Below are 115343 nucleotides of genomic sequence, written 5' to 3'. Positions count from 1 at the left end.
CAGTGTTCAAGGCATTCGGTCCCGGCAAGGACATGCAGCTCTACGACCGCGGCATCCGCCGCCGTCTCGCGCCGATGCTGGGCGGCGACCGCCGGCGGCTCGAGCTCGCCTACAGCCTGATGTGCACGCTGCCGGGAACGCCCGTGATCCGCTATGGCGACGAGATCGCGATGGGCGATGATCTCTCGCTGCCCGAGCGCAATTGCGCGCGCACGCCGATGCAATGGTCGACCGAGCCGCAGGGCGGCTTCACCAAGAGCGACAGGCCGGCCTGCCCTGTCATCGACAAGGGGCCGTACGGCTATCCGCATGTCAACGTCGCCAAACAGCGGCGCGATCCGAATTCCATGTTGAACTGGACCGAGCGCATCATCCGCATGCGGAAAGAGGTGCCGGAGGTCGGCTGGGGCGATTTCGCCATCATCCCGACGCGCGATCCCGCCGTGTTCATCATGCGCTACGACTGGCGCAACAACTCGGTGCTGTTCGTGCATAATCTCGACGAGAAACCGCGCGAGATCGCGTTCTCGGCGGGGCTGCCCGGCGAGACCGGCGCGCATCTGATCAATCTGCTCGCCGAGGACCACAGCCACGCCGACAAACGCGGCCAGCACCGCGTCGTGCTGGAGCCCTATGGCTATCGCTGGTACCGCGTCGGCGGGCTGGGTTATCTGTTGAAGCGGAGCGATATCGACGGCGATAAGGCGCGGGGGAAGAAGCACCCGGGGTGATGGATCGACACCCTCCGCCCTCGTCCCGGACAAGCTCGCCTCGGGGCGCGCAGATCCGGGACGACGACTAGGGTGGAGCGACGATGACGCCCTCATTGCCACGCAAATCCAGCACGCCTTCGATCTGCTCGCCCTCACGATCCAGGAAAGTCGACAGCAATATCCTGCTGCCGAAGCGGACTGCGCTGGTCGTCACGGTGACCGGGGCCGCACCGAGATTGAGCGCCACGATCACCGCCTTGCCCTCGGCCTGCCGCCGATAGACCAGGAGATCGCCTTGCGCGGCGATCGGATCATAATCGCCCGCGACCAGCGGCGGGCAGTTCTGCCGCAAGCCGATCAGGCGCTTGTAGAGATTGAGGATCGAGCGCGCATCGGCGTCGAGATTGGCGACATTGTCATGCACATAGTGCTCGGGCAGAGGCAGCCATGGCCGCACCGCGGAGAAGCCGGCAAACTCGGACGCGTCCCATTGCATCGGCGTACGGCAGCCGTCGCGGCCGACACCGATGCCGGGCACGTTCTTCTCGAAGGGATCGCGGACATCCTCCGGCGCGATGGCCACCTGGTGCATGCCGATCTCGTCGCCGTAATAGAGCGTCGGTGTGCCGCGCAGCGTCAGCAGCAACATCGCGGCGACGCGCGCCTGCTCCGTGCCGACACGGCTCGCAACGCGCGGACGATCGTGATTGCCGAGCACCCAGTTCGGCCAGGCGCCGCGCGGCAGGGCCTTCTCGTAATCCTCGATGATCTTCTCGATCGAGCGCGCGCTCCAGAAGGTCGAGAGCAGCGCGAAATTGAACGGCATCTGCGCGCCGGTGAGGTCGTTGCCGTAATAGGCCATGAGCCGGTGCAGCGGAAGATAGATCTCGCCGATCAAGACGCGCGCGCGATACGCATCGATGACCCGACGCATTTCGGCGATGACGTCGTGCACCTCCGGCTGGTCGGTGGAATATTGCGTCAGGATCTTCTCGTTCGGCGGCCGGCCCTCGACGTAATGCGGGTTCGGCGGATTGTCGCGGAATTCGGCGTCCTTGACGAGGTGCCAGATCACGTCGACGCGGAAGCCGTCGACGCCCTTCTCCAGCCAGAACCGCATCACGTCGTAGATGGCGTTGCGGACATCCGGATTGCGCCAGTTCAGATCCGGCTGCTGGGCGAGGAAGGCGTGGTAGTAATATTGGCCCGTGGTCTCGTCGAACTGCCACGCGCTGCCGCCGAACTCGGACAGCCAATTGTTCGGCACGCCGCCGTCAGGCGCGGGATCGCGCCAGATGTACCAATCGCGCTTGGGATTGTCGCGCGAGGCGCGGCTCTCGACGAACCAGGGATGCTGGTCCGAGGTGTGGTTCGGCACGAGATCGAGGATCAGCTTCAGGCCGCTGTCATGGACCGCTGCGATCAGCGCATCGAAATCGGCCATCGTGCCGAACAGCGGCTCGATGCCGGTATAGTCCGAGATGTCGTAGCCGAAATCGGCCATGGGCGACGGGAAGATCGGCGACAGCCAGATCGCGTCGACACCGAGCGATTTCACATAAGGCAGCCGCCGCAAGATGCCGGCGAGATCGCCGACGCCGTCACCGTTCGAATCCTGAAACGAGCGCGGGTAGATCTGATAGAAGATGCCGTCGCGCCACCAATTCTCGTTGTCGTGAGCCATGCCGGAAGACCACCCAAAATCCGCCTCTCGCGCGGGAGAACGCGACAACACCGCCCGGGTTCAAATTGGCAGGCCAATTGGGACGGCCGTGTGACTATTGTTCCGGGGTCCGGTACGAATCTTTTGCTTGGCGGCCTGACAAAAATCGGCATTGTGGCGCCATGACCGAGCAAAATGACACCAAAGCCAAGGCCGGCGCGATCATCGTCCCCGTGACGCTGTTCGAGCAGAACTGCACCATCATCTGGGACGAGCCATCCAAGAAGGCCGTGGTGATCGATCCCGGCGGGGACGTGCCGACGATTCTGGACGCGATCAAGCAGACCGGCGTCACCGTGGAGAAAATCTGGCTGACCCACGGCCATATCGACCATGTCGGCGGCGCAGCCGATTTGCGCGACGCGCTGAAGGTGCCGATCGATGGGCCGCATGAAGCGGACAAATTCCTGCTCGACAACGTGGTCGAAAGCGGCGCGCGCTTCGGCATGACCGGCGTGCGCAACTTCGCGCCCGACCGCTGGCTCAACGAGGGCGACACCGTGTCGATCGGCGATCTCAAGTTCGACATCTTCCACTGCCCCGGCCACTCGCCGGGCAGCGTGGTGTTCTTCAACAAGGAGCTGCGCTTTGCCCATGTCGGCGACGTTCTGTTCGCGGGCTCGGTCGGACGCACCGATTTGCCCGGCGGCAGTCATGCGACCCTGATCAATTCGATCAAGACAAAGCTGCTGCCGCTCGGCGACGACGTCGGCTTCATCTGCGGCCATGGCGCCGGCTCAAGCATCGGCCAGGAGCGCATGACCAATCCGTTCATCACCGGAGAGATGTGAGATTCTATTCGGCGGCGTCCGCCAGCGCCGCCGGCTCACCAAGGTTGCGCTCGCCCCACTCACGGATTGCCGCGACGACGGGCACGAAGCTCTTGCCTTTGCGGGTGAGGCGATACTCGACCTTCGGCGGCACCTCACCGAAGTCCTTGCGGGCGATCAGGCCGCTCGCCGTGAGCGCCTTCAGTTCGCGGCTGAGCACGCGCGGCGTGATCTCCGCGCTGCCGTTGGCACCGCGCAGAAGGCCGCTGCGGATCTCGCCATAGCGGCGCGGGCCGTCCTTCAGATCCCAGACGATGCGCAGCTTGTACTTGCCGCTGATCATCTTCTGAAAGGCCGCAACCGGACAGCTGCGCGCCGGGTTCGCCTTTGCCATGTCGTCAGCTCCACGCGCAATCAGCTTGCGGCAGGATAGGAGCAACGACGAAAAAGTCCATACTATCAATTTTGTCCATACTTGCGGCAGCGCCTACAAGGCGCAGATGATGACGCACATGTCGAACAAGGAGCTTCACATGAAGCACTTCATGATCAAATACGAATTCAAGGACGGCGCCACAGAGGCCTGGCACCAGGAGATCGGCCGCTTCATCAAGGCGATCGACAGCGATCCGGAGCTGAAAGGGCGGATCGGCTATCGCGTCCTGAAGCATCGCGACGACGGCAACTACTTCCATCTCGCCAGCGTCGCCGACGAGGATGCGCAGAAAACGCTGCAATCGCGCGACTTCTTCAAGGCCTATTCGGCGATGACACGACAGGTCTCCGGCGGCGAGGTGACGGCAACGCCGATCGAGATGATCGACGCAACGGCGTAGCCACAAACACGGCTGTCGTCCCTGCGAACGCCGACAGCGCGGCTACTTCATCAATCCCGCTGCCGTCAGCGCGCGCGTGATGATCTGGCCGAGATCGAAGCTACGGGCCTCTTCGCGCTTCGGCTCGGCCGGCTGCTCGGCGATCGCAGCGCGGATCGAGCGGGCGAGATGCGGCGCGGGCGAGAGCGCGGGCTTGGCCAAAGGCCTGGCGTCCGCCTTGGCAGCGTCCGCGATCCAGGCGGTGAGGCCGAAGAACTTGGCGATGTGGTAGGACGAGGAAATGCCGGCCTCGATCAGGAACGCGCCTTCGACGCCATAGCGCTGGTCGTTGTCCGCGAGGCCCAGCGGGGTGCCGTGCGCCATGTCGGCGATGGCGTAGGATTCAACCAGCGTCTCGCCGTCCTTGCCCCACCAGGTCTGGCGCGGATGACCATCGACGATGGTCTCCGCCATCGGCGCGTCCGGCAAATCGTGCAGATCGAGCCATTGCTTGACGATCTCGTTGGCATTGCCGGGATTGACGGTGCGGTCGGCACTGCCGTGCCACACCGAGATTTTCGGCCAGGGACCGCGATGAGCGGAAGCGTTGCGCACGAGATCGCCGAGCTCGCGCGCCGGACGAGGCGGGGAATGAAACATGCCGTCGAGCGCCTCGCGCAGGTTCGAGGCGATGCCATAGGGCAGTCCCGCAATGACCGCGCCGGCCGCGAAGACCTCCGGGTAGGTCGCGAGCATCACCGACGTCATGCCACCACCGGCGGACAGGCCGGTGATGAAGACGCGCGCGGGATCGATGCGATGTGCCCCGACCATGTGCGCGACCATCTCGCGGATCGAATGCGCCTCGCCGCTGCCTCGCGCCGTGTCTTCGGGGTTGAACCAGTTGAAGCAGGTATTGCCGTTGTTGATGCGCTGCTGCTCGGGCATCAGAAGTGCAAAGCCATAGTGCTGGGCCAGCGTCGACCAGCCGGCGCCGAGATCGTAAGCCGCCGCGGTCTGCCCGCAGCCATGCAGCACGACGACCAGCGCGCGCGGCTTCTGCAACCGCGCCGGCACGAAGGCGAACATGCGCAAGCCACCGGGATTGCCGCCGAAGCCGGTGACCTCCTGCAACGGACTTGACGCATCCGCCCCGCGCCCAGGCTCGGTGAAGCGCAGACCGTCCAGCCTCGGCAGACGTCTCAACAGATCAATATTTTTGGCGAGCGACACGGCAACTTCCTGGTGGGCGACCTTCAACGTTCAGCCAAACCAGATAGTTGCTGCGTTGCAAAATAAAAAGACCGTGCGCTGTCAATTCAGCGAAATCAGCGGAAATCCTGCGGAAATCGCACGCATTAACCTCATTGGCGCAACTTCATGTCGATGCGCGGCGCAGCCACGTCAGAAATGCGGCACAAATCATGATCAATGTCACAAACAATCCGAGCGAGACCACAAATCCTGCGCGCGCTGATTGCAGAGCCTCGATCGCGAAGAACACCGCGCCGATTGCGGCCACCCCGGCCGCATTTCCGATCTGCGCAATGGTGCCGTAGATACCGGAGGCCGAGCCCGCGGCGACGGGCTTCACGGTCGAGAGCACCACGCCGGAGAGCGGCGCCATCACCAATCCCTGACCGTAGCCAAAGATGATCATGGTGAGAGCGAGCAGGAGCGGCGACGCCGCATCGACATAGCCTGCGACAAGCGCGAGGGCGGCGAGGCCCGCGACCTGGATCGCGCAGCCCTCGATCAGCACCCTGCTGCCGCGATGCTGCGCCCGCGCGCCACTGTGGCGCGACGCCACGACGAAGGCCAAAGCGAGCGGGAGGAAGGCCATGCCGGCCGTGAGCGGCGGGATCTCGAGGCCGCGCTGCATGAACAGCGTCATGACCAGATAGAAGGAGAGGTTCGCAAGGAAGAAGAAGAAGGCAGCGCCAAGCCCGCGCAGGAAGGCGGCGTCGGACAGCAGCGTGAGATCGATCAACGGCATGCCGCCGGCGCGTGCCACCGCATGCTCCAGCTTCAGGAACCCGGCGAGAATGACGCCGCCTAGGGCCATGACGGCCCACAGCCAGAGGCTCCAGCCGACATCGTGACCGAACAGCAGCGGGCCGATCAGGCACAGCAGCCCTGCGAACAGGACCACGCTGCCTTTGATATCGAGCCTTGTCCCCGAGCGCCGCGGCGCCGACGGCATGATGCGCCAGGCGGCTGCTGCAATGGCGAGGCCGCCTGGCACGTTGACGAAGAACACCGACCGCCAGCCGGTGCCGGCAAGATCAACCGTGAGCAAGAGCCCGCCGAGCAGGAAGCCGGCCGCGCCGGCCAGCCCGAGCACGATGCCGTAGACGGCGAAGGCGCGGCCGCGCGATTCATCCGTGAACAACAGATGCAATGTCGCCAACACCTGAGGCACCATCAGCGCCGCGGTCGCGCCTTGCGCCAGCCGAGCAATGATCAGTTCCAAGCCGGATTGGGCGAGGCCGCACCACAGCGACGTGAGGGTGAAGCCGAGCACGCCGGCGAGAAATACGTTTTTGGTGCCATGGATGTCGCCGAGCCGGCCGCCGGTGACGACCAGCGTGGCATAGGCGATCAGATAGATCGCGATCACGGATTCGATCTGGGCCGGCGTCGCCTGCAGCTCGACTGCGATGGTGGGAACGGCGACGTTCACGATGAAGGCATCGACGCCGAACATGAACTGGGCGGCCACGACGATCGCCAAGACCCACCAGCGGCTGGTCGAGTCGATTGGCTTTGTGACGATCTGATGCATCGGTGCGGATCCCTGGACTGTCGCCTCATGATTTCAGCCCGCATGGAAAGCCGCGATTACCTCGCAGGTAAGGTTCATGTGCTCTTCGGCTCTGCCCGCAAGCGGGGAGAGGAAAAGAAGCATGCCGGTTCGCTTAACCGCATGCCTGCATTCCGCCGTGCGGGACACCGCGCGATTGCGTTTGCTTCCTCCTGCACGTAGCCTTGCCGCCTCAACAAACAGAAAATCAAAGCCGGAGAAACGTCATGGCGCGCCTGAAGTTCGGAGCCTTTCTTGCCCCGCATCACCCGATCGGGGAGCATCCGATGCTCCAGTTCCGGCGCGACCTCGACCTGGTCGAGCAGCTCGACGCGCTCGGTTATGACGAGTTCTGGTGCGGCGAGCATCATTCATCCGGCTGGGAGATGATCGCCTCGCCCGAGATGTTCCTGGCCGCGGCCGGCGAGCGCACCAAGCGGATCAAGCTCGGCACCGGCGTGGTATCGCTGCCGTATCATCATCCCTACAACGTCGCCCAGCGCATGGTGCAGCTCGACCATATGACCGGCGGCCGCGCCATCTTCGGCTCCGGCCCCGGCGCCCTCGCCTCCGACGCCCATACGCTCGGCATCGACCCGATGACGCAGCGCGACCGCCAGGACGAAGCCATCGGCATCATCCGCCGGCTGTTCAACGGCGAGCGTGTCACCGCCAAGAGCGACTGGTTCACCATGAACGACGCGGCGCTGCAGATCCTGCCGTTGCAAGAGGAAATGCCGTTCGTGGTGGCCTCGCAGATCTCGCCCTCGGGCATGACACTGGCCGGCAAATACGGCATCGGCATCATCTCGCTGGGATCGATGACGACGCAGGGGCTGATGTCGCTGCAGCAGCAATGGCAGTTCGCGGAGGACGCGGCGAAAAAGCACGGCACCAAGGTCGACCGTGCCGACTGGCGCGTGCTCCTGACCTTCCACATCGCCGAGACCCGCGAGCAGGCGCGCAAGGAGGCCGGCGCCGGGCTGATGCGTTGGCACAACGAATATAATGTCGGCACGCTGCAGCGGCCGGGTCTCACCGCGTTCTCCTCGCCCGACGAGGCCGTGGACAAGACCGCTTTCGTCGAGGGCGCGGCCTCCACCATCGGCACGCCCGACGATCTCGTCAAAACCATCAAGAACGTGATGCAGGTCTCCGGCGGCGTGGGCGCCATCATCGGTTTCGTGCACGACTGGGCCAACCCGGAAAATACGCGCCGGAGCTGGGACATGGTTGCGCGCTACGTCGTGCCGGAGATCAACGGCTATATCGACGGCCTGCGCAGGTCGCAAAAATTCGTGATCGAGAACCGCGCGATCTTCGAGCGCGCGGGCCAGGCGGTGATGGCCAAGATCATGGAGAACGAGAAGGCAGCCGAGGCGCTCAAGGTGACCGGCCCGGGCCGTGTCGCCATCCCCGCCGTCAACGCCCCGGATCTGCAGAAGGAGGCGGCGAAGCGGTAGGTCGCACGGCACTCGTCGTCCCGGGGCGCGCCGCAGCTCACCGTGCCCGGATCGTGCTATATTCGCGGAGCTTGGCTCAACGGGAGCAATCGTCATGTCGATGCAGAATGTGGCCGCAACGGCGCCCGACTACACCGCGCCCAAACGCAACGCCCTGACCCACATTCCCGGCGATGAAGGCTGGCCGATCATCGGCAAGACCCTCCAGGTGCTGGCAGATCCCAAGGGCCATGTCGAGGCGAACGGCGCCAAATACGGCCCGGTCTACCGCACCCACATTTTCGGCGAGACTAATGTGGTGCTGCTCGGGCCTGAGGCCAACGAGCTCGTGATGTTCGACCAGCAGAAGCTGTTCTCCTCGACCCACGGCTGGAACAAGGTGCTCGGCCTGTTGTTTCCGCGCGGATTGATGCTGCTCGATTTCGACGAGCACCGGCTGCACCGCAAGACGCTGTCGGTTGCCTTCAAGTCCGGCCCGATGAAATCCTACCTCGCCGATCTCGACCGCGGCATCGCCGCCCGGGTCGCGCGGTGGAAGGCCAAACCCGGCGAGATGCAGCTCTATCCGGCGATGAAGCAGCTCACGCTCGATCTCGCCGCGGCCTCGTTCCTCGGCGCCGACCTCGGACCGGAGGTCGACGAGATCAACCGCGCCTTCGTCGACATGGTCGCGGCCGCCGTCGCCCCGATCCGCCGCCCCCTGCCCGGCACGCAGATGGCGCGGGGGGTAAAGGGGCGTAAGCGCATCGTCGCCTATTTCCGCGAGCAGATTCCGCTGCGACGCGGCAATCACGGCGGCGACGATCTGTTCTCGCAGCTCTGCCGCGCCACCCACGAGGACGGCGCGCTGCTGTCAGAGCAGGACATCATCGACCATATGAGCTTCTTGATGATGGCGGCGCATGACACGCTGACCTCGTCGCTGACTTCCTTCGTCGGCGAGCTCGCCGCCAACCCGGACTGGCAGGACAGGCTGCGCGCGGAAGTTCTCGCGCTCGGGCTCGCGCCGGGCGCGCCCAGCAGTTTCGACGACCTCGAGAAGATGCCGCTGGCGGAGATGGCGTTCAAGGAAGCACTGCGGATCAAGCCGCCGGTGCCCTCGATGCCGCGCCGCGCGATGCGCGATTTCACCTTCAAGGGTTTTACGATTCCCGCCGGCACCGCGGTCGGCGTCAACCCGCTCTATACGCACCACATGAAGGAGATCTGGCCGGAGCCGGACCGCTTCGATCCCCTGCGTTTCACCGAGGAAGCCCAGCGCGGCCGCCACCGCTTCGCATGGGTCCCGTTCGGCGGCGGCGCGCATATGTGCCTCGGCCTGCACTTCGCCTACATGCAGGCAAAATGCTTCGCGCGGCACTTTCTGCAGAACATCGAAGTGTCGCTGGAACAGGGCTACAAGCCGGACTGGCAGATGTGGCCGATCCCGAAGCCCCGGGACGGCTTGCGGGTGCGGGTGAAGGCGATTTAGCGTCCACTCTCGTGTCCCGGACGGCGCGAGCCAGGGCACGAGGTCTCGTAGGGTGGGCAAAGGCGCGGAGCGCCGTGCCCACGTTTCGTCGCGATAAGAATTCGTGGGCACGCTTCGCTTTGCCCACCCTACGGCACCGCCGGTGGAGCGGCCTCTACGCCCCCTGGTCGAATGCCTTGCGCAAGGCCACATAGCCCTGCTGCTGCTGGCTCCAGTTGCGGCCGCCGGTCATGGCGCCGTCGACGACGAGATCGTGGCCGTTGATGAAGCTGGATTCGTCGCTCGCCAGAAACACCGCGGCCTGGGCGATGTCGTCGGGCAGGCCGGCACGCGGGATCGGCTGCGCGGTCTTGTAGACCTCGCGCATCACCGCCGGCGTTTTCTCCGCGGCATCGGTCGAAAGCCCGAGCGCCTTGCCGAAGATGCCGGTCGCGATCGCACCAGGCGAGATTGAATTGACGCGCACGTTGGACTCGCCGAGCTCCATCGCCACGCATTTGGTGAGATGGATCACCGCCGCCTTGGCCGCGCTGTAGACCATCGAGGACGAGAAGCCGGCAAGGCGGCCGGCGATGCTGCCATTGTTGATGATGCTGCCGCTCCCCTGCTTCTTCATCGCGGGCGCGGCGTGCTTCATGCCGAGCATGACACTGCGCACCAGCGTCGCCATTGCCGCATCGAAGCGCTCGACCTCGAGGCCCTCGATGCCGCCGGTCTGCGCCGGGCCGCCCGCATTGTTGAACAGGCAGTCGATCCGGCCGAACTTGTCGACGGCGAGCGCGATCAGGGCCTGCATCTGCGCTTCGACCGTCACGTCGGTCTGGCGAAAGATGCAATTGGCTCCGAGCTGCTTCGCCAGCGCGTCGCCTTCCGGGACACGCCGGCCTGCGATCACAATTTTGGCACCTTCGGCAACGAAGACTTCCGCAGTGCGCAATCCGATCCCGCTCGTCGCTCCCGTAATCACCGCAACCTTGCCGTCCAGCCTGCCCATGGAATGTTCCTGTTTTCAAACGATTTGATGCCAAATGGCGAAACCTGGCCGCTGCCATGGCCGGGGCCGCCAGTATTCCTGCCCGCTTCCGCCGAGGCAAGCTATGCTTGTGCGCACGGCATGCGTAGCATCCTGATGGGTCGCGCGCTTTTCGAATGCCTGTCGCAACTGGGCCGCGCATGGGGAAGCTGATCGACGAGTTCCGCAATGGCTGGCAGGGCACGGCGCCACCCTCGCTCGGTCTCAGCATCTCCTTTGCGGTTCTCTGCCTGTTGGCCGCGACCCTGGTCCGTTGGGGACTCGCCCATGTGCGCCCCGACGTCTACTTCACGCCGTACTTCCCGGCCGTGTTCTTTGCCGCCGCATTCGGAGGCTTCCGGATCGGGATCGTCACCGCGCTGGTCGGCGGCGTGCTGGGCGTCGTCGTGAATTTCGGCGATGCCTTTGCCGATCGCGCGCGGTTTGCCCTGCTCGCGCTCTATTGGGCGGTCTGCGCGCTCACCATCTGGGGCGTCGAGCACTATCGCACCATGCTGGCGGAGCAGCGCCGGATCGCCAAGCGCCTGATCGAGGAAGAAGAGTATCGCAAGCTGCTGGTCGACGAGCTCCAGCACCGGTTGAAGAACAAGCTGTCGACGGTTCACGCCGTGCTGCACCAGGTGCTGCATGACCAGCCGCAGGTCTGGGCCCGGGTCGATCCGCGGCTGCGCTCGCTGGCCGCGACCGACGATCTGATCTCGCGGATCGACAAGGCCGGCTGCGACATCCGCGATCTCCTGATCTCGGAGCTCGGGCCTTACGGCCATGTCCGCTTCACCCTCAATGGCGAGCGGCTGTTCCTGCCGCCGAGGCTCGCGGTCACGCTGTCGTTGATGTTTCACGAGCTCGCCACCAACGCCGGCAAGTATGGTGCGTTCTCCGCACCGCGCGGTCTGTTGCAGGTGTCGTGGACCGTCAGCGATGACCGCCTGACCATCACCTGGGACGAGACCGAGGGGCCGAGCGTGGACAAGGTCTCCGAGCCCGGCTTCGGCACCAAGCTGCTGAAATCGGCCCTGTCGGCCTTCGATGGCAGGACCGAGATCTCCTACCTGAAGACCGGACTGCATTGCATCATGCAGTGCCGAATTCCGCGAGGCGAGTAGCAGCGCGCGCCAAGCGAAAGCGCATCCGCGCCCTTCGCCCGTGCTTTCGCACGCGCTGTTGACGCTCTGTTAATGACGATCGTCAGCGCACCTCGCAACGTCGCAAGTTTCCGCCAAAACAGCCCCGTATTTCTCCGGACCCCTTAACCAAACTTAAGAGGGAACCGCGCAAGATCGCGTCCATTGCAAAAGCGCGCTGAAACAACAAGATTCATGACGTCTATGAACGACAACGTATATTCCGGCGCGACTGAAGCCGAGCTCAGTTTTCTCAAGGAAATCGTTAGAATGCTGCCGGCCGGCCTGACCGTGCAGGATGCGCATGGCGAGCTGCTGCTGGTCAACGACGCCGCGGCCGCGCAGCTCGGCATCGACGGCAGCCGCCCTTCACCGGATCTGGCACCACGCCGCGAGGCCTGTCGCCGCGCCCTGCGCGCCGGCCAGGCCGTGGTCATGGAGGAAGCGCTGCACGGCGGCGCGGCACGCCAGGTGCTGCTCACGACCCATCGTCCCGTTCGCCTCGCCGGACGCGAGCTCCTCATCTCGGCGTCCTCCGACATTACCGAGCAGAAGAATTTCGAGGACCAGCTGTTCCGCTCAGCCTATTTCGACGAGCTGACCGGATTGCCCTCGCGGCGCGTGATCGAACATCGCGCCACCAGCCTGCTTGCGGAGAACAGCGGCGGCGGGCGTTTCGCGCTGGCCTTCCTCGACGTCGACAATTTCAAGCACATCAACGACTATTACGGCCACGCCGTCGGCGATGCGCTGCTGGTCGAGCTGTCGAAGCGGCTCGGGCGCGACTTGCGCGATTCCGACATGCTGTCGCGCATTTCCGGCGACGAATTCCTGCTGCTGCTGTCGCCGATCCAGAGCGTGGAGGAGGTGGCCGAATTCATACAATCGACGCTGGAGCGGCTGACGGCGCCGTTCTTCATCGACAATTCGGAAATCTTCGCCTCCACCTCCGTCGGCGTCAGCCTCTATCCCGATCACGGAGGCAGCTTCGAGGCGCTGCGCCAGAACGCCGACATCGCGATGTACCGCGTCAAGAACGACGGCAAGGGATCGGCGGCCTTCTTCGACTCCAGCATGGAGCGGGAGGCACTGGCGCGGATGAAGATCGAGCAATCGCTGCGACTGGCCATCCTGGAGAAGCGGTTCTGCTGCGCTTTCCAGTCCAAGGTCGACATCCGCACCCAGGCCGTGAAGGGCATCGAGGCCCTGGTGCGCCTGCGCGACGACGAAGGGGTGATCCAGGCGCCCGGCTCGTTCATCGATCTCGCCGGCGAGCTCGGCCTGATCGACGAGCTGACCCACCTCGTGCTCGCCGAGATCGTCAGGTCGATCGACGCGATCAACGCGACGTTCGGGGCCGAAGCGACCATCAGCATCAACGTCGCCGCCAAGCAGGCCGGCAACCCCGAGTTCATGCGCAGCTTTGCGCGGGCGCTGGAGGAGACCGGCTTCCCGCAGCGCTTCATGATTGAGGTGACGGAAGACGCCTTTGTCGCCAAGAATCATTTCCAGGCCGAGATCCTGCCGATGTTCCGCAAGCTCGGCGTCGGCATCTCGATCGACGATTTCGGCACCGGCTATTCCTCGCTCTCGGCGCTGGCCGATATCACCGCGGACGAGATCAAGATCGACCGCTCCTTCATCACCGACATTCACAAGCGGCCGCGTAGCCAGGGCATCCTGCGCGCGATCGAATCCTTGAGCGAAGCACTCGGCATGACCGTGATCGCCGAAGGTCTCGAATCCTTCGAGGAACTCGCCTATCTCCAGGCCGCGACCAAGATCCGTTACGCGCAGGGCTATTATTTCTCGCGGCCGATCTTCCTCGAGGAGCTGAAGCTCGCAACCCCGTTCTCCAGCGAAGCGCGGACCAACGTCGCGAGCCGCCCGCACCAGCAGAACCGCCAGGGCTATTCGCGGGCGAGCGGGTATCGACGGTAGGGCGAAAGCGGCGCAACACACACCGCCGTCGTCCCGGACAAGCGAAGCGCAGATCCGGGACCCATACCCACAGGGAGCCGTGTGACGCGAATCTCCCACTCCGAGTCTTCGCCAAACCTCTTCCTGTGGGTATGGGTCCCGGGTTCGCTTCGCGCCCCGGGACGACGGCAATTGCTGAGCTCGCTGAGGGCCCATTTCCCCCTTTGAAATCGCTGGCCTTTTGCTAATACACAGGCGCACTTCCGCTGGGATATGTCATGTCCGCTTCCGCCTCGATCCGCGACCCTGCCTATCTCCGTGCGCGCGCGATGGAGACGCTGTTCGAACGACTGGAAAAGCTCTGCGAGGGCGCCATCGCGATCGACCGCGGCGGGCGGGTCGTCTACGTCAACGAAAAATATCTGGCAGCGCTCGGCCTCGCGCGCACCAGTGAGGCGATCGGCCGTCCCGTCGAGGAAATCATTCCGAACAGCTTGATGCGCAAGGTGGCCGAGACCGGGGAGCCGATCCTGCTCGACATCATGGAGCTCGGCGGCGAGCAGCTGGTCGTCACGCGCATGCCGATCGAGGACGAGAACGGGACGGTGATCGGCGCGATCGGCTTCGTGCTCTATGACCACCTCGAAAGCCTGAAGCCGCTGCTCGCCCGCGTCGCCCAGCTCGAGAGCGATCTGCGCCTGGCGCGGCGACAATTGTCGAACGCGCGCGCGGCGCGCTTCACCTTCGCCGATTTCGTCGGCACCACGCCGGGAATCGCGCAAGCCAAGGAGCTCGCAAACCGTGCCGCGCGGCAGAGCGTCACCGTGCTGCTCACCGGCGAGACCGGAACGGGAAAGGAGATGCTGGCGCAGGCGATTCACAACGCCTCCTCGCGTGCGGAGAAGCCGTTCGTCAGCGTCAACGTCGCCGCGATCCCGGAAACGTTGATCGAGTCGGAGTTCTTCGGCACCGCGCCGGGCGCCTATACCGGCGCCGATCGCAGGGGGCGCGACGGCAAGTTCCGGGTCGCCGACGGCGGCACGCTGTTCCTCGACGAGATCGGCGAGATGCCGCTGCAATTGCAGGCCAAGCTGTTGCGCGTGCTGCAGGAGCGCGAGATCGAGCCGCTCGGCTCGGACAAGATCTCGAAGGTAGACGTGCGCGTGATCGCCGCGACCAATGTGGATTTGCGCAAGCGCGTCAGCGACGGCGCGTTCCGGCCCGATCTGTATTATCGGCTGAACGTGCTCTCGATCGAACTGCCGCCGCTGCGCCATTGCCTCGACGATCTTCCGGACATCTGCGCCCGGCTGCTCGACGACATCAGCGGATCGGGCGACTACGTCAAGGCGAAGATCACGCCGAGCGCACTCGCCGCGCTCGCGCGCTACGACTGGCCCGGCAACGTCCGCGAGCTTCGCAACATTCTCGAGCGCGCGCTGATTCTCAGCGATTCCGGCCGGCTGACCGGCGAGGACGTCGCGCGCATCCTTCCCATCGGCACCGAGGTCAGGCTTGCGCCGCCCGCACGCCCGGCCGGAGCCGTGGTGCCCTATGCCGAAGCCGAGGCGGAGTTCGAGAAGCACACGCTCGAACAGGCGCTCGCCGCCAGCAACGGCCAGATCACCGAGGCCGCCAGGATGCTGCGGATCTCGCGCGCGACCTTCTACAAGAAGCTCGCTAAATTCGGCCTCGCCTCAGGGCAGCCCTCAGTCTGAGTTTCGAGACACGGACCTGTCCGCAGTCTCGGATTCCTGACACGGTGCCCGGCTACTCTCCGGCTCCCGCCATGCCGGAATTGCCTGGATTCGACAGTCTTTCACAAGCCAAAGCGATCTGGCGCAAACCTTGCTCGTTGCTGCCCGCTCTCGCGGGAGCAAGCTGTTCCACGGCCGTTCCCTACGATAGAATCAACAAAACAATATCGGCATACGGTCGAAGGATCGGGAGGACCACCGTGAGCCATCATCCAGCTCTGCCCTATTTGCGCAATTCCGAGAAAGGCAAGGTGGTCACGGCGGCCGAGGCGGTCATGTTGATCCGCGACGGCGACACGGTGGCGAGCGGTGGCTTCGTCGGCATCGGCTTCGCCGAGGAAATCGCGATCGCGCTGGAGGAACTCTACCTCTCCAACGAGGGCGATGCGCCCTATACGCAGGGCAAGCCGCGCAATCTGACGCTGGTCTATGCGGCGGGCCAGGGCGACGGCAGGCTGCGCGGCCTCAACCATTTCGCACATGAGGGCCTGGTCCGGCGCGTGATCGGGGGACATTGGGGGCTTGTGCCGAAATTGCAGCAGCTCGCGGTCGCGGGCCAGATCGAGGCCTATAACCTGCCGCAGGGCGTCATCACGCATCTGTTCCGCGACATCGCCGCGCACCGGCCCGGCCACATCACCCGCGTCGGCATGGGCACGTTCGTCGACCCCCGGCAGGGCGGCGGCAAGCTGAACGCGCGCACCACCGAGGATCTGGTGGAGCTGATCACGCTGCGCGGCGAGGAGTGTCTGCTCTACAAGACCTTTCCGATCAACGTCGGCATCATCCGCGCCACCACCGGCGATCCCGACGGCAACCTCACCATGGAGAAGGAGGCGCTGACGCTGGAGGCGCTCGCCATTGCCATGGCCGCGCATAATTCCGGCGGCATCGTCATTGCCCAGGTCGAACGGGTGGCGGAGGCCGGCAGCCTCAATCCGCGCCAGGTCAAGATCCCCGGGATCCTGGTCGACTGCGTCGTGGTGGCAAGGCCGGAGAATCACTGGCAGACCTTCGGCACCCAGTACAATCCGGCGTTCTCGAGCGAGATCCGGGTCCGTGCCGCCTCGCTGCCGGTGATGCCGGTCAGCGAGCGCAAGATCATCGCCCGGCGCGCCGCGCTGGAGCTGAAAGCCAACAGCGTCGTCAATCTCGGCATCGGCATGCCCGAGGGCATCGCCTCGGTCGCCAACGAGGAGCGGATCATCGACCTCATCACGCTGACGGCGGAGCCCGGCGTGATCGGCGGCATCCCGGCGAGCGGCATCGATTTCGGCGCGGCGATCAACACCCAGGCCGTGATCGACCAGCCCTATCAGTTCGACTTCTACGACGGCGGCGGCCTGGACGCCGCCTTCCTCGGGCTCGCCCAGGTCGATCGCGCCGGCAACCTCAATGTCAGCAAGTTCGGGCCGAAGCTTGCGGGTGCCGGCGGCTTCATCAACATCAGCCAGAACGCCAAGGAGGTCATCTTCGTCGGCACCTTCGGCGCGGGCAAGCAACGTATTGCGGTGAACGACGGGAAGCTCGTCATTGTCGACGAAGCCAAGTCGCGCAAGTTCGTAGGCAACGTCGAGCATGTCACCTTCAGCGGCCCGTTCGCCGCAGCCCGCAAGCAGCGCACGCTGTATGTCACCGAGCGCTGCGTGTTCGAGCTCAGGCCCGACGGACTCGAGCTTACCGAGGTCGCGCCGGGCATCGACGTCGAGCGCGACATTTTGCGCCTGATGGATTTCAAGCCGCTGATCCCGCGCGACCCCGCGCTGATGGACGAGCGCATCTTCCGCGAGGGCCTGATGGACCTGCGCGAGCGCCTGCTCACCATTCCGCTCGACCAGCGCTTCACGCTGGACGAGCAGCAGAACCTATTCTTCGTCAACCTGGAGCGCTATCCGCTGCGCAGCAGGGCCGAGATCGACACCATCGCTGCGACCGTCGAGGCGAGGCTCGCGCCGCTCGGCCGCCGGGTCTACGCCATCGTCAATTATGACAATTTTTCCATCCTGCCGGAGTTGATGGACGATTATTCGGCCATGGTCCGCAGCCTCGTCGACCGCTTCTATTCCGGGGTGTCGCGCTACACCACGTCCGGCTTCCTGCGCATCAAGCTCGGCGAGGCCCTGGAGAAGCGTGGCGTCGCGCCGCATATTTTCGAAAGCGCGGAAGAAGCGCAGTCCGACTGGCGTCACGTCCAAGGCGCCGGCACCGCGCGCGCCATGCAGCAGGCCCAGAAATGATGCATGCTCGCGAGGCCGATCCGCGTCGCCGGAAGGTTCAATTGCAATGTTCGTAGCGTTGTGCAAATCGCTGTTGCCAGAAACTTTACATCAGGAGGGACCATCGTGCGTCGATCATTCTTCATAACAACAACCATCCTCGCGCTCGCCGCGGGCACCTCCGCGCGAGCCGACGACCTCAAGATCGCGCTGATCCACGGCAAGACCGGTCCGCTCGAGGCCTATGCCAAGCAGACCGAGACCGGCCTGAAGATGGGCTTTGAATACGCCACCAAGGGCACGATGACGCTCGACGGCCGCAAGATCGTCATCATCACCAAGGACGACCAGGGCAAGCCGGACCTTGCGAAGGCCGCGCTCGCCGAAGCCTATCAGGACGACAAGGCCGACATTGCCATCGGCACGACCTCCTCGGCCGCGGCGCTCGCGATTCTCCCCGTCGCCGAGGAGAACAAGAAGATCCTGATCGTTGAGCCCGCCGTCGCGGACCAGATTACCGGCGAGAAGTGGAACCGCTACATCTTCCGCACCGCGCGCAACTCCTCGCAGGACGCGATCTCGAATGCCGTCGCGGTCGGCAAGCAGGGCGTCACCGTCGCAACGCTGGCGCAGGACTACGCGTTTGGCCGCGATGGCGTCGCCGCCTTCAAGGAAGCGCTCGCCAAGACCGGCGCCACCCTCGCCGCCGAAGAATATGCCCCGACCTCGACCACCGACTTCACCGCGGTCGGCCAGCGTCTGTTCGACGCGCTGAAGGACAAGCCGGGCCGCAAGGTGATCTGGGTGATCTGGGCCGGCGCCGGCAATCCGCTGGCCAAGCTCCAGGACATGGACCCGAAGCGCTACGGCATCGAGCTCTCCACCGGCGGCAACATCCTGCCGGCGCTCGCCGCCTATAAGGGCCTGCCCGGCATGGAAGGCGCGACCTACTACTTCTATGACATTCCGAAGAACCCGGTGAACGACTGGTTGGTCGCCGAGCACCAGAAGCGCTTCAACGCGCCGCCGGACTTCTTCACCGCCGGCGGCTTCGCCGCCGCGATGTCCGTCGTCGCCGCCGTCACCAAGGCGAAGTCGACCGACACCGAGAAGCTGATCACGGCGATGGAGGGCCTGGAGTTCGACACGCCGAAGGGCAAGATGGTGTTCCGGAAGGACGACCATCAGGCGCTGCAGAGCATGTATCACTTCAAGGTCAAGGTCGATCCGAACGTCGCCTGGGCCGTGCTCGAGCCGGTGCGCGAGCTGAAGATCGAGGACATGAACGTTCCGGTCAAGAACAAGCGGTAGGGGTGATGCTCACCTCTCCCGCGTGCGGGAGAGGTCGCGCCGAAGGCGCGGGTGAGGGTTTTCTCCTCTTGGGGATTGTCCCATTGCGGAAACACCCTCTCCCCAACCCTCCCCCGCAAGCGGGGGAGGGAGCCCACTGTAATCGTGGATAGATCTTCATCCCATCCGATCGAAATTTCCAATGCCCCTCACCCTCGAAACCCGCGATCTCACCATTCGCTTCGGCGGCCACGTTGCGGTCAACAACGTCTCCTGCACGTTCCGTCCGGGCGAGCTCACCGCGATCGTCGGGCCGAACGGTGCCGGCAAGACCACATATTTCAACCTGATCTCGGGCCAGCTGCGCGCTTCACACGGCAGCATCCTGTTCGACGGCACCGACATCACCCAGCTTTCCGCGCCGCTGCGCACCCGCGCGGGCCTCGGGCGTGCTTTCCAGCTCACCAATCTCTTTCCGAACCTCTCCGTGGAAGAGAACGTGCGCCTGGCGGTGCAGGCGGCAAACGGCACCCATTACGACATGCTGCGGCCCTGGATGGTGCGCCGCGATTTGATCGCGCGTGCCGACGCCATCCTCGACCAGGTCGCGCTCGGCAGCCGCCGCGGCGTCGCCGCGACCGCGCTGTCGCATGGCGACCAGCGCAAGCTCGAGGTCGCGCTGATGATCGCGCTCGAGCCGAAGGTTTTCATGTTCGACGAGCCGACCGCCGGCATGAGCATCGACGAAGTGCCCGTCGTCCTCAACCTGATCGCGCAGCTCAAGCAGGAAAAGAGCAAGATCATCCTCCTGGTCGAGCACAAGATGGACGTAGTGCGCTCGCTCGCCGACCGCATCATCGTGCTGCATAACGGCCAGCTCGTCGCCGACGGGCCGCCGGCCGAGGTGATCGCCTCGCCGATCGTGCAGGAAGCCTATCTCGGCGTCGCGCCCAAGAGCGCTGCAGAGAGTGTCGCATGACCGATTTGCTCAAACTCTCCGGCGTCCACACCCATATTGGCCGCTACCACATCCTCCAGGGCATCGATCTCACCGTCCCGCAAGGACAGGTCACGATGCTGCTCGGCCGCAACGGTGCCGGCAAGACCACCACGCTACGCACCATCATGGGGCTCTGGCAGGCTTCCAGCGGCGAGATCAGCCTCGGTAGCGAGCGCATCGAGAGCCGCGCCACGCCCGACATCGCACGGCTCGGCGTCGGCTACGTGCCGGAGAGCATGGCGGTGTTCTCCGATCTCACGGTGAAGGAGAACCTGGTCCTCGCCGCGCGCGACGGCCCGCTCGACGACAGCCAGCTCGACTGGATCTTCGGCTTCTTCCCGGCGCTGCGCCGGTTCTGGCTGTCGCGCGCGGGGAGTCTCTCGGGCGGACAAAAGCAAATGTTGTCCATCGCCCGCGCCATCATCGAGCCGCGCAAGCTGCTCTTGATCGACGAGCCGACCAAGGGCCTGGCGCCCGCGATCGTGTTGGCGCTGATCGAGTGCCTGAAGGAAATCAAACGCAAGGGCGCGACTATCCTGCTGGTCGAACAGAACTTCTTCGCCGCCCGCGAGCTCGGCGACAACGTGCTGGTGATGGACAACGGCACCATCGTCCATCGCGGCGAGATGGCGGCGCTCGCCGCCGACGTGCCGCTGCAGGAGCGGCTGCTCGGCCTGAGCCTGGAGACACATCAGTGACCGAACTTGCCGCAAATGATCCCCTGCCGAAGCCGAAGCGCGACATCGCGCCCGTCCTGCTGCCGGTCGCACTCGCGCTGCTCGTGATCCCGCTGATCGGCTCGACCTCCTCCTGGCTGACGCTGACGGCGGCGAGCCTCGCGATGGGCATGATGATCTTCATCATGGCCTCCGGGCTGACGCTGGTGTTCGGCCTGATGGACGTGCTCAATTTCGGCCACGGCGCCTTCATCGCCGTCGGCGCCTATGTCGCGACGCTGGTGCTGGCGCCGTTCGCGGCCTCGATTCAGGTCGATTCGCTGTGGATGAACCTCGCGGTGCTGGCACCGGCCGCGCTGCTCTCGATGGCGGTGTCGGGCGCGCTCGGCCTGGTGGTCGAGCGCGTGCTGATCCTGCCCGTCTACGGCCAGCACCTGAAGCAGATCCTGATGACGACCGGCGGCCTCATCGTCGCCGAACAGACGCTCTATGCGCTGTGGGGACCGCAGATCATTCCGATGCCGCTGCCGGCCTCGCTGCGCGGCTCCTTCATCCTCGGCGACGTCGCGATTGCAAAGTACCGCGTGCTGGCGATGCTGATCGGGCTTGCCATCTTCATCGCGATCCAGCTCGTGCTCAATCGCAGCAAGCTCGGCCTTCTAATCCGGGCCGGCGTCGAGAACCGGGAGATGGTCGAGGCGCTCGGCTATCGCATCCGTCGTCTGTTCCTCGGCGTCTTCATGACGGGATCGGCGCTTGCCGGCCTTGGCGGCGTGATGTGGGCGCTCTATCGCGAGCAGGTCCACGCCTCCATGAGCGACGACCTCACCGTGCTGATCTTCATCGTCGTCATCATCGGTGGACTGGGATCGATCGGCGGCTGCTTCATCGGTGCGATCCTGGTCGCCATGGTCGCCAATTACGGCGGCTTCCTGGTGCCGAAACTCGCCCTCGTTTCCAACATCCTGCTGATGGTCGCCATTCTGATGTGGCGGCCGCGCGGCCTCTATGCGGTGACCAGCCGATGATGATCCTCTCCGGCGACCCGCCGCGCAGCCGCGTCCTCACGCTCGTTCTCGTCGTCATCATCCTGGCACTGGCGGCGACGCCGTTCCTGTTTCCGGGCGCCAAGGCGCTGAACGTCGCGGCCAAGATCTGCGTCTTCGCCGCGCTGGTCGCCTCCTACGACCTCCTGCTCGGCTATACCGGCTCGGTGTCGTTCGCCCACACCATGTTCTATGGCATCGGCAGCTACGCCATCGCCATCGCGCTGTATGGGATGGGTCCGAACTGGGCCGCGGTCGCAACCGGCATCGTCGTCGGCCTGCCGCTCGCGGCCCTGCTCGCGCTAGCCATCGGCCTGTTCTCGCTGCGGGTTGCGGCGATCTTCTTTGCCATGATCACGCTCGCGGTCGCCTCCGCGTTCCAGGTGCTGGCCTCGCAATTGTCCTGGCTGACCGGCGGCGAGGACGGGCGCAGCTTCCAGCTGCCTGAGCTGCTGCGCCCCGGCACGGTGCTGATCTCCAAGAGCCTGTTCGGCTTCGAGATCAACGGCCGCATCCTGACCTTCTACCTGGTGTTCGCCGTCTCGGCCCTGATGATCCTCGCCTTGCTCCGCGTCGTGAACTCGCCGTTCGGGCGCGTGCTGCAGGCGATCCGCGAGAACCGCTTTCGTGCCGAGGCGCTCGGCTTCCGCACGGTGTTTCACCTGACCTACGCCAATTGCCTCGCCGCGCTGGTCGCCGCCGGCGCCGGCATCTTGAACGCGCTGTGGCTGCGCTATGCCGGTCCCGATACCTCGCTCAGCTTCTCGATCATGCTGGACATCCTGCTGATGGTCGTGATCGGCGGCATGGGCACGATCTACGGCGCGATCATCGGCGCCAGCATCTTCATCCTCGCCCAGAACTATTTGCAGTCGCTGATGGGCGTCGCCTCCAAGGCGGCCTCGGAAGCCGGCCTGCCGCTGCTGCCCGGGCTACTGCATCCCGACCGCTGGCTGCTGTGGCTCGGGCTATTGTTCATCGCCAGCGTCTACTTCTTCCCGACTGGCGTGGTCGGGCGGCTGCGCAATCCCGCCGGCGGCAAGGGCGCCGGCAGCTCGCATTAACGCACGATTCATGATGCGGCGCCGTCATTGCTGCGCGCGCAGCACAACTCTGGCACGATGCCCGCTCCGCTGCGTAGGAACGCGATCGCGCAACCCGATTAATGCTTAGGTAACTGGCTTTCCTAAGGTTTAGGCCATTTGTGCGGTGTATTCCTGTTCCTCCAGGGAGGGGGAATGCACCAGGTCTTTTCCACGGTGGCAACCGGAATGTCTCGAGCCGCAAGGAACGGCTGGGAGGCCTTGCTGCGGCGTGGTCCGGTCCTGTGGTTGACCCTGTGCGGCGTGTTGCTGGTCGCAGGCATCTTCGGCGCGACGGCCATGGCCGTCGGCGAGTTTCGCGAGCGCACGCTGGCCAATCGCGAGCGCGAGCTGGAAAACACGGTGAAGCTGATCGCGCGGCACTTCGATCAGCAATTCGAGGATTCCGACGTCGTCGCCGTCGATCTGATCGCGCAGATGAATCCGGCGGAGCTCACCTCCCCGGCGATGTTCCGCGAGCGCATGTCCGGGCCTGCGGCGCACCAGATGCTGCGCGGCAAGATCAGCCCGGTGTCCTATCTCGGCGACATCGCGATCTACGATGCCGACGGCGAACTGATCAACTGGTCGCGGGCCCAGCCGCTGCCCAAGATCAACATTTCGTCCCGGGCCTACTTCCAGACGTTCAAGACCAATCCGCGGTCCGAACCGGTGCTGCTGGAATCCGTCCGCAGCTTCATCATCAACAAATGGACCACGGTCGTCGCACGCCGCTTGAACGGCGCGGACGGCACCTTCCTCGGCGCGATGGTCCGCCGGATCGATCCGGACAGTTACCAGCACTATTTCGCATCCGTCGCACTTGCCGAGGGCACGGCCATCTCGCTGTTCGATCGCGAGGGCACGATGCTGGCGCGCCATCCGCATCGCGAGGAGCTGATCGGGCGGAACTTCAAGGACGCGCCGCTGATGCAGAAGATGCTGGCCGAGGGCGGACAGCTGACGCTCCGCGGCAAGAGTCCCATCGACGGCGAGGACCGACTCGGCTCGGCCGCATCGCTGACGCATTTCCCGCTCGTCATCATCGCCACCAACACGACAGCCGCGGCGCTGGCGGACTGGCGACAGCAGACCGGTTTCATGGTCATGACGGCGACGCTCTCGGCCTCCGTCATTGCCGTGATCCTTTATCTGATCATTCGCCAGATCAACCGGCAGAACCGCGAGGCGCAGAAACGGCTGGAGGCGGAGCGGCTGCGGCTCGACACCGCCTTGAACAACATGACCCAGGGGCTGATCCTGTATGACGCGGGCGGCTACATCGTCACCTGCAACCGCCGTTACGCCGAGATGTTCGGTCTCTCTCACGACGTCATCAAGCCCGGCTGCCACATCCGCGAGGCGATGCATCATCGCAAGGAACGCGGCGCGTTCGGCGGCGACGTCGAGGAATTCTGCGCCGACGTGATGCGCGTCGTCGCCGAAGGCACGGTCTCCACCCGGCTCCACGAGCTGCCCAACGGCCGCACCTTCCAGATCATCAACACCCCGCTCGCGCAGGGCGGTTGGGTGGCCACGATCCAGGAGATCACCGAGCGGCGTAACCTCGAGCAGGAACGCGACCGCAACTACACGTTCCTGCGCGAGATCATCGATCACATCCCCTCGCAGATCACGGTGAAGAACGCCCGGACGCGGCAATATCTGCTGGTCAATCGGACCGCCGAGGAGCAATTCGGCCTGTCGCGGGAGGAGATCGTCGGCAAGACTCCGTTCGAGATCTACCCGGACGAGGCTGCCAGGATCATCACCGAGGACGACAGCAGGGCGCTGCAAGTCGCGAACGGGTTGTTCAAGGACGAGCATGCCTGGCAAAGCCCGACCAAGGGACTACGCTTTATCACCTCGACCCGGATCGGAATTCGCGACAAGTCCGGCGAGCCGCGCTACCTCATCAATGTCGTCGATGACGTCACCGAGCGGCGCCGGGCCGACGAGAAGATCGAGCATATGGCGCATTACGATGCGCTGACCGACCTGCCGAACCGGACGCTTTTCCGCGAGCAGATCGAACGCGAGCTGGCGAAGATCGCGGGCGGGGATCAGTTCGCACTGCTCTATATCGACGTCGACGAGTTCAAGGGCATCAACGATTCGCTCGGTCATCATGTCGGCGACGAGCTGTTGAAGGCGATCGCAAGCCGTCTCCGCGGCTGTCTCAAGCAGGGCGATCTGATCGCACGACTGGGCGGCGACGAGTTCGCGGTGATCCAAACCGGGATCCAATCCTCCGCCGAGGTGCTGTCCTTCGTGACCCGGATCTACCAGGCGATCCGGCAGCCCTATCATTGCCTCGGCCATCAGCTCTCGACGGACGCGAGCATCGGGATTGCGCTGGCGCCGCAGGACGGCACCGATCTCGACCAGCTCGTCAAGAACGCCGACCTCGCGATGTACGGTGCCAAGGCCGAAGGGCGCCGCACCCATCGCTTCTTCGAGCCGGCAATGGATGCTTGCGCCAGGGCGCGCCTGAGCATGGAGCAGGATTTGCGGCAGGCGCTGGTGGACGGCGGCTTCGAGATTCACTATCAGCCGCTGGTCGACCTGCGCTCAGGCGAGGTCTCGGGCTGCGAGGCGCTGCTGCGCTGGCGCCATCCCGAGCGGGGCATGGTGTCGCCGGCGGAGTTCATTCCGGTCGCCGAGGACACCGGCCTGATCACCGAGCTTGGCGACTGGGTGCTGCGCATGGCCTGCAACGAGGCCGCGACCTGGCCGACGCAGATCCGCGTCGCGGTCAACGTATCGCCGGTGCAGCTCAAATGCGACACGCTGGCGCTTCGCATCGCGGGCGCACTCGCCGCCTCCGGCCTCGACCCGCGCCGGCTCGAGCTCGAGATCACCGAGGCCGTGCTGATCCGCGACGACGAGGCAGCGCTCTCGATCCTGCACCAGCTCCGCTCGATCGGCGTGCGCATCGCGCTCGACGATTTCGGTACCGGCTATTCCTCGCTCAGCTATCTCAAGCGTTTCCCGTTCGACAAGATCAAGATCGACCGCTGCTTCGTTGCCGACATCGCCGAGACCAGCGGTGCGCCCGTGATCGTGCAGGCGGTGGTGAACATCGCCGCCGCCAGCAGCATGACCACGGTCGCCGAGGGCGTCGAGACCGAGGCGCAGCGTGAGATGCTGCGCGCACTCGGCTGCACGCAGATGCAGGGCTATCTGTTCAGCCCGCCGAAGCCGGCCGCCGAGGTGCGTAAACTGTTCGGCCCGAGCGATGGCTTGCCTGGAGCCCTGCCGGTGGCGGCGGTGGCCTGATGGCGAAGCCATTGAAGCCGCCGAGCAGGACGCCAGGAAGAAATTCGGGAAAGACGTCGGCCAAGTCCTCGACCAAGTCTTCGGCGAAGGCTTCGGCGAAGATCTCGGCCAAATCGGTCGACGTCGCGGATTCCTATGCCGTGCGGCTGATGCAGCATTTGGTGGTGCCGACCTTCGTGATCGACCCGAAGCGCCGCGTCGTGATCTGGAACAGGGCCTGCGAGCGGTTGACCGGCCTCGCCGCCTCGGAGGTGATCGGCACCGACAAGCACTGGCAGGGTTTCTACGAGACCAGGCGCCCCTGCCTTGCCGACCTCGTCGCGCTCGACCGGCCGGAGCTGCTTCCGGAGTTCTATTCGGAATATGCCGCGCGCGGCCATAACGGCCTCGGCTTTTCCGCGGAGAACTGGTGCACGATGCCGAAGCTCGGCGACCAGCTCTATCTCGCCATCGACGCCGGCCCGATCCACGACGAGGCCGGCCATCTGATCGCGGTGGTGGAGACGCTGCGCGACCTCACCGATCAGAAGCGCGCCGAGATGGCGCTGAAGGAGCTCGCCACCAAGGACGGGCTGACCGGCCTGTCGAACCGCCGTGCGTTCGACCAGACGCTGGTGACGGAGTGGGCCCGCGCCCACCGCACGCAGAGGCCGCTGGCGCTGCTGTTCGCCGACGTCGATCATTTCAAGCTGTTCAACGACCATCACGGCCACCAGACCGGCGATGAATGCCTGCGCGCGGTCGCCTCCGTCGTCAGCCGGCATGCCGTGCGCCCGCTCGATCTCGCCGGCCGCTACGGCGGCGAGGAGTTTGCGCTGATCCTGCCCGAGATGGATTGCCACAGCGCCTGCGTCATCGCCGAGGAGATCCGCGGCGCGGTCACGGCCTTAGCGATCGCCCATGGCGCCGCGGGCGCCGGCGACCAGGTCACCCTCAGCGTCGGCGTCGCCAGCCAGATTCCCGGCGCGGGAGACAGCGGACCCGACCGGCTGCTGGGTGCGGCCGACGAGGCGCTCTATGTCGCCAAGCGGCTCGGCCGCAATCGCGTCATCAGCGCCGAACGGGTGCTGGCCGAGTTCGCCAGCCTCGGCCGGCAGACCGCATCGGTTCCGGGCCCTTTCCGGCGCAAATCGGCGTAAGACCCGTTGCGGCGAGAAGCGGTTGCTCCCCCCTCGCCAATCGGCTAAATGAACCCCGACTGCACCCGTAGCTCAGCTGGATAGAGCGTTGCCCTCCGAAGGCAAAGGTCACACGTTCGAATCGTGTCGGGTGCGCCAGTTTTTTCAAGACATTACGGCTTGTGGCGAATCCTGCCGTTCGCACCGGGTAAGCAACTTGCAACCTTTTGACCAGTTTTCTCAAGAGGAGCCGATTGACGTAGCAAGTTGGCGTCGACCCAAATTTTGCGGCCAATCCCATTGGCTGTAGGCCAAAGCGACGATGCAGTGTCGCGAGTCCAGTGTGACCTGAACAGCAGGGGCGCCTGAATCATGCGGAATTCGGGACGACACTGACGAGCATTGCCTCGAATTGGCGAAGCTGGCCCCTCAATGCGACTTGATCCAAATCAACCGACGACCGGAGCAGCCGTGCTCTGCTTTTCCGGCCAAGAATAGACGTTCGACGACATTGCATGGACCAGACCAACGGCGTCTCGGGTTCAGGTCGGGCAAACTACGCACCGCTCAGCGGTGAGCCGCCGTGAGAAGGCACTTTCCTCATGCCCACGGCCTCGATCATTCCAGTTCACACAAGGCTTGGAATCAACAACCGGCTCCTGCTTGCGCTGTCTCCCGCGACGTTAGACCGGCTGCTAAAGGCGTCTGAACCAGTAGCTCTCTCCAAAGGAGAGCACATTGAGACCGCAGGACAGCCGATCACGCACATCCATTTTATCAACCGGGGATTGGTTTGTGCAACCAAGGCAGTGAGAGATGGCCGGGTTGTCGAGATCGCAGCAATCGGAATCGAGGGCATCGCCGAGTTCGTCACGCTGCTCGGCATGGACCGGTCACTTGTCGATACGGCAGTCCGGATCCCGGGTATGGCGATCCGCATCAGGCGCGAGGTCCTCATGCACGAGATGGAGGGGGATAGGCCGCTTCGCGAATTGATGCAGGCCTATGTGCGCTTCGGCCTTAAGGAAGTTGCACGGCACGTTGCCTGCATTCGACTGCATCATCTCGATCAGCGGTGCTGCCGCTGGCTGTTGATTGCTCATGACCATGCCCTGTCAGATGATTTTCCGCTGACCCATGAGGATCTTGCGATGATGCTTGGCTACCAGCGCGCAGGCGTTTCGATCGCCATGGCCTCGCTCGTCAAGGCGGGACTTATCGAGCACAAGCGGGGCAGAGTGATAATAACCGACCGGCCCGGTCTCGAGGCGGCTTCCTGTGAATGCTATCGGGAAATGCAGACCGAACTCGACGAATTCCTGCCAGCGAAGAAATCGGCCCAACTGTTCGAAGTCGGACAGAACACCAAGGTGCGGCGCCGCTAACTTCCTTCCGCTGCGCTTTTAAGCCGGCGAGGCCGGTGAGCACCCTGCAACACGTCTGATCAAACGAGACTGGAATGGCTTCCATCGATGTCCAGGCTAACCAGTTGCGCCATCAAGTCGAAGAAACGATGCAGACCTGCTGGGCGCTGTTCGTCGCCCAGGGCGGCGCGAGCGAGCTGGACCGGCCCCGCATTCGTGCCGGCGCACGCCTCTCAGGCAAAAGTTAGCGTCAAGGCTAGACGCAGCCTGAGGCCCGGGAGTTTACCAGGTGGAATTCAACCCAACGGAAAGGCAAGCAGTGATGAGCAGATTTGTCGTAACTACATTTGGCACCGAGGCGAAAGCGTATGAAGGTACGCACGCCTTGAAGGAACTCCATGCAGAAGGTGAGCTCACGCTCTACGGATTCGCCGTCATCGCCAAGGACGCCGGCGGACAGGTGTCGATCAAGGAGGCGCCGGACGATCTGACCGGCACGGCGCTCGGCACTCTGGTCGGCGCGCTGGTTGGCCTGCTTGGCGGCCCGGCTGGTGTCGTTGTCGGGATGACCGCCGGCATGATGCTGGGAAGTATCGGGGACCTCATCAACATCGGGGTCGGCGCCGATTTCGTTGACAAGGTGTCCCGTGAGCTCGCTCCGGGCAAGACGGCCGTCATCGCCGAAGTCGATGAAGAATGGGTCACGCCGCTCGATACGCGCATGGAGGCAATCGGCGGATCTGTAGCGCGCGAATGGCGTTCGGATTTCGAGGACGCTCAGATCGCGAAGGAAACTGCCGCCCGAAAGGCCGAACTGGGACAATTGAAGGCCGAAATAGCTCAGTCCGGCGCAGACGCCAAGGTCAAGCTCCGCGCAAGGATCAACGAGGTCAAGGCCAAGCTCAACGAGCTGTCCAGCCAGGCGCAGACGAAACTTGAAAAGCTCGAGAAAGACACCGACGCGAAGATCAGCGCCTTGAATGGGCAGGTCGCAAAAGCGAGCGAGGAAACCAAGGCGCGTATCAAGCAACGGCTCGCCGCGTTGCGGACCGAACATGACCGGCGCGTCGCAAAGTTGAGGGAAGCAGGTGCGTTGATCAAGGAAGCGCTCGCCGCGTGAGAAACCCCAGGCTGAAGGGATGATCTTTCCTGGGAGCGGCAAAGCCCTCTTTGCCGCTCCCAGTTGAAAAAAGAATGGCATAATATGCTATGGCCCTTGGCGGCCCCGACCTGCAAGTTGTGGACAGCTACCGCCGCTTGCGATTTCCGATCGTAGCGTCGGCGTCTTCATAGCGTCACGGCGAACGAGTAGTGCCATCTCCATCGACCGTGGTGCGCGAGCCCTGCCGCCGTATTCACGGCGGCTCTTGATCCGGCATCGAGATCACTTGGATCTGGTCGAAGGCGGACGCCAGTCCGTGGTCCAATGCCAAGCCGTTCGCGGCAGGCTCGATCGAGGCCGAAATCTCAATTCAAACGCCAGATGGCCGCATTGAGCACGCCGGCAAACGCGACCCAGACCGCATAAGGCACGAATAGCGCCGCCGCCAGGCGGTCGCGTGACCGTTCGAGGCCGATGTAGGTCACGATCGCGGCGAACAGGCAGATCAGGATGACGAGTGCGGCGCCGATCCGGTGCATCGTGAACATCACCGGCGACCAGGCGAAATTGAGCGCCAGTTGCGTCGCCCAGGCCAGCATCGCTTTGCCCGAGGGATCGCGTCGAAAGGTTCGCCAGCCCGCAATTGCGATCATGACGTAGAGGACGGTCCAGGCTACCGGAAACGCCCAGTTCGGCGGCACGAAATCCGGCTTGGCAAGGCCCGCATACCATTCGCCCGGGAGATTGGTCGCGCCGATCAGCCAGCCGATGCCGACCACGCCCACCACGAAGGCCAACAGCTGCAGCATCCCTCACCTCGCGCTTCTCATGGTGCAATTGTATCATCTTTCCATGAGCGAATCCGACACGGTGACCGGCGCGGCCTCGCCGGTGCGCAAGATCATCCATATCGACATGGATGCTTTCTATGCGTCGGTGGAACAGCGCGACAATCCGGAGCTGCGCGGAAAGCCGGTTGCGGTCGGAGGCTCGGCGGAGCGCGGCGTCGTCGCGGCCGCGAGCTACGAGGCGCGCAAGTTCGGCGTTCGCTCCGCCATGCCGTCGGTGACGGCGAAGCGGCAATGTCCCGATCTGATCTTCGTCAGGCCGCGCTTCGAGGTTTACAAGGCGATCTCCCGGCAGATCCGCGACATCTTCGCCGAGCACACGCCGATCATCGAACCGTTGTCACTCGACGAGGCCTATCTCGACGTGACGGAAAATCTCCAAGGCATCCCGCTGGCGCGGGACATCGCGCTGCGGATCCGCGAAAAGATCAAGGCCGAGACCGGCCTCAACGCGTCGGCCGGCATCTCCTACAACAAGTTTCTGGCCAAGCTCGCCTCCGATCATCGCAAGCCCAACGGCCAGTTCGTGATTGCGCCGGAGATGGGACCGGCCTTCGTCGAGACGCTGCCGGTCGGCAAGTTTCACGGCATCGGGCCGGCGACTGCCGCGAAGATGAATTCGCTCGGCCTGTTCACCGGCCTCGACATCCGCAACCAGACGCTGGAATTCATGAATGCGAATTTCGGCAAGTCGGGCGCCTATTATTACTGGATCTCGCGCGGCGTCGACGAACGGCCGGTTCGGGCCAACCGGATTCGCAAGTCCATCGGCGCGGAGAGCACGTTCTCGACCGACCTCGCCGAATATGATGCGCTGGCCGCCGAGCTCAGGCCTCTCGTCGACAAGGTCTGGCGCCATTGCGAGGCGACCGGCAATCGCGGCCGCACCGTCACCCTGAAGATCAAGTTCGCCGACTTCGAGATCATCACGCGCAGCAGGTCCGTCGCAGCGCCGGTCGGGGGGCGGGACGATCTGGAGCGGCTGGCCTGCGGCCTGCTCGAGGCCGAGATGCCGCTGGGAAAGCGCGTCAGGCTGCTGGGGGTCTCGCTGTCCTCGCTCCAGGTCGGCGGCGATTCGGAGCCGCAGTTGACGCTCGGGATCTGAATCCGGCCGGAGGGCCGCTTCGGCGAACGCGACATCTTTTTCGGCGACGCGCCGCAAAACCTGTCGTAGAGACGTCAAACAGGACTTTTCGCGATTGATGTTGGAATGCTTGCCTTATTGATACGCCTCGGACTGCGCTTCGAAGACCGCATCGAGGAGCGGCGATTTGTCGACCAATATGTCCGGGGCAGCCTCGGATGGACGCAGATCGCAATGCTGCTCGGCGCCGCCACCTATGCCGGCTACACGCTCTGGGATTGGGTGCTGTACCCCGAAGTGGTTCCGATCACGCTCGCAATCCGCGGCGGCACGGCCGTCTTTATCCTGCTGCCGCTGACGGCGCTGCTGTCGCGGCGATGGATGAAGCCGTGGGCAGAGACGATCTTCCTCGTCTATTGCGTCATTCCCGGCTGCATCCTGCCCAGCATTTATCACGTGCTGCCGTCGGGCTTCACCTTTGCCGCGCCGGGCATGATGATGATCATCCCGTTCGTCTCGACCATGCTGCCATTGCGGATCGGCTCGCTGGCGATTTTCTGCTTGCTCTCGTGGGTGGCACTGCTGGTCGCCGAGTCGTTCGCGACGACGATGCCGACCGGGCTGAGCTTCATCAATCATTCTCTCGTCGGCAACGCCTACGCATTGTCGCTCTACGCCGTGGCTGCGCGCGAGTACCGGGCGCGAAGACAATTCCGGACGTCGGAGGCGCTGCAACGGGAAAAGGAACGCTCGGAGAAATCGCTGCGCGATCTGCGCGCGACCCAGGAGCAGCTCGTGCAGGCGGAGAAGCTCGCCTCGCTCGGCCAATTGGTGGCCGGTGTGGCGCACGAGGTCAGCACCCCGCTCGGCCTCGCTCTGACGACCTCGACCGCCATGCAGACCGATCTGCAGACAATGGCTGATGCATTGGGCGGAGCCTCGGTCCGGCGTTCCGACCTGACCAAGGGCATCGACAGGCTCAAGCAGGGGCTCGATCTGACCTTCGACAATCTGCACCGCGCATCCGAGATGGTGCACAGCTTCAGGCAGGTCGCCGTCCATCAGGCCGACGAGGACCGACGGACCTTCGAGCTCAAGGACTGGCTGTCGGAGTTGATGTCCAAGCTCGGGCCATTGCTGTCGCATCATGGCCTGACGGTCGAGGTCCGATGCCCGGCGGGGATCAAGCTCAACAGTTACCCCGGAGCGCTTGCTCAGGTGATCAGCAATCTCGCTCTCAATAGCGCAAGCCATGCCTATCCTGACAAGAGAGGCGGCCGGTTCGTCATCACGGTAAGCCAGCCGGACCCGACATCCGTCCGCCTCGTCTGCGCTGATGAAGGCGTCGGAATTCCCGAAGAGCTACAGGCGCAGATCTTCGATCCGTTCGTCACGACTGGTCGGGAGAGCGGCCATGCCGGCCTGGGGCTCCACATCGCCTTTAATCTGGTGGCCTCATCGCTGAACGGACGCCTGCGGCTCGAGAGCACGACGGGTCCGGGGACTCAGATCGCCATCGAGATTCCACTGCAGGCATGACGCCCGCGGCCATGTTGGAGCCGCCTCGAAAGGCGAAAACAGAGCGCCCGGTGAGTGCGACTGTCGGTGACGGATTTTCAGGCCCGCCACCGATGAAAGTCGATCTGCTCGGGCCGCTCAATGCCTCACGTGCTCGAACACCACGATCACGCCGGTCGGTTCGGGCTCATGCGCCATCAGGCGCGTCAGGTCGGAATCGCCCCAATCGGCGAGACTGACGACTTCGCCGCTCTGGCGATCGGCGCCGGGAGAAGGCGTGGGCTCGAGCACCTTGAGGCCCATTTCGTCGACGAAGAAGGTGTGCTCGCCGAACATGCTGTTGAGCTGCGGCATCGCGGGATGCTCGTCGGGCAGCACCTGAGCGCCGAGTTGGTTGACGGTCTGCTTCACCTGTTCGGATGTGAGCTTCATGAGCTGCTCCGTTCTGTGTCCGGTTTCATTGGCCTTGAGCGGAAGCACGCGTTCCCTGCGCCTTTGTCCGCCTGGCTCAAGCCCGAACAGGTGCTGCGGACAAATGTTCCGGCGAAATGTATTTTGTGATCGCGCGTCGCATCTGCCGCACTCACGGCACGAGATCGCCACAGGATTCACACGATCTGGACGTGAGCTGCGCTCACCGACTATTCGCTGCGGTTCTCGCCCACCGACAGCGCGCAAATGCGCGATAGTTGGGTGTAGGGCAGGCCGGTTTCCTCGGCCCAGGCGTTGAACTGCGCCTGCACCTTGGCGAGATCGCCCTTCGACTTGACCTCTTCTGCAATGTCGAGACCGGCATCGCGCAGGCAGGCGACGACGTCTTTTGACGTCACAAAGCCGTCCCACCCGACGAAGCGCAGCAGCATCTGGCCGGTGTTGCCGCCGAGACGACTGCCGCGCCTGGTCAGGAGGTCAAGCAGGCCGATCTGGTTGGACGAAGGCCATTTCGCCAGAAACTTGCCGAAGCTGCCGTGCTCCTTCGCGATCTCCTGAACGAAAGCGGCGTTGTCGCGCACCGACATGATCTTGGCCCCGTTGCGCACGATGCGGGCATCGCGCAACAGGCCTTCCCAATAGTCTTCCGGCTGGAAGCTGAGCTTGGCCGGCTGGAAATGCAGAAAGGCCTCTTCGAAGCCCTCCCATTTCGAATCGATCACGCTCCAGGCGAAGCCGGCGCAGAACACACGCTTGGTCATCTCGGCCAGGATGCGATCGTCGCCGAGCTTGGCCAGACGCTTCAGGTCGGGCTTCGCCGGCATCAATTTGTCCAGCGCCTTGGGCCCGCCCTTGCGCTTCTCGGCGCGGGCGCGAATGGTCTTGAAGGGGGTCATGTGAACACAGGCGTTGAGGGCAGGCCACGACACCAGAATTCGGCGATCCGGTCCAGCCCCCCGCATTGCCGCCCCTTGCGCTCTGCGACGGGACGCAGCATGCTGTCGCTCATAGGATTGACGCAAAGGGGCGGGCGGGCTGGTCTGCTTCTTGCTTTATGCCGTTTTTGGAATTCCCTGACATTTTGATCTCTGGCCGTTGGATTTTCCATGCGCTGCCTGGTCGTGGCCGACCTGCACTATTCGCTGCCTCAGCTCGACTGGCTGGTCAGCGCGGCGCCGCGATTCGACCTCGTGATCTTCGCCGGCGACGCACTCGACGTCGGCTCGATGGTCGATTTCCGCGCCCAGATCGTGGTGGTGAAGAAGTACCTCGCGCTGCTGGCCGCGACGACCCGCGTGATCCTCTGCTCCGGCAATCACGATCTCGACGAGCGCAACGCCGAAGGTGAGAAGGTTTCGCGCTGGATCTCGGAGGTGCGCGAGCTCGGCATCGCCTGCGATGGCGACGGCCTTACGGTCGGCGATACCCTGTTCACCGTGTGCCCGTGGTGGGATGGACCTCAGGTCAAGCAACGCCTCATCGAGCAGTTGCGCGATGTCGCGGCCGTCAGGCCGCAGCGCTGGATCTGGGCGCATCATGCGCCGCCGGCGGATTCACCGACGAGCTGGGGCGGCAAGCGCTTCTTCGGCGACGTCGAGCTGGTGCAGTGGATCATGCAATACCAGCCGTCGATGGTGATCTCGGGCCATGTGCATCAATCACCCTTCATCAGCAATGGATCGTGGTTCGACCGGCTGGGCCAGACCTGGGTCTTCAACACGGGCCTGCAACCCGGCCGTCCCCCAACCTACATCGTGCTCGATCTCGATACCGACAAGGCGTTCTGGCTGGCGGCCGGCGAGGCGCAGTGGATCGACCTGAATGCGCCGCTGCGGCGACCCGCCGCCCCCATCGAGGCGCCGCCCGACTGGCTCACATTCTTGGATCGGATTGCCGATCCGAGCCTGGCGAAACCTCAAGCGGCGGCAGGTTGATCATGCTCTGGAGCACCTCGCCGACCATGGCCAGATGCGTGCCGTGGCCGGCATATTGCCGCTTGAGATCGGCGAGGTAGGTGTTGGCGACGTTGAGCCGCTGCGCCAGCATTTTTGCGATCAGCAGCGCCACGCCCGGCTCCTTCTCGAGGAACGAGGCCGCATCCTCGAATTCGTAGACGATCGCGTCGGAGCAGGCCCGTACGGTTGCGGTGTGCGGCTGGCCCAGCAGCACGGACATCTCACCCAGCACCGCGCCAGGCTCGGTGACGGTGGCAACCACCATCTCACCTTTGAGCACCTCGAGCCTGCCTTGCATCAGCACGAAGAGATGGCCGGAGGTGCCCCCCTCGGCGACGATGATGGTGCCGGCGGCAAGCTGCCGTTCCGTTCCGCCGGTGCAATAATTGAGGACTGCGCGCATGGTGCGAAACCTCCCGCCGCGGGACGATACCCAACGCCGGAAGACTAGAGCACGATCCATGCCAGGCGGCAATCAGCGGGGGCCGGCTGGCGCGCGAGGCGCGTCACACCCGAGAGAGCGAGGGCGCCTCTCCGGGCAGGATGGCCTGCAATCCGCCGAAGCGGCGCTCGCGGCCGTGGAAGGAGGCCAGAGCCGCGGCGAGATCGCTGGCGTCGAATTCGGGCCACATCCGCTCGGTGAAGTGCAGCTCGGCATAGGCGCCTTCCCAGAGCAGGAAGTCCGAGAGCCGCTTCTCGCCCGAGGTGCGGATGATGAGGTCGACGTCGCGCAGGCCGGCTTCGCCGGTGACGAGCTGCGAGAAGGCTTCGCGGGTGAGGCTGGTCAGCGCCGCCGCCTTCGCCGCGGCATTGAGGATGGCGTCGCGCGCGGAATAGTCGACCGCGATGCGCAAATGCAGCGTGCCGCCGGCGGCGGTGGCCCGTTCGGCCTTTGCAATCGCGCTGGCGATGCCGTCGGGCAGGCGATCGCGGCGGCCGATCACGGTGAGCCGCACGCCGTTCTTGACCAGGCTCTGCACCTCGTTGGCGAGATAGAAGCGCAGCAAGGTCATCAATGCGGCAACCTCGGCCTTCGGCCTCCGCCAATTGTCGGCGGAGAAGGCGTAGAGCGTCAGCGTGCCGATGCCCTGCTTGGGCGCGGCCTCGACGATGCGGCGGATGGCTTCGACGCCGGCCTCGTGGCCGCGCACGCGCGACAGGCCGCGCCGCGTCGCCCATCGCCCGTTGCCGTCCATGATGATGCCGACATGAAGCTTCTCGTTATGGGACGCATCACTTTGCATTGCAAAGTCTCCGGTCAAAAAAGGGGAAGGATCAGGTCGAGACGATGCTGAGGCGGCCGAGCGACGGCGCTTCGCGGCCGGCGGCCTTGGCGGCGTCGCGCACCAGGCGCTCCAGCACGGCGAGATAGTCGAGGAAACGGCGGCGCCCGGTCCTGGTGAGGCGGCAGGTGGTGTGCGGACGGTTGCCCTCGTAGCCCTTGGTCACGTCGACGAGGCCGGCCTCCTGGAGCACGGCAAGGTGCCGGCTGAGATTGCCGTCGGTGAGGCCGCACAGCTGCTTGAGGTCGGCAAAGGCCAGCCCCTTGGGATGCGCCATCAGCGAGGTCAGAAGCCCGAGCCTCGCCTTCTCGTGGATCACGCGGTCGAGCCCTTCGTAGGAGAAGGGTGCGCTGTCAGTCTTCGACATCATGGTCTCCGGATGCGACATGCAGAATGGCCGCCATCAGCGATTGCCCGATCAGGAAGGGCAGACCCATGGTCCATGGCGACAGCGTGTGGGTCTGGCTCGCGATCACCACCACCGAAAAGCCGGACACGAAATACCAGGCGCCGGCGAGCGCCACGGTGCGCGGCAGCGAGCGGACGGAGGCGAAAATGCCGAGCGACACCAGGATCTGCCACAGGCCCGGCAGCAGCCACAACGTCTCGGCCGCGAACTTCCACATCACCACCGCGAGCAGCACGCCGGCAACGCCCGCGGGCAGGAACTGCTCGACCGCCTGGTGGATCATGGCATCGGCCAGACCCGAATGATGGCGGCGCGAACGCGCCCGCATCTCGATCCCGATGATCAGGAGGGACAGCGCGGCGGCGACGAACCAGCCGGCGAAGAAGCCGAGCGGCTCACCCGTGGGATCGCCGAGCAGCCAGAATTGCAGCACCGCCGTGATGAGCGCGACGGCACCGGTCGCGGCCATCGTCGCCGGGCCGTAACCGCGGAACGCCGTGCCGGCCGCGATCTGGCTGCGGATCGCCACGATATCGGCCAGGGCCTTGTCGAGATCGCGCATTGGCAACGCCAGAACCTCGCTCCGCACGGACTTGCCGGGATTGCTGACCCGTTACTTTGTATTGCAAAGTATATAGCGACGCAAAGTAAACGCAACCCCCCGAAAGCCGCGGCGGGACGTCCGGCCCAATCGAACAACTGGCGGTTGCACGACACCGTCTGCCCCGGATAAGATGGATCCAAAACATTCCCCGGGGGCTGAATATGTGGCTTAAGTCATTTGTCGTTGCGCTTGTTTCCCAGGCGTTGCTCGCCGGTCTCGCTCATGCGGCGGGCCCTTTCGGCACCATCCGCGTCGGCAACTGGAACGGCGGCGCCTACACCAATGATTCAACCGGCGCATTCTCCCATTGCGCCGCAAGCACGCCCTATGCCAACGGCATGACGCTGCTCGTCGGCCAGGATTCGAACAACGCGTGGCTGCTCGGCTTTGCCAATTCAGCGTTTCGTTTCAAGAAGGGCGAGAACCTGACGATCGACGTGACGTTCGACGGACAGGCCGAGGTGAGGCTCTTCGCGACCGCGTTGTCCGAGGTGATGGTCTCGGCCGTTCTGCCCACCAACGTCGCGCGCGCTTTCCAGAAGGCGAGCCTGATGGTGGCGGTGGCGAGAGGCACACCTTTTCAGTTCAGTTTGACGTCAACCGCGCCCTTGATCGCCGCGGTCACCAATTGCGTAACGCGAGTCAAGGCCGACGGGCTGGACAAGGCCGGCGATTTTACAAAGGTTGCCGCCAAGCCGCAGGCCGCGCCGGACAAGCAGACGCCGCCGCCTGCTGCCAGCAAGTCCGTCAAATCGCAGAGTGGCACCGGTTTCGTCGTGAGCGCGAGCGGGCACATCGTCACCAACAATCACGTGGTCAATGGCTGCGTCGGCGACATCAAGGGCAACCTCACCGGCGAGGCCGCGATGGTGCTGCGCGTCGTTTCGACCGACGCTAACAATGATCTCGCCTTGCTTCAGGCGCCGTCGACGGCGACGTTCAAGGATTTCGCCCGCATTCGCGACCGCTCGTTCCGCGCCGGCGATTCCGTCGTCGCGATCGGCTTTCCCTACCACGGATTGCTCAGCTCGGACCTAAGAGTGACGACCGGGATCGTGAGCTCCCTCAGCGGCATGCGCAACGACACGCGTTTCCTGCAAATCAGCGCGCCCGTGCAGCCCGGCAACAGCGGTGGCCCGCTGTTCGACGCCACCGGCCAGATCGTGGGCGTGGTCACCGGCAAGATCCCGGGATTGCGTATCGTCGCCATGACCGGCGACATTCCCGAGAACATCAACTTCGCCATCAAGACCGGCGCACTGCGCGATTTCCTCGACAATTCCGTGGTGCCCTACCAGACCGCGGAGCCCAAGGGCGAGCTGAAGACCACCGACATCGCCACCAACGCGCGCGCCTACACGATGCTGCTCTCGTGCAATACGACGGAGCAGGCCGACGCGAAGCGGTAGATCGCGGCTCCAATACGGCGCGACGGGCCGCGCGCGCCGCGGCAGCGGTTGCACGAAACAGAGCGCGCAGGAAAAAAGCCCTGCCGAACGGCAGGGCTCCATTCCCGGTCGTCACAAGATCGCTATTCGACCTTCAGGCCGGCGAACTCGACCACCTTCTTCCACTTCTCGGTCTCGGCCTTGATCTCCTCGCCGAACGCTTCCGGAGTCTGCACCCGCGGCTCGCCGCCGAGCTCGACCAGACGCTTGGCCATGTCGGGCTCCTTGATCACCGCGTTGACCTCGGCGTTGAGCTTGGCGATGATGTCCTTCGGCGTGTTCTTCGGCGCGCCGATGCCGAACAGCGCGCTGGCCTCGTAGCCCTTCACGGTCTCGGCGACCGTCTGCACGTCGGGCAATTGCGGCGAGCGTTCCGCCGTGGTGACGCCGATCGCACGAAGCGAGCCGGAGCGGATGTGCTGGATGATCGAGGGCATGTTGTCGAAGATCACCTGCACCTGGCCGCCGAGCATGTCGGTGATCGCGGGCGCCGCGCCGCGATAGGGCACGTGCTGCATCTTGCAGCCGGTCATGGCCATGAACATCTCGCCGGACAGATGCACCGAGGTGCCGTTGCCGGACGAGGCCATGTTGACCTTGCCGGGATTGGCCTTCACATATTCGATGAACTCGGCGACGTTCTTGGCCGGCACGTCCTTGTTGACGGTCATCACGTTCGGCACGCGCTGGAACGAGGCGATCGGCGCGATGTCGCGCACGAAGTTGAACTTCAGGTTGGCGTAGAGCGAGGCGTTGATGTAGTTGGCCGGATTGACCATCTGTAGCGTGTAGCCGTCGGGCTCGGCATTGATGACCGATTCGGTCGCGATGTTGTTGCCGGCACCCGGCTTGTTCTCGACCACGAATTGCTGGCCGAGCTTTTCCGAAAGCCGCTGCCCGATCAGTCGTGCCAGGATGTCGGTGGCGCCGCCCGGCGGATAGCCGACCACCCATTTCACGGGCCGGGCCGGATAATCGGCGGCAAGAGCCTTCGACAGCGGGGTGGCTGCAAGCGGACTGGCGGCGAGCAGGCCCAGCGCGGTACGGCGAGTGATCATCTCAAGGGTTCTCCCAAGTGTTGTTCTTGAAGCCAGATCGCTTGAACCCGGCGTCGGCGGGGTTGTAACAAAGCTTGCCGCAGGCGGAAAGTGCGCGAGGCGCATCACGACGAAAGGATGAGACATGCCGGTCAAGGTTCACGCCCTGGATCATCTCGTGATCAATGTCCGCGACGTCGCGGCGACGGCGGAGTGGTTCAGCAAGATTCTCGGCATGGAAGTCAAGCTGTTCGATCCCGGCGGCGGCAAAGCGCCGCGGACTTTCCTTCAATTCGGTAACCAGAGGATCAACGTCCGACAACGCGATGCCGACAGGGTGGAGTGGTTCACAGCCGACCACCCCACCGCCGGCAGCGAGGATCTGTGCTTCCTCACCTCGGCCACCCCGGACGAGGTGGTGGCGCATCTGAATGCACATGGCGTTGCCATCGAGGCCGGACCAGGCCCGCGGCAGGGCGCACGCGGCACGCTGCGCTCGGTCTATTGCCGGGATCCGGATGGCAGCCTGATCGAGATTTCGTCGTACGAGGATTGAGGCCGATAGGACCGCACCCGCCCCAAACGCCGTCATTGCGAGGAGCGCTTGCGACGAAGCAATCCAGACCGGTTCGGCGGAGACAGTCTGTATTGCTTCCCTTTGCTCGCAATGACGGCCGAGGGAGCGCGGACGACATGCGCCCCCGGATTTGCTCCCGGGGTCATCCGATGGCAGGAAGACGCAATCATCGAGAGACAGCCGCCATCAAGATGCGGGCTGCACGGGAGGAGCCATGCCACTTCGACAAGCCACCGCCGGAATCGTGAGCCCGTTCGACGGGCTCGACGTACCCTGGTTGCTCAGGATGCGCGCCGAGGTCCGGCGCGATCATCCGTTCCTGATCTGGGCGCCGTTCGATGCGCCGGCGCGGCGCTGGAGCTATGGCGAGTTTCACGACCGGGTCGGCGCGCTGGCGGCCGGGCTGGCACGGCGCGGCGTGAAGCCGGGCGAATATGTGCTCATTCATCTGGACAATTGCATCGAGGCGATGCTGGCCTGGTTTGCCTGTGTCGAGCTGGGGGCCATCGCGGTCACCACCAACACCCGCTCGGCGCCGGCCGAGATCGCGTATTTTGCCGATCATTGCGGCGCGGTCGCCGCGATCACACAGCCGGCCTATGCGGAGATCGTCGCGCAGAACTGCCGCAGCATAAGCTGGCTGGCGGTGACCTCGCATGATGCGGGCGCAATGCCTGCGCAAGCGGTCTCGCGCGGCGACAGCTTTGAATCCCTGTTCGCCGACAGCGCCGACCGTCCGAAACGCCCGATCGATCCCTTCGCGCCATGCAGCGTGCAATACACCTCGGGCACGACCTCGCGCCCCAAGGCGGTGCTGTGGACCCACGCCAACGCGCTGTGGGGCGCCAAGATCAACGCCGCGCACGAGGACCTGCATGCGAGCGACGTGCATCAGGCCTATCTGCCGCTGTTCCATACCAACGCGCTGGCCTATTCCATGCTGGCGACGCTGTGGGTCGGGGCGACTTGCGTGATCCAGCCGCGCTTCTCGGCGAGCCGCTTCTGGGGCGTCGCGCGCCAGCACGGCGCGACCTGGACCTCGACCATTCCGTTCTGCATGAAGGCGCTGCTCGAGCAGGAGATCCCGAAGGACCACAAATTCCGCCTGTGGGGCTCGGCGATCAACGAGCCGCCGGCCTTTGCCGGCTTCGGCGTCAAGGTCATCGGCTGGTGGGGCATGACCGAGACCATCACCCACGGCATCGTCGGCGAGGTCGACCAGCCCAACATCCCGATGTCGATCGGGCGCGCCGCTCCCGAATATGAAATCCGCATCACCGACGACGACGGCCGGCCGACCGAGGTCGGCGGCACCGGCAATCTGTCGATCAAGGGCATCCCCGGCCTGTCGCTGTTCGCCGAATATCTGCACAACGAGACAGCGACGCGCGACAGCTTCGACGAGCACGGCTTCTTCCTCACCGGCGACCGCGTCGAGCGGCTGCAGAACGGCTACATCAAGTTCGGCGACCGCGCCAAGGACATGCTGAAGGTCGGCGGCGAGAACGTCGCAGCCTCCGAGATCGAACAGGTGATCGCGCTGGTGCCAGGCGTGCGCGAGGCCGCCGTGGTGGCGAAGTCGCACCCGATGCTGGACGAGGTGCCGGTTGTCTTCATCATCCCGCAGGGCGGTGTCGCCGGCGCCGCGCCCGATCTGCCCGAGCGCGTAATGGAAGCCTGCCGCAAAAGCCTTGCCGACTTCAAGGTGCCGCGCGAGATCAGGCTGGTCGACGACATGCCGCGCTCGACGCTGGAGAAGGTGGCGAAGGCGGAGCTGCGGAAGATGGTGGGGTGAGCGCGCAGCGCGTAGGGTGGGTTAGCCGAAGGCGTAACCCACCATGCTTCAGAGAAAGCCGAACGAAGCTCGGTGGATTACGCCTTCGGCTAATCCACCCTACGGCACCGAACTAAAACGACCCCAGCGCCACCGGGCGGAACGCCTGCAGCAGCTGCTGGTCCAGCTTGCCGTTCATGCCTTCCATCATGGCGAACGCTCGCGAATGCGTGAACGGCATGCGGTAGGCGCGTTTCTCGACCAGGGCGGCGTAGATGTCGACGATCGTCGTCAGACGCACGATGTCGCTGATCTGGTTCGACGACAGGCCGTTCGGATAGCCGCTGCCGTCGAGAAATTCGTGGTGATGCAGGATCACGTCGAGCATCTCCGGCGGGAAGCCGCCCTGGGCGGCAAGCGCCTCATAGCCGCGGCGCGGATGCTGGCGGACCTCGGCCATCTCCTCGTCGGTGAGCTTGCCGGGCTTGTCGAGCAGCGCGGAGGGAACGAAGGCCTTGCCGACGTCGTGCAGCAGCGCGGCGCGGACGAGGCGGCGCTGGTCGTCCTCGCGCATGCCGAGATGCTGCGCGAAGGCGACCGCGAAGCCGGTGACGAACAGGCAGTGACGATAGCTGCCGACATGATGGCAGCCCACCGTGGTGAGCCATTCGCGCAGCGAGGAATGCCTGATCGCCTTCAGGATCTTGCTTTCCGCCGCGATGACGTCGTCGAAGGTCAGGGGCACGCCGAGCGGCAGCTTCTCGAACATCTTCGCCAGCACCGCATGCGCCGCCTCGACGCCGCGGTTGAGCGTCTTGCCGCGGTCGGTCGCGTCATAGGCGGCGGTGTCCGGGAAGGCGGCGCGGATGCGCTGCAGGATGGCGTCGGCCTGGAGCGGCCGCGAAATGGTGTCGGTGGCGCCCAGCGCCCACGCCTGCATGGTGCCGTGATGCAGCGCGTCGGCGAGCACGAACAGCCGCGGCATCGAGCGATAGGCATCGCCGCGCAGCTTGTTGCGCACCCGCTGCACGCTCTCGGGCGAGCGCAGGTTAATGTCGACCACGAGGCCGGAGAGATCGCGCGAGGGTTTTTCGGGGATCTCCTGCGTCGTCACCGTCGAGACGTCGCCGACCGCCTTCAGGATGCTGGCGAGCTCGGAGCTCTCGTCGCTCCGGTCGGAGGCGAGCAGAAGCCGGCGTTTGGCGGCGGATTTGGCTGGCGCGTTCATGGCTTCCCCAAGGCATGGGATTGGGATTTGGCATGAGCCTAAGCCGGATCAGGTTCTCTGGCCCTTAAGAGGCGTGCTCAATGGGACCTTGGGAAATTCGGTGCAATTTTAGGGATTTTGGTTCCCTGCGGGTGGGAACTTCAAAACCGCGAAAACAACCCCATGCACAGTAGAGGGGGCATTGAAAATACAGGGAAATTTTTCGCACTTCCCCCATCCTCCGATGTCGTCGCCCGGCTTGGCCGGGCGACCCAGTACGCCGGGACGGCTCGGCCGGAACCGAAAAGCCGCGGCGTACTGGATGCCCCGCTTGCGCGGAGCAAGACACTGAGATTGTGGAGACGATCTCCCAAAATAAATCCGCCGGAGGTTTCCCTCCGGCGGATCATCTCATTCGGCAATCGCAGCCGGCCTTACGCCTTCATGCTCGCCTTCACCGCCTCCGCCGTGATCGGCAGTGCGCGGACGCGGGCGCCGCTGGCGTTGAAGATGGCGTTGCCGATGGCGGGCGCGACCACGGTCACCGCGGGCTCGCCGACACCGGTGGCCTTGTCGCCATTGGCGATGACGGCAACGGCGACCTCGGGCGTCTGGCTCATGCGCAAGGGCCGGTAGCTATCGAAATTGGTCTGCTCGATGCCACCGTCCTTCAGTGTCGCCTTCTCGTACATCGCCAGCGACAGCCCCCACAGCGCCGCGCCCTCGACCTGGGCGCGGATGTTGTCGGGATGCACCTGCGTGCCGACGTCGGTTGCGATCGTGAGCTTCTTCACGGTCACCTCGCCCGACGGCGCCACCGCGACATGGGCGACACAGGCGGTCCAGCTCGCGGTTGCGCGTTCCTGCGACGAGACGCAGGCAACCCCCATGCCCTCGCCTTTCGGCAATTGCCGGGTGCCGTAGCCCGACAGGCCCATCGCGGCGAGCAGCGTGTTGCGTAAGCGCTGTGCGCCACCGTCGTTCTTGCCGGCGCCGTCGAGCAGCGAGATGCGGAACTGCGCGGGATCCTTGCCCGTGGCAGCCGCGATCTCGTCGATCATGCTTTCGACCGCCCAGAAGGTCCAGCCCGGCGCCACCGAGCGGAGCTGGCCGGAGGGCGTCGCATTGTGCGCGAGCTCGTTCTTGATCGCGCGCACGTGATGGTTGGGCACGGTGTAGAAGAAGTCCGCGCCATTGACCGTGAAGCTGTCGAGCGGGCCCTTCTTGTCGACCGAGGGCGTGAGGAAATCAGGAATTCCCCAGCGAGCGGTCGGCCAGGCCGAGACCACATCGTGGCTGATCGCGATGAGCTTGCCGTCACCGTCCACGCCGGCCTTCACTTTCTGGTAGGTGAGCGGCCGCGAGAAATCCATCGTCATGTCGTTCTCGCGCGAATAGATCACCTTGACCGGCTTGCCGACCGCCTTCGCCGCCTGCACGGCCGGAATCATCATGTCGGCATCGAGTCTGCGGCCGAAACCGCCGCCGAGCCAATGCTGATGCATCACGACGAATTTCGGATCGATCCCGGCTGCGCCCGCCGCGATCGCGCCGGAGCGCGTCGCGAACTGGTTGCCGGAATAGATGTGCAGGATGTCGCCCTTGAACTCGGCCGTGGCGTTCATCGGCTCCAGCGGAGCATGGATGTTGATGCTGGTAGTGTACTCGGCCTCGACCACTTTCGCCGCCGAGCCGAACGCCGCATTGGGATCGCCGTCCTTGACGAAGAACTGGCCGGAATCCTCCAAGCCCTGAAGCCGCTTGGCTTCATCCAGCAGCGACTGGCTCGACAGCTTGGCGTTCGGACCGCTGTCATAGGCGATCTTCAGCGCGTCCGCCGCCTTGCGGGCGTTGGCGTAGGTGTTGGCGACCGCGACGACCCAGCCGGACGTGGTTCCGGTCTTGTCGTCGAGGATGACGGCCTTCATGAAGCCGGGCACTTTCTTGGCTTCGCTGTCGTCGACCGATTTCACCGTGGCGCCGAAGCGCACCGGCGGGGTCACCACCTTGCCGTAGGCCATGCCCGGCAGCATCACGTCGATGCCGTATTTGGCCGTGCCGTTGGTTTTGGAGGGGATGTCGAGCTGCGGCACCGAGACGCCGATCATGGTGTATTGATCCGGCGTCTTCAGCTTGATCGCCTTGAGCTCGTCCGGCGTGAAGGTCTTGGTCGCCTTGCCGCTCTTGACGATTTCGGCAAAGGTCATCTGCTTCTTCGACTTAGGATGCGAGATCACGGAGTCGCGGACGACGAGCTGGTCCTTGAAGTAAGGTGGCAGGCCCATGGCTGTCGCCGCGGCCTCGGTCAAGGCGATGCGGCCGGCCGCACCGGCCCGACTCATCGCCTCGAAATTCATCATGGTCGACCAGCTGCCGCCGGTGATCTGCGCTCCCAGGACCGGATCGTTGAACTTGGGATCGTTGGAGGCGAGCTGCACGCGCATGTCGCTCCACTTCGCGCCGAGCTCCTCACAGACGATCTGCGCCATCGTCGAAGCGATGTGCTGGCCCATGTCGGCCTTGCCGCAGGTCACGGTGACGAGACCATCCGGCGAGATCGCATACCAGACGCTCGGCTCGAAATTGGCGGGTGCCGCGGCCGCAGCCGCATCGATGCCGGGCACGCCGGCATAGCCGAGCACGAGGCCGGTCGCGGCAGTGCCGACGAGGAAGGAGCGGCGGCTGAGATCGGTTGTCTCAGGTGTCAGGTTCTTGACATGCTCGTTCATGTGGGCCTCCGCTCGTTGGAGGTGGCCGATGCGGTGCGCATCTCGGATGCGGCGCGCATGATCGCCTTCTGGATCCGCGAATAGGTCATGCAACGGCAGAGATTGCCGTCCATATGCGCCACGACCTCTTCCTTGGTCGGATTGGGATTCTTTGCGAGCAGCGAGGCTGCCTGCATGATCTGGCCGGACTGGCAATAGCCGCATTGCGGCACCTGCTCGGCGATCCATGCCTTCTGCAAGGGATGATCGCCCTTGGCGGAGAGGCCTTCGATGGTGGTGATCTTCTTGCCGGCGACGTCGCCGACCATGGTCTGGCACGAGCGCACGGCTTCGCCGTTGACATGCACGGTGCAGGCGCCGCACAGCCCGGCACCGCAGCCGAACTTGGTGCCGGTCATCTGCAATTGCTCGCGGATCGCCCAGAGGAGCGGCGTGTCGTTCGCCGCATCCACGGACATACTCCGCCCGTTGATGGTGAGAGTTGGCATAGGCGTCTTCCCCTGCCGGTGCATGAAGCCGCTTACGGCGGCAACTTGAATGGCGGACGCCCACCGGGCTGGCGCCAGCCTTGGCCGCAAGAATGATCGCGTTCGCTTGCCGTGGCAAATGCAATTTGGAACGAGTCGAAACAAGCGCGCCGTCGCGACGTTGTGCGTTGCGAGAATGGGGCTGGTGCAGCGACTGGACGCAACAGAGAGCGTCGTCGGCTATGCGTGCCATTTCACTCAGGCAGTTTCTTCCAGGTAACTTGGCGCGCTAGAGTGCAAGCGCCACCCCGTCGCTGCGGCTCGCGAGAACAAGGAAACGGGAAAGGATCGGCAGCAATGCCTGGGATCAATCGGGACGGCGTCAATATCCATTACGAGGTTCACGGCGAGGGAGCGCCGCTGCTGCTCACTCATGGCTATTCCTCGACGTCGGCGATGTGGCATGGCCAGGTCGATGCGCTCGCCAGGGAGCACAAGCTGATCCTGTGGGACATGCGCGGCCACGGCCAGTCCGACTATCCCGATGATCCCAGGGCGTACAGCGAAGCGCTCACTGTCGGCGACATGGCGGCGATTCTCGATGCGGCCGGTGCCAAGCGCGCGATCATCGGCGGGCTCTCGCTCGGCGGCTACATGTCGCTCGCGTTCTATCGCGCCCATCCGGAGCGGACGCGCGCGCTGCTGATCATCGACACCGGGCCGGGCTTCAAGAAGGACGACGCGCGCGAGGCCTGGAACGCGCGGGCGCTCGCCACCGCCGACAGGCTCGACCGCGAAGGCCTCGACGTCCTGAAGTCGGCAACGCGCGAGCGCGCCGCCGCCAGTCATCGCAACGCCAAGGGACTGGCGCTCGCCGCACGCGGCATGCTGACCCAGCGCGATGCCCGCGTGATCGAGCTGCTGCCCGACATCAAGGTGCCCTCGCTGATCGTGGTCGGCGCCGACGACACGCCGTTCCTGGCCGCATCCGACTACATGGCCGCAAAAATCCCGGGGGCACAAAAGGTCGTGATCCCCGCTGCCGGACATGCCGTCAACATCGATCAGCCCAAGGCTTTTGTTGACGCCGTCGCGCCTTTCCTGAAGAACTTACCTGAAGAACTTGCCTGACGAACTTGCCGGCATAGGCCAGGCGATCCGGGACGCAAGACCATGATGCGAGCGATCTTCGCGGCGGGCGCAATGGCGACGCTGCTGTCGTCGGCGGCGCCGGCCGAGCCATTCGGCGCGGTGCCGCCGCGCCGGCCCTTCGTCGCGACCTTGTCCAACAACATTCCGCTCGCCTTCGGCATGGACGCCGAGCAGACCGCACGCGCCCTCGGGCAGCCGCTGCAATATGTGCGCGGACGTCCCGGCAACGAGATCTATCTCACGCTGCGCAACATCGGCGGCAGCGGACTGGTCCCCTACCGTCACCGCCTGTTCCTGCAATTCCGCCACGGACGGCTGGCGGGATGGAAGGAGGATTACGGCGAGAACTGGATGTGGGAGTGAGAGCGTCGTGCGCCGACACGTCCGGATCGTCGTGGCCGGGCTTGTCCCGGCCATCCACGTTCTTCTCGCTCGGAAACGAAGACGTGGATGCCCGGGACAAGCCCGGGCATGACGAGTTTGTGGAACGAGCGAATTCTCGATCAACGACCAACCATCAAGGACAACCCGCGTGGGACAGGACATCAAGCTGACGGCCTCCGACAATTTCCAGCTCGGCGCCTATCGCGCTGATCCCTCGGCTGCGCCGAAGGGCGCGGTGGTGGTGATCCAGGAGATCTTTGGCGTCAATCACCACATCCGCGCGGTCTGCGACCGCCTCGCCGGGGAAGGCTATGTTGCGGTCGCGCCGTCGATCTTCGACCGGACCGCACCGAACTTCCAGTCTGGCTATTCGCCCAACGAGATCGCGGAGGCGCGCAAGTTCGTCGCCAATCCGGATTGGGCCGCGATGCTGCGCGACACGCAGGCGGCGATCGACGCGGTGAAGAGCGTCGGCCCCGTTGGCATCATCGGCTTTTGCCTGGGCGGCAGCGTCGCCTTCGTCGCGGCGACGCGATTGACCGGCCTGAAGGCCGCGATCGGCTATTACGGCGGCGCCGTCGTTCGCTTTGCCGACGAGACGCCGAAGGTGCCGACGCAATTGCATTTCGGCGAGAAGGATGCGGGCATCCCCTTGACCGACGTCGAGACCATCAAGTCGAAACGGCCGGAGGTGGAGGTCTTCATCTATCCGGGCGCGCAGCACGGTTTCCATTGCGACGAGCGCGCCAGCTACGACAAGGCCAGCGCCGACATCGCCTGGCCGCGCAGCATGGAATTTTTTGCGAAGCATTTGACGTAAGGCGCGCGTCTCTTTCCTCTTGTCATTCCGGGATGCGCCGATAGGCGCAGGCCCGGAATCCATCGAGCGTCAGCGATAGCGGCGCGATGGATTCCGGGTTCGCGCTAACGCGCGCCCCGGAATGACTGGGGAGAGGGTTGCGCCTTGCCTCCAAAGCCGGAATCGGGTGGCTGCATAATGAAGAATGCCGCTAGATCAAGCCACGTCTCGCCGGGAACTCGCCATGCAGCAATCCATCACGCATCTCGTCATCCGCAATCCGTTCGGAACCATGGATGTGCCCTCACCCGAAGATTCCGAGGTGATGGATTATGCCGCGACGGCCTCGCTGCCCGGCGATGCGGCGGACGGCAATGCGACGGCGTGGGCAGCGATCGCAGCGCCGTCCGATCCGCTCGAAGGCATATGGGCGAGCCGCTGGAACGGCGGTGCCGATCCGACCATTGCCGGCGATACGCCTGACAGGTGGAAACAGGGGCGCGCGGACATCCGCATCGCGGCCGGCCGGGTCTATCTGCGCTTCGACTGGGACAATGGCCGCCGGCACGGGCTGATCGAGGCCGCGCGGGACGGCGCAGGTCGTCTGGTCGGGAAATACATCAACCTGACCACGCCGGCGATCACGCGGCCATGGGTTGGCCTCGTGATCAACGCCAACAGGATCGACGGATGTTTTCCGAACGGGCGGCTGGATTTTCGGAGGTAGGAGTTGCGCGACATCCCCCGCCGTCATTCCGGGATGCGCCGATAGGCGCAGGCCCGGAATCCATCGAGCGTCAGGATAGCGGCGCGATGGATTCCGGGTTCGCGCTTAGGCGCGCTCCGGAATGACGAGAAGAGCGAGTTGGGCTGAAACCTAAAACCAGCGCTCGCCGACGAACACGGTGTCGCCGGGATTCAAGGGCGTGCCGAGCGGCACCACCGCGCGCATGGATCCGCCCCGCTCGGTGTGGGTCACCGTGACCACGTCGCGCTTGGCGCGGGGCGAGAAGCCGCCGGCGATCGCGACCGCGCTCTCGACCGTCATGTTCGGCACGTAAGGGTATTGGCCGGGCGCGGTGACTTCGCCGAGAATGAAGAACGGACGATAGGCCTCGATCTCCACCGCGACCGAAGGCTCGCGGATGTAGCCGTTGCGCAGGCGCGCGGCGATCTCGCCGGCAAGTCCGGCGGTGGTGCGACCGCGGGCCGGCACCGCGCCGATCAGCGGCATGGTGATGGAGCCGCCGGCATCGATGGCGTAGCTGTTGGTGAGACCTTCCTGGCCGTAGACCACGACGCGGAGCTTGTCGCCGGCGTCGAGATGGTAGGAGGCGTCATAGCGCACCGGCGCCGCCATCGGCACGGCGTAGCCGACCGGCATGGGGGCGGGCGACGAGGCAAAGGAGCTGCGCAGCGCGCCGATGGCGCCGCCGCCGTCGGCGACGACAACCGGCTGCGGCGCATTGTAAGGCTGGCCATAGGCCATGGAATCGAGGTCGGCGCGCGGTGGCATGACCGCAACGGGGCCGGCGGTCTGCATGCAGCCGCCAAGGGTCAGCGCGGCGGACGCTGCCAGGGCCACTGCCGTGATCGACGATCGAAACGCGCGTGCAACTGGCACCGGACTATCCCTCGAAACGAGACAGCTCCAGTGATGCACCGGTTATGGTTAATAAAGCGTTTGCGGGGGGCGACGGTGCCCGCCAGGAACACGGTACGCTCCCTCTCCCGCTTGCGGGCCGCGACGAGCTTCGCTCGCGCTGAGAGGGTTGGGGCGAGGGTTTCTCCGCGACGGGACACTCCCCCGGAGGAAAGAACCCTCACCCGCATTGCATCTGCGATGCAATGCCACCTCTCCCGCAAGCGGGAGAGGTGCACCGAGCCCGGAGCAGGCTTACGCGCTCACACCGACGCCGATCGGGCAGGACACGCCGGTGCCGCCAAGGCCGCAATAGCCGGCGGGGTTCTTCGCCAGATATTGCTGATGATAGTCCTCGGCAAAATAGAATTCGCCTGATGGCGCGATCTCGGTGGTAATGGCCCCGAGGCCTTTTGCGGCGAGCGCCTTCTGATAGAGCGCCTTCGACTCGTCAGCCGCTTTCCGCTGCGCATCGGAACAGGTGTAGATCGCGCTTCGGTATTGCGTGCCGACGTCGTTGCCCTGGCGCATGCCCTGCGTCGGGTCGTGGCTCTCCCAGAACGTCTTCAAGAGCGTCTGGTAGGAGATCTTGCTCGGATCGAACACGACCAGCACCACTTCGGTGTGGCCGGTGCGGCCCGAACAGGTCTCTTCATAGGTCGGGTTCGGCGTGTGGCCGCCGGCATAGCCGACCGCGGTGGTGTAGATGCCGTCGCCGAGCTGCCAGAATTCGCGCTCGGCGCCCCAGAAGCACCCGAGCCCGAACACCGCCCTTTCGAGGCCGGCGGGATAAGGCGGCTTGAGCCTGCTGCCGTTGACGAAATGGGTGGCGGCGGTCGGAATGGCCTGCGCGCGGCCGGGCAGCGCCTCAGCCGCGCTCGGCAATGCGGTGGTCTTGCGCATGAACAGCATGGTTGGGTCTCCGCGAAACGAGCCGTCCGTCGCCTCAGCCAGATGCTGGAGGCGGCGTGCTCGCGATCAGGTGGGAATATAGGGATCTACGCGAGCGTGGGCAGCGTCGTTACGGCCGCGCACAGTGTTCAATCGCGGCGGGAATTGAAAGATCAATCCCGCGGGAATTGCAGGTCAATCCCGGGAATAGCCGATCAGCGGTTTCCGCGGCCGGAACAGGATCATCAGCAGGATGCCGAGAACGCCGAGGACGGCAAAGACCGGCTGATCCAGCAGCAGGCGGATCACCGAGGTCCAGAGCCAGGGCGCCTTGGCCTCGACCCAGGTGCGGAAGGCCGACTGGCTGGCCTGATTGATGTCGTTCCAGAACTGGCCGAACCGGGTGAACTTGAGGGTCTGGTCGGCCACCCAGCGGGCGCCGTCATAGACCATGAAGATGAACCCGCCGGCGAGCAGCAGCAGCCCAATCAGTCGGAAAAAGCCGCGGATCATGCCTCACCTTATATGGTCGTCCGATCGGAGGACCTCAACAAACGCCGCCAGCCAATAGCCGGGCGACGGGAGAAATTCAACCTCTTCAGGGCGTTACAGTGCCTCCTGGAGCGCCTTGGGGCCGCTTTTCCAGCTCCGAAAGCGTTGACGGTGCCGAAGAGCCTCTCTATAAGGGCGCCAACTGGCGGCGGGCGCAATCCTGCCGCCGCTGTTCTTTGAGCAATTGCAGGCCACTTGAGCTTAGGGCTCTTTGAGGCCTCATGCTCCCGGGACGGCCCAGCAACCGAACACCCTAAATCCGAGCGTCGATTACGCGGTCAAGCAAGCCGGCGCTACCCGACCAAGACGCGACCGGTACCCGCAAAGGATATTGAGACCATGGCCAATACCACTTCCGCCAAGAAAGCGACGCGCAAGATCGCCCGCCGCACCGCCGTCAACAAGTCGCGCCGCACCCAGATGCGCGGTGCCGTGCGGACCGTCGAGGAAGCCATCGCGACCGGCGACCGCGCCGCGGCCGTGAAGGCGCTGGCGAATGCCGAGCCGGCCTTGATGCGTGCCGCGCAGCGCAACATCATTCACAAGAACAACGCCAGCCGCAAAGTCTCGCGCCTCACCGCGCAGATCGCCAAGCTCGCCAAGTAGACTCGTCAAGTAGACTAGCCAAGTCAGCTTACAAGTCACGGCGGGCCGACCGGTCGACTGAACGATCGCATCGCACGCGTCAAACAGCCCGGCATCGCGCCGGGCTTTTTTGTTGCCTTTCACTATGCACGGAAGCGGGCACGCGCGATCGATCCCTCGATTGGAAGTTGCGCTCGGCCTGCACCATTCTTCGTTCCGTAGTTCTACCTGCCGACGCCTTGCAACAGCGCAACCTTCACCGCGTTGCGGAAACCCCTGTGCCGCGGGGCTGAAAAACCCCTGTGCCGCGGGGCTAAGTTGAATCGGCGCGCGCAGAGTTCTGCACACCGTAGATTCACCGGGATGCATCCTGCGGTGGAGTTACCCTGCGAAACGAGACTCAAAAAACGATGTCTCGCTAATCACTTATCGACATAGCGACCGCAAGCATTTGGAAAATTCGTCCGCGCGTCGGGCGCATGAAGATTTTGTTAAAAAATTTTGGCGGTGGCGGAGATTTGTCACATGAGGTGCGGCGTTCTCGATTCTGTGCACGAATCCAAAAACTTGCTCCGAAGCCTGTGCACAAGTCGCGTGCGACGTTAACCGACGTCAAGTTTTTTTGGCGGCTCAAGTGTGAATCAATTCGTTGCGAGTCTTTCCGCTTAGTGTATTCCTTAGGTCGTCAGCGGCGCCCACGATCTTCAGACCAGCGCGGTTTAGGAAACGGGGCGAGCGTGCAAATCGGCGGCGGTGTGCACGTAGGCGACGCTTCAAAAAGCGATATCGGTTCACAACCCATAGCAATGTGGGAATGGTAGCTGTTTGTCTGAATGTCTCCAAGCGGGATCTTCCCGCCTCGTGCCAAGCGCATATGAGGGACATCGCAACGTTACCCCGATACGCAAGGTGGCGAAGTCGAGCGGACGATTAGTACACGGGCAGGCATCCGCGACATCGTACGCCGCGGCTGTCTTTTGGACACGCAGGACCTTGCCGTGAGCAATCACGGCAGGACGGGGAGGTATCATGTCTTACGGACTCAACGCGGTATTGAAACAGGTCTCCTATTCGAACGATGCCGGTTTAGATCAGTCCGACCTCCAGCCTCCCGCGTGTGACGGAGCGCCGAGTACGCGCTGACCTCGCGAACCCTCCATCTCTGACATCGCTGACCGGACGCGGCGTTCTCGCCGAACGGCGGAGCCATGCCTGACGATGGACTCGCTTGAGGTCGCACCATGACAGACCCCCTGGCGGCAGGAATTCTGCATGGCGCTCACCACGCAACTAAATCTCTCAAGAGAAGTTTTCTGACGATGACAATGGAACAGGATCGCTGGTCACGCGTGAAGGGCCGGCTGCGCTCGAGCGTTGGCGAGGACGTTTACACGAGCTGGTTTGCACGCATGGATCTGGAAGGCGTGCAGGACGAGAGCGTGCGGCTCTCGGTGCCGACGCGCTTCCTGAAGAGCTGGATCCAGGCCCATTATGCCGAGCGCGTGCTGTCGTGCTGGCAGGCCGAGATGCCGGAAGTGCATCGCATCGACCTCACGGTGCGTTCGGCCGTTCGCCCGGTGACGCACCCGAAGGAGGCCCCGGCGCCGGTCGAGACGCGCCGCGCGCCCGCGCCGGAGTTGCGCTCGACCGCAACCGCGCCGGTCTCGGCCAACCACGACGCGCTCGGCGGCTCGCCGCTCGATCCGCGCCTGACCTTCGCGAGCTTCGTCGTCGGCCGCTCCAACACGCTGGCGCATGCGGCTGCGCGTCAGGTCGCGGAAGGCCGCCGCGGCGACCCCGTGATGTTCAACCCGCTCTACATCCATGCCGGCGTCGGCCTCGGCAAGACGCATCTGCTGCAGGCGGTGACCTGGGCCGGCAATTCCGGCAACGAGCGCAAGGTGCTGTACCTGACCGCGGAAAAATTCATGTACGGCTTCGTCGCCGCGCTGAAGACGCAGACGGCGCTGGCCTTCAAGGAGGCGCTGCGCGGCATCGACGTGCTCGTGATCGACGACCTCCAGTTCCTGCAGGGCAAGTCGACCCAGGCCGAATTCTGCCACACGCTGAACGCGCTGATCGACGCCGGCCGCCAGGTCGTGATCGCTGCCGACCGTCCGCCATCCGATCTCGAAAGCCTCGACGATCGCGTGCGCTCGCGGCTCGCCGGCGGCCTCGTGGTCGAGATGGGCTCGCTCGGCGAGGAGCTGCGCCACGGCATCCTCAAGTCGCGCGTCGCAGCCGCCCGCACCCATCATGCGACGTTCGAGGTGCCTGAGGAGGTGCTGCATTATCTGGCGCGCACCATCACCCATAACGGCCGCGACCTCGAAGGCGCGATCAACCGTCTGCTCGCGCACTCGAAACTCAACAACCGGCCGGTGACGCTGGAGATGGCGGAGCACGAGGTGCGTGACCTGGTGCGGCCGCAGGAGCCGAAGCGGATCAAGATCGAGGACATCCAGCGCGTGGTGGCGCGGCAATATAATGTCAGCCGCTCGGACCTGCTCTCCTCGCGCCGCACCGCCAACGTGGTGCGCCCGCGCCAGGTCGCGATGTATCTCGCCAAGACGCTGACCCTGCGCTCGCTCCCCGAGATCGGCCGCCGCTTCGGCGGACGCGACCACACCACGGTGCTGCACGCGGTGCGCAAGATCGAGGCCCTGGTCTCCAAGGACACCGCGCTGTCGGAGGAAGTGGAGTCGCTGAAGCGCCAGCTCCAGGAATAAACGCCTAAGGCGCTCCTGCCATTCTGCCGCCGCCCTGGCCTCGCCCGGGCGGCGGTTTTCGTTTGGGCGGTAAATCGTGGGAATCGTACGGAACTGCCCCCCAATCCCTTGAATCGGATGGGTTTCCGCGCCACCTTGCGCGACCCTGACGGCTTTGGTCATATCGGCTGGATGATCCGGCTTTTCGGGGTCTTCGGTGCCGTGGCGCGCGTCCCGCCGCCCGGCGTTCTCTAACGTTGTTTCCTTGGGGATCGGGCGAGTAGTGCAATGAAGGTTACGGTCGAACGCGCGCAACTCCTGAAGTCGCTGGGCCATGTCCACCGCGTCGTCGAGCGCCGCAACACGATTCCGATCCTCGGCAACGTGCTGGTCCGGGCCGAGAACGCCAGACTGTCGCTGAAGGCGACCGACCTCGACCTCGAGGTGACGGAGACGCTGCCTGCGGAAACCGCCACCGCGGGCTCCACCACCGTGCCGGCGCACATGTTCTACGACATCGTGCGCAAGCTGCCGGATGGTTCGCAGATCGTGCTGGAGGCCGATGGCGACCGCGCCGTGCTGGCGATCCGCGCCGGCCGCTCGCGCTTCACCCTGCAGACGCTGCCGGAGAACGACTTCCCGGATCTGGCCGCCGGCGACATGTCGCATTCCTTCTCGCTTGCAGCCAAGGACATCAAGCGGCTGATCGACCGCACCCAGTTCGCGATCTCCACCGAAGAGACGCGCTATTACCTCAACGGCATCTACCTGCACGCCGCCGGCACCGCCAAAGCCGCGACCCTGCGCGGCGTCGCCACCGACGGCCACCGCCTCGCCCAGCTCGACCTGGTGCAGCCCAAGGGCGCCGAGGGCATGCCCGGCGTGATCGTGCCGCGCAAGACCGTCGGCGAGGTGCAGCGCCTGATCGAGGATAGCGATGCCGAGATGACAGTCGAGCTATCGCAGGCAAAGATCCGCTTTACGATCGGCAACGTCGTGCTGACCTCGAAACTGATCGACGGCACCTTCCCCGATTACGGCCGCGTCATCCCGCAAGGCAACGACAAGGAGCTCATCGTCGACAAGAAGGATTTCGAGAACGCGGTCGACCGCGTCTCCACCATCTCCAGCGAACGCGGGCGCGCCGTGAAGCTGTCGCTGTCGCCGGGCAAGCTGGTGCTGTCGGTGACCAATCCGGATTCCGGCAGCGCGACCGAAGAACTCGAGGTCGAATACGCCTCCGACGCCCTCGATATCGGCTTCAACTCCCGCTACCTGCTCGACATCGCCGCCCAGATCGAAGGCGACGTCGCAACGCTCCGTCTCGCCGACCCCGGCTCGCCGACCCTGGTGCAGGACCGCGACGACAAGAGCGCGCTGTACGTGCTGATGCCGATGCGGGTGTGAGGGCGTGCTCCCTCGCCCATCCATCGGAGCCGTAGGGTGGGCAAAGCTTGCGCCGTAGCTCGAAGAGCGGAGGCGAAAGCGTGCCCACCATGCAGCGTCCCGGATCGCGGCAAGACGTGGGCACGGCGCGCGCAGCGCGCGCCTTTGCCCACCCTACGGCATCCTCCCGCAGAGGGAGCGCACGGCCATGACGAATAGAACATGACCCCCTCCCGCATTCATCGCCTGACGCTGACGCATTTTCGCAATTATCGGGCGGCGGGGCTCGAGACGGCGGCTGACCTGGTGGCGCTGGTCGGGCCGAACGGGGCGGGCAAGACCAATTGCATCGAGGCGATCTCGTTCCTGTCGCCGGGGCGGGGCCTGCGGCGCGCCACGCTGGAAGACATCGCCGACAACCAGGGCGACGGCTCCTGGGCGGTATCGGCGCAGGTCGAGGGCGCGCTGGGGCTGGCGACGCTCGGCACCGGCATTGATGCACGGCGGCCCGACAGCGCGGTAAGCCGGCGCTGCCGCATCGACCGCGAGCCGGTGGGTTCGGCGACCGCCTTCGGCGACCACATCCGCATGGTGTGGCTGACGCCGGCGATGGACGGGCTGTTCATGGGAGCGGCGTCCGAGCGGCGGCGCTTCTTCGACCGTCTGGTGCTCGCCATCGACAGCGAGCATTCCAGCCGCATCAACGCGCTGGAGCGCTCCTTGCGCTCGCGCAACCGCCTGCTCGAAACCCGCAATTACGACGACCATTGGTGTGACGCGATCGAACGCGAGACCGCCGAGCTTGCGGTCGCGGTCGCGGCCACGCGCGGCCAGACCGCAGCAAGACTGACCGGCATGCTCAACGCGCGCGCGCAGGCCTCCGCCTTCCCCTCGGCGCAGATCGCGCTCGACGGCTGGATGGAGAATGCGCTGCTGAGCGAGACCGCGACGTCGGTCGAGGACCGCTACCGCCAGATCCTGCGCGACAACCGCCCGCGCGATGCCATCGCCGGCCGCACCACCGACGGCCCGCATCTCACCGACCTGCAGGTGATCTATGCGCCGAAGAGCATGCCGGCGCGCGACGCCTCGACCGGCGAGCAGAAGGCGCTGCTGATCGGCCTCGTGCTGGCGCATGCGAGCCTAGTCGCCGAGATGACCGGCATCGTGCCGCTGCTCCTGCTCGACGAGGTCGTGGCGCATCTCGACCCTAGCAGGCGCGCCGCGCTGTTCGACGAGCTGAAGAAGCTCGGCGCGCAGGTGTGGCTGACCGGCGCGGACCCCGCGGCCTTCGCCGAGATCGGCGCCGGAGGCGAAGTGTTTGACGTCGAGAGCGGACGAGTCTCGGCCAGAGGCTAGGCCGCCGCGTTGAACCCGCTCGTTTCGGTCAGCGACTAGCTGCTTGAGGCTGCAAGACGCGGCCATCGCGCGAATATCTCGGACACGCGCGATATCCTTGGAGCATGGCATGACGACGATCAGGCATGGGGCGCAAGCTCCGGCACGATGGCAGCTGTTTGCGTGCGGCCTTGCGCTGTTCGCAAGCTGCCTGCTCGCGGCAAGTGCCGGCGCCTTTGTGTCGAATCTGCCGCCGCTGTTCTCGGCCGCGCTCACGCCGGATCCCGCTGCCAAGCTGCCCGCGCCGACCCGCTATCTCTATCGCGGCACCCACACCACCGTGATGCCCGGCATCGAAAGCCCGCTCCGCACCAGGCTCGAAACCACAGTCCCTGCGGAGCTCGGCGACGTCCTCGCTTTCTATCGCACCGAGCTCGGAAAGCTCGGCTGGCAGGAAAAGCCCGATGGCGCAGTGATCGCAGCCGGCCACGTCCGCCTCGCCTTCGCCTCCCCGCTCGGGCCCGCCGCACTCGAGCTCGCCCGCAAGGACAGCAGCACTTCGATCCACCTCGTGCAGAAGAACGCCGAGGCGGCGAGCCGGGCGAACATCATGCCCGAGCCCGGCCAGGCGAAACTGGTGTTCAGCAATATTAGCGGGAAGGACGCCGTGCTCACGATCGACGCGAAGACCGTCAAGCGCGCCGCCGGCACCCACGCGGTCTCGCTCGATCTGGCGCCCGGCAGATATTCCTACGAACTGAGCGTGCCGGACCGTTCAGCCACCACGAAGACCCTCGAGATCGTGGCCGGCGATGCCTGGGAGCTCACGGTCGGGCCCGACGGAGACGCCTGGCCACCGCTCCAGCTGTATTGAGCCCTGCCTGCCCGATGACGCCGCTTCGCAGGCCGTCCGTTGAACCTCTCCGGTTCCCATCGCGACTTCTGGTCTGAGGCCGCGCGCCGGCGGCGCCGCAGCCTGCCCATGCGCAGGGCGACGACCCGCGCAACATCCAGGAGTTTGACGATGCCGATGATCCCGCTTGGGGCGCAAGTCCCGGCAAGATGGCTGCTGCTCGCCTGCGGCATTCTCGCGATGGCGAGCACCTCGCGTCCGGCAGGCGCCGCGGACGAAGGCTTCGTCGACGTCCATACGCTGCCGCGGCTGGACGGCGCAGTGGAGGACACGTCGCGCCCCGACACCTATCGTGTCATCTACACCGTGCCGACCCCGCTTGCCGCCACGTCGGACGCCACCAAAAAGCTGCTCAGCGCCGACGGCTGGGTGCCCTATGTGTATCCGCTGGACGAGAAGAGCGCCGCGTTGACCTTCAAGAAGGGGCGGCAGGGGCTGCGCGTCTCCTTCACACAGGCGCGCGGGCGCCCTGATCAGTCCGCGGTGTTCTACACGCCGAACCGGATCTATGCGAACGTACCCTTTCCGGACGGCGCGACGGACCTCGTGTTCGACGAGACCCGGCCCTATCTCGGCTGCATCGCGCCCGGCGCGCTCGATGCGACGTCGGAGTTCTTCACCAGGGAAATGGCGGCGATCGGCTGGCGCAAGCTCACGCCCGAGGCGGCGGCGCGCTGGCCGAACGCCGATCTCGGCGAAGTCATCCCGAACGGCGTGCGCGCGTTCTACGACCACCCCGATCGCGTCGCGACGCACCTCTACCAGAAGCCGGTGATGCTGACCCTGACGCGCCGCAACGACGGCCGCACCCATGTCGAGATCAGGGTGGCGCCGTTCGCGCTGCCCCAAGAGCTCGAGGCCGACGATGACATGGCCGGGCTACCGCGGCCCAAGCCGACCAAATCGGCAAGGAGCCTCGGCAGCGAAAGCTCCAACAAGCGCGAGATGTCGGCCGCCGCGATGGCCGAGCTGCCCGCCGTGCTCGCCTTCTATCATCGCGAGCTCGCCGCGCGCGGCTGGCAGGAAAATGGCAGCGCGCCGCTCGCCGCCGGCGACGACGTCGCGATCAGGATCTCCAACGCCGAGGAAACCGGCGTGCTGCGGCTTGGCCGCAAATATGATTTCACCATGGTCAGCCTGACCGCGCAGGTAAAGGACTCCGCGCTTGCCGCCCGCGCCAAGGCCAAGAAGGAGGCGGACGCGAGGTTCCTCGGCGATGCCTTGGGGGCGGCTCAGCAGCTCATCGCCGCCGATGAAGCCCGGCGCAAGGCACAGGCCGCCTCCCTCTCGGACGCACCGCCCACTGCGCGTGCCGACAGCACGACGCCGGTGCCACTGCCCGAGAACGCCGAGGGCGTGAAATTCGAAGGCGGCGACGGCCGGCTGGAATTTTCCTCGGCGTCGAGCGTGAAGGCGCTCACCGCGTTCTATCGCGCATCGCTCAAGCCCGCCGGCTGGAAGGAGCAGCCCTCCGTGATCAACCAGCCCAACATGGCGGTGATGGAATTCGCCAGGGGCGGCAAGTCGATCTCGATGACCGTGATGCAGATGGGCCCGAAGGTGAATGTGAGCGCCAGCGGATCGGGCCTGGTGATGGCCACGGCGAAGCCGGCGGCCATCCCGGAGGTGCAGGAGAAATCCTCCGAGCCGCTTCAGCTCGACACCGAATCCCAGCTCCCCGTGCCGACGCAGCGCTCGTCGAAATCGCTTGCCACCACCAAGATACCCGGCGGCGAGGCGCCGCTCCGCCGCGAGCTGACAGCCAGCATTCCCGCGCCGCTCCAGGACGTCCTCGCCTTCTACCGTGCGGAGCTGTCCAAGCTCGGCTGGCAGGAAAAGACCGACGGCGCGATCGTGTCCGCGGACCACGCGCAGATCGATTTCACCTCGCCGCAAGGCCCGGCCGTGCTCAAGCTTGGCCGCACCAAGGGCGAGACCACGGTCAATCTGGCGCAGAAGAACGCAGGTGTCGCTGTTAAGGCCGACATCATGCCGAAGGCGGGACAGGCCCGGGTGATGCTCGGTAACATGGGCCCGAACGAGGCCTCGCTGACGATCAACAAGCAGACCGTGAAGATCGCGGCCGGTGCCGGCGGCCCGCAAGCGCCGAAAGGCCCGATGCTCGATCTGCCACCGGGCAAGTACCAATACGGGGTGCGAACGCAGGGACAGCCCACCCGCACTGACACGCTCACCGTGGCCGCCGGCGACATCTGGGGCCTCATGGTGGGCCCAGGCGGCGACGTGCTGCCGCTGCAGATGTATTGAACGACTACAAAGGCGGCTCGCACCCTCTCCCTTTTGCAAGCGGGAGAGGGTGCACCGCGCAGGTCGCTCCACCAACTTGGCCAGAATCCGATGCCCTGACCGGCGCCTGAGAATACCTCACGCCCCGCAAAATCCACGCCTTTCAGGGTCCCAAAACGCCCCCTCGAATCGCTTTTTTGCCGCGCCCTAAATCGGCCTTCAGAAGCCTTGAAAATCAGCCAAAAAACCCTATCTGCTCAAAGGGTTGCGGCAGCATACTTTGCGCTAGGCGCAATCCCGCTTTCATGGCACAAATAGCCTGCAAATCAGCGCCTTCTGCGCCGCTGATTCGGGCGACATTTCGAAGGCCTCTCATGACAGAACCAGCTCGGCAGCCCGCTGCCGAAAACGAGCCCTCCAATCCGAGCGAATACGGTGCGGAATCGATCCGCGTGCTCAAGGGTCTCGATGCCGTCCGCAAGCGCCCGGGCATGTATATCGGCGACACCGACGACGGCTCGGGTCTGCACCACATGGTCTACGAAGTCGTCGACAACGCGATCGACGAAGCGCTGGCAGGCCACGCCACGCGCGTCGACGTGATCCTCAATGCCGACAATTCCGTCACCGTGCGCGACGACGGCCGCGGCATTCCGGTCGACATCCACAAGGGCGAAGGCATCTCGGCGGCCGAGGTCATCATGACCCAGCTCCATGCCGGCGGTAAGTTCGACCAGAACTCCTACAAGGTTTCCGGCGGCCTGCACGGCGTCGGCGTCTCCGTCGTCAACGCGCTGTCGAGCAAGCTGGAGCTTCGCATCTGGCGCGACAACAAGGAGCACTACATCGAGTTCGCCCATGGCGACGCCGTGGCGCCGCTCAAGGTCGTCGGCGACGCGCCGGGCAAGCGCGGCACCGAGGTGACGTTCCACGCCTCGACCGAGACGTTCAAGAACGTCGAATATGATTTCGCGACGCTGGAGCACCGCCTGCGCGAACTCGCTTTCCTCAATTCCGGCGTCAACATCGCCCTCTCCGACATGCGCCATGCGGTCGAGAAGCGCGAGGAGATGCACTATTCCGGCGGCGTCGAGGAATTCGTCAAATATCTCGACCGCAACAAGAGCCCGATCGTGCCGGCCCCGATCATGGTGCGCGCGGAAGCCAACGGCATCGGCGTCGAGGCCGCCTTGTGGTGGAACGACAGCTACCACGAGAACGTGCTGTGCTTCACCAACAACATCCCGCAGCGCGACGGCGGCACTCACCTCGCCGGTTTCCGCGGCGCGCTGACGCGCCAGGTCAACGGCTATGCCGAGGCCAACGCCAAGAAAGAGAAGATCGCGCTGACCGGCGACGACTGCCGCGAAGGCCTCACCGCCGTTCTGTCGGTGAAGGTGCCCGATCCGAAGTTCTCGTCGCAGACCAAGGACAAGCTGGTGTCCTCGGAAGTGCGTCCCGTGGTCGAGAACGTGCTCAACGAGGCGCTTGCCGCCTGGTTCGAGGAGCACCCCTCCGAGGCCAAGGTGATCGTCGGCAAGGTGATCCAGGCCGCCGCGGCCCGCGAAGCCGCGCGAAAGGCGCGCGAGCTGACCCGCAAGAGCCCGCTATCGGTCTCCTCGCTGCCCGGCAAGCTCGCCGACTGCCAGGAGAAGGATCCGGCCAAATCAGAGCTGTTCATCGTCGAGGGCGACTCGGCAGGCGGCAGCGCCAAGCAGGGCCGCAACCGCGAATTCCAGGCGGTGCTGCCGCTGCGCGGCAAGATCCTCAACGTCGAACGCGTCCGCCCCGACAAGATGCTGTCGAGCGAGCAGATCGGCACGCTGATCACCGCGCTCGGCACCGGCATCAGCGACGAGTTCTCGATCGAGAAGCTGCGCTATCACAAGATCATCGTGATGACGGACGCCGACGTCGACGGCGCCCACATCCGCACGCTGCTGCTGACCTTCTTCTATCGGCAGATGCGGGACATCATCGACGGCGGCTATCTCTATATCGCCCAGCCGCCGCTCTATAAGGTCTCGCGCGGCAAGTCCGAGCAGTACCTGAAGGACGAACGGGCGCTGGAAGACTATCTGATCGACGCCGGCCTTGACGACTGCGTCTTCATTCCCGGCGCCGGCGGCGACCGCACCGGCCGCGACCTGCGCTCGCTGGTCGACGACGCCCGCGTGGTCCGCAGCATCTTGCGCAATTTGCACAGCCGCTATAGCCGCAAGGTCATCGAGCAGGCCGCCATCACCGGCGTGCTGAACAAGGCGATCTACGGCGATCCCGAGAAGGCCGCAGCGGCGGCGCAATACATCGCGGGCCGGCTGGACAACCAGGCCGACGAGGTCGAGCGCGGCTGGATCGGGCAATACGTGGAAGGCCAGGGCTTCCAGTTCGAGCGCACCGTGCGCGGCGTCAAGGAAGCCGCTATCATCGACGACGCCTTCCTGGGGTCCGCCGAGGCACGCAAGCTCGACGAGTACACGGTGAAGCTTCAAGACGTTTATGCCCGCCCCGGCAAGCTGCGGCGCAGGGATGTCGAGCACATGGTCTACGGCCCGGTCGACCTGTTCGAGGCGGTCACCGACGCCGGCCGCAAGGGCATCACGCTGCAGCGCTATAAAGGCCTCGGCGAGATGAACCCGGAGCAGCTCTGGGAGACGACGCTCAACACCGACGTGCGCTCGCTGCTGCAGGTGAAGGTCAAGGAGGTCGACGAGGCCGACGACATCTTCACCAAGCTGATGGGCGACGTGGTCGAGCCGCGCCGCGACTTCATCCAGGAGCACTCGCTCAGCGCTACGATCGATATTTGAGACCGGCTGGTTTTAGGTTCCGATCTCTCGGCCGAGCACTCGCTGCACCTCTCCCGCTTGCGGGAGAGGTCGCCACGCTCGCAGAGCGTGGCGGGTGAGGGCTTCTTGGGGATTGTCCCATTGCAGAGACACCCTCTCCCCAACCCTCCCCCGCAAGCGGGGGAGGGAGCGCATCTCCGTCTTGGCCTGCCCCTGAACCTCACCACGCGCCGTCGCGACGAAGTGGCATGAACCCGTTGGCCGATTCCGGCCGGGAAGCCTCGTGCCATGGTCGCCACTGCTACGTCCAGTTCCGCTACCCCCTCTCGCCGCCTCGGGATTATCGGCAGCATCGTCGGCGTGCTGGCGCTGATGGCGGCGGTGCTGCCGCATTGGGTGGTGCCGATCGTTTTTCCGCCGCCGCCGGCGGACAAGGTGATCGTCGACACCGGCCATCGCATCAAGGACCGCATCGTCGCGAAGGTGAAGGGCGTGGAGTACCGGGCTCCGAAAGTCGAAAAGTCGGCTGGACGAAGCTGGAGTGAAACCGCCTCGGTCGCAGCAATCTCGCTCGGCCTGCTCGCCATCCTGTTCTCGGTTCTCTCGCTGATCTTCCGGGAAGAGCGACTCCTTGCCGCCGTCGCCGCCACACTCGGCACCGGCGCCATCGCGATCGAGATCTCCTTCTTCATGATGGGGGCGCTGATCCTGATCGCGATCCTCTATGTGATCGGGAATATCATCGGGCTGTTCTAGCGGCCGTTTGTCACAAGCTCCGACCTCATCCTGAGGAGCCCGCGCCAGCGGGCGTCTCGAAGGATGGCCGCGGGCGACATACGGGCCTTCATGGTTCGAGACGCGCGTTCCGCGCTCCTCACCATGAGGTCTTGCAGTTGCATCCGAATGCCTCCGAACCACGCCCAGCACAATTGCTCCCGCGCTCAATTCTCTGTAGTTTCCGCCGAAACAGCCCCGCCCACCAACAGGATAGCGAGAACCACGTGGCGCCCATTCAATACATCGTCGAGGGCGGTCACCGGCTCTCGGGCTCGATCGAGCCGTCCGGCAACAAGAATTCGGCGCTGCCGATCATCGCCGCGGCCCTGCTCACCGAGCATCCGGTGACGCTGGAGAACGTGCCGCGGATCCGCGACACCGAGACGCTGGTCGAGCTGATCCGCTCGGTCGGCGCGTCCGCGGAATGGACCGCCCGCAATACGCTCCATATCCACGCCAAGACCATCCGCGCCGCCGATCTCGACCCTGAACTGTGCGTGCGCATCCGCGCCTCGATCCTGCTCGCCGGCCCCCTGCTCGCCCGCTGCGGCGAAGTGATGCTGCCGCCGCCGGGAGGCGACGTGATCGGCCGCCGCCGGCTCGACACCCATGTGCTGGCGCTGGAGCAGCTGGGAGCAAAAGTCACCGCGACCGACCGGCTCGAATTCCGCGCGCCCAGGCTCGCCGGTGCCGACGTGTTCCTGGACGAGCCCAGCGTCACCGCGACCGAGAACGCGCTGGTGGCGGCGGTCGCCGCCGACGGCGTCACGCACTTGCGCAATGCGGCCTCCGAGCCGCACGTGCAGGACCTCGCCAACTTCCTGGTCGCGCTCGGCGCCAGGATCGAGGGCATCGGCACCAACACCATGATCGTCCATGGGCCGGCGACGCTGGGGGAGGCGACCTACCGGATCCAGCCCGACCATATCGAGGTCGGCTCGCTGATCGGGCTTGCCGCGGTGACGCGCTCTCCCTTGCGCATCACGCGCGCCGGCGTCGAGCATCTGCGCTCGATCCGCATGGGGTTCGAGCGACTCGGCATCGTCAGCCGCGTCGAGGGCGATGACCTCATCGTGCCGTCCAATCAGACATTGAAGATCCAGGACGATTTCGGCGGCCACGTGCCGAAGCTGGAGGACCAGCCCTGGCCGGCCTTCCCGGCCGACCTGATGTCGATCGCGATCGTCACCGCCACGCAATGCGAGGGCGTCATCCTGATGTTCGAGAAGATGTTCGAATCCAGGATGTTCTTCGTCGACAAGCTGATCGCGATGGGCGCGCGCATCGTGCTGTGCGACCCGCACCGCGCGATCATCGCAGGTCCCAGCCGCCTGCACGGCGCAACCATGACCTCGCCCGACATCCGCGCCGGCATGGCGATGCTGCTAGCGGCCGTATGCGCCCAGGGCACCTCCACCATCAACAACGCCGACCAGATCGAGCGCGGCTATGAGCGCATCGAGGAACGGCTGAACGCGCTTGGTGCGAAGATCACGCGCGTGCCGGAAAGGAAGGGCTGAGGCTCTCTATATTCTCCCCTCTTGCGGGGAGAGGCCGGATTGCATCGCAGATGCGATCCGGCCGAGAGGGACTCTCCGCGAGTCCAACTCTCACCACCCCCGTGGAGACTTCTCCTCGCTCCGACCCTCTCCCCGCAAGCGGGGCGAGGCAGAAGATGCGAACGTCGCACCTCGCACCATCTCGTGCCCCGGACGCAGCGCAGCGCTTCTTCAGCGATGCGCTGCTGAGCCGGGGCCCATCCTGCGAGAGCTGCGCCTGTGGCTTCTGGGTCCCGGCTCGCGCTTCGCGCGTCCGGGACACGCAGGCCATGTTTTCGTCGCGCGGCCGTGCTATTGAGCCGTCATGCTCGACACCGTGCAACATCGTGCGCAGCCGCAAGCCGGCGTGCCGCCAAACCATCTCGCGCAGGAATTCATCGAGACGCTGCGCCTCGCCGTGCCGCTGATGCTGACGCAGCTCGGGCAGATCGCGATGATCACGACCGATCTGGCGATGATCGGGCGGCTCGGCGAGGATGCGGTGGCCGCGGCGGCGCTGGCCCATACGGTCTACTTCGTCAGCTTCACCTTCGGGCTCGGACTGACGTCCGCGGTGTCGCCGCTGGCGGCGCAGGCGTTCGGCGCCGGCGACGTCAGGCTGATCCGCCGCTCGTTGCGCGTCGGACTGTGGGTTGCGCTGCTGATCTCGCTGCCGATGATGGCCTCGCCGCTCTATGGCGAGCAGATCCTGCTCGCGCTCGGTCAAATGCCGCACTCGGCCGCGCTGGCGCAGCAATATCTGAACGGCCTTGCCTGGGGCATCGCTCCGGCGCTCGGCTTCATCGCGCTGCGCGGCATGATGAGCGCGGTGAACCGGCCGCAGGCGCCGCTATGGATCACGGTGGCGGCGATCCCGGTCAATGCCGCGCTGGTCTATGCCCTGATTCACGGCCTGTTCGGCCTGCCCGAGCTCGGCCTGTTCGGTGCGGGGCTTGCGACCACGCTGGTCAATCTCGGTACCTTCATCGCCGCGCTCGCGATTGCCGCATGGCGGAAGCCGTTCGCGGACTATCATCCGCTCGCCCGTCTGTGGCGGATCGACTGGCCGTTGATGCGCCAGCTGATTACGATCGGCGCGCCGATCTCGTTCTCACTGCTGATGGAGTACGGCCTGTTCTCCTCGGCGGCGCTGCTGATGGGACTGATCTCGACAACCGCGATTGCCGCGCACCAGATCGCGCTCCAGGTCACGGCCGTGCTGTTCATGGTGCCGCTCGGCATCGGCATGGCGGCGACGGTGCGGGTCGGCCATGCCTTCGGCCGCAACGATCCGGCGGCGGTGAGGCGCGCAGGACTCGCCGCGGGCGTGCTCGGAGCAGCTCTCGTCTCGGCCCTGACCGTCGCGATCGTCCTCGGTCGCTACGAACTGGGCCGACTGTTCTTCGGCAGCAGCGGAGCAAGCGCAGCAACGGTCGAGCTGACAGCGACGCTGCTGGTTGTCGGCGCGACCTTCTTCATCGCCGACGGCCTCCAGACCATCGTGGGCGGTGCGCTGCGCGGCCTCAACGACACCAGGATGACGCTGGTGTTCGCGGTGATCGGCTATTGGTGCGTCGCCTTTCCCGTCGGTTGGCTGCTGGCATTCCACACGGAGCTGGGCGCGACCGGCGTCTGGGTCGGGTTCTCGGTCGGCACCTTCGTCTATGCCGGCCTCCTGATCTTGCGCTTCCGCATGCTGGCGCGCAGACTGATGGCATGACCAGCACGGTCCGCGCAGTCACTCCCAATGTCGATGCCGGCAAGCTGCTGACCGGAGCGCAGTTCGCCGACGCATTTCGCGTGGAGATCGGAACTGCGGCGATGAACGCCCGCGAGGCCTGCGTCCGGATGGTGCTGAACGGGCCGCGCTGGATCGACGCCCTGCTACGCCTGCGCAACATTCTGGTGAGGCCGTTCGGACTAAAGACATCCGGCCAGGGCGCGCCGGCGCCGGGCGGCATGATCGGCCTGTTTCCGGTGCTGAGCGAGACGCCCGAGCAGCTGGTTGCCGGCTTCGACGATTCCCACCTCGACTTTCGCATCGTGGTCGACGTTTCAGGCGATGCCGCGAGCCGTCAGGTGACCTCGACGACGCTGGTGCGCACCCACAACCTGCTCGGCCGCACCTATCTCACGCTGATCATGCCCTTCCACAAGCTCGTGGTGCGCAACATGATGGGACGCATCGTGGAGCCTGGCCGATGAACTGTGCGGGCCGAGATCGACGAACACGCCGTATTCAGCCCACCGGCCCTGGAGTCCAATTGTCCCCTGCGAGCGGACTGACTTTCACGTCAGGAATGACACCGAGGTCCATGCTCGGATCGAAATGGCGCATCGTCCGCTCATTGAGGTCGATGATGCGGCCAGGTCTTAGCGGCCCCACGTCGTTTATCTTGACGATGACCTTCTTGCCCACGGCCTCGATGAGAGCATATTTCGGCCTCGCGCCAAATTCGACCCCACCAAATTTCCGGCGCAGACTCGTCTTGATGGCGGCCGTCCAGCCAGAGGGATCATAACGCTCGCCGGAGGCCGTCTTCGGACCGCCCTCCTCCTTGCCGGGCTTGAACGGATTGTAGGTGGACGCCGCGCCAATGATCGCATCGCCGGAGGCGGCATCGACGACGGCACTTGAGTGATCCCCACGCGTTTCACTTCGAGCAATGGCAACCGAAATTGCGAGCGCAACCAGGGCGCCGCAAATTGCGGCGCTCGAGCGGAATAGCATCATAAGTCCTGTGATTTTTTAGATTGCCGGTTCCAGAACTGCAAACGTGGTCAAGCGAACGCAGCAGCGTTCATCAACTTGCGCCGATCGTTTTGCGGATTCGACCCAGCCCTGGGTACGGAACCGTTGTGTGAACCGGAGTGGTCCTCACGTCGTGTTTAGCTTCTCGCCGATTAAGACAGAGATTGCGTCAGCAACATGACCCGATGGAACCTTGCGCGTGCCGCGTCAGAGCACGCAGGCAGCGATCACGACTGAACTGTGCGACGTATGCATCGCTGCCGAAACCGGCGTTTACGATGACGCCGACTCACTCCGCCACACGCACCGACTTGTCGGTTGCGATTTCCGACCATTCGCCGACGACGCGGTCGAGATCGCAGAGATTCTGATGCATCTGCTCCAGCGAGAAGCCGAGCGCGAAGAAGCGTTCGGCGGTGTCGCTGGCGTGGCCGCGGATCAGGCCGTCCTGGCGTACGGCGGCAACCGCTTCGGAATAGTGCTGGAGCGCAACGTGGACGGGATTGATCGGCGGCGCGCCGGCGCCTTCGCGCAAGGCGCTGGCTGCCGAACGCAGGAAGCGGGCGATCGCGGTCGACACCTCCGTCAGCGGAGCAGCTAACCGCATCTGCACCTCGACCGGCAGCGGCACCACGGTGGCGCGGCCGATCATCACGACGTCATGGCGCAGCCGCAGGACGGTGCGCAGCAGCGGGCCGGTGTCAGGCCCGCTCGACAGCCGTGCGGCGCGCTCGCGCTCGGCTTCGGCGCCGATCGCATTCAGATTGACCATCGCCGTGCCGATGCCGTCCTGGATCCGGTGCAGCGCGTCGTTGTCGCGGCCGCGAGTGAGGCCCGCGAGCAGCTCGGTGAAGGCGTCCGCAATCAGCTCGAGCAATTGTGCCGCCGCGGCACGGATCTGACGCACCGCGCGCGAGGGCAGCACCAGGAACGACACCAGCAATCCCGTGACCGCGCCGACCCCGACCTCGCTGACGCGGTCGATCGCCGAGGTCAAGGGATCGGAATGATGCATGGTCGGGACCAGCAGCACGATCACGGCCGTCACCGTGGCAGCGCTGAGGCTGGGATTGATCGCGGCGATGAAGGCGAGCGGGGCGACCGAGAGCACCAGGAGCCCCAACAGCCCCGCCTCGCTGGAATAGGGGATCAGGATCGCGATGGCGCCGCCATAGATCGCGCCGCCGATGGTGCCGAGCATGTAGTCGCGCGTCGCCTTCAGCGAGCGGCCGACGCTCATCTGGGTCACGATCAGCGAGGTCAGCACCGCCCAGAGCGGCAGCAACAGATGCAACGCGGTGGCGAGCGCATAGGCCGCGGTCGCGGCGACGGTGACCCGGATCGCCAAGCCCAGTTGCGTTCGCCGCGACCTGATCCGGTCGAGCAGCTGCCTTGCGCGCGTCATACGGAATATCCCGATCCTCTTGAGCCAAGCAAAAGCATGGCTGATGCCCGCGGCCGCAAGGCCGCTTGAAAGGCCAAATCAGCCCGCCTAACTTGCGCGCCAAAACGAGGAAACACGATGGCTCACGAAACCGCAACGCTCGCCGCCTATGTCTTCAATCTGAAATACCAGGATATTCCGGCGGAGGTGCTGGATCGCGCCAAAGTGCTGACGCTGGACTTCCTCGGCAGCGCGATCCGGGCACGGCGCGAGGCGGAATCGACCCCGTCGATGCTGAAAATGCTGGAAGCGCTGGCACTCGACACCAAGGGCGAATCCACCGTGTTCGGCGACAGCAAGACCTGGACGCCGGCGGTCGCGGCGCTGCTCAACGGCGCGCTCGGCCATTCCCTCGATTTCGACGACACCCACGCCGATTCCTCGCTGCATCCGAGCGCGCCGGTGGTCCCGGCCGCCTTCGCCGTCGGCGAGATGGTCGGCGCGTCGGGCCGCGACGTGCTGACCGCGATCGTCGCGGGCTATGAAGTCTGCTGCCGGCTCGGCAACGCGCTCGACCCGACCTCGCACTATGCGCGCGGCTTCCACCCGACTGCGACCGCCGGCACCTACGGCGCCGCCGCGGCGGCCGGAAAACTGTTCGGCCTCAGCGAGAAGCAGCTCGTCTCCGCCTTCGGCGTCTCCGGCAGCCAGGCCGCGGGCTCGCTGCAATTCCTGGTCAACGGCGCCTGGAACAAGCGCTACCAGGTCGGCGCGGCCGCGATGAACGGCGTGATCGCCGCGACGCTGGCGCGCAACGATTTCGTGGGCGCGACGGAATCGGTCGAGGGCAAGCACGGCCTGCTCGCCGGCTACACCGACGCCGCGCATCCGGACAAGGCGGTCGCCGAGCTCGGCAAGACCTATGAGACCATGAAGATCGGCGTGAAACCTTATCCGAGCTGCCGCTATACGCATGCCGCGATCGACGCGCTGATCGCGATGCGGCGCGAGCACAATCTGACGCCCGACCAGGTCAAGCGCGTCGAGGTCGGCCTGCATCGCAACGGCATCACCTTGACCGGCGATGCCGCGACCAAGCGGCATCCGCGCTCGATCGTCGGCGGCCAGTTCTCGATGTTCTTCACCGGCGCGCTTGCGCTCGACCAAGGCTCGTTCGGCTGGGACGATTACAACCGCCTGGGCGATGCCGCGATCGACGCCCTCGCCGACAAGTTCGACGTGGTGCAGGACGACCGGCTCGAGATCGGCCGCACCCATCCGTTCGGCGCCCGCGTCAGCATCACCACCGACGACGGTGTGCACGAGCGGCTCTATGCGGATCCCTCGGGCGAGCCGACCTCGTTCCCGGATACGCAGGCGATGCAGCAGAAGTTCCTGACGCTGGCGCGCCCCGTGCTGAACGCGCGCGCGGAGAAATTCGCGGACGCGATCATGACGCTGGAGCGTTTCGACCGCGTCGCACAGGCGACGGAATTGGGGAGGTAGGCAGGTTCGTCGCCGGGCTTCACTTACCCTCCCCTGGAGGGGTCCGGGACGAGCGTAGCTCGCCCGTGGGTCGCTACGCATGGAGCGAAGCGGAATGCGTGGCGGGGTGGGGTGACGGTCTCTCCGCAACGAACAGTGCCCGTGATGAGAGATCAGCCCACCCCGCTCGCGCTTCGCGCGATCGACCCTCCCCCTCCAGGGGAGGGTAAGAAGCGGCGCGGCCCGCTCCCCTCAATCCACCCCCGCCAGTTTCCCCTTCTCGCGTGTTGCCGCCACCACATCGCGCACGAGGTCGAACACGCCGTCCGCTTCCGGCGGCGCGTTCGGCGAGCGGCCGAGCCGCACGATCACCAGCTGCTCCGACGGGATCACGATGGTGTATTGCCCGATCGTGCCCTTGGCGAAGAAGGCATCGCGCGGCCAGCCATGGGTGCCGCGGAAGTTCGCACCAAAGCTGTCGCCCTGGTTGGTCCAGAAGCCGGCACCGATGCCGACCCACGCATTTGGCGTGGCCGTCGCCGAATAATTCACCCAGCCTTCCGGCAAGATGCGTTTGCCTCCGGCGACGCCGTCATTGAGATAGAGCTGGCCGAAGCGCGCCCAGTCGCGCGCGGATGCGAGCATCTCGCTCGACCCTTCGATCGTGCCCGAGCCATCGAGCTGGAGCGTGACTTGGCGCATGCCGAGCGGCGCGAACAATTCGCGGCGCGCAAAGCGGAGCGCGCCTTGCGCTGTGCCGCCGGCCGCATCGCGGATCAGATGCGAGAGGATGAGAAGGTTGCCGTCGTGATAATTCCACGCCGTACCTGGCGCGGTCTCGAGCGGAATGCTCGCCGCATAGGCGGCCATGTCGGACTCCACGAACTTCATCCGGTTGACCGGCTCGAAGGCGGAGCCGAGCGAGGCTTGCAGCGAGCTGCCGAGCGCAAGGCCGGCGGTGTGGCGCAGCAGCTGATCGACCGTGATGGCGTGGCGCGGATCATCGGGATCTTTCCAGGCCGCGACCGGCGCGGGCCCGTCGAGCTTCAGCTTGCCCTGGCGCACCAGCACGCCGATCAGGGCCGAGATCACCGATTTCGTCATGGAAAAGCCGAGCAGCGGCGTCTCCGGTCCAATGCCGTCCGCGTAACGCTCCGCGATGACGCGGCCCGACTTCATCACGACCAAAGCGCGGGTGCGCCGGTAAGGCGGCTGCACGGGCTCGGTGAAGGCGCGGTCGAGCGCGGCGGCAAGCGCGGGGCTTTGCGGCGGCACGATCGCTGGGCCGGCGATCTCGGGCAGCAGCGCGGGCTGCCTGTCGGTCGCGGGCGGCTCGACGGGGGCAATCCCCGCGCCATGGTCGAGCGTGCAGCCGAGCCCCTCGCGATAGACGGCGTGGCTGCGGCCGATGCCGAACAACGTCACCGTGACATCCCTGCGGACGCGGTCGACCCGGTAGTCCATCGCCCAGGTGATCAGGCCGGTCCCGGGCATGGCATCGTTGGTCTCGGCAAAGTTGCGCTCCGGATCGAGGCCGGAGAGGAACGTCTCCGCGCAGAGGATGTCGGCGACGAAGCCGGTGGCGACCTTCGGGACATCGCGGGCCCGCGCGGCGCCGAGCGCGATACCGGCAGCGGCGATGGTGGCGGCGAGGAGGACGATCTTGCGGCGGCGGGTCACAGGCTTTCTCTCCGGCTTGGGGGCATGCAGGGAGGAAGCCGGAGCCGGCTGAGGCGCGCTCGCCGGATTTGGAAAATGGCCTGCCGGGAACTGTATCGCGGCTCGCCGATTCTGAAATTACTTCGATATTGCAATAACCTATGAATCAGACCGCATTTACTTTCAGCCGCCGATATTCCGTCGGCGTCACGCCCGTGACCGCCTTGAAGGCGCGGTTGAACGGGCCGAGCGACTGGAAGCCGGTGTCCATGGCGATGGTGATCACGGGGACCTCGGCCTGGGCGGGATCGGCGAGCGCGGCCTTGGCCTCCTCGATGCGGTGATTGTTCAGGAACACATTGAAGTTGCGGTAGCCGAGCCGCTGATTGATCAGCCGGCGCAGCCGGTATTCCGGGATCTTCAGCCGCCCTGCCAACACGCCGATGGTGATATTCTCCTGGCGATAGACCCGCTCGTCCGCCATCAGCCGCATCAGGGCATCGATCAGCTTCTGGTCGGCGGAATCATCGACCGGTGCGGGCCGGGCCAGAATCGCCGGCGCGGCCGCCGACGCCGGAAACAGATCGGCGCCATCGACGCGCATCATCGCACAGGCAATGGCCGCGACGACGCAGGCAAGCACGCCCGTATTGATCGTGTCGGCGACAGCGCCGACCTCGCTGCCGGCGACGGCAATCTGGAGAACCGCATTCAACCCGCCATAGAGCGCGGCTGCGCAGACGATGAAGACGCGAACGCGCCGGCGGCGCTCGACCAGATCAGCCGGCCACGAGGCGATCGTCTGCCCGATCGCAAGCGCGATGAAACCGAGCACGAGCAGATTGACTGCGGTCACGGAGAACCGCGCGTGGCCGCCTGGCGCGATCCAGACGCAGCCCGCGAAGCTGAAGGCCGTCACCAGCGCCCAGACCAATCCGTGCCACCTGCGCAGGCGGAATTCATCGTCGAACAGCGCCCGCGTGAACAACCAGAATACCACGATGTTGCCGGTCGACAGCGCGATCAGCGGCGCGTGCCATAGCGGGATCAGCGACGTGACGCCGACCGAATAGCTCGCCGCATGCGCGGCCGAGCCGAGCGCGAAGGCCGCACCGAGCCGGGCCGCGAGCACGTTGCGGAAGTCGGAGAGCAATGACGCCGCCAGCACCAGCAGCAGCGCGACGCTGGCGGCGCGAAAGGCGAGCTCGGTTGCGGCAAGGGTCATCGGGTGGTGCGATCGGTCGCAGTTGAAGGCCGCCAAACATCGTTGGTTGTGCCAGGTTTTTCAAGGACCATCCGCATGCCACGCCTAGAGCCACCTCCAGCGCTGTCATCGCCCGGCTTGACCGGGCGATCCAGTAATCCGAGACAGCAGTGATGAATCGAGAGGCTGCGGCGTACTGGATCGCCCGCCTTCGCGGGCGATGACAGCGGAGTATAAGGCCTCATTGCGACACGACGTCTTGTCCGGGCTTTGTCGCGACGACGCTGCAGATTCCTGCTAGGCTCGCGTCCAAGAAGGTCAAAAAGGAGTCCACCATGAGCTGGCAACCCTCGAACGATCCCGTTCTCGGCGATCCCATGTCCTGCGATGCGCTCGATCTCGTCATCGTGCCGCGCACGCGCGATCTCGGCGACGGCTTCGCCGTCCGGCGCGCGCTGCCGCACGGCAAGCGGCAGATGGTCGGGCCGTTCATCTTCTTCGACCATTTTGGGCCGGTGCAGTTCGTCTCCGGCAAGGGCATGGATGTGCGGCCGCATCCGCATATCGGGCTTGCCACCGTCACTTACCTGTTCGACGGCGCGATCATGCATCGCGACAGCGAGGGCAATGTCCAGGAGATCGCGCCCGGCGCGATGAACCTGATGACCGCCGGACGGGGCATCGCGCATTCCGAACGCACGCCGGATGCGCAGCGCGCCTCGGGCCAGAGGATGCTGGGCCTGCAGAGCTGGATCGCGCTGCCGGCCGGGTCGGAGGAGATCGCGCCGTCGTTCCAGCACTACGGCGCGGGCGATCTGCCCATGATCTCGGAACGCGATTTCACTGCACGCGTGATCGCGGGCTCCGCCTTCGGCATTGCCTCGCCAGTGTCGATGGTCTCGCCCTGGTTCTACACCGAGGTCACGGCCGCGGAAGGCGCCAGCGTGCCGCTCGACCCCGACCACGAGGAGCGCGCGATCTATGTCGTCGATGGCGAGGTCGAGATCGCGAACGAGCGCTATGAGGGGCCGCGGCTCCTGATCTTCCGCCCCGGCGACCGCATCACCGTGAAGGCGCTCAAGGCGACGCGGATGATGTTTCTCGGCGGCGATGCGCTGGAAGGCCCGCGCCATATCTGGTGGAATTTCGTCTCCTCCAGCAAGGAGCGGATCGAGCAGGCCAAGCAGGACTGGAAAACCGGCCGCTTCGCCGCAGTTCCGCAGGAACACGAGTTCATTCCGCTGCCGGAATAGGCTAATCGGGTTTCTGGCTGCGCCATCCGGCGCGGCCGATTCATTGCCTGAAGGCCCTGCCTGCGAAAGCCATAACGATGTCCACCATGCTCTCCAGCGACCTGCCCCTGACCAAGATCGGACGCGGCAAGGTGCGCGATATCTACGCCGTCGACGACGACCGCCTGCTGCTCGTCACCACCGACCGCATCAGCGCCTTCGACGTGGTGATGGGCGAGACTATCCCGATGAAGGGCGCGGTGCTGACGCAGATCAGCGCGTTCTGGTTCAACGAGCTCGAGGGCGTGGTGCCGCATCACATGATCAGCGCCGACACCGACGAGATCATCGCGGCCGTGCCGGCGCTGAAACCGCACCGCGCCGAGATCCTCGGCCGCGCCATGCTCTGCAAGCGCACCACCGTATTCCCGATCGAATGCGTGATCCGCGGTTATCTCTCGGGCTCGGCCTGGAAGGAGTACGCGGCCAGCGGCACGCTCGCCGGCGAGAAGCTGAAAGCCGGCCTGGTCGAGAGCGAGAAGCTGGAGCCGGCGATCTTCAGTCCGGCGACCAAGGCCGAGACCGGCCACGACGAGAACATCACCATCGCGAAGATGCGCGCGGTGGTCGGCGACGAGGTCGCCTACACGCTGGAAAGCATGACGCGCGCGATCTACACGCTGGGCGAGGAGCTGGCGCGCGAGCAGGGCATCATCATCGCCGACACCAAGTTCGAGTTCGGCCGCGACAAGGACGGCCGCATCATCCTGATCGACGAAGTCATGACGCCGGATTCCTCGCGCTTCTGGGCGGTCGATTCCTACAAGCCCGGCCAGCCGCAGGCGAGCTTCGACAAGCAACCCTTGCGCGACTATCTCGACGTCGAGCGCCGTGCCGGCCGTTGGAACGGCGACGCCCCGCCGCCGCCGTTGCCGGCGAGCGTGGTGGAAGCGACGAGCAAGCGGTATCTGGAAGCGTATCGGCGCGTGACCGGAACGGAGCTGAAGATCTAGGCCCGGGTGCCGCCGCGCGCTCCGTCATTGCGAGGAGCTCTTGCGACGAAGCAATCCAGTCTGGCTGTGCGGAAAGATTCTGGATTGCTTCGCTTCGCTCGCAATGACGTGGAGAGAGAACGGCGGTCTCACACTCCCGCCATCATCACGTATTTGATCTCGACATATTCTTCCATGCCGTGACGGGAGCCTTCACGGCCGAGGCCGCTTTCCTTGACGCCGCCGAAGGGCGCGACTTCGGTGGTGATCAGGCCGGTGTTGACGCCGACCATGCCCGACTCCAGCGCTTCGGCGACGCGCCAGACGCGGCCGATATCGCGGGAGTAGAAATACGAGGCCAGGCCGAACGGCGAGGCGTTGCACATCGCGATGACGTCGGCCTCGTCCTTGAAGCGGATCACCGCCGCGAGCGGACCGAAGGTTTCCTCCTGCGACACCAGTGAATCCGGCTTGACGTCGGCGAGCACCGTCGGCTCGAAGAACGAGCGGCCGAGCTCGCTGCGCTTGCCGCCGGTCACGACCTTGGCGCCGCGCTTCACGGCGTCGGCGATGTGGCGCTCGACCTTGTCGACCGCCTTCATGTTGATCAGCGGGCCCTGCGTGACACCGCTCTCGGTGCCATCGCCGATCTTCATCGCCGCGACCTTTGCCGACAGCTTCTTCACGAACTCGTCGTAGATCTTGTCCTGGGCGTAGATGCGGTTGGCGCAGACGCAGGTCTGGCCCATGTTGCGGTATTTCGAGACGATCGCGCCCTCCACCGCGGCGTCGATGTCGGCGTCGTCGAACACCACGAAGGGTGCGTTGCCGCCGAGCTCGAGGCCGAGCCGCTTCACGCCGACGGAAGCCTGCTGGTAGAGGATCTTGCCGACCGCGGTCGAGCCGGTGAAGCCGACGAAGCGCACCGCCGGATGCTCGCACAACACCTTGCCGATCGGCGGCGCATCGCCGGTGACGATGTTGAGCACACCCTTGGGGATGCCGGCCTTCTCGGCCAGCACGGCCAGCGCCAGCGCCGACAGCGGCGTCTCGTTGGCGGGCTTGAGCACCACGGTGCAGCCGGCGGCGAGCGCCGGCGAGACTTTACGGGTGATCATCGAGTTCGGGAAATTCCACGGCGTGATGGCGCCGCAGACGCCGATCGGCTGCTTGATCGCGAGCAGCCGCGCATCGGGCCGCTGCGTCGGAATGGTCTCGCCATAGACGCGCCTCGCCTCCTCGGCGAAGAATTCGATATAGGCAGCGCCGATATCGACCTCGCCGAGCGCCTCCGAGAGCGGCTTGCCCTGCTCCGAGGTGAGGATCAGCGCGAGGTCCTCGCGGTTGGCGACGATCAGCTCGAACCATTTGCGCAGGATGTTGGAGCGCTGCTTGGCGGTGTGCTTGGCCCAGCCCGGAAAGGCGCGCTGAGCGGCCTCAACCGCCTTGGTGGTCTCGTCCGCGCCGAGCTGCGGGACCTTCGCCAGCTCGACACCGGTCGCGGGATTGTTGACGGCGAACATCGGCGTGCCGACCCAGGCGCCGTCGATGTAGCACGCCTCCTTCAGGAGCGCGGGGTCCTTCAACCGGTCGCGCAGGGTGGCGGTGGCTTGCGGGGCGCGTGCGGCGGCGGTCGGTGTCATGGCGTACTCCCTGAGGGCGATCGGATTGGCCCGGAATATAGGGGCAAGCGGTGCCCGATGCACCGCCCCGCAACGCACATCTGATGGCAATTAAGCTGGGAGCGCGGGCCCTTCACCTCTCCCTCCGGGAAAGGTGTGACACCGCTGCCGCGGAGAGGATCAGGCCGCGCCGCTCATATAGGTTTCGCGCCGGCCGATCATGCGCTCGGCCGCGGCCTTGGCGTCGGCCTTCGAGGAGGTCGCGCAGGTCCGGTACTCGAGATCGGGCACGTCCGACGCGTTGCGACGTCCGAACCACGACTTCGAGCCGACCGGCAGCAGCGCCAGGGATTGCGCCAGATTGTCGACTGCGCCGAAGGAATAGAGCGCGCCGGTGCCGGCGAGACGGACCTCGTAAATGCCGGGCGAGATCGGCGCCTCCAAATTGTCACCCCGTCCGGGACGGGGATAGCGCTTCCATTCGCTCCAGGTCGAAATCATCTGAGGTCCCCTCGCGGCCGCTTCAGGGCCGCCAATTTGCATCAAGTCTTAACGTCGCCGGCCGATTGGCCGCGAGCCGAAACGCCGCAACGCACAAAATGTTTCAAGTGCTTCAAACAGGTGAAACATATCGCCTGAGCCCATCCGCGGTCACTGCGACGTGCGGCCATCCACCGAAGATTGTGCCGGGGTGTGCGTTCAGCCCCCTGTCGTCCTGCGTGGAGCACGGACCGTCAAGTCACGACATCGCGACCGCCGCGGGCATCCCGACACGCTTGCCGCGCGGAGCGTGCGGGAGGACAATCGGTTGCTACCAACAATAATCAAATCCGAGGAAACGCCATGCAAAGCAAAGCTGAGATCGATGAGATTCTGCGTCAGAAGAGCGAGGCCAGGGAGATTCCCGGCGTCGTCGCGATCGCCGCGAGCGGTAAGGACGTGCTGTATCAGGGCGCGTTCGGCAAGCGCGACCTGTCCAAGCCCGATCCGATGACCGCCGACAGCGTGTTCTGGATCGCCTCGATGACGAAGGCGGTGACGACTGCAGGCGCAATGCAGCTGGTCGAGCAGGGCAAGCTGTCGCTGGATGCGCCGATCGGTGAGGTATTGCCGGATCTCGCCAATCCGCAGGTGCTTGAAGGCTTCGATGCCAAGGGTGAGGCGAAGCTGCGGCCGGCCAAGCGGCCGATCACGCTGCGCCAGCTCATGACCCACACCGCCGGCTTCTGCTACAATATGTGGAACGGCGATCTCGCGGTCTATCTGGACAAGCACGGCATTCCCGCCATCACCACCTGCCAGAACGCGGCGCTGAAGACCCCGATCATGACCGATCCCGGCACGCGCTGGGAGTACGGCACCAACATCGATTTCGTCGGCAAGGCGGTGGAAGCCGTCAGCGGCAAGCGACTGGACGCTTACTTGCGCGACAATTTGTTCAACCCGCTCGGCATGAGCGACACGGCGTTCAAGATCACCGAGAGCATGCGCAAGCGCCTCGTCGGCATGCATGCGCGCGGCGAGGACGGCCAGCTCGCATCGATTCCGTTCGAGCTCGAGCAGGAGCCGGAATTCCACATGGGTGGCGGCGGCCTCTATTCGACCGCGGCCGACTACATCAAGTTCACCCAGATGATCCTCAACAAGGGACGCGGCAACGGCAACCAGGTGTTGAAGGCCGAGACCGTTGCGACGATGGCGCAGAACCACATCGGCGAACTCGCCATGACCAAGATGACGACATCGGCGCCGATGTACACCAACGACGTCGATCTCTATCCGGAGCAGGTGAAGAAGTGGGGCCTCAGCTTCATGATCAACACCGCCAAGACGGCCGAAGGCCGCAGCGCCGGCAGCCTCGCCTGGGCGGGCCTCGCCAACACCTATTACTGGATTGATCCTGCGCGCGACGTCACCGGCGTGATCCTGATGCAGCTGCTGCCGTTCGCCGATGCGAAATGCCTGGAGGCGTTCGCGGGATTCGAGCGCGGGGTTTATGCCGGGCTCGATGCGGGCAGCGGGCAGAAGGCGGCGTGAGAACGGCTCTCACCACCCGTCATGGCCGGGCTTGTCGCGGCCATCCACGTGCAGCCGCAGGCACAAAGACGTGGATGCCCGGGCCTTCGCCGCGCCGAAGCGGCTTCGGCCGCGCAGGCGGGTCAAGCCCGGGCATGACGACTGAGAGACTATGCTGGGTATTTTGACGGGAGGATTTCGGCTTGGCTGACAATTTGGCTGACAAAGCGGACAGTTACGTTTGCGGCATCTCGGACACGCCGCTGCTCGGCGACACCATCGGTCGCAGCCTCGACCGTGCGGTACGGCGCTGGGGCAACCGCGAGGCGCTGGTCTCGCCCAGCCACGGCGTCAGATGGACCTGGAGAGAATTCGCCGAGCGGGTCGACGCGCTCGCCGCGGGCTTTCTCGCGCTCGGGCTCGAACGCGGCGAGCGGATCGGCATCTGGTCGCTGAACCGGCCAGAATGGACGCTGACCCAGTTCGCCGCCGCCAAGGCCGGCCTGATCCTGGTGACGATCAATCCTGCCTACCGCCTCAGCGAACTTGAATTCGCGCTCAAGAAGGTCGGCTGCGCGGCGATCGTCACCGCCACCGCGTTCAAGACCAGCAATTACATCGAGATGCTCAACACGCTACTGCCGGAGCTGGCGGGTGCCACGCCCGGACAATTGCAAGCGGCGCGATTGCCGGCCTTGCGGATGGTGATCCAGATCGGCGGCCCGGCGGCCTCAGGCACGATCCCGTTCGACGAGGTCGCGGGGATGGGCGGGGCCGCGCATCGCGAACGGCTTGCCAAGCTCGGCGCCGCGCTGCAATTCGACGACCCCGTCAACATCCAATTCACCAGCGGCACCACGGGATCACCGAAAGGCGTGACGCTGACCCACCACAACATCCTCAACAACGGCTATTTCACGGGACGCGCGATGCGCCTGACCGAACAGGATCGCATCTGCATTCCGGTGCCGCTCTATCATTGCTTCGGCATGGTGATGGGCAACCTTGCCTCGGTCACGCTCGGCGCCACCATGGTTTACCCGGGCGAGGGCTTTGATCCGCTCGCGACGCTGCGCGCGGTCGAACAGGAGAAATGCACCGCGCTGTACGGCGTGCCGACCATGTTCATCGCCGAGCTCGATCACCCCGAGTTCAAGACGTTCAATTTGAAATCACTGCGCACCGGCATCATGGCCGGCGCGCCCTGCCCTATCGAGGTGATGAAGCGCGTCAACACCGAGATGAACATGCGCGAGGTCACCATCGCCTATGGCATGACCGAGACCAGCCCGGTCAGCTTCCAGAGCGCAACCGACGATCCGCTCGAGCGGCGCGTCTCCACCGTCGGCCGCATTCACCCGCATGTCGAGGTCAAGGTCGTCGATCTCGAAGGCAGGATCGTCAAGCGGGGCGAACGCGGCGAGCTCTGCACCCGCGGCTACAGCGTCATGCTGGGCTATTGGGAGGAAAAGGAAAAGACCGCCGACGTGCTCGACGCCAATGGCTGGATGCACACCGGTGATCTCGCCACCATCGACGACGAGGGCTATTGCAACATCGTGGGCCGTATCAAGGATCTGGTGATCCGCGGCGGCGAGAACCTCTATCCGCGCGAGATCGAGGAGTTTCTGTATCGCCACCCCAAGATCCAGGACGTGCAGATCTTCGGCGTGGCGGACACCCGCTACGGCGAGGAGCTCTGCGCCTGGATCCGGGTCAGGCCGGGCGAGACGCTAACGGCCGAGGAGGTGCGCGCCTTTTGCGACGGTCAGATCGCCCACAACAAGATCCCGCGCTACGTCGAGTTCGTCGACGAGTTTCCGATGACGGTGACTGGCAAGATCCAGAAATTCGTGATGCGCGATGCGGTGGAGCAGCGGCTGGGATTGAAGGCGGCGAAGACGGCGTGAGGGGTTTGCGCTGCCTCCCCAATCACGCTGTCATTCCCCGCGAAAGCAGGGAATCCAGTACGCCGCGGCTTCCCGGCTGAACCACTGACGCCTCTGGAATACTGGGTCGCCCGGTCCCGGCTCCGCTAAGGCTACGCCGAGGCCCACACGAGCGCTCGGCACGCCGAAGCTTCAGCGAAGGCGGCAAGCCGGGCGACGACAGCGGAGAATGAGCTCGCAATGACGGGGAAAGAGACGCGCCCTAACCCGTCAGCCCGCGCTGGCCGGCCAGCTCCTTCAGCGACACCAGCGGACGGGCGCCGATGTGCTGGATCACTTCGGCGGCGGCGAGTGCGCCGAGCTCGCCGCACTGCTTGTAGGCGAGATTGCGCGCCAGGCCGAACAGGAAGCCGGCAGCGAACAGATCGCCGGCGCCGGTGGTGTCGACCACCTTGTCGACCGGGAAGGCCGGCGCGGCGACGGCATCTTCAGACGAGACCACCATGCAGCCCTTCTCGCTGCGGGTGACCACGCCGAGATTGACGTCGTTGCGCAGCTGCTTCAGCGCGGTGTCGAAGTCGGAGGTCATGTAGAGCGAATGCAGCTCGGACTCGTTGGCGAACACGATGTCGACGGTACCGTTGCGCATCAATGAGACAAACTCGTCGCGATAGCGGTCGACGCAGAACGAATCCGACAGCGTCAGCGCCACCTTGCGCTTGGCATCGTGGGCGATCTTGGCCGCCTTGACGAAGGCGTCCTTGGCGTTCTTGGGGTCCCAGAGATAACCCTCGAGATAGACGATTGCAGCGCCGGCGATCTCGGCCGGATCGATGTCGGCGGGCGACAGGTCCTGCGCCGCGCCGAGATAGGTGTTCATGGTGCGCTCGCCGTCATCGGTGACCAGGATGTAGGAGCAGCCGGTGGCGGGGCCGTCCGCCGCGGCGGGCGTGTTGAAGGCGACGCCGGCAGCGCGGATGTCGTGGACATAGAGCTTGCCGATCTGGTCGTCCTTGACCTTGCCGACATAGGCGGCGCGTGCCCCCAGGCTGCCGATGCCGACGATGGTGTTGGCCGCCGAGCCGCCGGAGACTTCCGTGGCCGGCCCCATGTCCTTGTAGATGGCCGCCGCCCGCGCCTCGTCGATCAGGGACATGCTGCCCTTGGTCATGCCGTGCTTGGCCAGAAAGGCCTCGTCGGTCCTGACCAGCACGTCGAACAGCGCGTTGCCGATGCCGAGAACGTCATATTTCACGTCAGCCATTCACCTTGATCCTGTTTGGCGGATTGCGATCCCTGCGGAAATCCGCTTCCTGTCAGCCTGAAATCCGGCTTGCGGCCTATCACGCCCGGCCGTGCGCGAGCAAGCAACGGGATGAATAAAGAGCAATGATCCGCTCCTTCCTGACCGTCTCGACGGGAACACTGGCCTCGCGGCTGCTGGGTTTTGCCCGCGATTCCATGATTGCCGCCCTGTTGGGCACCGGCGCCGTGGCGGACGCGTTCCTGGCGGCATTCCAGCTCGTCAACGTGGTGCGCCGGCTGCTCAGCGAGGGGGCGCTGAACGCGGCGCTGATCCCGGCCTGGCTGCGCGTCCGCGACCGCGATGGCACGAAAGCCGCTTCCGCCTTCGCCGGACGCGTGCTCGGCACGGTCAGCGCGGCCCTGGTCGCGATCTCGATCGTGATCGCGCTGGCGATGCCGCTGATCATCACGGTGATCGCGCCCGGCTTTCTCGGCAGTGCGACGCTCGATCTGGCCGTAGCCAACGCGCGGCTGATGCTGCCTTATCTCGCCTTCGCCGGACCCGTCACGGTGCTGATGGGCCTGCTGAACGCGCAGGGTCGCTTCGCCCTCACGGCCTTCTCGCCGCTGCTGTTCAACATCGCACTGATCGCTGCGATCGCGATGCTGCTCGTTTGGCATGCCGACGCGCGCGTCGCCGCCTGGCTGCTGGCGGCTACCGTCGGCATCGCCGGGCTGCTGCAACTCTTGATGCTGCTGTCGCAGCGAAGCGCACGCCTCGCGATGCCGCTGCGCCTCAGCTTCGACAACGAGATGCGCGCTTTCTTCGCCAAGGCCGTCCCCGGCATGATCGCAAGCTCCGGGCCGCAATGGCTGATGGTGGCCGGCGCGATCATCGCATCCGCGACGCCGTCCGCGGTGTCCTGGCTCTATTTCGCCAATCGGCTGATCGAGCTGCCGCTCGGCATCGTCGGCGTCGCCATGGGCACCGTGCTGGTGCCGGAGCTGACGCGCGCCGTCGCCAGCTCCGACCGGGAGGCGGTGGTGCATGCCGAATCGCGCGCGCTGGAGCTGGCGGCCGGGCTGGCGCTGCCGGCGACGCTCGGCCTGATCGTGCTGGCCGAGCCGATCGTGCGGCTGCTGTTCGAGCATGGCGCCTTCGGCACTGAGGACAGCATGGCGACCGCGCGAGCGCTGATGTGGCTGGCGCTGGGCCTGCCGGCCCACGTGCTGATCAAGGCCCTGTCGCCGGCCTTCTATGCCCGCAGCGACACGATGACGCCGCTTCTCGCCACCGCCAAAGGTTTTGCGGTCGCTGTCGTGCTTGCCGTGCTGCTCGGCCATTTTTTCGGCGCGAGCGGAATTGCAGCGAGCATCGCGGCCGGCGCCTGGAGCAGCGCGCTCTCGCTGCTCCGGAAAGGTGCGGCCGAGTTCGGCTTCTCGGTGGATGCGGCGGCCCGCAACCGGCTGCCGCGGATCGTGCTCGCCGCGGCCGCGATGGGCGCCCTGCTCTGGCTGACCACGGACCTCGTGCCCTCAGAGGCCCACGGCCTCGTCCGCTTCGTCGTGCTGGGCCTGCAGATCGGGGCCGGCATCGCCGTCTATGGCGTGCTGCTGCAGATCCTCGGTGCCGCCTCCTGGCGCGAGGCGGTGAATGCATTGAAACGGTCCGCCTAGACCGCGAGCTATCGAAATACCCTTGACGGGGCAGCGCCGCTGTTGGAAACGACGGCCGAATACCTATGGGAAGGCTGACCATGCCATTCGTTGAACGGGTCTTTTCGGGCGTCCAGCCGACGGGCAATCTGCACCTCGGCAACTATCTCGGCGCGATCGTCAATTTCGTGAAGATGCAGGAAACCCACAGCTGCATCTATTGCGTCGTCGACATGCACGCGATCACGCAAGGCATCGACGTCTGGGGCGGCCCGGCCGAGCTCACGCGCAACACCCGCGAGGTCACAGCGGCGTTCATTGCAGCCGGCATCGATCCCAAGAAGCACATCGTGTTCAACCAGAGCCAGGTCTCCGGCCATGCCGAGCTCGCCTGGATCTTCAACTGCGTCGCGCGCATGGGCTGGCTCGGCCGCATGACCCAGTTCAAGGAGAAGGCCGGCAAGGACCGCGAGAACGCATCGGTCGGGCTGTTCGATTATCCCGTGCTGATGGCGGCCGACATCCTGCTCTACCGGGCCACCCACGTTCCGGTCGGCGAGGACCAGAAGCAGCATCTGGAGCTCTCGCGCGACATCGCGCAGAAGTTCAACAACGACTTCGGCGATTCCATCCGCGCGCAGGGCGCCAATGACGGCCTGTTCTTCCCGCTGCCGGAACCCCTGATCACGGGCCCGGCGACGCGCGTGATGAGCCTGCGCGACGGCACCAAGAAGATGTCGAAGTCGGATGCCTCGGACAATTCGCGCATCAATCTGACTGACGACGCCGACACCATCGCGCAGAAGATCCGCAAGGCGAAGACCGATCCGGAGCCGCTGCCGACCGAGGAAAAGGGTCTCGAAGCCCGCCCCGAGGCCGACAATCTCGTCGGCATCTTCGCCGCGCTGTCCGACCGCTCCAAGGCCGACGTGCTGCGCGATTTCGGCGGCGGCCAGTTCTCCAGCTTCAAGAACGCGCTGGCGGAGCTGTGCGTGACCAAGCTGGCGCCGATCGCAGGCGAGATGAAGCGCCTCGTCGCCGACCCCGGCCATATCGACGCGATCCTGAACGAAGGCTCCGACCGCGCCCGCGCGATCGCCGACGAGACCATGAAGCTCTCCAAGGACATCGTCGGCTTCATCCACCGGCGCTGAAAGCGGTCGGCGCCCGAGCGCCGACCCGCATCTCCTCTCCCCAAGCTTGCGGGAGTGTGGCAGCATGCGCGCCATGCACTCGCCGGGACATGCATGACCAGCAAGCGACTTTGCTTCGAGCCGGGTCACAAGCCCAAATGCCTCGTCGTCGTCGACGACACCGCTGAATGGGATCGCGCGGTCTACTATGCCAGCCGCTGGGCGATTCGCGCCGGCGGCGGCGTGGTGATGCTGCGCATCGTCGAGCCCGAACAGCAGAGCCAGGAATGGCTGGGGGTCGCCGACATCATGCGGGCCGAGGCGCAGGAAGCCGCCGAAGCCGCGCTCGACCGCGCCGCGGGCCGCGCCAATGGCATCGCCGCGATCACCCCGGAGCGGGTGATCCGCGAGGGCGCGCCGATGGAACAATTGCTCGCCGTGATCGACGAGGACCCCGACATCGCCATGCTGGTGCTCGCCGCCAATCCCGGCGCGGAGGGGCCAGGGCCGCTGGTCGCGTTGCTCGCGCACGCGGTGGGGACGTTCCCGATCCCCGTGACGATCATTTCCGGCGCGCTGAGCGACCAGAGCGTGGATTCGCTGTCGTAGGTACCTCGATCTGACATGCGGCAATCGGGGCTCGTCATGCCCGGGCTTGTCCCGCCTGCGCGGCCGTAGCCGCTTCGGCGCGGCGAAGGCCCGGGCATCCACGTTCTTCGCGGGACCAGGCAAGGCGTGGATGGCCGGGACAAGCCCGGCCATGACGGCGCAGGAACTCTTGGGCGAGCGCTAACCTAATGATCTTGCTTTGAAACTCCATTCCTTCCCCTTGATCGTGCGTTCGCCATCGCCATCTGCTAGTGGATAGGGCAACGCGCCGGCCTTGAACCGGCGACGTCTGGAGAAAACCATGTTCATTCAAACCGAAGCCACCCCCAATCCCGCCACGCTGAAATTCATTCCCGGCCGCGTCGTCGTCGACGGCAACCCGGTGGAGTTTTCGAGCCGCGAGGCCGCTACGCGCTCGCCGCTGGCCGAACGGCTGTTCGAGGTGCCCGGCGTCACCGGCGTGTTCTATGGATCGGATTTCATCACCGTGACCAAGGCGAGCGGTGAATGGCAGCAGCTCAAGCCCGCGATCCTCGGTGCCATCATGGAGCACTACATGTCCGGCGCGCCGCTGCTCGCAGACGGCGCGGCTGCCGAGGATGCCGATCTCGACGACGAGGACGAGTTCTTCGACGAGGCCGATGCCGAAACGGTCGACATGATCAAGGATCTGATCGAGACCCGCGTGCGGCCGGCGGTCGCCAATGACGGCGGCGACATCACCTTCCGCGGCTTCAAGGACGGCATCGTCTATCTCAACATGAAGGGCGCCTGCTCCGGCTGCCCGTCATCGACCGCAACGCTCCAGCACGGCATCCAGAACCTGCTCAAGCACTTCGTGCCCGACGTGGTCGAAGTCCGGCCGATGTGACGACGAAGTCGTCATTCCGGGGCGGTCCGGAGGACCGAACCCGGAATCTCGAGATTCCGGGTCTGGTGCTAACGCACCATCCCGGAATGACGGTTGACGTAGGCGGCATATCGGGGGCCCTGCAAATCGTGCGAGACGAATGGCGGATGGGCGTGTGGTCCGCTAGACTACTCGCCATTCGCCACTCGCCATTCGCTTTTCCATGCTGATCCTCGCCATCGATACTGCGCTCGACGCCTGCTCCGTCGCCGTGCTCGACACCGAAGCGGCCGAGCTCCTTGCGCAGGAGCAGCTTCTGATGAAGCGCGGCCACGCCGAAGCCTTGATGCCGATGATCGCGCGCGTCATGCGATCGGCCAATCTCGCCTTCACCGCGCTCGATCGCATCGCGGTCACTGTCGGTCCCGGAAGCTTTACCGGCCTGCGCGTCGGCATCTCGGCGGCGCGCGGCCTTGCGCTCGCGGCCGAGCGGCCGGCAATCGGCCTCACCACCTTGTCGGCCTACGCCGCCACCATCGTCGGCCAGAGCAAATCGGCACCGGTGATCTCCGCGATCGACGCGCGCCACGACCATGTCTATTTCCAGATCGTCGCCGGCGACGGCAGCCAGCTGGTGCGGCCGCGCGTCGCTGCCATCGACGAGGCGATCGCAGCCTCGCAGTTCGGCGCGCCGCATCTGGTCGGCAATGCCGCGAACATCCTCGCCGAGCGCTGGCCGAAAGATGGCGAGCAACCGGTCGCGGTCGACGCGCAAGCAGCGCCGGATATCGGCTGGGTCGCATGGCTCGGCGCCGCGGCCGACCCCGAGACAAATCCGGCGCGGCCGTTCTACCTGAAGGCGCCCGACGCAAAGCCCGCCGCACAGCCGCCGTTCGCAGCACAAGCTGCAACCTCATGATGAGATGGCTGTCGCAATGGTGGCGCGGCGGCACCGCCGCCGTCGAGCCCGCATCCATGCGCGACGCCGCGCGGCTGGCGCAGCTTCACGGCGCCTCCTTCGCGCACGGCTGGGGCGAAGGCGAATTCGAGACTATGCTCAATGAGCGCAACACGCTGGTGCACCGCTTGCGCCTGGGACGCAGGACCATCGGCTTCGCGGTATCCCGGATCGGGGCGGACGAAGCGGAGATCCTCTCGATCGCGGTGGACGAGGCCTATCGCGGCCGCGGCCTCTCCCGCATGCTGCTGATGACCCATCTCGGCCACCTCGCCGGGCGCGGCGTCCGCACAATATTTCTCGAAGTCGAGGAAAACAACCAGCCGGCGCGGCGGCTCTACGCCGGGTGCGGATTCATGGTGGTCGGGCGCCGCGAACGCTACTATAAGCAACCGAACGGGGAACAATTGAACGCCCTTCTGATGCGACGTGACTTGTCGTAACATCGGTGCCAGAAAGCGCCCCCGGCAGGCAGACAAACAATGACCGCACTGAAACCTTCTTCCGCATCCAAGGCGTCCGGCATCGAGGCGCGCTGTGCCGCCACCGGCATGCGCATGACCGAGCAGCGCCGCGTCATCGCCCGCGTGCTTGCGGAAGCGATCGACCACCCCGATGTCGAGGAACTGTACCGGCGCTGCGTCGCGGTCGACGACAAGATCTCGATCTCGACCGTGTATCGCACCGTCAAGCTGTTCGAGGATGCCGGCATCATCGAGCGCCATGACTTCCGCGAGGGCCGCGCGCGCTACGAGACGATGCGCGACAGCCATCACGACCACCTCATCAATCTGCGCGACGGCAAGGTGATCGAGTTCACCTCCGAAGAGATCGAGAAGCTGCAGGCGGAGATCGCCCGCAAGCTCGGCTACAAGCTGGTCGACCACCGGCTCGAACTCTATTGCGTCCCGCTCGACGACGACAAGCCGACCAGTTAGTGCCCTTGCGAATTCGGCACACCGGCGGCGTCGCTTCACCTCTCCCCGGCGGGGAGAGGTGGCAGCGTCCGCACCGCACCAGTCGTCTCAACCTCACCGCGAACTGATGTCCATCGATCTCATCATCTTCGATTGCGACGGCGTGCTCGTGGACAGCGAGGTGATCTCCTGCCGCGCCCATGCCGACGTGCTGACGCGGCACGGCTATCCGATCACGTCCGAGCAGGTGTTCGAACGCTTCCTCGGCCGTTCGACAAAACAGGCCAATCTTGAGATCGAGACCGAGCTCGGCCGCAAGCTGCCCGAGGCCTATCACGGCGATCTCCAGGACGAGCTGTTCCGCGCGTTCGAGGCCGACCTCGAGGCGATCCGAGGTATCCATGACGTGCTCGATGTCGTCACCCAGCGCGTCTGCGTCGCATCGAGCGGCTCGCATCAGCGCATGCGCGTGAGCCTCGGGAGCACCGGTCTCTACGAGCGCCTCGCGCCGAATATCTTCTCGGCCTCGCAAGTGAAGAACGGCAAGCCTGCGCCGGACCTGTTCCTGTTCGCGGCCAAGGAAATGGGCGTGCCGCCCCAGCGTTGCGTCGTGATCGAGGACAGCTTGGCCGGGATAGCCGGTACCCGGGCCGCCGGCATGACGGTGTTCGGCTTTTACGGGGGCAGCCATTGCCGCGACGGCTATGCCGAAACGCTGCGCGAGGCCGGCGCCGACCTGCTCTTTGCCGATATGCATCAGCTGCCCGAGCTGGTCCGGCGGGTCGAGGCAGACGCTTTGGCGGGCTGATTATTGCTGTCATTCCGGGGCGATGCACAGCATCGAACCCGGAATCTCGCGCTAAAACCTCCGGATTCCGGGTTCGCGACTGCGTCGCGCCCCGGAATGACGGGTCTGGAGGGCCCATTCGCTGGATTTTCGCCGCCCCAGCCTATATCTGAAGGGCGTCCTCCACCGCCATTTTCGGGTTCCATGACGCCGCCGCGCAAGCTGCACATCAAATCATATGGCTGCCAGATGAACGTCTACGATGCCCAGCGCATGGTGGACACGCTGGCTCCGGAGGGATTCGTGGAGACCGCGAGCGCCGAGGAGGCCGATCTCGTCATCCTCAACACCTGCCATATCCGCGAAAAGGCGTCCGAGAAGGTCTATTCCGAGCTCGGGCGCCTGCGCGTCGCCAAGGACGAGGCCGCGCGCGGCGGCCGCGCGATGCAGATCGCGGTCGCCGGCTGCGTGGCGCAGGCCGAGGGCGAGGAGATCGTGCGCCGCGCGCCGGTCGTGGACGTCGTGGTGGGGCCGCAGAGCTATCATCATCTGCCGGAGCTCTTGAAGCGCGCCGGCAACGAAGGCCGCGCGATCGAGACCGAATTTCCGGCCGCCGACAAGTTCGGCTTCCTGGCCCAGCCCAGGCCCGATGCGATCCGGGCGCGCGGCATTTCGGCCTTCGTCACCGTGCAGGAAGGTTGCGACAAATTCTGCACCTTCTGCGTCGTGCCGTATACGCGGGGCTCGGAAGTCTCGCGCCCTGTCGCGAAGATCGTCGACGACGTGAAGCGGCTCGCCGACAACGGCGTGCGCGAGCTCACGCTGATCGGGCAGAACGTCAACGCCTATCACGGCGAGGGGCCTGACGGAAAAACCTGGCCGCTCGGCCGATTGCTCGAACATCTTGCGACCATTCCTGGCATCGCGCGGCTGCGCTACTCGACCAGCCATCCCCGCGACGTTGACGACAGCCTGATTGCGGCCCATCGCGATCTCGGTGCCCTGATGCCGTTCGTGCACCTGCCGGTGCAGTCGGGCTCGGACCGGATTCTGGCGGCCATGAACCGCAAACATACCGCCGCCGATTACCTTGGGGTCATCGACCGTTTCCGCACCGCGCGCCAAGACATTGCTTTTTCATCAGATTTCATCGTCGGCTTCCCCGGCGAGAGCGAGCAAGATTTTCTCGCCACCCTCGCGCTTGTCACGCAAATCGGTTACGCTGCGGCTTATTCGTTCAAATACTCCGCCCGGCCGGGAACGCCGGCCGCGGACATGCAGGAGACGGTGTCCCCCGCCGAGATGGACCAGCGATTGGAGCGGCTCCAGGAACTGATCGATAGCCAGCAATCGGCCTTCAACAAGGCTGCGATTGGCTCAACGGTCGACGTGCTGTTCGAGCGTCCGGCGCGCAAGGAGGGCCAGATCGTCGGCCGCACCGCCTTCCTTCAGCCCGCCCATGTGATGGCCCCGCCCGACATCATCGGACAAATCCTGCCGGTCCGCATCGACAGCCTCGAACGCTACAGCTTTCTCGGCGAGCTCGTGACGCAGCGAAACGCGCGCGAGACCGCTTTATCGCAAGCCAGTGGAGCCTGAACCCTTGCCCAAAAGCGCATCGGATTCGTCTTCGTTCGCTCCCAGCCGCAAATTTGACCGCGACATGCAAGTTCCGCCCGAGACCCAGGTCGTCATCGACTTCGACGACAACCGCGCCGCTTCCGCGCTGGTCGGCCCTTACGGCCAGCACCTGGCGCAGGTCGAGCGGCGGCTCGGCGTCGTCGTCGATTCCAAGGGCAACCACATCACGATCGGCGGTACCCGCGACGGCTGCGACGCCGCACGCCGCGTGCTCGAGATGCTCTACGCGCAAGCCGTGAAGGGACAGGATCTCGACCAGGGCGAGGTCGAAGGCGCGATCCGCGCCGTGATCGCCCAGGGCTCGCTGTTCGAGTTCGACGCCAAATCGGCCAAATCGGCCTTCGACAGCATCAACTTGCGCAAGCGCCCGGTGCGCGCGCGCACCGCCGCGCAGGACTCCTACATTCGCGCGCTGAAGCGCCACGAGCTGGTGTTCGGCATCGGCCCGGCCGGCACCGGCAAGACCTGGCTCGCGGTGGCGCATGCCGCGCAGCTGTTCGAGCGCAAGGAGGTCGACAAGATCATCCTGTCGCGCCCGGCGGTGGAAGCCGGCGAGCGGCTCGGCTTCCTGCCCGGCGATCTCCGCGAGAAGGTCGATCCTTATCTTCGCCCGATCTACGATGCGCTCTACGACCTCATGGATGCGCGCATCGTCGAGCGCGCGCTGCAGACCGGCGAGATCGAGATCGCGCCGCTCGCCTTCATGCGCGGCCGCACCCTCACCAACGCCGCCATCATCCTGGACGAGGCGCAGAACACCACGTCGATGCAGATGAAGATGTTCCTGACCCGCCTCGGCGAGAACAGCCGCATGATCGTCACAGGCGATCCTTCGCAGATCGACCTGCCGAACGGCCAGACCTCGGGCCTCGCCGAAGCGACCCGCCTGTTGAACGGCGTCGAGGGCATTGCCCAAGTTCATTTCAAGGCCGAGGACGTGATCCGCCACGAACTCGTGGCGCGGATCGTCGCCGCCTACGAAGGTTCGCCGCAGCGGCCGGCCACCGGCCAATCCTGACGAGGCAACAGCTGGACCCCGGAGGGCGCGGACACGGCGCCTTTTCGTCCCAGACAACACCATGTCCCATCCCAACCTTCCCATGACCGAAGTCCTCGTCGTCGCCGATTGCTGGCAGCACGAGCCCGATTCCGAAGCCGTGATCCAGCGCGCGGTCGCGGCCGCCGCCGAAAGCGTCGATGAAGACGTTGCCGACGCCGAAGTGGCCGTGATGCTGACCGATGACGCCGGCATCCGCACCCTCAACAGCAACTGGCGGGGCATCGACAAGCCGACCAACGTGCTATCGTTTCCCGCACTCCAGCCGGAGGGCGGCTGGAAGCCGGGCGATGCGCCGCGCATGCTCGGCGATATCGCGATCGCCTACCAGACCATGCGGCGCGAGGCGGACGAGGAACAAAAGCCGTTCGACCACCATTTGAGCCATCTTGCCGTGCATGGTTTCCTGCACCTGATCGGCTACGACCACGAGAACGACAGCGACGCCGAGGAGATGGAAGCGCTGGAGACCCAGATCCTGGCGCACCTTGGAATCCCAGATCCCTATGCAGACCGCGCGGGGACGCACTGAGATGCCCGATTCCGACCCGGTCCACGACAATCCGCGCAACACGGCCAATCTGCCGGCCGTGGTGACGCCGGGCGAGGTGTTGCGCCCGACCGCCGATGGCTGGCTGTTGCGCGCCATCCGCACGCTGTTCGGCTGGAAGGCGGGATCGGTACGCGACGACCTCCAGGTCGTGCTCGATGCGACCACGCCTGGCGATTCCGGCTTCTCGGCGGTCGAGCGCACCATGCTGCGCAACATCCTCGGTCTGCACGAGCGCCGCATCGCCGACGTCATGGTGCATCGCGCCGACATCGTCGCGGTGAAGCGGGATATCCCGCTCGGCGAGTTGATGGACCGCTTCGAGAGCGCCGGCCATTCGCGCCTCGTGGTCTACAACGAGACGCTCGACGATCCCGTCGGCATCGTCCACATCCGCGACCTGCTCGCCTTCATGACCGTGCGCGCCCGCGTGTCGGAAATCACCAAGACCAAGCGCAAGAAGCCGCTGCCGGCCGGGCTCGACCTGCGCGCCGTCGATCTCGCGCTGCCACTCGAGGAAGCGCGCATCATCCGCAAGCTGCTCTACGTGCCGCCGTCGATGCGAGCGATCGACCTGCTCGCGCAGATGCAAGCCACGCGCATTCACCTCGCGCTGGTGGTCGACGAATATGGCGGCAGCGACGGGCTGGTTTCGCTCGAGGACATCGTCGAGCAGATCGTCGGCGAGATCGACGACGAGCACGACAGCGACGAGCCGCCTTCGATCGTGCGCCTGCCCGACAACGCCTTCATCGCCGACGCCCGCGCCAGCCTCGACGACGTCCGCTCGGTGATCGGCGAGGATTTCGTCACCGGCGAGGCCGGCGAGGAGGTGGAGACGCTGGGCGGCTATCTCGTCAGCTTCGTCGGGCGCCTGCCGGTGCGCGGCGAGGTGATCTCCGGCCCCGGCACTTACGAGGTCGAGGTGCTCGATGCCGATCCGCGCCGCGTCAAGCGGCTGCGCATCTCGACGCGGAAGGAGCGTCCCGCGCCGCGGACCCAGCGCGAGAGAAGCCGCCGCGAGGCCACGCCGGACAGCGGCCAGCCGCCCGCCAGCGACACACCCAGCCCGCCGCCGAGCGACGGGACCAGCCAACAGTGAGTCCGTTCCAGCGAGTTCGGCAAATCGCGCTCGCCATCATCCTCGCCTGGGGATGGAAGCGCGCGGTCATCGCGATGGGGTGCGGAGCGCTGTCGGTGCTGGCCCTGGCGCCGTTCAACCTCTTCCCCGTGCTGTTCATCACCTTCCCGGTGCTGGTCTGGCTGATCGACGGCGCCGGCGCCGGCCGATATGGCGGCGTTCCCGTTGCCGCGCTGACCGGCTATTGGTTCGGGCTCGGCTATTTCGTGCCCGGGCTGTACTGGATCGGCTACGCCTTCTTCGTCGATGCCGATGTGTTCGCCTGGCTGACGCCGTTCGCCGTGCTCGGCCTGCCGGCCTATCTGTCCATCTTCACGGCGATCGGCTTTGCGCTGGCGCGCCTGCTCTGGACCAAGAACGCCACGCGCGTGCTTGCGCTCGCAGCAAGCCTCACCATCAGCGAGTGGTTGCGCGGCCACGCGCTGACCGGCTTCCCCTGGAACGCGTTCGGCTATGCGTTGTCCGAGCCGCTGGCGCTGGCGCAGACGGCGTCGCTGATCGGCCTGTGGGGCATGACGTTCCTGGCTGTTGCGATCTTCGCGAGCCCGGCAACGCTGATCGACCGCACGCCCGATCGCCGCCTGCCGTGGCGCGTGCCGGCGGCGGCCATCGGGCTCCTGATTGTCATGAGCATTTTCGGCGCGATCCGCCTGTCGCTGCATCCGACCGCGATGGTCGCAGGCGCCAAGCTGCGCCTGATGCAGCCGAACCTTCAGCAGGACGCGAAATTCAACTACGCCGCCAAGACGGAGGTGATGAAGAAATACCTGGCGCTGTCGGACCGCGCCTCGGGCCCGCAATCGACCGGCGTGCGCGATGCCACCATCCTGATCTGGCCGGAATCCGCCTTTCCGTTCTTCCTGACCCGCGAAGCCGACGCGATGGCGCAGATCGCCGACCTTCTTCCGAAAGGCACCGTGCTGATCACGGGTTCGGTCCGCGCGCCCGACCTGCCGCGGGGCACGCCGATCACGCGTGCCTATAATTCGATCTATGTCATCGACCACGACGGCAGCGTGCTGACCGTGTACGACAAGTTGCATCTGGTGCCGTTCGGCGAATTTCTGCCCTACCAGTCGTTGATGGAGAAGCTCGGATTCGAGCAACTGACGCGTGTGCGCGGCGGCTTCATTCCCGGCACGGTACGGCATGCGCTGCAGGTCCCCGGCGCACCGCCCGTGCTGCCGCTGATCTGTTACGAAGCGATCTTTCCCGGCGAGGTTGCCGGACGCAACGAACGTCCGGGCTGGATCGTGAACCTCACCAATGACGGCTGGTTCGGCATTTCGACCGGTCCCTATCAGCATCTGGAGCAGTCGCGGATGCGCGCGGTCGAACTCGGATTGCCGCTGGTCCGCTCCGCCAATACCGGCATCTCCGCAGTGATCGATCCGGTGGGCCGCACTGTTTCCAGCCTCGGACTTGGAATCGAGGGCATTTTGGATGCAAATTTGCCCGCCGCGATCCCGCCGACCGTCTATGCGCGGGTGGGCGATGCGCCCGCAGCCATGCTTGTCGCGCTGGCCGTGTTTCTGGCCCTCCGCCGACGCGTCAGCAAGCGGCAGAGCTGATCGCGCCATCGCCGCGAAGGTAGCCGGAAACTTTTGACAACCGTAGTCCCACGGTTGACAGACTGCACGCGGGCTCCCCATTCTGCACCGGCTGCAAAAGACAGTGGTGCGTTGCTAAATTTCTCCGCAATGTTTCCCAATAACAGGGTTTGATTTGACGTTGCTTGCACCTGAGGCACTCCGATTGATTGCGCTTAAGGTGGTGTTTGGAGGGCTGAGGAAATGTCGAAAGCGCCCAACCCTGTTGACAAATATGTCGGCAGTCGCGTGCGTATGCGCCGCATCATGTTGGGCATGAGTCAGGAAAAGCTCGGTGACGCTTTGGGCCTGACTTTCCAGCAGATCCAGAAATACGAGAAGGGCACCAACCGGGTCGGCGCGAGCCGCATCCAGCAGATCGCCGAAATTCTGCAGGTGCCGGTGTCGTTTCTGTTCGAGGGCGGTCCGAGCGGCGTGCCGGGGCCGGATGGCTTCAGCGAAGGCGCCTCGCCCTCTTACGTCTCGGATTTTCTCGCGACCTCCGAAGGCCTGGCCTTGACCAAGGCGTTCACGCGAATCACCGATTCGAAGATGCGCCGCTCGATCGTCGATCTCGTCGAGCAGATCGCGGCCCGGGAAGGCCCCGACAAGCGCTGACGCGCCGTCCCGATGGCGATTTGAGACCGCGTGAAATCTGGCCTATGTCGTCATTTGTGGCCGCGCTTCGACGTGCGTCCGCTTCGGTGATGCGATTCAAAGGCACAGATGCACTCATGGCCAGCACAAATTGGTTCGATTCCCAAACTATCCTCGATGGCATCCGCCACTGGGTCGAGATCGAGACGCCGACGGAAGCGCCTGAGCAGGTCAACAAGCTGGTCTCCGAGGTGGCGGAGCAATATCGCGACTTGCCCGTCACGCTCGAGCGTGTCGCCGGCGTCGACGGCTGCGGAGATCATCTCCTGGCGCGCTCGACCTGGGGCCAGGACCAGCCGGGTATTCTGGTGCTGAGTCACCTCGATACCGTCCATCCCATGGGGTTCATCGAACGCCTGCCGTTCAAGGTCGAAGGCGACGTCGCCTTCGGTCCCGGCATCTACGACATGAAGGGCGGCGCCTACATCGCCCATCACGCGTTTGGCGCGCTGTGTGCGACGGCCAATCGCTCGCCGCTCGGCATCACGCACCTGTTCACCTCCGACGAGGAGATCGGCAGCCCGACCTCGCGCGCGCTCATCGAGCAGGAAGGACGCAAGGCCAAATACGTGCTGGTGACGGAGCCGGCGCGCGACGGCGGCAAGATCGTCACCGGACGCAAGGGCGTCGGACGCTTCCGCGTGTTCGTCAAGGGCGTGCCGGCGCATGCCGGCTCGCGGCCCGAAGACGGCCGCAGCGCCGTCCGCGAGCTCGCCAACGTCATCCTGGCGCTGGAAGGGATGAACGACCTCGCGCGTGGCGTCTCCGTCAATGTCGGCGTGGTGCGCGGCGGCACGCGCCCCAACGTCACGCCGGAAGAGGCCTATGCTGAAGTCGACCTGCGCGTGCTGAGCCTCGGTGACGCAGACGAGTTCGTCGGCAGGATTCTCGCCCTGACCTCGAAAACCGAGGGCGTCACCGTCACCGTCACGGGCGAGCTCAACCGCCCGCCCTACGAGAAGAGCAATGCGGGCGCCGCGCTGTTCGAACATGCGAAGACGCTCGCCGGCGAGATCGGCTTCGAGCTGATCGATACTCACACCGGCGGCGGCTCGGACGGCAATTTCACCGCTCCGCATACCGCAACGCTGGACGGGCTCGGCGTCGACGGCAAGGGCGCGCACACCCATTATGAGCAGCTCTATGTCTCCTCGCTTGCGCCGCGCGCGCGGCTGCTGCATCGCCTGTATCAGACGCTGCGATGAGCGAGCGCAAATCGGAGCCCGATCGCGACGACAGCGAGCGCGCCTTCTTCGGGCGCCGCAAGGGCCACAAGCTCAGGCAGCACCAGGCCGAGCTGGTCGATCATCTGCTGCCGCATCTTGCGCTCGACATTCACAGTGAGACGCCGGCGGACGCCCGCGAGATCTTTGGCCCCGCGACCGAAGATGTGCGGCTCGAGATCGGCTTCGGCGGCGGCGAGCATCTCGCGGCCGAGGCGCAGAAATTCCCAACGACCGGCTTCATCGGCTGCGAGCCCTACGTCAACGGCATGGCCAAGATCCTCGCGCAGATCGAGGCCGCCAATATCGGCAACATCCGCCTGTTTGCGGGCGATGCCGCCGAGCTGCTGGCCTGGTTGCCCAGGGCATCGCTGTCGCGGATCGACCTGATCCACCCCGATCCCTGGCCGAAGCGGCGGCACTGGAAGCGGCGCTTCGTTCAGGACCGCACGATCGCCGCGATGGCGCGCGTACTGAAGGAAGGCGGTGAATTCCGCTTCGTCTGCGATATCGACGATTACTGCGCCTGGACGCTGTCGCATCTTGCGCGCTCGCAGGACTTCGTCTGGCTTGCCGAACGCGCCGACGACTTCAGGCAGCCATGGGCCGGCTACACCATGACGCGCTACGGCCGGAAGGCCGCGCGCGAAGGACGCAAGGCGGCTTACTTGCGGTTTCGCAGAACTGGTTAGTTGTCATTGCGAGGAGCGAAGCGACGAAGCAATCCAGAATGCCTCCGGAGAGAAAGCTGGATTGCTTCGCTCCGCTCGCAATGACGGAGCGCGGCGCTAAATCGTCTGCCGGTTGCGCCAGAAATTCACGACGCGCTCGGCGGTCGTCGGCATCAGGCGCGTGAAGTTCGCGCGCGCGGCTTCGATGTCGGCATCGGCGGGAATGCGATGCGGTCCGTACCAGAGCAGGATGAGCGCGCGCACCGTGGGCCAGCCCAGATTCAGCACGCGGCCGACGATGAGAATCGGATCGTAGCGGTCGCCCGAAATCAGGCGTTCGAGAACCGAGAGGCGGACGCCGGACATCGCCGAGAGCGAGGCGATCGATTCCTCGTATTTGTTCGCCTTGGCGAAGCCGAGCAGCGCGCTCTCGCCGAGATGGCCCTCGCGATGCAAGGAGAGCACCGTGCGCTGGGCCGCCGAGAAGTCGCGCCGGGGTCCGGGCGGCAGCGCGGCTTCCTCGATCGCCGCCAGCGCGCGCTTGATCTCGACCTGGCGCGCGGGATTGACCACAGTGGAGAGGCGCCGGCGGATGACGTCGAGCGTCCCGTCGAGAAGCTCTTTCAGGTTTTCGCCCGAAAGGTCGTTGCGCTGGCCGATCTTGAGCGTCAGCACGCCGTCCCGCGCCGCGCGCTTGATCATCTCGGAATAGCTGCCGGGCGAGAACGACGCGCCGGCATTGCCGGCGGCTCGTCGCACCACGTCGCGATCGCCGCGCTCGACCAGCACATCGGTGATGGCAGCCGACAATGTCGGGCGCTCCGTCATCGCCAGCAGATGGCCCTGGCCCTTCAGCCGGGCGATCTCGACCAGAGCGGCGTCATCGAGCACGGGCGAGCGGCGCAGCACGGGGCCCGCCACCATGATCTCGTTTTCGCGCGCGAGTTGATTGATCAGGTGCGGCGGCGCGTTGTTCAGGTGCGAGAAGCGCTCGGCGAGGTCGGCGCGCGAGGCAAGCTCCGCATGCGGGACGAGATCGATCAGGAGATTGTCGAAGAGATCGATGAGTTCGGGCCGAAGATTGGCGGAATCCTGGAAGTACAATTCGGAGATGGCGCGCGCGATCTCGCCGCGCCGCCGCGGATCGCCGCGTTTGACGATATCGTCCAGTCCGGGAATGAGCGACGTGGCAACGGTCATGAAAACGCAACTCGATCAGGGCACGCCGCGGGTGCGCCCTTGGTCCAAGCCGCCCCACAATCGGGGAATTTAGCCTGCCCAGGTGAAGGAAGCGTTGCCGCAGGTGGGTCGCGGACCGGCGCAAAAAGGCCCCGTTCCCCCGCAATGGGCCTTGTCCGGGCAGGGGGAAAGCGCTATATCAGCGCCAATTCATCTTCTCATGCGATCCGCGTAGTGAGAGTGGGCCCGAAAGGACCCGCTCTTTTTTATTACCTGAACGCGGCGTGGCGGAAGATGCGGCCCGACGCGTGTCGGGGAAGTTCCGAAGCGGGCTTTGAAACCTTAACCAAGCCTTAACCATCGAGCGCCTGACCCTGGACATGACCGAGCCGAACCCTGGTTCCACGGACGCCGAATTGCTGGCCGAGCCGAGACTCGTGGTCGAGCCGGGCGTGGCAGCACGGGTGTCCGCGGTCGCAGCGCCGGTGCTGGAAGGCATGGGATATCGGCTGGTGCGGATCCGCATTTCCGGCGAGGCCGGCTGCACCGTGCAGATCATGGCCGAGCGGCCGGACGGCTCGATGCAGCTCGAAGATTGCGAGGCGATCTCGCGGGCGCTCTCCCCCGTGCTCGATGTCGCCGACCCCATCGATCGCGCCTATCGGCTGGAAATTTCCTCGCCGGGGATCGACCGTCCGCTGGTCCGCCGCTCCGATTTCGAGCGCTATTGCGGCCATCTGGTGAAGATCGAGATGGCGGTCGCCCATGAGGGACGCAAGCGGTTCCGCGGCACGCTCGGTGCCGTCGAAGGCGACCGCGTGCACCTGCGTCGCGACGACGCCAAGCCGGGTGACAACCCCGACGTGCTCCTGACCATGGAGGATATCGGCGAGGCGCGGCTGGTGCTGACCGACGAGCTGATCGCCGAATCCATGCGCCGCGGCAAGGCCGAGGAGCGCAAGATGCGCAGGGATCTCGGCCTGGAGCCGCCGGCTCCGCCGCACGCGGAGATCAGCGCGAAGATCACCAAGAACACCAAGCCGAAGAAGAAGCCGGCCCCGACCAACACGAAGAAGCATCGCCTTGCCGCCGAACGCGCGCGGCGCGGCGAGATCGATCCTGACCAAGGAGACTAGCCATGGCAGTCAGCGCCAATCGACTTGAATTGCTCCAGATCGCCGACGCCGTTGCGCGCGAGAAATCGATCGACCGCGGCATCGTCATCGCGGCGATGGAGGACGCCATCGCCAAGGCCGCGCGCGCCCGTTACGGCAGCGAGACCGACGTTCACGCCGAGATCGACCCGAAGAAGGGCGAGCTGCGGCTGTCGCGCCACATGCTGGTGGTCGACAAGGTCGAAAATCATTCCAACCAGATCTCGCTGGTCGACGCGCAGCGCGCCAATCCCGGTGCCCAGGTCGGCGACACCATCGCCGATACCCTGCCGCCGCTGGAATATGGCCGCATCGCCGCGCAGTCGGCCAAGCAGGTGATCGTGCAGAAGGTGCGCGAGGCCGAGCGCGACCGGCAATACCAGGAATTCAAGGACCGCATCGGCGACATCGTCAACGGCGTCGTCAAGCGCGTCGAATATGGCAGCGTGATCGTCGATCTCGGCCGCGGCGAAGCCATCATCCGCCGCGACGAGATGCTGCCGCGCGAAGTGTTCCGCAACGGCGACCGGGTCCGCGCCTACATCTTCGACGTCCGCCGCGAGACCCGCGGCCCGCAGATCTTCCTCTCCCGCACCCATCCGCAGTTCATGGCGAAGCTGTTCGCGCAGGAAGTGCCGGAAATCTATGACGGCATCGTCGAGATCAAGGCGGTCGCCCGCGATCCGGGCTCGCGCGCGAAAATCGGCGTGATTTCCCGCGATTCCTCGGTCGATCCGGTCGGCGCCTGCGTCGGCATGCGCGGCTCGCGCGTGCAGGCCGTGGTGAACGAATTGCAGGGCGAGAAGATCGACATCATTCCCTGGTCGCCGGATATCGCGACCTTCGTGGTCAACGCGCTGGCGCCGGCCGAAGTGTCCAAGGTCGTCATCGACGAAGACCGCGAGCGCATCGAGGTCGTCGTGCCCGACACCAACAACCAGCTTTCGCTGGCGATCGGCCGCCGCGGCCAGAACGTGCGTCTGGCCTCGCAGCTCACCGGCTGGGACATCGACATCCTGACCGAGCAGGAGGAATCGGAGCGCCGCCAGGCCGACTTCGAGAACTCCACCCGCGTCTTCATGGAATCGCTCAACGTCGACGAAGTGGTCGGCCAGCTGCTGGCGTCCGAGGGCTTCACCTCGGTCGAGGAACTCGCCATGGTGGACCTCAAGGAACTCGCCGGCATCGAGGGCTTCGACGAGGAGACCGCGCAGGAGCTCCAGAGCCGTGCCCGCGAATATCTCGAGCAGCAGGAAGCCGAGATCGAGGCGAGGCGCAAGGAGCTCGGGGTCGAGGACGCCGTCAAGGACGTGCCCGGCGTCACCTCCAAGATGCTGGTGAAGTTCGGCGAGAACGACATCAAGACGGTCGAGGACCTCGCCGGCTGCGCCACCGACGATCTGGTCGGCTGGACCGAGCGCAAGGAAGGCGGCGAGCCCACCAAACATCCGGGCGCGCTCGACGGCATCGATATCTCCCGCGACGATGCCGAAGCGATGATCATGCAGGCCCGCGTCAAGGCCGGCTGGATCACCGAAGCCGATCTCGCCAAGCCCACCGAGGAGGCTGAGGCGACCGAAGATCAGCCGGCCTGAGGCGTATTCAGCGCAAGCGGAGGCCGGTCTTGCTTAGAGAACACGCGATTTAGAAGGCGAAGGAGGATGTCGCCCGGATGCTCGCCAATATGGACAGCGAACTCGACCATGGACCGCGGACCGAAAGGTCCGCGACCATGCGGATGTGCGCTGTCAGTCGGCAGGTCCGGCCGATCGACGAGCTGATCCGCTTCGTTATTTCGCCGCAGGGCGACGTAGTTCCAGATCTCAAGCGCAAGCTGCCCGGACGCGGCATGTGGCTCACGGCCTCCCGCGGGGTGGTTGCGGAAGCGGTACGGCGTCACCAATTTAGCAAAGCCTTCAAGCGCGAGCTGCGCATCCCCCAGACGCTTCCTGCCGACATCGAGGCGCTCCTGGTTCGGAGCGTGACGGAAGCCCTTGGGATCGCCGCCAAGGCCGGCCAGATCGTGACCGGCTTCGGCAAGGTCGAAAGCGCCCTGAAGGAGGGCACGGTCGAGGTCCTGATCCACGCCAGCGACGGGGCCGCGGACGGAATCCGCAAATTGGACATGCTGGCACGTCAAAATGCCGGAAATCGCGGCGCCAAGCCGCAGATTCCCGTCGTCACCGCGCTGAAATCGGTAGAATTGGATTTGGCACTGACCCGGTCAAATGTGATACATGCTGCCCTGCTCGCGGGCCCGGCGAGCAAGTCATTCCTGTCACGTAGCCAGATGCTGGTCCGATACCGGATGGCGGACGATGACAAGACTGCCGAAGAGCACGGCCAGGATTTCTGAGCGACAACGACGACCCAATTGGACGGTGCGGCAACGCACAACACTGATAAATCAGGATTAGGACTGCTGAATGGTTGATACCAAGACCCCTGGCGACAAGAAGCTGAGCGTTCCGAGCAAGACGCTATCGCTCAAGCCGCGCGTCGAAACGGGCACTGTGCGCCAGAGCTTCAGCCATGGCCGCAGCAAGCAGGTCGTGGTCGAGAAGCGCGGCAAGCGCCGCATCGACGGTACCCCCGAGCCGCAGGCTGCCGAGGTGGCGAAGCCCGCGCCGGCCGCGCCCACGCCCGCCCCGTCGCGCCCCGCGCCGCCGCGCAACGCCGGCTCCGGCGTGGTGCTGCGCACGCTGACCGAGGACGAACGCTCCGCCCGCGCCAGCGCGCTGGCCGATGCCAAGGTGCGCGAAGTCGAAGAGCGCCGTCAGGCCGAGGAAGAGGCCCAGCGCCGCGCGGTCCGCGAAGCCGCCGAACGCGCCGAGCGCGAGGCCGCCGAATCCCGCCGCAAGGCCGAGGAAGAGCGCCACCGCCACGAGGACGAGGCCAAGCGCAAGGCCGAGACCGAGGCCAAGAAGCGTTTCGGCGAAGGCGAGCAGCCGCAATCCGCGCCGCGCGCCGCGGTGGCGGCCCCGGCCGCTGCAACATCGCGGCCCGGAGCGCCCGCAGCGCGAACCGGAACCCCGACGGCACGCCCGGGAACGACGACAGCGCGCCCCGGAACCAGCACGCCGCGACCGGCCGGCGGACCTTTGGGTCGCGCACCCGCGGTCGCAGCCGGACCCGACGAGGACGATGGTCCGCGCCAGATCCGTCGCGGTCCCGGCGGCGCCGCGCGTCCTGCCGCAGCCCCCAAGACCACCCACAAGCCCGGCCCGCAGAAAGAGCGCGGCCGCCTGACGGTCGTCACCGCGCTGAACGCCGACGAAGTCCGCGAGCGCTCGATCGCCTCGTTCCGCCGCCGCACCCAGCGCCTGAAGGGCCACGCCTCGAACGAGCCCAAGGAGAAGCTGATCCGCGAGGTGGTCATCCCGGAAGCGATCACCATCCAGGAACTCGCCAACCGCATGGCCGAACGCGCGGTCGACGTCATCCGCATGCTGATGAAGCAGGGCGCGATGCACAAGATCACCGACGTGATCGACGCCGACACCGCGCAGCTGATCGCGGAGGAGCTGGGTCACACCGTCAAGCGCGTTGCCGCCTCCGACGTCGAAGAGGGCCTGTTCGACCAGGTCGACGATTCCACCGACACCGAGACGCGCTCGCCCGTGGTGACCGTGATGGGTCACGTCGACCACGGCAAGACCTCGCTGCTCGATGCGCTTCGTCACGCCAACGTCGTCTCCGGCGAAGCCGGCGGCATCACCCAGCACATCGGCGCCTATCAGGTGGTATCGCCCGAGAGCGGCAAGAAGATCACCTTCATCGACACGCCCGGCCACGCCGCGTTCACCGCGATGCGCGCCCGCGGCGCCAAGGTCACCGACATCGTCGTGCTGGTGGTCGCGGCCGACGACGGCGTGATGCCGCAGACGGTCGAAGCCATCAATCACGCCAAGGCCGCGCGCGTGCCGATCATCGTTGCCATCAACAAGATCGATAAGCCCGACGCCAAGCCCGAGCGCGTGCGCACCGAGCTGCTCCAGCACGAGGTGCAGGTCGAATCCTTCGGCGGCGACGTCGTCGACGTCGAGGTGTCCGCCAAGAACAAGACCAATCTCGACAAGCTGCTCGAGATGATCGCGCTCCAGGCCGACATCCTCGACCTCAAGACCAATTCGGAACGGCCGGCCGAGGGCACCGTGATCGAGGCCAAGCTCGACCGCGGCCGCGGCCCGGTCGCGACCGTGCTGGTCCAGCGCGGCACGCTCCGCGTCGGCGACATCATCGTCGCGGGCGCCGAGATGGGCCGCGTCCGCGCGCTGATCTCCGATCAGGGCGAGACCGTGCAGGAAGCAGGTCCGTCGGTGCCGGTCGAAGTGCTCGGCTTCAACGGTCCGCCGGAAGCCGGCGACCGTCTCGCCGTGGTCGAGAACGAAGCCCGCGCCCGCCAGGTCACCAGCTACCGCGCGCACCAGAAGCGCGAGAACGCGGCGGCCTCGATCTCCGGCATGCGCGGCTCGCTCGAGCAGATGATGTCGCAATTGAAGACCGCGGGCCGCAAGGAATTCCCGCTGATCATCAAGGCCGACGTGCAGGGCTCGCTGGAAGCGATCCTCGGCTCGCTGGAGAAGCTCGGCACCGACGAAGTCGCAGCCCGCATCCTGCATGCCGGCGTCGGCGGCATCTCGGAATCCGACGTGACGCTGGCCGAAGGCTTCAACGCCGCGATCATCGGCTTCTCGGTTCGAGCCAACAAGGAAGCCGCTGCGGCCGCCAAGCGCAACGGCATCGAGATCCGCTACTACAACATCATCTACGATCTCGTGGACGACGTGAAGAAGGCGATGAGCGGCCTGCTCGCGCCTACCTTGCGCGAAACCATGCTCGGCAATGCCGCGATCCTGGAGATCTTCAACATCTCCAAGGTCGGCAAGGTCGCGGGCTGCCGCGTCACCGACGGTACCGTGGAACGCGGCGCCAATGTGCGCCTGATCCGCGACAACGTCGTCGTGCACGAGGGCAAGCTCTCGACGCTGAAGCGCTTCAAGGACGAAGTGAAGGAAGTCCAGTCCGGTCAGGAATGCGGCATGGCCTTCGAGAACTACCACGACATGCGTGCCGGTGACGTGATCGAGTGTTACCGCGTGGAGACGATCCAGCGCTCCCTGTAAGTCCAAATCTTACCGAAGCGCCCGGATCTTTTTGAGCTGAAATTGCGGGAGTGCGATGGCCGGATTTTTTCCGGCCATCCACCCCTCTTCGTTTCAACAGGACAAGTGACAATGCCCGTGTCCCGAACACGGGCATGACGAGGTGATTTCGAGAATGCCACGCCATCATCAGAAAAAGAGTTCCGCACCCGGCGGTGGCTCGCAACGTCAGTTGCGCGTCGGCGAGCAGGTTCGCCACGCGATGGCCGATATTCTGGCGCAAGGCAATGTGCATGATGCGGATCTCGAGGGTCACATCATCACCGTGCCGGAGGTGCGGATGTCGCCCGACCTGAAGCTCGCGACGGTCTACGTGATGCCGCTCGGTGGCCGCGACACCGAGATCGTCCTCGCTGCGCTCGCACGCAACAAGAAGTTCCTGCGCGGCGAGGTCGCGCGGCGCGTTAACCTGAAATTTGCACCCGACATTCGCTTCCGCGTCGACGAACGATTCGACGAAGCGGAACGGATCGAGAAACTTTTGCGAACACCTGCGGTGCAGAAGGATCTCGAACAGGACTTGGAACAGGATCCGGAGACGGATCGGGAAGAAGAACGATGACGATGGACCCGGCTCACGACACGATCAGCGGCGAACAGGCCGATCAGCGCGACGTGCAGAAAAATAATTTCGCGGAGATGGACGGCAATTCGGAGCCGCATCACGAGCCGCGCCGCGTCAACAACGATCCGCGCGCCAAGCAGCAGAAGGGCAACCAGGTCCGCCGCGACCGGCGCGACGTCCACGGCTGGGTCGTGCTCGACAAGCCGATCGGCATGACCTCGACGCAGGCGGTTGCGGTGCTCAAGCGCCTGTTCAACGCCAAGCGCGCCGGCCACGCCGGCACGCTCGATCCGCTCGCCTCGGGCGGGCTGCCGATCGCGCTCGGGGAGGCCACCAAGACCGTTCCCTTCGTCATGGACGGCCGCAAGCGCTACCAGTTCACGGTGTGCTGGGGCGAGGAGCGCGACACCGACGACATTGAGGGCCGGGTGACCGCGACCTCCGAGCAGCGTCCGACCCGGGAGGCCATTCTGGCCCTGCTGCCCCGCTTCACCGGGGTGATCGAGCAGATCCCGCCGCGCTATTCCGCGATCAAGGTCCAGGGCGAGCGCGCCTACGACCTTGCCCGCGACGGCGAGGTCGTGGAGCTGGCCCCCCGCCCGGTCGAGATTCACCATTTAACCCTTGTGGATCAACCGGATAACGACCACGCCGTGTTCGAGGCCGAATGCGGCAAGGGCACCTATGTCCGGGCGCTGGCCCGAGATATGGGCCGGATTCTCGGCACTTTTGGCCATATCTGCGCGCTCAGGCGGACCCTGGTCGGCCCATTTGGCGAAAACGACATGATTCCGCTGGATCAGTTGGAGGCTTTGTGCGATAGAGCCGCGTCCGGCGAGGGCAGCCTCGCCGACGCGCTTTTGCCCGTTGAGACCGCGCTGGACGACATCCCGGCACTGGCCGTCACTCGGGCTGATGCGGCAAGGCTCCATCGGGGCCAGGCCGTTTTGTTGCGCGGACGGGATGCGCCCACTTGTAGCGGCACAGTCTATGTCACGGTGGCAGGCCGGCTTCTCGCGCTTGCTGAAGTCGGCAATGGCGAAATCATCCCCAAGCGTGTGTTCAACCTGACCGGCCTGACTGCCAGCCCCGGTCGCAACGAGAGAAATTGACGATGTCGATTGCCGCAGAACGCAAAGCGGAAGTCATCAAGACGAATGCCACCAAAGCCGGCGACACCGGCTCGCCCGAGGTTCAGGTCGCGATCCTGTCGGAACGCATCAACAACCTCACCAGCCATTTCAAGACCCACGTGAAGGACAACCATTCGCGTCGCGGCCTGTTGAAGCTGGTCTCGACCCGCCGCTCGCTTCTCGACTACCTCAAGAAGAAGGACGAGGCGCGGTACAAGGCGCTGCTCGAGAAGCACAACATTCGTCGTTAAGAGTTCCTGCGCGCGCCACCGGCGCGCGTTTTCGCACGCGGTTTCGAACGAAGGCGCTTATTTTAAGCTTTTTGATCGAGGCTGCGCGCGCGTCGGATGCGGGCCGTCGACGGCCGGCATCCGGGGCATGAAGGGCGAAGACCGAAGGTTCGGTGTTCGCGTTCGTGCCGACTGACAGTCCAGCAGCAATCCGGCGGCTGGGCACAACGGGCAAGGCGCCCGTATGACCCGAAAGGATGGACGCCATCCGAAATCCAAAAACCATGGCAGGATCGCAGGACGCTGATCATCCGCTCCGATCAGCGTCCCGCAATCTTGCGCATGGTTTTTGTTTTTCGAGAGCCGTCCCCTCTTTCGAGAACCCATGAAAGAAGACCTCTATGTTCAATAAGCATTCAGTCGAGATCGACTGGGGCGGACGCCCTCTCAAGCTTGAAACCGGCAAGATCGCCCGCCAGGCCGACGGCGCCGTCGTCGCCACCTATGGCGAGACCGTGGTGCTTGCCACCGTCGTCGCGGCGAAGGCGCCGCGCGAAGGCGTCGACTTCCTGCCGCTGACCGTCGACTACCAGGAAAAGACCTACGCTGCGGGCCGCATTCCCGGCGGCTATTTCAAGCGCGAGGGCCGTCCGACCGAGAAGGAAACGCTGGTCTCCCGCCTGATCGACCGTCCGATCCGCCCGCTGTTCGTCGATGGCTGGCGCAACGAGACCCAGGTGATCGCCACCGTGCTGTCGCATGACATGGAGAACGATCCCGATATCGTCGCGCTGGTGGCCTCGTCCGCTGCGCTGACCCTGTCCGGCGCTCCGTTCAAGGGCCCGATCGGCGCGGCCCGCGTCGGCTTCGTCAACGACGAATATGTACTCAACCCGACGCTCGACGAGATGGTCGACACCCAGCTCGACCTCGTCGTCGCCGGCACCGCCGACGCCGTTCTGATGGTGGAATCGGAAGCCAAGGAACTGAACGAAGACATCATGCTCGGCGCGGTGATGTTCGGTCACCGCCACTTCCAGCCGGTGATCAACGCCATCATCGAGCTGGCCGAGAAGGCCGCCAAGGAGCCGCGCGAAGTCACCGTCATCGACAACGCCGCGCTCGAGAAGGAAATGCTCGGCCTCGTCGAGCAGGAGCTGCGCGCCGCCTATGCCATTCCGGTCAAGCAGGATCGCTACGCCGCGGTCGGCAAGGTCAAGGAAAAGGTGATCGCGCACTACTTCCCCGAAGGGCAGGAGCCGAAATACGACAAGCTGCGCATCGGCGCCGTGTTCAAGGAGCTTGAAGCCAAGATCGTTCGCTGGAACATCCTCGACACCGGCAAGCGCATCGACGGTCGCGACAGCAAGACCGTGCGCAACATCGTCGCCGAAGTCGGCGTGCTGCCCCGCGCTCACGGCTCGGCGCTGTTCACCCGCGGCGAGACCCAGGGCCTGGTCGTCACCACGCTCGGCACCGGCGAGGACGAGCAGTACATCGACGCGCTGTCGGGAACGTACAAGGAGACGTTCCTGCTGCACTACAACTTCCCTCCCTACTCGGTCGGTGAGACCGGCCGCCTCGGCGGCACCAAGCGGCGCGAGATCGGCCACGGCAAGCTGGCCTGGCGCGCGATCCACCCGGTGCTGCCGCCGCATCACGAGTTCCCCTACACGATCCGCGTGGTCTCGGAGATCACCGAGTCGAACGGCTCGTCCTCGATGGCCTCGGTCTGCGGCGCTTCGCTGGCGCTGATGGACGCCGGCGTGCCGTTGAAGCGGCCGACCGCGGGCATCGCGATGGGCCTGATCCTCGAAGACAAGCGCTTCGCGGTTCTCTCCGACATCCTCGGTGACGAAGACCATCTCGGCGACATGGACTTCAAGGTGGCCGGCACCGAAGCGGGCATCACCTCGCTCCAGATGGACATCAAGATCGAGGGCATCACCGAAGAAATCATGAAGGTGGCGCTCGGCCAGGCCAAGGAAGGTCGTATTCACATCCTCGGCGAGATGGCGAAGGCGCTCACCAACGCGCGCGCCGAGCTCGGCGAGTACGCGCCGCGCATCGAGACCTTCAAGATCGCCACCGACAAGATCCGCGAAGTGATCGGCACCGGCGGCAAAGTGATCCGCGAGATCGTCGAGAAGACCGGCGCCAAGGTCAACATCGAGGACGACGGCACCGTGAAGGTCGCTTCCAGCGACGGCGAGGCGATGAAGGCCGCGATCAAGTGGATCAAGTCGATCGCGTCCGATCCGGAAGTCGGCCAGATCTACGACGGCACCGTGGTCAAGGTGATGGAGTTCGGCGCGTTCGTGAACTTCTTCGGCTCCAAGGACGGCCTCGTTCACATCAGCCAGCTCGCGGCCAACCGCGTGCAGAAGACCTCCGACGTCGTCAAGGAAGGCGACAAGGTCAAGGTCAAGCTGCTCGGCTTCGACGATCGCGGCAAGACCCGCCTGTCGATGAAGGTGGTCGACCAGACCACCGGCGAAGACCTTGAGGGCAAGGGCGGCGAGGGCGAGAAGGCCCCGCGCGAAGCCGCCGGCGAGTAAGTCTGCTACTTATCGAAAACACGAAGGGCGGCCGAAAGGCCGCCCTTTTTGTTTTGTGCTCGCTCCGGGCGATCTGCGCCCCCTCTCCCGCTTGCGGGAGAGGGTCGGGGAGAGGGCTGCTTCCTCAGAGAGATTCCCAACGAGGTGAGAGCCCTCACCCGGTGCTTCGCACCGACCTCTCCCGCAAGCGGGAGAGGTGTACCGGCCTCACGCCACGATGTCGTAGCGGTCGAGGTTCATCACCTTGGTCCAGGCCTTGGCGAAGTCCTGCACGAACTTCTGCTTCGCATCCGAGGTCGCGTAGACCTCGGCGAAGGCGCGGAGCTGAGAGTGCGCGCCGAAGATGAGGTCGACGCGCGTGCCGGTCCACTTCACCGCATTGGTCTTGCGGTCGCGTGCCTCGTAGCTGCCGTCGGCGACCGGCGTCCACTGCGCGCTCATGTCGAGCAGGTTGACGAAGAAGTCGTTGCTGAGCGTACCCACCTTCGACGTGAAGACGCCATGCTTCGAACCGTTCGCATTGGCGCCGAGCACGCGCAGGCCGCCGACCAGCACGGTCATCTCCGGACCGGTCAGCCTCAGGAGCTGTGCACGATCGATCAGTGCCTCTTCCTGTTGCATGAACTGATGCCGCTTGCCGATGTAGTTGCGGAAGCCATCGGCCCGCGGCTCGAGCGGTGCGAAAGATTCCACATCGGTCTGCTCCTGCGAAGCATCCATGCGGCCCGGCGTGAAGCCGACCTTGACGTCGACGCCGGCATCCTTCGCGGCCTTCTCGACCGCAGCGGTGCCGCCGAGGACGATGAGGTCCGCCAGCGAGACCTTCTTCGCGCCCGACGAGGCGTTGAAGTCCTTCTGGATCGCCTCCAGCTTGCCGAGCACCTTCGACAGCTGCGCCGGTTCGTTCACCTCCCAGTCCTTCTGCGGAGCCAGGCGAATGCGCGCGCCGTTGGCGCCGCCGCGCTTGTCCGAGCCGCGGAACGTCGAGGCCGACGCCCAGGCGGTCGAGACCAGCTCGGACACCGACAAGCCCGATGCCAGGATCTTGCTCTTCAGCGCGGCGATGTCCTGCTCGCTGACCAGCTCGTGGTTCACCGCCGGAATCGGGTCCTGCCAGATCAGCGTCTCCTTCGGCACCAGCGGGCCGAGATAGCGCTGGATCGGTCCCATGTCGCGATGGGTGAGCTTGAACCAGGCGCGGGCGAAGGCGTCCGCGAACTGATCCGGGTGCTCCAGGAAGCGGCGCGAGATCTTCTCATAGGCGGGATCGAAGCGCAGCGAGAGGTCGGTCGTCAGCATCGTCGGCCGATGCTTCTTCGACTTGTCGAAAGCATCGGGAATGATCGCGTCGGCCCCCTTGGCCGTCCACTGCTGCGCACCACCCGGGCTCTTGGTCAGCTCCCATTCGAAATTGAACAGGTTCTCGAAGAAGTTGTTGCTCCACTTCGTCGGCGTCGTCGTCCATGTCACCTCGAGACCGCTGGTGATGGCATCGCCGGAGTGACCGGACGCGTACTTGCTCTTCCAGCCGAGGCCCTGATCTTCCAGCGCGCCCGCTTCCGGCTCCGGTCCAACCAGCGAGGGATCGCCCGCGCCGTGGGTCTTGCCGAAGCTGTGGCCGCCGGCGATCAGCGCGACGGTCTCCTCGTCGTTCATCGCCATGCGCGCGAAGGTCTCGCGGATGTCCTTGGCCGCGGCGACCGGATCCGGCTTGCCGTTGGGGCCTTCCGGATTGACGTAGATGAGGCCCATCTGCACCGCGCCGAGCGGCTCGGCCAGCTGGCGTTCGCCGCTGTAGCGCTCATCGCCGAGCCAGGTGCCCTCGGGCCCCCAATACAGCTCTTCCGGCTCCCAGACGTCGGCACGGCCACCGGCGAAACCGAAGGTCTTGAAGCCCATCGATTCCAGCGCGACGTTGCCGGCGAGCACCATCAGATCGGCCCAGGAGAGCTTGCGGCCATATTTCTGCTTGATCGGCCACAGCAGACGGCGCGCCTTGTCGAGATTGGCGTTGTCGGGCCAGCTGTTGAGCGGTGCAAAGCGCTGCTGTCCGGCGCCGGCGCCACCGCGGCCGTCGGTGATGCGATAGGTGCCCGCGCTATGCCAGGCCATGCGGATCATGAGGCCGCCATAGTGACCAAAATCGGCCGGCCACCATTCCTGCGAATCCGTCATCAGCGCGGTCAGGTCCTTGATCACCGCGTTGAGATCGAGCGACTTGAACTCCTTGGCGTAATCGAAGTCCTTCCCCATCGGATCGGACTTGTCGGAATTCTTGTGCAGCACCTCGATATTGAGCTGCGTCGGCCACCAGTCGCGGTTCACGCGCGTGGGTTTTCCGCCCGAAAACGGGCACTTCGAAGTGTCGTCCATGAATACCTCCTCTGGTGGCGTCGAACTCGCGCCTTTGACCAGGTAGAACCACTCTAAGCGTCGCGTTCGATCAGGGGAAGTTGACTTTAATGATCGCTGCAATAAGATTTGCTGATGCTGAACGTGACGCTCCGCCAGCTCCGGTATTTCGATGCGCTGGCGCGTCATGGCCATTTCGGCCGCGCGGCCGAGGCCTGCTCCATCTCGCAGCCGGCCTTGTCGATGCAGATCAAGGAGTTGGAGGAGGCGCTGGGCGGGCTGCTGCTGGAGCGCAGCGCGCGCCAGGTGGCGCTGACGCGGTTCGGCGAGGAGCTCTCCCAGCGCGTCCGCGACATCCTGCGCTCGGTCGATGAGCTCGGCGATTTCGCCCGCGCATCGCAGGACCGGTTTGCCGGCCGCTTGCGCATCGGCATGATCCCGACCATCGCGCCTTACCTCCTGCCGACGATCACCAAGAATCTCACGCGCCTGCATCCGGAGCTCGATATCCGCGTGCGCGAGACCATGACGCCGCGGCTGATCCAGGAGCTGGTGGAGGGGCGGCTCGACACCGCCATCGTCGCATTGCCGGTTTCGGAGCCCTCGCTCACCGAGGTCGCCCTGTTCGAGGAAAAATTCCTGCTGGTCCGGCCGGGCTCCGACGAGGGCACACCGGCCCCCTCGCGCGAGATGATGCGCGAGATGCGGCTGTTGCTGCTCGAAGAGGGTCACTGCTTCCGCGATCAGGCGCTGTCGTTCTGCAACATGCAGTCGGCGCCGCCGCGCGAGATGCTCGATGCCAATTCGCTGTCGACGCTGGTGCAGATGGTCAGCGCCGGCATCGGCGTGACGCTGATCCCGGAGATGGCAGTGCCGGTGGAGACGCGATCGGCCTCGGTCTCGCTCGCGCGCTTCCGCGATCCGCAGCCGTCCCGCACCATCGGCATGGTCTGGCGCAAGACCAGCCCGCTGGCCCGGCAGCTGCTGCAGATTTCCGAGGTGGTATGCCTGTCGGCCGGCAAGGTGCGGGCGCGCCAAACCGTGCGCAGCCAGAGAGCCTAGCGTCCGATGTCGCCTCCGCTCATCCGTCCCGCCGGCGCAGACGAATACGATGAGGTCGGCCGCGTCTGGATGGAGAGCTGGGTCTCGACCGGGCTCGGCGAGGCCAGCGACTTCCTGCTGGCAAACCTGCGCGCGCGCATCCGGCGCGAGATCGAGGACGGCTGGAGCCTGTTCGTCGCCGACGATC

General features: G+C 65.3%; 99 protein-coding genes and 1 tRNA gene (2 of these 100 only partly in view). 72 read left to right on the top strand and 28 right to left on the bottom strand.

Annotation, left to right across the window (positions count from 1 at the left end):
• A protein-coding gene (locus D6B98_RS11445) for an alpha-amylase family protein (protein WP_126257089.1) crosses the window boundary here: on the top strand, window positions 1-731 show its 3' end. It extends 970 nt beyond the left edge of the window; 731 of the gene's 1701 nt are visible here — the last part of the coding sequence; the start codon falls outside the window, past its left edge; its stop codon occupies window positions 729-731.
• Window positions 732-798: 67 nt separating this feature from the next.
• On the opposite strand, the gene D6B98_RS11440 is transcribed toward D6B98_RS11445, so the two are convergent.
• Window positions 799-2397: an alpha-amylase family glycosyl hydrolase gene (locus tag D6B98_RS11440; RefSeq protein WP_126257088.1), complete on the bottom strand. Its 1599-nt coding sequence runs from the start codon at window positions 2395-2397 to the stop codon at window positions 799-801.
• Between the two features lie 161 nt (window positions 2398-2558).
• On the opposite strand from D6B98_RS11440, the gene D6B98_RS11435 reads away from it, so the two are divergent.
• Complete coding sequence (locus D6B98_RS11435) at window positions 2559-3227, top strand: MBL fold metallo-hydrolase (RefSeq protein WP_126257087.1); 669 nt, start codon at window positions 2559-2561, stop codon at window positions 3225-3227.
• 4 nt (window positions 3228-3231) lie between these two features.
• Here D6B98_RS11435 and D6B98_RS11430 read toward each other — a convergent pair whose 3' ends face one another.
• The gene (locus tag D6B98_RS11430) at window positions 3232-3600 is read right to left on the bottom strand and encodes a winged helix-turn-helix transcriptional regulator (protein WP_126257086.1); all 369 of its coding nucleotides are present in this window, start codon (window positions 3598-3600) and stop codon (window positions 3232-3234) included.
• Between the two features lie 139 nt (window positions 3601-3739).
• Here D6B98_RS11430 and D6B98_RS11425 point away from each other — a divergent pair, with 139 nt between their 5' ends.
• Window positions 3740-4042, top strand: a complete 303-nt coding sequence (locus tag D6B98_RS11425) for a hypothetical protein (RefSeq protein ID WP_126257085.1) — start codon at window positions 3740-3742, stop codon at window positions 4040-4042.
• 42 nt (window positions 4043-4084) lie between these two features.
• Here D6B98_RS11425 and D6B98_RS11420 read toward each other — a convergent pair whose 3' ends face one another.
• Window positions 4085-5254 carry an extracellular catalytic domain type 1 short-chain-length polyhydroxyalkanoate depolymerase gene (locus D6B98_RS11420; RefSeq protein ID WP_126257084.1) on the bottom strand — a complete coding sequence of 390 codons (1170 nt, stop codon included), beginning with the start codon at window positions 5252-5254 and terminating at the stop codon, window positions 4085-4087.
• Between the two features lie 145 nt (window positions 5255-5399).
• Window positions 5400-6806, bottom strand: a complete 1407-nt coding sequence (locus D6B98_RS11415) for an MFS transporter (RefSeq protein WP_126257083.1) — start codon at window positions 6804-6806, stop codon at window positions 5400-5402.
• Window positions 6807-7051: 245 nt separating this feature from the next.
• Here D6B98_RS11415 and D6B98_RS11410 point away from each other — a divergent pair, with 245 nt between their 5' ends.
• Together D6B98_RS11410 and D6B98_RS11405 are read left to right on the top strand one after the other, a co-directional pair.
• Complete coding sequence (locus D6B98_RS11410) at window positions 7052-8287, top strand: LLM class flavin-dependent oxidoreductase (protein WP_126257082.1); 1236 nt, start codon at window positions 7052-7054, stop codon at window positions 8285-8287.
• A gap of 94 nt (window positions 8288-8381) precedes the next feature.
• On the top strand, window positions 8382-9758 hold the full coding sequence (locus D6B98_RS11405) for a cytochrome P450 (RefSeq protein ID WP_126257081.1): 1377 nt from the start codon (window positions 8382-8384) through the stop codon (window positions 9756-9758).
• A gap of 154 nt (window positions 9759-9912) precedes the next feature.
• Here the strand turns inward: D6B98_RS11405 and D6B98_RS11400 are convergent, their stop codons facing one another.
• Window positions 9913-10752: an SDR family NAD(P)-dependent oxidoreductase gene (locus D6B98_RS11400; RefSeq protein WP_126257080.1), complete on the bottom strand. Its 840-nt coding sequence runs from the start codon at window positions 10750-10752 to the stop codon at window positions 9913-9915.
• A gap of 179 nt (window positions 10753-10931) precedes the next feature.
• On the opposite strand from D6B98_RS11400, the gene D6B98_RS11395 reads away from it, so the two are divergent.
• The 15 genes from D6B98_RS11395 (at window position 10932) to D6B98_RS11330 (ending at window position 29784) form a co-directional block, all read left to right on the top strand.
• Complete coding sequence (locus D6B98_RS11395) at window positions 10932-11897, top strand: sensor histidine kinase (protein ID WP_126257079.1); 966 nt, start codon at window positions 10932-10934, stop codon at window positions 11895-11897.
• Window positions 11898-12119: 222 nt separating this feature from the next.
• Window positions 12120-13856: a putative bifunctional diguanylate cyclase/phosphodiesterase gene (locus tag D6B98_RS11390; RefSeq protein WP_164718529.1), complete on the top strand. Its 1737-nt coding sequence runs from the start codon at window positions 12120-12122 to the stop codon at window positions 13854-13856.
• A 257-nt stretch (window positions 13857-14113) separates the two neighbouring features.
• On the top strand, window positions 14114-15553 hold the full coding sequence (locus tag D6B98_RS11385; RefSeq protein ID WP_126257077.1) for a sigma-54 interaction domain-containing protein: 1440 nt from the start codon (window positions 14114-14116) through the stop codon (window positions 15551-15553).
• Window positions 15554-15792: 239 nt separating this feature from the next.
• Window positions 15793-17829 (top strand): acyl CoA:acetate/3-ketoacid CoA transferase, encoded by a 2037-nt coding sequence (locus tag D6B98_RS11380; RefSeq protein WP_126257076.1) that lies wholly within the window; start codon window positions 15793-15795, stop codon window positions 17827-17829.
• A gap of 105 nt (window positions 17830-17934) precedes the next feature.
• Window positions 17935-19119 carry a substrate-binding domain-containing protein gene (locus D6B98_RS11375; RefSeq protein ID WP_126257075.1) on the top strand — a complete coding sequence of 395 codons (1185 nt, stop codon included), beginning with the start codon at window positions 17935-17937 and terminating at the stop codon, window positions 19117-19119.
• A gap of 181 nt (window positions 19120-19300) precedes the next feature.
• The gene (locus D6B98_RS11370; RefSeq protein ID WP_126257074.1) at window positions 19301-20077 is read left to right on the top strand and encodes an ABC transporter ATP-binding protein; all 777 of its coding nucleotides are present in this window, start codon (window positions 19301-19303) and stop codon (window positions 20075-20077) included.
• Window positions 20074-20796, top strand: coding sequence for an ABC transporter ATP-binding protein (locus D6B98_RS11365; RefSeq protein ID WP_126257073.1), 723 nt, complete (start codon window positions 20074-20076; stop codon window positions 20794-20796). The genes D6B98_RS11370 and D6B98_RS11365 overlap by 4 nt, the downstream gene beginning before the upstream one ends.
• A complete protein-coding gene (locus tag D6B98_RS11360) occupies window positions 20793-21803 on the top strand; it encodes a branched-chain amino acid ABC transporter permease (protein ID WP_126257072.1) in 1011 nt (336 codons plus the stop codon). Before D6B98_RS11365 ends, D6B98_RS11360 begins: the two co-directional genes overlap by 4 nt.
• Window positions 21800-22885 carry a branched-chain amino acid ABC transporter permease gene (locus D6B98_RS11355; protein ID WP_205680477.1) on the top strand — a complete coding sequence of 362 codons (1086 nt, stop codon included), beginning with the start codon at window positions 21800-21802 and terminating at the stop codon, window positions 22883-22885. Before D6B98_RS11360 ends, D6B98_RS11355 begins: the two co-directional genes overlap by 4 nt.
• Window positions 22886-23059: 174 nt before the next feature.
• Window positions 23060-26182: a bifunctional diguanylate cyclase/phosphodiesterase gene (locus tag D6B98_RS11350; RefSeq protein WP_164718528.1), complete on the top strand. Its 3123-nt coding sequence runs from the start codon at window positions 23060-23062 to the stop codon at window positions 26180-26182.
• Window positions 26183-26331: 149 nt separating this feature from the next.
• Entirely contained in the window at window positions 26332-27321 is a 990-nt protein-coding gene (locus tag D6B98_RS11345) for a sensor domain-containing diguanylate cyclase (protein WP_245481340.1), read from the top strand.
• 61 nt (window positions 27322-27382) lie between these two features.
• Window positions 27383-27459, top strand: a tRNA-Arg gene (locus tag D6B98_RS11340).
• A gap of 443 nt (window positions 27460-27902) precedes the next feature.
• Window positions 27903-28685, top strand: a complete 783-nt coding sequence (locus D6B98_RS11335) for a Crp/Fnr family transcriptional regulator (protein WP_126257069.1) — start codon at window positions 27903-27905, stop codon at window positions 28683-28685.
• Window positions 28686-28759: 74 nt separating this feature from the next.
• Window positions 28760-28912, top strand: coding sequence for a hypothetical protein (locus tag D6B98_RS39785; RefSeq protein WP_164718527.1), 153 nt, complete (start codon window positions 28760-28762; stop codon window positions 28910-28912).
• 41 nt (window positions 28913-28953) lie between these two features.
• A complete protein-coding gene (locus D6B98_RS11330) occupies window positions 28954-29784 on the top strand; it encodes a DUF1269 domain-containing protein (protein ID WP_126257068.1) in 831 nt (276 codons plus the stop codon).
• A 347-nt stretch (window positions 29785-30131) separates the two neighbouring features.
• On the opposite strand, the gene D6B98_RS11325 is transcribed toward D6B98_RS11330, so the two are convergent.
• Complete coding sequence (locus D6B98_RS11325; RefSeq protein WP_126257067.1) at window positions 30132-30575, bottom strand: TspO/MBR family protein; 444 nt, start codon at window positions 30573-30575, stop codon at window positions 30132-30134.
• A gap of 43 nt (window positions 30576-30618) precedes the next feature.
• Between D6B98_RS11325 and dinB the strand changes: the two genes are divergently transcribed.
• On the top strand, window positions 30619-31719 hold the full coding sequence (gene dinB / locus D6B98_RS11320) for a DNA polymerase IV (RefSeq protein ID WP_126257066.1): 1101 nt from the start codon (window positions 30619-30621) through the stop codon (window positions 31717-31719).
• Window positions 31720-31824: 105 nt separating this feature from the next.
• Window positions 31825-33237: a sensor histidine kinase gene (locus D6B98_RS11315; RefSeq protein ID WP_126257065.1), complete on the top strand. Its 1413-nt coding sequence runs from the start codon at window positions 31825-31827 to the stop codon at window positions 33235-33237.
• Between the two features lie 117 nt (window positions 33238-33354).
• Here the strand turns inward: D6B98_RS11315 and D6B98_RS11310 are convergent, their stop codons facing one another.
• Complete coding sequence (locus D6B98_RS11310) at window positions 33355-33648, bottom strand: hypothetical protein (RefSeq protein ID WP_094976171.1); 294 nt, start codon at window positions 33646-33648, stop codon at window positions 33355-33357.
• A 209-nt stretch (window positions 33649-33857) separates the two neighbouring features.
• The gene (locus D6B98_RS11305; RefSeq protein ID WP_126257289.1) at window positions 33858-34544 is read right to left on the bottom strand and encodes a DNA-3-methyladenine glycosylase I; all 687 of its coding nucleotides are present in this window, start codon (window positions 34542-34544) and stop codon (window positions 33858-33860) included.
• A 210-nt stretch (window positions 34545-34754) separates the two neighbouring features.
• Here D6B98_RS11305 and D6B98_RS11300 point away from each other — a divergent pair, with 210 nt between their 5' ends.
• A complete protein-coding gene (locus tag D6B98_RS11300; protein ID WP_126257064.1) occupies window positions 34755-35582 on the top strand; it encodes a metallophosphoesterase family protein in 828 nt (275 codons plus the stop codon).
• Here D6B98_RS11300 and D6B98_RS11295 read toward each other — a convergent pair.
• From D6B98_RS11295 to D6B98_RS11280, 4 genes are all read right to left on the bottom strand, one after another.
• Entirely contained in the window at window positions 35521-36006 is a 486-nt protein-coding gene (locus D6B98_RS11295) for a Crp/Fnr family transcriptional regulator (RefSeq protein ID WP_126257063.1), read from the bottom strand. The genes D6B98_RS11300 and D6B98_RS11295 overlap by 62 nt on opposite strands.
• A gap of 103 nt (window positions 36007-36109) precedes the next feature.
• Window positions 36110-36847 (bottom strand): di-trans,poly-cis-decaprenylcistransferase, encoded by a 738-nt coding sequence (locus D6B98_RS11290; RefSeq protein ID WP_126257062.1) that lies wholly within the window; start codon window positions 36845-36847, stop codon window positions 36110-36112.
• A gap of 31 nt (window positions 36848-36878) precedes the next feature.
• Window positions 36879-37253, bottom strand: a complete 375-nt coding sequence (locus D6B98_RS11285) for a transcriptional regulator (RefSeq protein ID WP_164718526.1) — start codon at window positions 37251-37253, stop codon at window positions 36879-36881.
• Window positions 37240-37857: a hypothetical protein gene (locus D6B98_RS11280; protein ID WP_126257060.1), complete on the bottom strand. Its 618-nt coding sequence runs from the start codon at window positions 37855-37857 to the stop codon at window positions 37240-37242. The genes D6B98_RS11285 and D6B98_RS11280 overlap by 14 nt, the downstream gene beginning before the upstream one ends.
• 203 nt (window positions 37858-38060) lie before the next feature.
• On the opposite strand from D6B98_RS11280, the gene D6B98_RS11275 reads away from it, so the two are divergent.
• On the top strand, window positions 38061-39308 hold the full coding sequence (locus D6B98_RS11275; protein WP_164718525.1) for a S1C family serine protease: 1248 nt from the start codon (window positions 38061-38063) through the stop codon (window positions 39306-39308).
• 122 nt (window positions 39309-39430) lie between these two features.
• Here D6B98_RS11275 and D6B98_RS11270 read toward each other — a convergent pair whose 3' ends face one another.
• Complete coding sequence (locus D6B98_RS11270) at window positions 39431-40405, bottom strand: Bug family tripartite tricarboxylate transporter substrate binding protein (RefSeq protein WP_126257058.1); 975 nt, start codon at window positions 40403-40405, stop codon at window positions 39431-39433.
• Between the two features lie 124 nt (window positions 40406-40529).
• On the opposite strand from D6B98_RS11270, the gene D6B98_RS11265 reads away from it, so the two are divergent.
• Both D6B98_RS11265 and D6B98_RS11260 read left to right on the top strand, forming a co-directional pair.
• Complete coding sequence (locus tag D6B98_RS11265) at window positions 40530-40940, top strand: VOC family protein (RefSeq protein ID WP_126257057.1); 411 nt, start codon at window positions 40530-40532, stop codon at window positions 40938-40940.
• A gap of 235 nt (window positions 40941-41175) precedes the next feature.
• A complete protein-coding gene (locus D6B98_RS11260; protein ID WP_126257056.1) occupies window positions 41176-42756 on the top strand; it encodes an AMP-binding protein in 1581 nt (526 codons plus the stop codon).
• 112 nt (window positions 42757-42868) lie between these two features.
• On the opposite strand, the gene D6B98_RS11255 is transcribed toward D6B98_RS11260, so the two are convergent.
• The 3 genes from D6B98_RS11255 to D6B98_RS11245 form a co-directional block, all read right to left on the bottom strand.
• Window positions 42869-43963: an HD-GYP domain-containing protein gene (locus D6B98_RS11255; RefSeq protein WP_126257055.1), complete on the bottom strand. Its 1095-nt coding sequence runs from the start codon at window positions 43961-43963 to the stop codon at window positions 42869-42871.
• A 413-nt stretch (window positions 43964-44376) separates the two neighbouring features.
• Complete coding sequence (locus D6B98_RS11250; RefSeq protein WP_126257054.1) at window positions 44377-46671, bottom strand: xanthine dehydrogenase family protein molybdopterin-binding subunit; 2295 nt, start codon at window positions 46669-46671, stop codon at window positions 44377-44379.
• Entirely contained in the window at window positions 46668-47159 is a 492-nt protein-coding gene (locus D6B98_RS11245) for a (2Fe-2S)-binding protein (RefSeq protein ID WP_126257053.1), read from the bottom strand. Before D6B98_RS11245 ends, D6B98_RS11250 begins: the two co-directional genes overlap by 4 nt.
• Before the next feature lie 336 nt (window positions 47160-47495).
• On the opposite strand from D6B98_RS11245, the gene D6B98_RS11240 reads away from it, so the two are divergent.
• From D6B98_RS11240 to D6B98_RS11225, 4 genes are all read left to right on the top strand, one after another.
• Window positions 47496-48269 (top strand): alpha/beta fold hydrolase, encoded by a 774-nt coding sequence (locus D6B98_RS11240; protein ID WP_126257052.1) that lies wholly within the window; start codon window positions 47496-47498, stop codon window positions 48267-48269.
• A 42-nt stretch (window positions 48270-48311) separates the two neighbouring features.
• On the top strand, window positions 48312-48653 hold the full coding sequence (locus D6B98_RS11235; protein ID WP_126257051.1) for a hypothetical protein: 342 nt from the start codon (window positions 48312-48314) through the stop codon (window positions 48651-48653).
• Window positions 48654-48822: 169 nt separating this feature from the next.
• Window positions 48823-49494, top strand: coding sequence for a dienelactone hydrolase family protein (locus D6B98_RS11230; RefSeq protein ID WP_126257050.1), 672 nt, complete (start codon window positions 48823-48825; stop codon window positions 49492-49494).
• A 223-nt stretch (window positions 49495-49717) separates the two neighbouring features.
• A complete protein-coding gene (locus D6B98_RS11225; protein ID WP_126257049.1) occupies window positions 49718-50200 on the top strand; it encodes a hypothetical protein in 483 nt (160 codons plus the stop codon).
• A 150-nt stretch (window positions 50201-50350) separates the two neighbouring features.
• Here the strand turns inward: D6B98_RS11225 and D6B98_RS11220 are convergent, their stop codons facing one another.
• From D6B98_RS11220 to D6B98_RS11210, 3 genes are all read right to left on the bottom strand, one after another.
• Complete coding sequence (locus D6B98_RS11220; RefSeq protein ID WP_126257048.1) at window positions 50351-51097, bottom strand: polysaccharide biosynthesis/export family protein; 747 nt, start codon at window positions 51095-51097, stop codon at window positions 50351-50353.
• 273 nt (window positions 51098-51370) lie between these two features.
• Window positions 51371-52027 carry a peptide-methionine (S)-S-oxide reductase MsrA gene (gene msrA / locus D6B98_RS11215; RefSeq protein WP_126257047.1) on the bottom strand — a complete coding sequence of 219 codons (657 nt, stop codon included), beginning with the start codon at window positions 52025-52027 and terminating at the stop codon, window positions 51371-51373.
• Window positions 52028-52201: 174 nt separating this feature from the next.
• A complete protein-coding gene (locus D6B98_RS11210; RefSeq protein WP_126257046.1) occupies window positions 52202-52519 on the bottom strand; it encodes a hypothetical protein in 318 nt (105 codons plus the stop codon).
• A gap of 378 nt (window positions 52520-52897) precedes the next feature.
• Here D6B98_RS11210 and rpsT point away from each other — a divergent pair, with 378 nt between their 5' ends.
• The 11 genes from rpsT to D6B98_RS11150 all read left to right on the top strand — a co-directional run bounded on the left by rpsT (window position 52898) and on the right by D6B98_RS11150 (window position 69044).
• Entirely contained in the window at window positions 52898-53164 is a 267-nt protein-coding gene (gene rpsT, locus D6B98_RS11205; RefSeq protein WP_027563963.1) for a 30S ribosomal protein S20, read from the top strand.
• 1298 nt (window positions 53165-54462) lie between these two features.
• Window positions 54463-55872, top strand: a complete 1410-nt coding sequence (gene dnaA, locus D6B98_RS11195) for a chromosomal replication initiator protein DnaA (protein WP_126257045.1) — start codon at window positions 54463-54465, stop codon at window positions 55870-55872.
• Window positions 55873-56139: 267 nt separating this feature from the next.
• The gene (gene dnaN / locus D6B98_RS11190) at window positions 56140-57258 is read left to right on the top strand and encodes a DNA polymerase III subunit beta (protein WP_126257044.1); all 1119 of its coding nucleotides are present in this window, start codon (window positions 56140-56142) and stop codon (window positions 57256-57258) included.
• 201 nt (window positions 57259-57459) lie between these two features.
• Complete coding sequence (gene recF, locus D6B98_RS11185; protein WP_126257043.1) at window positions 57460-58596, top strand: DNA replication/repair protein RecF; 1137 nt, start codon at window positions 57460-57462, stop codon at window positions 58594-58596.
• 109 nt (window positions 58597-58705) lie between these two features.
• Window positions 58706-59449 (top strand): hypothetical protein, encoded by a 744-nt coding sequence (locus D6B98_RS11180; protein WP_126257042.1) that lies wholly within the window; start codon window positions 58706-58708, stop codon window positions 59447-59449.
• 150 nt (window positions 59450-59599) lie between these two features.
• Window positions 59600-61756, top strand: a complete 2157-nt coding sequence (locus D6B98_RS11175; protein WP_126257041.1) for a hypothetical protein — start codon at window positions 59600-59602, stop codon at window positions 61754-61756.
• A gap of 353 nt (window positions 61757-62109) precedes the next feature.
• Entirely contained in the window at window positions 62110-64545 is a 2436-nt protein-coding gene (gyrB, locus tag D6B98_RS11170; protein ID WP_126257040.1) for a DNA topoisomerase (ATP-hydrolyzing) subunit B, read from the top strand.
• Between the two features lie 267 nt (window positions 64546-64812).
• Window positions 64813-65280: an inner membrane protein YidI gene (yidI, locus tag D6B98_RS11165; protein WP_126257039.1), complete on the top strand. Its 468-nt coding sequence runs from the start codon at window positions 64813-64815 to the stop codon at window positions 65278-65280.
• Window positions 65281-65525: 245 nt separating this feature from the next.
• The gene (gene murA / locus D6B98_RS11160) at window positions 65526-66821 is read left to right on the top strand and encodes a UDP-N-acetylglucosamine 1-carboxyvinyltransferase (RefSeq protein WP_126257038.1); all 1296 of its coding nucleotides are present in this window, start codon (window positions 65526-65528) and stop codon (window positions 66819-66821) included.
• A 343-nt stretch (window positions 66822-67164) separates the two neighbouring features.
• Complete coding sequence (locus D6B98_RS11155; protein WP_126257037.1) at window positions 67165-68559, top strand: MATE family efflux transporter; 1395 nt, start codon at window positions 67165-67167, stop codon at window positions 68557-68559.
• A complete protein-coding gene (locus tag D6B98_RS11150) occupies window positions 68556-69044 on the top strand; it encodes a DUF2867 domain-containing protein (RefSeq protein ID WP_126257036.1) in 489 nt (162 codons plus the stop codon). Before D6B98_RS11155 ends, D6B98_RS11150 begins: the two co-directional genes overlap by 4 nt.
• Window positions 69045-69078: 34 nt before the next feature.
• Here the strand turns inward: D6B98_RS11150 and D6B98_RS11145 are convergent, their stop codons facing one another.
• Together D6B98_RS11145 and D6B98_RS11140 are read right to left on the bottom strand one after the other, a co-directional pair.
• Entirely contained in the window at window positions 69079-69573 is a 495-nt protein-coding gene (locus tag D6B98_RS11145) for an RlpA-like double-psi beta-barrel domain-containing protein (RefSeq protein ID WP_205680476.1), read from the bottom strand.
• A 307-nt stretch (window positions 69574-69880) separates the two neighbouring features.
• Complete coding sequence (locus D6B98_RS11140) at window positions 69881-70996, bottom strand: FUSC family protein (RefSeq protein ID WP_126257034.1); 1116 nt, start codon at window positions 70994-70996, stop codon at window positions 69881-69883.
• A 117-nt stretch (window positions 70997-71113) separates the two neighbouring features.
• Here D6B98_RS11140 and D6B98_RS11135 point away from each other — a divergent pair, with 117 nt between their 5' ends.
• Window positions 71114-72481 carry an MmgE/PrpD family protein gene (locus D6B98_RS11135; RefSeq protein WP_126257033.1) on the top strand — a complete coding sequence of 456 codons (1368 nt, stop codon included), beginning with the start codon at window positions 71114-71116 and terminating at the stop codon, window positions 72479-72481.
• A gap of 231 nt (window positions 72482-72712) precedes the next feature.
• Here D6B98_RS11135 and D6B98_RS11130 read toward each other — a convergent pair whose 3' ends face one another.
• Both D6B98_RS11130 and D6B98_RS11125 read right to left on the bottom strand, forming a co-directional pair.
• Window positions 72713-74140, bottom strand: coding sequence for a serine hydrolase domain-containing protein (locus tag D6B98_RS11130; protein ID WP_126257032.1), 1428 nt, complete (start codon window positions 74138-74140; stop codon window positions 72713-72715).
• A 145-nt stretch (window positions 74141-74285) separates the two neighbouring features.
• Window positions 74286-75344: an AraC family transcriptional regulator gene (locus tag D6B98_RS11125; protein WP_126257031.1), complete on the bottom strand. Its 1059-nt coding sequence runs from the start codon at window positions 75342-75344 to the stop codon at window positions 74286-74288.
• A 314-nt stretch (window positions 75345-75658) separates the two neighbouring features.
• Between D6B98_RS11125 and D6B98_RS11120 the strand changes: the two genes are divergently transcribed.
• Window positions 75659-76576, top strand: a complete 918-nt coding sequence (locus D6B98_RS11120) for a pirin family protein (RefSeq protein ID WP_126257030.1) — start codon at window positions 75659-75661, stop codon at window positions 76574-76576.
• A gap of 77 nt (window positions 76577-76653) precedes the next feature.
• Complete coding sequence (locus D6B98_RS11115) at window positions 76654-77568, top strand: phosphoribosylaminoimidazolesuccinocarboxamide synthase (RefSeq protein ID WP_126257029.1); 915 nt, start codon at window positions 76654-76656, stop codon at window positions 77566-77568.
• A gap of 128 nt (window positions 77569-77696) precedes the next feature.
• On the opposite strand, the gene D6B98_RS11110 is transcribed toward D6B98_RS11115, so the two are convergent.
• Together D6B98_RS11110 and D6B98_RS11105 are read right to left on the bottom strand one after the other, a co-directional pair.
• Complete coding sequence (locus D6B98_RS11110) at window positions 77697-79190, bottom strand: NAD-dependent succinate-semialdehyde dehydrogenase (protein ID WP_126257028.1); 1494 nt, start codon at window positions 79188-79190, stop codon at window positions 77697-77699.
• A 159-nt stretch (window positions 79191-79349) separates the two neighbouring features.
• A complete protein-coding gene (locus D6B98_RS11105) occupies window positions 79350-79670 on the bottom strand; it encodes a hypothetical protein (protein WP_126257027.1) in 321 nt (106 codons plus the stop codon).
• Window positions 79671-80012: 342 nt separating this feature from the next.
• Between D6B98_RS11105 and D6B98_RS11100 the strand changes: the two genes are divergently transcribed.
• Together D6B98_RS11100 and D6B98_RS11095 are read left to right on the top strand one after the other, a co-directional pair.
• Window positions 80013-81206, top strand: a complete 1194-nt coding sequence (locus D6B98_RS11100) for a serine hydrolase domain-containing protein (RefSeq protein ID WP_126257026.1) — start codon at window positions 80013-80015, stop codon at window positions 81204-81206.
• Between the two features lie 194 nt (window positions 81207-81400).
• Window positions 81401-83095, top strand: a complete 1695-nt coding sequence (locus tag D6B98_RS11095) for an AMP-binding protein (RefSeq protein ID WP_126257288.1) — start codon at window positions 81401-81403, stop codon at window positions 83093-83095.
• 241 nt (window positions 83096-83336) lie between these two features.
• Here D6B98_RS11095 and D6B98_RS11090 read toward each other — a convergent pair whose 3' ends face one another.
• A complete protein-coding gene (locus tag D6B98_RS11090) occupies window positions 83337-84338 on the bottom strand; it encodes an adenosine kinase (protein WP_126257025.1) in 1002 nt (333 codons plus the stop codon).
• A gap of 125 nt (window positions 84339-84463) precedes the next feature.
• Between D6B98_RS11090 and murJ the strand changes: the two genes are divergently transcribed.
• From murJ to trmB, 16 genes are all read left to right on the top strand, one after another.
• A complete protein-coding gene (murJ, locus tag D6B98_RS11085) occupies window positions 84464-85996 on the top strand; it encodes a murein biosynthesis integral membrane protein MurJ (RefSeq protein WP_126257024.1) in 1533 nt (510 codons plus the stop codon).
• Between the two features lie 80 nt (window positions 85997-86076).
• A complete protein-coding gene (gene trpS, locus D6B98_RS11080) occupies window positions 86077-87129 on the top strand; it encodes a tryptophan--tRNA ligase (protein ID WP_126257023.1) in 1053 nt (350 codons plus the stop codon).
• A gap of 93 nt (window positions 87130-87222) precedes the next feature.
• The gene (locus D6B98_RS11075; protein WP_164718524.1) at window positions 87223-87717 is read left to right on the top strand and encodes a universal stress protein; all 495 of its coding nucleotides are present in this window, start codon (window positions 87223-87225) and stop codon (window positions 87715-87717) included.
• Between the two features lie 301 nt (window positions 87718-88018).
• A complete protein-coding gene (locus tag D6B98_RS11070; RefSeq protein ID WP_126257021.1) occupies window positions 88019-88588 on the top strand; it encodes a NifU family protein in 570 nt (189 codons plus the stop codon).
• A gap of 202 nt (window positions 88589-88790) precedes the next feature.
• Window positions 88791-89486, top strand: coding sequence for a tRNA (adenosine(37)-N6)-threonylcarbamoyltransferase complex dimerization subunit type 1 TsaB (tsaB, locus tag D6B98_RS11065; protein ID WP_126257020.1), 696 nt, complete (start codon window positions 88791-88793; stop codon window positions 89484-89486).
• Window positions 89483-89968, top strand: a complete 486-nt coding sequence (gene rimI, locus D6B98_RS11060; RefSeq protein ID WP_126257019.1) for a ribosomal protein S18-alanine N-acetyltransferase — start codon at window positions 89483-89485, stop codon at window positions 89966-89968. Before tsaB ends, rimI begins: the two co-directional genes overlap by 4 nt.
• A 39-nt stretch (window positions 89969-90007) precedes the next feature.
• Complete coding sequence (locus D6B98_RS11055; RefSeq protein ID WP_126257018.1) at window positions 90008-90463, top strand: Fur family transcriptional regulator; 456 nt, start codon at window positions 90008-90010, stop codon at window positions 90461-90463.
• A gap of 106 nt (window positions 90464-90569) precedes the next feature.
• A complete protein-coding gene (locus D6B98_RS11050) occupies window positions 90570-91250 on the top strand; it encodes an HAD family hydrolase (RefSeq protein ID WP_126257017.1) in 681 nt (226 codons plus the stop codon).
• A 183-nt stretch (window positions 91251-91433) separates the two neighbouring features.
• Window positions 91434-92828, top strand: a complete 1395-nt coding sequence (gene miaB, locus D6B98_RS11045; RefSeq protein ID WP_126257016.1) for a tRNA (N6-isopentenyl adenosine(37)-C2)-methylthiotransferase MiaB — start codon at window positions 91434-91436, stop codon at window positions 92826-92828.
• Window positions 92829-92892: 64 nt separating this feature from the next.
• A complete protein-coding gene (locus D6B98_RS11040) occupies window positions 92893-93888 on the top strand; it encodes a PhoH family protein (protein ID WP_126257015.1) in 996 nt (331 codons plus the stop codon).
• Window positions 93889-93949: 61 nt separating this feature from the next.
• The gene (gene ybeY, locus D6B98_RS11035) at window positions 93950-94459 is read left to right on the top strand and encodes an rRNA maturation RNase YbeY (RefSeq protein WP_126257014.1); all 510 of its coding nucleotides are present in this window, start codon (window positions 93950-93952) and stop codon (window positions 94457-94459) included.
• A gap of 1 nt (window position 94460) precedes the next feature.
• Window positions 94461-95579, top strand: a complete 1119-nt coding sequence (locus D6B98_RS11030) for a hemolysin family protein (RefSeq protein WP_164718522.1) — start codon at window positions 94461-94463, stop codon at window positions 95577-95579.
• Complete coding sequence (gene lnt / locus D6B98_RS11025) at window positions 95576-97189, top strand: apolipoprotein N-acyltransferase (RefSeq protein WP_126257012.1); 1614 nt, start codon at window positions 95576-95578, stop codon at window positions 97187-97189. Before D6B98_RS11030 ends, lnt begins: the two co-directional genes overlap by 4 nt.
• Before the next feature lie 222 nt (window positions 97190-97411).
• Window positions 97412-97825, top strand: coding sequence for a helix-turn-helix domain-containing protein (locus tag D6B98_RS11020; protein ID WP_028133651.1), 414 nt, complete (start codon window positions 97412-97414; stop codon window positions 97823-97825).
• A gap of 116 nt (window positions 97826-97941) precedes the next feature.
• Entirely contained in the window at window positions 97942-99069 is a 1128-nt protein-coding gene (locus D6B98_RS11015) for a M20 family metallopeptidase (RefSeq protein ID WP_164718521.1), read from the top strand.
• Window positions 99066-99779 (top strand): tRNA (guanosine(46)-N7)-methyltransferase TrmB, encoded by a 714-nt coding sequence (gene trmB / locus D6B98_RS11010; RefSeq protein ID WP_126257010.1) that lies wholly within the window; start codon window positions 99066-99068, stop codon window positions 99777-99779. The genes D6B98_RS11015 and trmB overlap by 4 nt, the downstream gene beginning before the upstream one ends.
• A 96-nt stretch (window positions 99780-99875) precedes the next feature.
• Here trmB and D6B98_RS11005 read toward each other — a convergent pair whose 3' ends face one another.
• Window positions 99876-100958 (bottom strand): DUF2336 domain-containing protein, encoded by a 1083-nt coding sequence (locus D6B98_RS11005; protein ID WP_126257009.1) that lies wholly within the window; start codon window positions 100956-100958, stop codon window positions 99876-99878.
• A 359-nt stretch (window positions 100959-101317) separates the two neighbouring features.
• On the opposite strand from D6B98_RS11005, the gene rimP reads away from it, so the two are divergent.
• The 8 genes from rimP (at window position 101318) to pnp (ending at window position 111742) form a co-directional block, all read left to right on the top strand.
• Window positions 101318-102073, top strand: a complete 756-nt coding sequence (rimP, locus tag D6B98_RS11000) for a ribosome maturation factor RimP (protein WP_126257008.1) — start codon at window positions 101318-101320, stop codon at window positions 102071-102073.
• A gap of 2 nt (window positions 102074-102075) precedes the next feature.
• Window positions 102076-103686: a transcription termination factor NusA gene (nusA, locus tag D6B98_RS10995; RefSeq protein ID WP_126257007.1), complete on the top strand. Its 1611-nt coding sequence runs from the start codon at window positions 102076-102078 to the stop codon at window positions 103684-103686.
• Window positions 103687-103763: 77 nt separating this feature from the next.
• Window positions 103764-104447 (top strand): RNA-binding protein, encoded by a 684-nt coding sequence (locus tag D6B98_RS10990; protein WP_126257006.1) that lies wholly within the window; start codon window positions 103764-103766, stop codon window positions 104445-104447.
• A gap of 70 nt (window positions 104448-104517) precedes the next feature.
• Window positions 104518-107217, top strand: a complete 2700-nt coding sequence (infB, locus tag D6B98_RS10985) for a translation initiation factor IF-2 (RefSeq protein ID WP_126257005.1) — start codon at window positions 104518-104520, stop codon at window positions 107215-107217.
• A 154-nt stretch (window positions 107218-107371) separates the two neighbouring features.
• Entirely contained in the window at window positions 107372-107818 is a 447-nt protein-coding gene (gene rbfA / locus D6B98_RS10980; protein WP_126257004.1) for a 30S ribosome-binding factor RbfA, read from the top strand.
• Window positions 107815-108933 carry a tRNA pseudouridine(55) synthase TruB gene (truB, locus tag D6B98_RS10975; RefSeq protein WP_164718520.1) on the top strand — a complete coding sequence of 373 codons (1119 nt, stop codon included), beginning with the start codon at window positions 107815-107817 and terminating at the stop codon, window positions 108931-108933. Before rbfA ends, truB begins: the two co-directional genes overlap by 4 nt.
• 2 nt (window positions 108934-108935) lie before the next feature.
• Window positions 108936-109205, top strand: a complete 270-nt coding sequence (gene rpsO, locus D6B98_RS10970; protein ID WP_028133641.1) for a 30S ribosomal protein S15 — start codon at window positions 108936-108938, stop codon at window positions 109203-109205.
• Between the two features lie 380 nt (window positions 109206-109585).
• On the top strand, window positions 109586-111742 hold the full coding sequence (pnp, locus tag D6B98_RS10965; RefSeq protein WP_126257003.1) for a polyribonucleotide nucleotidyltransferase: 2157 nt from the start codon (window positions 109586-109588) through the stop codon (window positions 111740-111742).
• A gap of 207 nt (window positions 111743-111949) precedes the next feature.
• Here the strand turns inward: pnp and katG are convergent, their stop codons facing one another.
• Window positions 111950-114115 carry a catalase/peroxidase HPI gene (gene katG, locus D6B98_RS10955; protein WP_164718519.1) on the bottom strand — a complete coding sequence of 722 codons (2166 nt, stop codon included), beginning with the start codon at window positions 114113-114115 and terminating at the stop codon, window positions 111950-111952.
• Window positions 114116-114229: 114 nt separating this feature from the next.
• On the opposite strand from katG, the gene D6B98_RS10950 reads away from it, so the two are divergent.
• Together D6B98_RS10950 and D6B98_RS10945 are read left to right on the top strand one after the other, a co-directional pair.
• Window positions 114230-115156, top strand: a complete 927-nt coding sequence (locus D6B98_RS10950) for a hydrogen peroxide-inducible genes activator (protein ID WP_126257001.1) — start codon at window positions 114230-114232, stop codon at window positions 115154-115156.
• A gap of 6 nt (window positions 115157-115162) precedes the next feature.
• A protein-coding gene (locus D6B98_RS10945; protein ID WP_126257000.1) for a GNAT family N-acetyltransferase crosses the window boundary here: on the top strand, window positions 115163-115343 show its beginning. The gene runs 275 nt beyond the window's last position; 181 of the gene's 456 nt are visible here — the first part of the coding sequence; the start codon lies at window positions 115163-115165; its stop codon lies off the right edge, out of view.

This window comes from Bradyrhizobium sp. LVM 105, from assembly GCF_003957705.1.
In the GTDB taxonomy this organism is placed as follows: domain Bacteria; phylum Pseudomonadota; class Alphaproteobacteria; order Rhizobiales; family Xanthobacteraceae; genus Bradyrhizobium; species Bradyrhizobium frederickii.
The sequence above is the reverse complement of the archived record's forward strand: the minus strand, read 5'-3'. Positions and strand labels throughout refer to the sequence as shown.

Bases quoted from the DNA above. Each gene is read 5' to 3' on its own strand.
- D6B98_RS11440 (WP_126257088.1), bottom strand. From the start codon at position 2,397: ATGGCTCACGACAACGAGAATTGGTGGCGCGACGGCATCTTCTATCAG.
- D6B98_RS11435 (WP_126257087.1), top strand. From the start codon at position 2,559: ATGACCGAGCAAAATGACACCAAAGCCAAGGCCGGCGCGATCATCGTC.
- D6B98_RS11430 (WP_126257086.1), bottom strand. From the start codon at position 3,600: ATGGCAAAGGCGAACCCGGCGCGCAGCTGTCCGGTTGCGGCCTTTCAG.
- D6B98_RS11425 (WP_126257085.1), top strand. From the start codon at position 3,740: ATGAAGCACTTCATGATCAAATACGAATTCAAGGACGGCGCCACAGAG.
- D6B98_RS11415 (WP_126257083.1), bottom strand. From the start codon at position 6,806: ATGCATCAGATCGTCACAAAGCCAATCGACTCGACCAGCCGCTGGTGG.
- D6B98_RS11410 (WP_126257082.1), top strand. From the start codon at position 7,052: ATGGCGCGCCTGAAGTTCGGAGCCTTTCTTGCCCCGCATCACCCGATC.
- D6B98_RS11405 (WP_126257081.1), top strand. From the start codon at position 8,382: ATGTCGATGCAGAATGTGGCCGCAACGGCGCCCGACTACACCGCGCCC.
- D6B98_RS11400 (WP_126257080.1), bottom strand. From the start codon at position 10,752: ATGGGCAGGCTGGACGGCAAGGTTGCGGTGATTACGGGAGCGACGAGC.
- D6B98_RS11395 (WP_126257079.1), top strand. From the start codon at position 10,932: ATGGGGAAGCTGATCGACGAGTTCCGCAATGGCTGGCAGGGCACGGCG.
- D6B98_RS11390 (WP_164718529.1), top strand. From the start codon at position 12,120: ATGAACGACAACGTATATTCCGGCGCGACTGAAGCCGAGCTCAGTTTT.
- D6B98_RS11385 (WP_126257077.1), top strand. From the start codon at position 14,114: ATGTCCGCTTCCGCCTCGATCCGCGACCCTGCCTATCTCCGTGCGCGC.
- D6B98_RS11370 (WP_126257074.1), top strand. From the start codon at position 19,301: ATGCCCCTCACCCTCGAAACCCGCGATCTCACCATTCGCTTCGGCGGC.
- D6B98_RS11365 (WP_126257073.1), top strand. From the start codon at position 20,074: ATGACCGATTTGCTCAAACTCTCCGGCGTCCACACCCATATTGGCCGC.
- D6B98_RS11355 (WP_205680477.1), top strand. From the start codon at position 21,800: ATGATGATCCTCTCCGGCGACCCGCCGCGCAGCCGCGTCCTCACGCTC.
- D6B98_RS11350 (WP_164718528.1), top strand. From the start codon at position 23,060: ATGCACCAGGTCTTTTCCACGGTGGCAACCGGAATGTCTCGAGCCGCA.
- D6B98_RS11345 (WP_245481340.1), top strand. From the start codon at position 26,332: ATGCAGCATTTGGTGGTGCCGACCTTCGTGATCGACCCGAAGCGCCGC.
- D6B98_RS11335 (WP_126257069.1), top strand. From the start codon at position 27,903: ATGCCCACGGCCTCGATCATTCCAGTTCACACAAGGCTTGGAATCAAC.
- D6B98_RS39785 (WP_164718527.1), top strand. From the start codon at position 28,760: ATGGCTTCCATCGATGTCCAGGCTAACCAGTTGCGCCATCAAGTCGAA.
- D6B98_RS11325 (WP_126257067.1), bottom strand. From the start codon at position 30,575: ATGCTGCAGCTGTTGGCCTTCGTGGTGGGCGTGGTCGGCATCGGCTGG.
- dinB (WP_126257066.1), top strand. From the start codon at position 30,619: ATGAGCGAATCCGACACGGTGACCGGCGCGGCCTCGCCGGTGCGCAAG.
- D6B98_RS11315 (WP_126257065.1), top strand. From the start codon at position 31,825: ATGCTTGCCTTATTGATACGCCTCGGACTGCGCTTCGAAGACCGCATC.
- D6B98_RS11310 (WP_094976171.1), bottom strand. From the start codon at position 33,648: ATGAAGCTCACATCCGAACAGGTGAAGCAGACCGTCAACCAACTCGGC.
- D6B98_RS11305 (WP_126257289.1), bottom strand. From the start codon at position 34,544: ATGACCCCCTTCAAGACCATTCGCGCCCGCGCCGAGAAGCGCAAGGGC.
- D6B98_RS11300 (WP_126257064.1), top strand. From the start codon at position 34,755: ATGCGCTGCCTGGTCGTGGCCGACCTGCACTATTCGCTGCCTCAGCTC.
- D6B98_RS11295 (WP_126257063.1), bottom strand. From the start codon at position 36,006: ATGCGCGCAGTCCTCAATTATTGCACCGGCGGAACGGAACGGCAGCTT.
- D6B98_RS11290 (WP_126257062.1), bottom strand. From the start codon at position 36,847: ATGCAAAGTGATGCGTCCCATAACGAGAAGCTTCATGTCGGCATCATC.
- D6B98_RS11285 (WP_164718526.1), bottom strand. From the start codon at position 37,253: ATGTCGAAGACTGACAGCGCACCCTTCTCCTACGAAGGGCTCGACCGC.
- D6B98_RS11280 (WP_126257060.1), bottom strand. From the start codon at position 37,857: ATGCGCGATCTCGACAAGGCCCTGGCCGATATCGTGGCGATCCGCAGC.
- D6B98_RS11275 (WP_164718525.1), top strand. From the start codon at position 38,061: ATGTGGCTTAAGTCATTTGTCGTTGCGCTTGTTTCCCAGGCGTTGCTC.
- D6B98_RS11270 (WP_126257058.1), bottom strand. From the start codon at position 40,405: ATGATCACTCGCCGTACCGCGCTGGGCCTGCTCGCCGCCAGTCCGCTT.
- D6B98_RS11265 (WP_126257057.1), top strand. From the start codon at position 40,530: ATGCCGGTCAAGGTTCACGCCCTGGATCATCTCGTGATCAATGTCCGC.
- D6B98_RS11260 (WP_126257056.1), top strand. From the start codon at position 41,176: ATGCCACTTCGACAAGCCACCGCCGGAATCGTGAGCCCGTTCGACGGG.
- D6B98_RS11255 (WP_126257055.1), bottom strand. From the start codon at position 43,963: ATGAACGCGCCAGCCAAATCCGCCGCCAAACGCCGGCTTCTGCTCGCC.
- D6B98_RS11250 (WP_126257054.1), bottom strand. From the start codon at position 46,671: ATGAACGAGCATGTCAAGAACCTGACACCTGAGACAACCGATCTCAGC.
- D6B98_RS11245 (WP_126257053.1), bottom strand. From the start codon at position 47,159: ATGCCAACTCTCACCATCAACGGGCGGAGTATGTCCGTGGATGCGGCG.
- D6B98_RS11240 (WP_126257052.1), top strand. From the start codon at position 47,496: ATGCCTGGGATCAATCGGGACGGCGTCAATATCCATTACGAGGTTCAC.
- D6B98_RS11235 (WP_126257051.1), top strand. From the start codon at position 48,312: ATGATGCGAGCGATCTTCGCGGCGGGCGCAATGGCGACGCTGCTGTCG.
- D6B98_RS11225 (WP_126257049.1), top strand. From the start codon at position 49,718: ATGCAGCAATCCATCACGCATCTCGTCATCCGCAATCCGTTCGGAACC.
- msrA (WP_126257047.1), bottom strand. From the start codon at position 52,027: ATGCTGTTCATGCGCAAGACCACCGCATTGCCGAGCGCGGCTGAGGCG.
- D6B98_RS11210 (WP_126257046.1), bottom strand. From the start codon at position 52,519: ATGATCCGCGGCTTTTTCCGACTGATTGGGCTGCTGCTGCTCGCCGGC.
- rpsT (WP_027563963.1), top strand. From the start codon at position 52,898: ATGGCCAATACCACTTCCGCCAAGAAAGCGACGCGCAAGATCGCCCGC.
- dnaA (WP_126257045.1), top strand. From the start codon at position 54,463: ATGACAATGGAACAGGATCGCTGGTCACGCGTGAAGGGCCGGCTGCGC.
- dnaN (WP_126257044.1), top strand. From the start codon at position 56,140: ATGAAGGTTACGGTCGAACGCGCGCAACTCCTGAAGTCGCTGGGCCAT.
- recF (WP_126257043.1), top strand. From the start codon at position 57,460: ATGACCCCCTCCCGCATTCATCGCCTGACGCTGACGCATTTTCGCAAT.
- D6B98_RS11180 (WP_126257042.1), top strand. From the start codon at position 58,706: ATGACGACGATCAGGCATGGGGCGCAAGCTCCGGCACGATGGCAGCTG.
- D6B98_RS11175 (WP_126257041.1), top strand. From the start codon at position 59,600: ATGCCGATGATCCCGCTTGGGGCGCAAGTCCCGGCAAGATGGCTGCTG.
- gyrB (WP_126257040.1), top strand. From the start codon at position 62,110: ATGACAGAACCAGCTCGGCAGCCCGCTGCCGAAAACGAGCCCTCCAAT.
- yidI (WP_126257039.1), top strand. From the start codon at position 64,813: ATGGTCGCCACTGCTACGTCCAGTTCCGCTACCCCCTCTCGCCGCCTC.
- D6B98_RS11155 (WP_126257037.1), top strand. From the start codon at position 67,165: ATGCTCGACACCGTGCAACATCGTGCGCAGCCGCAAGCCGGCGTGCCG.
- D6B98_RS11150 (WP_126257036.1), top strand. From the start codon at position 68,556: ATGACCAGCACGGTCCGCGCAGTCACTCCCAATGTCGATGCCGGCAAG.
- D6B98_RS11145 (WP_205680476.1), bottom strand. From the start codon at position 69,573: ATGATGCTATTCCGCTCGAGCGCCGCAATTTGCGGCGCCCTGGTTGCG.
- D6B98_RS11140 (WP_126257034.1), bottom strand. From the start codon at position 70,996: ATGACGCGCGCAAGGCAGCTGCTCGACCGGATCAGGTCGCGGCGAACG.
- D6B98_RS11135 (WP_126257033.1), top strand. From the start codon at position 71,114: ATGGCTCACGAAACCGCAACGCTCGCCGCCTATGTCTTCAATCTGAAA.
- D6B98_RS11125 (WP_126257031.1), bottom strand. From the start codon at position 75,344: ATGACCCTTGCCGCAACCGAGCTCGCCTTTCGCGCCGCCAGCGTCGCG.
- D6B98_RS11120 (WP_126257030.1), top strand. From the start codon at position 75,659: ATGAGCTGGCAACCCTCGAACGATCCCGTTCTCGGCGATCCCATGTCC.
- D6B98_RS11115 (WP_126257029.1), top strand. From the start codon at position 76,654: ATGTCCACCATGCTCTCCAGCGACCTGCCCCTGACCAAGATCGGACGC.
- D6B98_RS11110 (WP_126257028.1), bottom strand. From the start codon at position 79,190: ATGACACCGACCGCCGCCGCACGCGCCCCGCAAGCCACCGCCACCCTG.
- D6B98_RS11105 (WP_126257027.1), bottom strand. From the start codon at position 79,670: ATGATTTCGACCTGGAGCGAATGGAAGCGCTATCCCCGTCCCGGACGG.
- D6B98_RS11100 (WP_126257026.1), top strand. From the start codon at position 80,013: ATGCAAAGCAAAGCTGAGATCGATGAGATTCTGCGTCAGAAGAGCGAG.
- D6B98_RS11090 (WP_126257025.1), bottom strand. From the start codon at position 84,338: ATGGCTGACGTGAAATATGACGTTCTCGGCATCGGCAACGCGCTGTTC.
- murJ (WP_126257024.1), top strand. From the start codon at position 84,464: ATGATCCGCTCCTTCCTGACCGTCTCGACGGGAACACTGGCCTCGCGG.
- trpS (WP_126257023.1), top strand. From the start codon at position 86,077: ATGCCATTCGTTGAACGGGTCTTTTCGGGCGTCCAGCCGACGGGCAAT.
- D6B98_RS11075 (WP_164718524.1), top strand. From the start codon at position 87,223: ATGACCAGCAAGCGACTTTGCTTCGAGCCGGGTCACAAGCCCAAATGC.
- D6B98_RS11070 (WP_126257021.1), top strand. From the start codon at position 88,019: ATGTTCATTCAAACCGAAGCCACCCCCAATCCCGCCACGCTGAAATTC.
- tsaB (WP_126257020.1), top strand. From the start codon at position 88,791: ATGCTGATCCTCGCCATCGATACTGCGCTCGACGCCTGCTCCGTCGCC.
- rimI (WP_126257019.1), top strand. From the start codon at position 89,483: ATGATGAGATGGCTGTCGCAATGGTGGCGCGGCGGCACCGCCGCCGTC.
- D6B98_RS11055 (WP_126257018.1), top strand. From the start codon at position 90,008: ATGACCGCACTGAAACCTTCTTCCGCATCCAAGGCGTCCGGCATCGAG.
- D6B98_RS11050 (WP_126257017.1), top strand. From the start codon at position 90,570: ATGTCCATCGATCTCATCATCTTCGATTGCGACGGCGTGCTCGTGGAC.
- miaB (WP_126257016.1), top strand. From the start codon at position 91,434: ATGACGCCGCCGCGCAAGCTGCACATCAAATCATATGGCTGCCAGATG.
- D6B98_RS11040 (WP_126257015.1), top strand. From the start codon at position 92,893: ATGCAAGTTCCGCCCGAGACCCAGGTCGTCATCGACTTCGACGACAAC.
- ybeY (WP_126257014.1), top strand. From the start codon at position 93,950: ATGTCCCATCCCAACCTTCCCATGACCGAAGTCCTCGTCGTCGCCGAT.
- D6B98_RS11030 (WP_164718522.1), top strand. From the start codon at position 94,461: ATGCCCGATTCCGACCCGGTCCACGACAATCCGCGCAACACGGCCAAT.
- D6B98_RS11020 (WP_028133651.1), top strand. From the start codon at position 97,412: ATGTCGAAAGCGCCCAACCCTGTTGACAAATATGTCGGCAGTCGCGTG.
- D6B98_RS11015 (WP_164718521.1), top strand. From the start codon at position 97,942: ATGGCCAGCACAAATTGGTTCGATTCCCAAACTATCCTCGATGGCATC.
- trmB (WP_126257010.1), top strand. From the start codon at position 99,066: ATGAGCGAGCGCAAATCGGAGCCCGATCGCGACGACAGCGAGCGCGCC.
- D6B98_RS11005 (WP_126257009.1), bottom strand. From the start codon at position 100,958: ATGACCGTTGCCACGTCGCTCATTCCCGGACTGGACGATATCGTCAAA.
- rimP (WP_126257008.1), top strand. From the start codon at position 101,318: ATGACCGAGCCGAACCCTGGTTCCACGGACGCCGAATTGCTGGCCGAG.
- nusA (WP_126257007.1), top strand. From the start codon at position 102,076: ATGGCAGTCAGCGCCAATCGACTTGAATTGCTCCAGATCGCCGACGCC.
- D6B98_RS10990 (WP_126257006.1), top strand. From the start codon at position 103,764: ATGCTCGCCAATATGGACAGCGAACTCGACCATGGACCGCGGACCGAA.
- infB (WP_126257005.1), top strand. From the start codon at position 104,518: ATGGTTGATACCAAGACCCCTGGCGACAAGAAGCTGAGCGTTCCGAGC.
- rbfA (WP_126257004.1), top strand. From the start codon at position 107,372: ATGCCACGCCATCATCAGAAAAAGAGTTCCGCACCCGGCGGTGGCTCG.
- truB (WP_164718520.1), top strand. From the start codon at position 107,815: ATGACGATGGACCCGGCTCACGACACGATCAGCGGCGAACAGGCCGAT.
- rpsO (WP_028133641.1), top strand. From the start codon at position 108,936: ATGTCGATTGCCGCAGAACGCAAAGCGGAAGTCATCAAGACGAATGCC.
- pnp (WP_126257003.1), top strand. From the start codon at position 109,586: ATGTTCAATAAGCATTCAGTCGAGATCGACTGGGGCGGACGCCCTCTC.
- katG (WP_164718519.1), bottom strand. From the start codon at position 114,115: ATGGACGACACTTCGAAGTGCCCGTTTTCGGGCGGAAAACCCACGCGC.
- D6B98_RS10950 (WP_126257001.1), top strand. From the start codon at position 114,230: ATGCTGAACGTGACGCTCCGCCAGCTCCGGTATTTCGATGCGCTGGCG.